Below are 115,343 nucleotides of genomic sequence, written 5' to 3' on the forward strand. Positions count from 1 at the left end.
TGGGGACGTTCGCGGCGCAGGACCGCACGCTCATCACGCTGGAAGACCTGCCGGCGCACGTCACGAACGCGATCATCGCGTCGGAGGACCAGGACTTCCGGTCCCACATCGGCATCAATTTTCCGGCAATCGGGCGCGCGGTGCTCAACAACCTCACCGGCGGTGCCCAGCAGGGTGCGTCGACGCTGACGCAGCAGTACGTCGAGAACTCCTACTTCGGCGTCGGCGAGACCACGTACGCGGACGAGTTCCGCGAGGCGATCCTCGCCCTCAAGGTGACGCAGGAGCAGACCAAGGACCAGGTGCTCGAGGGCTACGTCAACACCATCTACCTCGGGCGCGGGGCCTACGGCATGGAGGCGGCGTCGCAGGCGTACTTCGGTCACCCGGCCAGCGAGATGACCATCTCCGAGTCGGCCTTCATCGCGGGGATCATCCCCAACCCCACCTACTGGGACCCGCGGCAGGGCGAGGCCGCGGCGGCACAGGCCCAGCAGCGCTGGGGCCGCACCCTGGACTTCATGCTGGAGATGGGGTTCATCACCGCGGACGACCGGGCGGCCGCGGTGTACCCGGAGCTCGTGGAGTACACCCAGGGTTCGGGCAACTCCCAGACCGCCTACCTGCTCCAGGAGATCGCCAAGGAGCTCGCCAGCCCGGATGGGGCAGGCAGAGCCATCACGGAGGAGGAGCTCGCCATCGGGGGGTACTCCATCACTACCACCCTCGACCGCAGGTTGCAGGACGCCGCGGTCGAGACGATGGCGCTGCCGGACGACGCCGACCCGAACGCCCGCGCGTCGCTCACCTCGATCGACCCGGCTACGGGTGCGATCAGGGCGCTCTACGGCGGCCCGGACTACAGCGCGTACCCGACCAACGCGGCGACGCAGGACATCGCCCAGGCCGGCTCGACCTTCAAGCCGTTCACGCTGGTCGCGGCCCTGGAGGATGACATATCGCTGTACTCGCGGTACGACGGCACGTCGCCGCAGGAGATCGAGGGCTACAACGACCGGAACGAAGAGACGGGAGTGGACGAGCAGGCTGTCCTCACCAACTTCGGTGACGAGAGCTACCCGAACGTCACCCTGCTCGACGCCACCGCCAACTCCGTGAACACCGCTTACGTGCACCTCAACAACGAGGTAGGCCCGGAGAGCACGCACGACGTCGCCACCCGCGCGGGCATTCCCGCGACCAACGCTGCGGGGGATCAGATCGTCGGGGACAACCTGGCGAACGTGCTCGGCACCGCGAGCGTGCACAACATCGATCTGGCGCACGCCTACTCGACCTTCGCGGCACAGGGCATCCGCACCACCCCGCACCTCGTGACCGAGGTGCTGGACGGCGACGACCTGATCCGCGAGTGGAGCGAACCCGAACCCAACAATCAGGTGTTCACGCCTGATGTCATGGCCGCCGCCACCTACGCGCTGGAAGGGGTCGTCCAAGAAGGCTCCGGCGAGCCGGCATCGGCCCTGGTCGGTCCAGACGGCGAGCCGCGCCCCGTGGCCGGAAAGACCGGCACGTCGAACAGCAACCAGTCCGCGTGGTTCGCCGGGTACGTGCCGCAGCTCGCGACTGTCGTCGGGCTGTACCAGTACGACCGCGAGGCCAGTGCGTACCAGACGATCACCCCGTTCGGCGAGTGGGCGGACATGGGTCTGGAAGGACTTACCGGCGGTACGTGGCCGGTCACGGCCTGGACCGAGTACATGACGCTGGCAACCGAGGGCATGGAGGTCCAGGCGTTCCCGGAGTACGAGCCGCCGGCCCCGCCGACGCCGTCGCCCACGCCGACGCCGTCGACGAGCGCCTCGGAGGAGCCGGAGGAGGAGATGGTCACGGTGCCGACCGGCCTGGTCGGCCAGCAGTACGTGGCGGCGGCCTCGGCGCTCGCCGGGGTGGGGCTCGTCCCCGCGCAGATCGAGGTCGACAGCGACCAGCCCGCGGGCCAGGTCCTCTCCGTTGAGGGCGAGGGCACGCAGGTCCCGAGGAACTCGGACGTCCGGGTCGAGGTCTCGAACGGCTCCGAGGTGGTGGAAGAGATGACGACGGTGCCCTTTGGCCTGACCAACTCGGACCAGGCCAGTGCCGAGAGTGCGCTCGACGACGCCGGGCTGACACCGGTGATCCAGGAGGCGTCGTCGGACACCGTGCCCGAGGGGTCGGTGATCTCGGTCGATCCGGGCGAGGGTTCGGACGTGCCGGTGGGCAGCGACGTGACACTGGTCGTCTCGACCGGGCCGGAGGGCGGCGACCCGACCGGCGAACCGACCGAGGGCGGCATCTTCGGGTAGGCCTCGAAGGGCTTTGCGAAGGGCTTTACGCCGGGCCTGACCAGCGATGATCCATCGTTGGTCAGGCCCGGCGAGACCCGGGTGAAACCGGGTGTCGGACACGGGGCATCCACACAGAAACCTCGATTGTGCTACTTGCCGCGTTCATCGATCCTCTATCGTTTCGTCGGTTCAGTGCGCTCGCTGGACCGATTCGAGGAACGAGGAAGACGTGGCGAACCGGAGTCCTTCTCCAATCTGGCCGCAAACTCCCCGTCGACGGCGGGGCATCTGGAACTACCCGAGGCCGCACCGCACGGGGCTCCGCGCGTGGGTCCCGTCGTGGCGGGTTGTCGTCGGCACCATGCTGACCGGGCTGTCGCTCGTCGTGGGTGTGTTCGTGGCCGGCTGGATCGGCTGGGCGGTGCCCGCGGAGAACCCTGAGATCGGCTCGGAGACCACCACGGTCTACTACGAGAACGGTCAGGTGATGGGCCGGTTCGCCGCCGTCGACCGCACGATCCGGACGCTCGACGAGCTGCCCCCGTACGTGGGCCAGGCCGTGCTGGCGTCCGAGGACCAGAACTTCGAGAACCACATGGGTGTTGACCCCGTGGGCATGGTCCGTGCGTTGTTCAGCAACGTGACCGGTGGTACCCGGCAGGGCGCGTCCACGCTGACGCAGCAGTACGTGGAGAACACCTACTACCAGCCCGGGCAGTCGTCCTACGCGGACAAGTTCCGCGAGATCATCCTCGCTCTCAAGGTGGACCAGCAGAAGTCGAAGGACGAGATCCTCGAGGGCTACGTCAACAGCATCTACCTCGGCCGCGGCGCCTACGGGTTCGAAGCCGCGGCGAAGGCGTACTTCAACAAGCCGGCCGCCGAGCTGACCTTGTCCGAGACGGCGATGCTGGTCGGGATCATCCCGTCGCCGTCGTCCTGGGACCCGCGGTTCGGTGAGGAGTCGCGAGCCATCGCCGAGCGGCGGTGGGACCGGGTGCTGCGCAACATGGCCACCCAGGGTGTGATCAGCGAGGAGGAACGCGCCGCCGCAACCTTCCCCGAACCCATCGAGTACAAGCAGGTGTCTCGTGCTGGCCAGGTGGGCTACCTGCTCGAAGAGGTCCGCAAGGAGCTCGCGGCCAAGTCGGACATCACCGAGGAAGATCTCCTGAGCAACGGCTACGAGATCCAGACGACGATCAACCCAGCGTGGCAGAAGGCCGCGGTCGAGACGGCGAACACCATCCCGACCGAGGGTGCGGACGCCGCCTCGCCCAGGCTCGGTGTGTCCATCGTGTCCATCGATCCCACGAACGGTGCCATCCGTGCGCTGTACGGGGGCCGGGACTACGAAAAGGTTCAGTTCAACGCCGCCACCAACGGCAAGGCGCAGGGCGGCTCCACGTTCAAGCCCTTCACCCTGATCGGCGCGCTCGAGGAGGGGCACGAGCTCAACGAGTACTACCCGGGTACCAGCCCGATGCAGATCCCGGGCTGGACCAAGAATGCGGGGGGCGAAGAGGAGGAGCTCACCAACTTCGGTACCGAGCCAGGCGGCGAGTCGTTCGGCGACATCGACCTCATCGACGCCACGGCGAACTCCGTGAACACTGTCTACGCGCAGCTCAACCTTGAGATCGGGGCGAAGAAGTCGCAGGACGTCGCGATCCGGGCCGGGATCCCCGAAGACTCCACCAACGCCACCCTGTCCAACGTGCTCGGCACGTCTGACGTGCGCGCCGTCGACCTCGCGGGGGCGTACGCCACGTTCGCCGCACAGGGCACCCGCACGGTGCCGCACATGGTCGTGTCAGTGGAAGAGGGCGAGTTTCTCAGGTACGAGTTCGCCGACGAACCCCAGCGGAACGCGATCAACCCCGACGTGATGGCCAAGGCGACCTACGCGCTGCAGCAGGTGGTCAACGAGGGTTCGGGCGCGCCGGCGAAGGAGCTTGTCGACGCCGAGGGCAACCAGCGTCCCGTCGCCGGCAAGACGGGGTCGACGAACAAGAACGTGTCGGCGTGGTTCGCCGGCTACATCCCGCAGCTTGCCACGGTGGTGGGCCTCTACCAGACGGCCGAGGACGGCGTCGGGCAGGCGACGATCACGCCGTTCGGCGAGTGGGCGGACTACAGCCTGACCGGTGGTACGTGGCCGGTGACGGCATGGACCCACTACATGCAGGCCATCACCGAAGGCATGGAGGTCCAGCCGTTCCCGGACTACAGGCCGCCGCTCCCCTTGCCGTCGCCCACGCCAACCCCGTCGCCCACCCCGACGCCGTCCGACACCCCTGTCGAGATGGTGGTCGTCCCGGCCAACCTGGTGGGTCAGCCGTACCCGGTCGCTGCGACGGCGCTCGCCAACACGGGCCTCCGGGCTGAGCTTGTCGAGATCGAGAGTGACCAGGAGGCCGGTACCGTGCTCCGGGTGGACCGTGCGGGCCAGCAGGTGCCGCGCGGCGAGAGCATCCGGGTCGACGTCTCGACGGGACCGGCCGAGGAGACCACGTTTGTGCCGAACGGCCTGGTCGGGGGCAACGAGGGCAACGCCCGTGGCCAGATCCAGGGCGCCGGTCTCGAGCCGGTCTTCCAGTACCAGTCGTCCGACGACGTCGATGAGGGCACCGTCATGGAGGTCAGCCCGCGCGAGGGCACCGAGGTGCCCGCGGGCAGCCAGGTGCTGGTGATCGTCTCGTCCGGTCCGGACGACGTCGGGTTCCCGACGGACGAGCCCACCGGCGGCGGTGGGGGCGGCGGTGGCGGGGCCCCATAGCGTGTGGCCCCAAAGCGTGTGAGGGGGCTCTCGCCTGCTCGATTCCGCGGTATCGCAACTGGCGGGTAGGCTTGGCCCTTGCTGTGAACCCTCCTGTCACGGAACGACCGTGACCGCTGAGACCAGAGGAGGTGGGTATACACATGCGTCAGTACGAACTGATGGTGATCCTGGACCCGGAGGTCGAGGAGCGCACCGTTGCCCCGTCGCTCGACAAGTACCTGTCGGTCATCACGACCGAGGGTGGCACCGTCGACAAGGTGGACATCTGGGGGCGCCGCCGTCTTGCCTTCGAGATCACGAAGAAGTCCGAGGGCATCTACGCCGTGGTCGACTTCACCGCGACGTCGGCGACCGCCAAGGAGCTGGACCGTCAGCTCGGCCTCAACGAGGTCGTGCTCCGGACCAAGATCCTGCGCACCGGCGACAAGTGAGTCGTCGGAACTGAACCCTCTTGCGCCCGCGCGAGTGTCAGTGGTTCGTGGTTGCATTCACCGCGAACCCGGATACCGCGTACGGAACGTCGACTGAATCGAGGAATTGGCATGGCTGGTGAAACTGTCATCACAGTGATCGGGAACCTCACCGGGGACCCGGAGCTGCGCTTCACCCCTTCAGGTGCTGCGGTTGCCAACTTCACGGTGGCGTCGACCCCGCGCACCTTCGACCGCCAGAGCAACGAGTGGAAGGACGGGGAAACCCTGTTCATGCGCTGCTCGATCTGGCGTGAGGCCGCGGAGAGCGTCGCGGAATCGCTGACCAAGGGCACGCGCGTCATCGCGCAGGGTCGCCTGGTCCAGCGGTCCTACGAGACTCGTGAGGGCGAGAAGCGCACCGTCGTAGAGCTGCAGGTGGACGAGATTGGTCCGTCCCTGCGCTACGCCACGGCCAAGGTCACCCGGGCCCAGCGGTCCGGTGGTGGCGGCGGCTTCGGCGGCGGCGGTGGAGGCTTCAACGGCGGGGGCGGCGCCCAGCAGGGCGGCGGCTCCGGCGGAGGATTCAGCTCGTCCGGTGGCGGTCAGAGCAATGACGACCCGTGGGCCACGGCAGGCCCGGCGTCGTCCGGTGGTTCGTTCTCGGACGACCCGCCGTTCTAATCGCTACCCCCAGTTCACATTTTTTGCTCGCACGGCCCGCCAGGCCGGGTGGGCAGCACCTGACAAAGGAGCAACACCATGGCAAAGCCTGTGGTGCGTAAGCCCAAGAAGAAGATCAACCCGCTGAAGTCAGCGAAGATCCACAACATCGACTACAAGGACACGGCGCTGCTGCGCAAGTTCATCTCCGACCGCGGGAAGATCCGCGCCCGTCGCGTCACTGGCGTCTCCGTGCAGGAGCAGCGCCAGATCGCGAAGGCCGTGAAGAACGCCCGCGAGATGGCCCTGCTGCCGTACACGTCGACGGCTCGCTGAGGAAGGGATCGAGAACAATGGCAAAGCTGATCCTGACTCACGAGGTGACCGGCCTGGGTGAGCCCGGCGACGTGGTTGAGGTGAAGGACGGGTACGCCCGTAACTTCCTCATCCCGCGTTCGCTGGCGACGCCCTGGACCAAGGGTGCCGAGTCCGACATCAACGCGATCCGTAAGGCTCGCAAGAGCCGCGAGGTCGCCTCGCTGGACGACGCGAAGGCGCTTGCCGCCTCGCTGTCCGCGAAGCCCGTCGTCGTCGCGGCGAACGCCGGCCCTGGTGGCCGTCTGTTCGGTGCGGTGACCACGGCGGACATCGCCGGTGCGGTCTCCGCCGCCGGCGGCCCGTCCGTCGACAAGCGCAAGATCGAGATCGGGCAGTCCATCAAGACGCTCGGTGACTTCACCGTGTCGATCCGCCTGCACCCTGAGGTGTCGGCCAAGATCGGCGTGAAGGTCGTCGCCGACTGAGCTTCGGCTCGGTTGACCGTGAGTGGGCCGTGGTTCCCGATGGGGGCCGCGGCCCTCTCGCGTCTCCAGACCATCTCGCAGGGTGTTGCACCGATTGGATCCGAGTGCAACAATTGAGTTATGCCCACGACGAGACGACGAATCATGGTTACCGAGACGGGCGCTCTTGCGCACGCGATGGATGTCGGCCGTGCGACGTCAGGTCTGGATGGCGGCCCGTTGATCACGTCGATGGTGGTTGAGCATGCTCAGGAGATCGAGCGTTCGCGGCAGGAGCGACTGGCGGCGCTCGACGAGCTCTCGCAGTTCGCCGGCTACTACCCGGACGGATATCTCGACGAGGTCCGTGATGGATGGCCGGAGTGAGCCAGGCGATCGTCGTTGACGCCAATGTCGTCATCTCAGCCGTCGCACCGTCTAACGCCTCTCACCAGTCCTCGATCGCGTTGCTCGGCGAGCACGCTGATGAGATCAAGTATCTGCACAGGTTGACGCTGGCTGAGGTGTACGCAGGACCGGCTCGGCAAGCTGGGCTGGAAGAAGTGCTGCGACTGGAGAAGGTCCTTTGGCGCGCGGGTTTCGCAGAGGTCGGACCGGGAGATGGTCCGAGCGCTATCCAGATGGCTGCTGCACGGGCGTTCGGCCTGCGCATGCCTGACGCTGTTGTCCTGGCAACCGCTGATCGGCTGGGTCTGCCATTGGCGACGTTTGATGCGCAGCTAGCCGCGAAGGCGCGCCTTCGCGGCCTCGTCGTCTACGGGCACCGCTAGCAGGAGGGGCTCGGGTGACAGCGTCTGCGGACTACCGTCAGTGCTTACGGCTACCTCAGGAGGCCTGACTCGTCGGCGAGCAGCACGTCCAGGGTCAGTGCCGCAGTCCAGGAGAACTGGCGGGTCCCGCGGCCTGTTCCCGTGTCGGGATCCAAGTACTCGGGGAAGCCCTCCGCCGCTGCGAGCGCGAAGTGCTGCCGCAGGCGGGGGGCCAGATCGTCCCGGTCTAGCGCTCGGACGGCGCGAAGCAGCAGCCACGTCGTGTTGAACCAGGCGGGTCCCCGCCAATACAGGGCGGGGTCGAACGCTGGATCCTCGCGCGAGACGCTCGGCAGGAACGTTCCGCCCCCGAGGAACCCGGGGCCGGTGAGAGTTGCGAGCATCCGCTCTGACCGTTCGGTCGTCGCTCGTTTCGCCAGGAGCAACGGGACCAGGCCATTCACCGTCGCCCGGCGGACTTGCTCGCCAGTGGTGTCGTCCAGCGCCACGTACAGCCCGAGCGTTTCGTCCCAAAGGTGCCTGTCCATCGCGGCAATCACACGGGCGGCAGCCGCTTCGTGCGTATCGGTCCGGTGGCCGGACGGCGCGGCACACCCTGCGTCGGGCAGCGCCTGCGCCATGCGGGCCAGGGCCAGCTCCGAGACCGCTAGCAGCGTGCTGAACAGAGGGCAGACCATGGCGAAGCCGATCGGGACGTCGTCGGCGCAGCCAGCGTCGCGGTAGGCCTCGGCGAGGCGGTAGTAGCGCCGGTAGTCGCGGTTCCCGGGGCGCTCACCGGACCCGGCGTGCTGGAGGTCCGGCCGTAGGATGGAGGTGCGTGCCTCCGGTGGGACCCGTTCGAGTGCGACATCCCACAGGGGCGAGTTGTCGGTTCCGGTCTCCCACGGGTGCTTCGCTATCGGCAGTCCGACGTCGCCTGCGCGCCGGACGTGCAGGTACTCGTGCCAGCGAGCGAGCCGGGGGTATACGCGTGCGAGGAACCCCTCGTGCGCGGAGCCGGCCGGGTCGGCGCAGTGCACAAGCCAGGCCGCCCACGCGTGTACGGGAGGTTGGACCAGCCCGGACGTGGGGGCCTGCCAGAAGTCGGCCCCCGGCGCGTAGTCGTCGTCCCGCCCGATGTCGTAGACGATCTGCGGCACACGCCCGTCGGCCCACTGGGCGTCGAGCAGCGTGACCAGCTCGGCCCGGGCGCGCGCCGGTTCGTGGTGCCGGGTGCCGATCGCGACGAACGCCGAGTCCCAGCTCCACTGGTGCGGGTACAGCCCCGTGGCGGGCACGGTGTACCGGCCGGTCCAGTTGCTCTCCAGGACGCGGGCGGCGGCGCTGACATCTTCCTCCAAGTCCTTGTGCATCTTTCGACAGTAGGCTAGACATAAGTGCCAGATCTACTCACTCGATGACGAGGAGACGCCATGCTCCGGCACAACCGGGCGGCCGCGGCCCGCCTGACGATCGCGGCGGCGACGGCCGCGGCCACGATCCTCACCCTCACCGCCTGCGGTAGCGGCGGACCCGAGTCCGACGGCACGGTCACCGTCTGGACCGTCGAGACCCAGCCCGAGCGCCTCGCGATCCAGCAGGCCGCGATGGACGCCTGGGCCGAGGAAGCCGGTATCGAGACCGAGCTGGTTCCGGTCGAGGAGGACCAGGTCTCCCAGCTCTTGTCCGCCGCGGCCCTCTCCGGGGACGACATGCCGGACGTGGTCAACGCCATCAGCCCCGGGCTGGTCCGGTCCTTCGACCGGGACGGCTACCTCGACCGCGACGCGGCGGCAGCGGTGGTCGAGGCGCTCGGCGCGGACACGTTCACGCCGTCGGCCCTGGAGCTGAGCAGCGACGGCGACGAGCTGCTCGCCGTGCCGTCCGATGCGTGGCCGATGATGGTCTACTACCGCACCGACCTCTTCGAGGCGGCGGGCCTGGAGCCGCCCACCACGTACGACGACCTGCGCGCGGCCGCCGAGCAGTTGTCGACCGACGGCCGGTACGGGATCACGCTGGCCACGGACGCGGCCGACCCGTTCACGCAGCAGACCCTCGAGTTCCTGGCGCAGGGCAACGGCTGCGAGCTTGTGGACGACGCCGGCGAAGCGACCCTCGACAGCCCGGAGTGCACCGAGACGATCGAGCTCTACGCGGCCCTGGCCGCCGAGTTCTCGCCCGAGGGCACGCAGGGCGTCGAGTCCACGCGGTCCACCTATTTCGCCGGGCAGGCGGCGATGGTCGTCTGGTCGTCCTTCCTGCTGGACGAGATGGCCGGCCTGCGCGAGGAGTTCACGCCGTCGTGCGACGAGTGTGCTGACGACCCGGCCTGGCTCGCCGAGAACACCGCTGTGGTCCCGGTGGTGGAGGGCCCGTCCGCCGCCGGCGGCGACGCCGCCGGGTACGTCGAGTTCGTGTCCTGGGGCATCACCGACGGCGCGGACCCGGAGACCACGGACTTCGTGGAGTACATGATGTCGGACGCCTACGTGGACTGGCTGTCCATGGCCCCCGAGGGCAAGGTGCCCGTCCGCACCGGCACCGCGGACAACCCGACCGAGTATTCGGACGCTTGGTCCGAGCTGCAGATCGGCGTCGACACCAGGGCGACGTTCTCCGACGTCTGGCCCGCCGAGGTGACCAACACCCTGGCCGCTGCCCCCGAGTCGGCGGACCGCTGGGCGCTGCCGCAGGGCCAGGGCGCGATCCTCGGCCCGATCACGAGCGAGCTGCCGCTGGCGAAGGCGGCCGCCGACCTCGGTTCGGGCAGCACCGACGCCGCACAGGCACAGACCACCATGCAGGAGGCCGTGGCCGAGATCGCCGGACGAGACTGACCCCGGTATGGCGTCGAAGCTGCGGGGGCACGAGAACCGGGACGGGATCACCTTCGTCACGCCGGTGGTGCTCGTGGTGGCCGCGATCATCGTGGTCCCCATCGTGTGGACCGTCGTGCTCTCGTTCCAGGACGCGCGGTACGTGGATGTGGCTCGCAACGGCCTGTTCAACGAGCTCACGCTCGACAACTACGCCGACGTGGTCGCGGCGCCCGCCTTCTGGCAGGCGTTGCTGACCACCGTCGAGTACTCGGTGGCCACCACCGTCGGCTCCATCACGGTAGGCCTCGTGGCCGCGCTCGCGTTCCGGGACCGGTTCCGGTTCCGGGCGCCGCTGCGCGCGGTGATGCTGCTCCCGTACGTCGCGCCGGTGGTGGCCACCACGTTCGTGTGGCAGGTGGCGCTGAACCCGCAGTACGGAGTGGTGAACGCGTTCGGCACGCAGGTGCTCGGGTGGGAGCACCCGGTGAACTTCCTCAGCGCCGCACCCACGGCGCTGATCACCGTCATCGTCTACGACATCTGGCGGTACTTCCCGTTCGCGTTCATGTTCCTCGGGGCGGCCCTGACGGGCCTCAGCCGCGAGATCGAGGAGGCAGCGGTGGTCGACGGCGCCACGCCGCTGCAGAAGTTCTGGTTCGTGATCCTGCCGCAGCTCCTGCCCACGGTCGCGCTGCTGGTGCTGTTCCGCATGGTCATGGCCTTCAACGAGTTCGACGACGTCTACCTGCTCACCGGTGGCGCCGCCGGCACCCAGGTCGCCTCGGTGCGGGTGTTCGAGCAGCTCACCGGGTCGAGCGACATCGGCGGCGCGAGCGCGACCGCCGCGGTGATGGCCGTGTTCCTGGGTGTGGCGCTGGCGATCTACCTGCGCCTGACGGCCCGGCAGAGGGAGGAACGATGAGCACCGTGACCGTCCAGAGCGGCGTGCTGCGGGTGCTGCGCGTCGTCGTGATCGTGGCGCTCGTCGTCGCCACCGTGGTGCCGTTCCTGTACATGCTGTCCTTGAGCTTCGTACGGATCGACGACCTGCTGCGCGAGCCGTTGCGGGTGTTGCCGGCGCTGGACCGGATCACCACCGAGACGTATCGCGAGGTGCTGGCCTCGGAGGAGGACGGCGGGTACGGGTTCGCGCGGTTCATGCGCAACTCCGCGCTGGTCGCCGTGGGAGCCTCGGCGCTGACGGTCGCGCTGGTGGTCCCGGCGTCGTACGCGCTGACGCGCCTGCGGTTCGCGGGGCGCAGGCAGGTCTCGTGGCTGTTCCTGGCCGTGTACCTGTTCCCGACGATCATCATCGCGGTGCCGGTGTTCGTCGGGTTCCAGGTGCTGGGGCTCGGATCCTCGCTGGTGGGGCTCATGATCGCGTACATCGCGCTCACTGTGCCGGTCTCGGTGCACATGCTGCGCAACTACCTGATGGGCATCCCGGAGTCGATCGACGAGGCGGCTGTGATCGACGGCGCCTCGCGGCTGCAGATCCTGACCCGGATCACCGTGCCGCTCGCGATGCCGACCATCATGTCGACCGCGCTGTACTCGTTCATGATTGCGTGGAACGAGTTCCTGTTCGCGCTCCTGTTCCTCTCGGCCCAGCAGGATCTGTGGACGGTGTCGCTCGGGCTGACGCGCCTGGCGGACGGGCAGGAGGTGTCCAAGACGGTCCTCATGGCGGGCAGCGTGCTGCTCACGGTGCCGATCGTGATTCTGTACGGGGTGGCCGAGCGCGCTCTCACCGAGGGGCTGACCGCCGGCGCCGACAAGGGTTAGTCGAGCCAGACCAGAACTGAGGCACACAAGTGGCAGCAGGCGCGGGCGAGATCCTGCAGCTCATCCGGACCGGGCGGGCGACCACCCGTATCCAGGTGCTGGAGGTGACGGGGCTGTCGCGGGTCACCGTGGCACAGCGCATCGACGCGCTCGTCTCCGCGGGGATCATTCGCGCGGCGGGTGACGCGGGAGCCACCGGCGGACGGCGTTCGGAGCGGTTCGTGTTCGACCCGTCCGACTCGCTGGTGCTCGCCGCGGCCCTGGAGCTGGACGGGGGCGAGGTGGCGATCGTCGACCCGCACGGGGCCTTGCTGGCCCGCGCGCCCCTGGCCGTGGACCTCACGGCCGGGCCTGCCGCCGTCGTGCCGCATCTGCTGGACGCGTTCGACGCCCTCCTGGCCGACGCCGACCTCAAGCCGGGCGCAGTCGGCGGGGTGGCGCTGTCCGTGCCGGGACCCGTGGACCCACGCGACCACCGCCTGTCCGACCCGCCAGTCATGCCGGGTTGGGGCGCGTGGCCTGTGGTGGAGGCGGTGCGCGAGCGGTTCGACGTACCGGTCCACCTCGAGAACGACGCCGATGCGATGGCGTACGGCGAGTTCACCGAGCTCGACGCCGCGCCCGACCGGCCGCAGCCGTTCGTGCTGGTCAAGGTGTCCAGGTTCCTCGGAGCAGGGCTCGTCGTCGACGGCCGCACGTTCCGCGGGGCCGACGGCGGCGCGGGCGACATCGGGCACATCGACGTCGGCGGCGACGCCGTCTGCCGGTGCGGCCGGCGGGGCTGCCTCGCCGCCGAGGCAGGCGGCGCGGCGCTGCTGCGCCGCCTGCAGGAGGCGGGGTCCGACGTCGGCTCGCTCGCGGAGCTGCTGGCGCTCGCCGAGCGCGGGGACCCGCTCGTGACGGCGGAGCTGAACCGCGCCGCCGAGCTGATCGGACGGGTCCTGGCGGTGGTGGTCGGGGTGCTCAACCCGGCCGACCTCGTCGTGGCCGGGGAGCTGGCGGTGCCGACGATGATCGCCGGGATCCGCGCGGGCGTGTACGCGGGGGCGCAGCCGCGGGCGACGGCGCGGCTGCGGATCCGGTCGGCCGTGCTGGGGTCGGACGCCGTGCTCATCGGGCTCGCGCGGGTCGCCGTCGACGACCGGTTCTCGGCCGATGCGGTCGACGCGCGGCTGGGCTGACGGCGTCCCCACCCACCGGCGCTGCCCCACGTGGGACGGAGCGGGTGATCTTCTGCCGCTTTACTGAGTTGTGATCAATAGAAGGGTTCCGCACGCTCGTGCGCCCGGTACGTTCGGGCGCAGACGCCCGCCATGACGGGCATCCTGCTCGCCAACGGCGGCGAGCCCGGCGGTCAGCGGCGCCGGTCCAACAACTTCCGCGGGCGAGGAAGCCCCGGAGCGAGAGGCAGACCTATGACGCAGCTTCATGCATCCCGACCGCCACGATCAGGCCCAATACCCACGATCCTCACGGCAGTGGGTGTCGCCATGCTGCTCACCGGCGCCCTGCTGGCCACCACGTTCATGCTGGTGTTCCAGGGCAGCGTCGCCGCCGGTGCCGACCGGCTGGCCGACGGCGCGGGCCAGCTGAACGACGGCGTCCAGGCCGACCTGGTCTCCGGCGTCGGCGACCTCGGGGCTGGCGCCACCGAACTCAACAGCGGTGTGCAGGACGACGTGGTGCCGGGCGTCGAGGCGCTCGCGGACGGGGCAGGACAGCTCGACGAGGGAGCCGCGGAGCTGCGCGCGGGCGTGATCAAGCTGCACGACGGATCGAAGCTGATCGCGGACGGCACCGCGGAGACCGCGGTGGACGTCTCCGACCTGGCCGACGCGTCGCTGCTGCTCACTGATGGATCCAAGACGCTTCAGGCAGGTCTGGGCACGTTGAACGACAGGGCCCCGGTACTGGCCGACGGGGCAGGGCAGCTCGCGGACGGGTCTGCCCTGGTGCAGGCGGGCATCGGAACCGTCAGCGACGGTGTGACCCCGCTGGACGCGGGTGCGCGTCAGCTTGCGTCCGGGTCTGGTGAGTTGCGGGCCGGCGTCGCGAAGGTGAGGGACGGTGTGACCCCGCTGAACGCGGGTGCCCGCAGCCTGGCTTCGGGCTCGCAGGAAGTGGCAACAGGGTCCGCCCGGGTTGACGCCGCCGCCGCCCAGCTCGCCGACGGTTCGGCACAGGTCTACGTCGGCAGCCAGACCTTGAACAACGGTCTGTCGCAGCTCGCGGCGAACAACGGCACGATCCTGGGTGGCGTTTCTACGCTCCAGGCGGGCGCGGGCGCCCTCAAGTCTGGTGCTGCAGCGCTGGACGCCGGGGCCGACCAGGTCGCCGGTGGCCTTGGGCAGCTCAATGCCGGTGCCTCCGAGCTCGTAGCCGGGGCCGGGGCTGTCGCGACCGGGGCAGAGGGCGTGGCCGACGGTGCCGCATCAGTGGCCGGCGGCGTCTCCGCTGCGAAGAACGGTGCGGACGGTCTGGCCGGAAGCATCGGTGGCCTTGTCTCCGGGGCGCAGAATGTGCAGGGTGGCAACCAAGCCCTCAAGGCGCAGCTCACGAGCCTCGCCGACGCCACCGATGATCCGACGCTCAAGGCGCAGCTTCACATGCTTGCCGCAGACGCGGGCAATCTCGCCACCGGTGCTGGTCAGGTCAAGGCCGGTGCCGAGCAGGCGCAGGCTGGAGCCTCCGGTCTCGCCGCTTCATTGGGCACGCTGTCTACCGGTGCATCCAGGGTCTCGACTGGCGCGTCTGAGGTGGCCGGCGGTACGGCCGGGGTGTCTGCCGGTGTGCGACAGCTTGGCGGCGGGCTGGATCTCCTCTCTGACGGCGCGAACACACTGGCCGGGGGCGCGGAGCAGGTCAAGAACGGCAGTGCGAACCTGCAGGCTGGGCTCGACCAGCTAGCTCCGGGTGTGCAGCAGTACGTCGCTGGTGTGGGTTCGGCGTACGAGGGGAGCTCGACTCTCGTCGCGGGCTCGCAGCTTGTCGCCGGAGGCAATACCCAGCTGGCGCAGAGCACCCCGGCCTTGGCCGCGGGCGCCTCCCTGGTAGCGGGCGGTAACGCGACTCTGGCGGCCGGGACCGGTCAGCTGAAGGATGGTCTGCCTGCGCTGCTCTCCGGTGCGACGCGAGTGGCAGACGGCAACGCGACTCTGGCGGCCGGGACCGGCAAGCTCAAGGGCGGTCTGCCCGCGCTGCTCTCCGGCGCGACACGGGTAGCCGACGGTGGCGCCACATTGGCCGCCTCCACGCCGGCGCTCGTCTCGGGTGTGGGACAGCTCCACGCCGGGTCCGGGCGCCTCGTGAACGGCATCATCGAGGTCCGCGACCGTGTGGTCCCGAAGGTCGCCAAGTCGCAGCGCCTCGCCGACGGCTCGGTGAAGGTCCGCGACGGGCTCGAGGAGGCTCGCACGGGCGCCCGCACGCTGGTCCAGGGCACGGGTGCGCTCGACGAAGGCACCCAGACGCTGGCCGCGGGTGCAACGACCCTCGCCGACGGCACGCAGCAGCTCGCCGACGGTTCCGCCCAGCTGGTGGCGGGCACCACGGAGGTGGCGTCCGGGACGGAGCTGCTGTCCGACGGCACGGGCGAGCTCCGCACCCGTGTGGATGGCTCGCCCTTGGGCGCCATCGGCGTTGTTGTTGTCCTCGCCGCAGCGCTCGGTCTGCTGCTGGCGGTCGCGGGCCTGATCCTGCTGGGCCGGCGCCGCGCCTGACCGTACAGATCGCCGGGTCGGAGCGCAGCGCTCCGACCCGGCGATCTGTCGTTCAGCGCAAAGTCACAGCTCGGCGAGCATCTGGTCCAGGCGGTCGATCTCCGCCATCTGGTCGGCGGCGATGTTGTTCGCGAGCTCCAGGACCCGCTCCTCGCTGCCCGACGCAGCGACCTCCTCGCACATGGTGAGTGCGCCCTCATGGTGCTTGATCATGCCCTCCAGGAACAGCCGGTCGAACTGAGCCCCGGACGCGTCCTCGAGGTCCGCCAGCTCGGCGTCGGTCAGCATCCCGGGCATCTCCGCGGCGTCGTGCCCGTGCTCGGGAGCGCGCGGGCCGGAGCCGTCGCCGCTCTCGACGGTCACCGGCACGGGGTACTCGTTCTCCTCCAGCCAGCCCGACATCAGGTCGATCTCGCTGTCCTGCACCACGTCGATGCGGGTAGCGAAGGTCTTCAGCTGTTCGGACGCGGCCCGCTCCGGCGCGAGCTGCGCCACCTCGATCGCCTGGCTGTGGTGCCAGATCATGTCGGTCAGGAAGTCGGCGTCCGCCTCCGAGAAGGGCGCCTGGGCGGGTGCCCCCTCGTAGTCCTCGGGCGCGATCGTCTCGGCCGCCTCGCCTGGCTTCCCCGGCTGCAGGACGACGGAGCTGGGCGTCGAGACCGGGGTGGGCTCCTCGTCGGGCCCGCACGCGGACAGCACAAGAGCCGGCGCGAGCACGGCCAGTCCGAACGCGACCGCCCGCGGTGACCACGACCGCCGTCGGGCAGACGCGAGGTTACGGCGCACCGGGCGGGGCCTCCGGGACTTGGGGGAACGGACCTCGATCTCTGTCTCCACGCGGCGATCCTCCCAGGAAAGTTTCATGAATCACCCCAAATTACTGGTGCTGTGAGAACGCTGTGAGTGAAACTACGTCAACCCGACCTAGGAGGTGTGACGCCCTTGCGTCGTCCTACCCTTACCCGATCTCGTGCACGTGGCGCCGCTGCCGCCGCCCTCGTGGCGACGCTGGCGGCAGGAAGCCTTGCCGTCGCGGCACCGAGCCTGGCATCTCCCGGCGACGGCGCGGCTGAGCTGGGCACGGCCACCTCGTCGACGACGTCGTCGGCCGACCCGGACGTACCCCCGGGCGAGACCGAGTCGTCGAAGATCACCCACCTGAGCAACCAGCCCAAGAACGGCGCGCTGCTCAGCACAGGCTCGGACATCGCGTTCCAGGGCGACTACGCCTTCGCCGGGAACTACGACGGCTTCACGGTCTACGACCTGTCCGACCCGGAGAACCCCGAGCAGGTGGTGCAGGTGTACTGCCCGGGCGGCCAGAACGACATCTCCGTCTACAAGGACATCCTGGTGCTGTCGACGGACTCTTCGCGCAGCGACGACTCGTGTGCGTCGACCTCGCTCCCGGCCACCAACAAGGCGGCTTGGGAGGGCATCAAGGTCTGGGACATCTCCAACCCGCTCGCCCCTGAGTACGTGCAGTCCGTCGAGACCGAGTGCGGCTCGCACACGCACTCCCTGGTCCCGTCGAAGAACAAGCGGGACGTGTACGTGTACGTCTCCTCGTACGCCCCGGACGGGACGTACCCCGACTGCCAGCCGCCGCACGACACGATCTCGATCGTGAAGGTCCCGCTGCGGACGCCGACGGCGGCTCGCGTCGTCGCCACGCCGAACCTGTTCCCCGACGGCGGCTACGAGGGCGACGACCGTGGTTGGTACACGGAGACCACCGGCTGCCACGACATCACCACCTACGCCAAGTACGACCTGGCGGCCGGTGCGTGCATGGGCGACGGCCTGCTCATGGACATCTCGAACCGAGAGCGTCCCCGCGTGATCAGCAGGGTCCGGGACACGGAGAACTTCGCGTTCTGGCACTCCGCGACCTTCAACAACGATGCGACCAAGGTCGTGTTCACCGACGAGCTCGGTGGCGGCGGCCTGGCGACCTGCAACGACGAGTTCGGCCCGACGCTCGGCGCCAACGGCATCTACGACATCGAGCGGACGTGGTACGGCAAGCGGACGCTCGAGTTCGCCTCGTACTACAAGATCCCCCGCACCAACTCGGACGACGAGAACTGCGTGGCGCACAACGGGTCGCTCATCCCGGTCAAGGGCAAGGACCTGATGGTCCAGTCCTGGTACCAGGGCGGGGTCTCGGTGTTCGACTTCACCGACTCGGACCGCCCGCGCGAGGTGGCCTGGTTCGACCGCGGTGCGGGTGTGAGCGGCGGCGGTACCTGGTCCACGTACTACTACAACGGGTACGCGTACTCGAACGACCTCGGGATCGGGTTCGACACGTTCGACATCGACGACTCGATCGACCGCAAGGCTGAGCGGGTGCAGCTCACGTCGCTCAACCCGCAGATGCAGGAGTCGTTCGGCCGCTGACGCGCCCGATCGAGCAGGGTGCGCCGGCTCCGGCGCACCCTGCACTCTTGTGTCGCCCGGGGCAATTTGTCACCACTGTGTAAAAACCCGCCAAAAATCCTGGTACTGGGAGGTACCTGTGAGTGAGACTGCCTCAACCGACCTAGGAGGTGTGACGCCCGTGCGTCGTCCAACCTTTACCCGATCGCGTGCTCGGGGTGCCGCTGGTGTCGCCCTGACAGCGTTCTTTGCCGCTGCAGCGGTGGCCCTCGCAGGACCCGCAGCGGCTTCGGTCGCTGAGCCGGACGTTCCGCCGGGCGAGATCGCGTCCTCGAACATCACTCACCTGAGCAACCAGCCGAAGAACGGCGCGTTGCAGGGGACGGGCTCGGATATCGCGTTCCAGGGCAAGTATGCGTTCGCCGGGAACTACGACGGTTTCACCGTCTACGACCTGTCCGACCCGGAGAACCCGGAGCAGGTAGTGCAGGTGTACTGCCCCGGCTCGCAGAATGACGTCTCGGTCTACAAGAACATCCTGGTGCTGTCCACGGACTCGTCGCGCAGCGACGACTCGTGTGCGTCGACGTCGCTGCCGGCCACCGAGGAGTCCGCGTGGGAGGGCATCAAGGTCTGGGACATCTCCAACCCGCTCGCCCCCGAGTACGTCCAGTCCGTCGAGACCGACTGCGGCTCGCACACGCACTCGCTCGCCCCGTCCAAGAACGGCCGGGACCTCTACGCGTACGTCTCCTCGTACTCGCCGAACGCGACGTACCCGGACTGCCAGCCGCCGCACGACTTCATCTCGATCGTGAAGATCCCGCTGAAGAAGCCGACGGCGGCCACGCTGGTCGCCACGCCGAACCTGTTCCCGGACGGCGGCTACCCGGGTGAGCCCGGCGCCTCCGCCACGAGCGGCTGCCACGACATCACGACCTACGCCAAGTACGACCTGGCGGCCGGTGCGTGCATGGGTGACGGCATCCTGATGGACATCTCGAACCGGGAGCGTCCGCGTGTGATCAGCCAGGTGCGGGACACGGAGAACTTCGCGTTCTGGCACTCGGCCACGTTCAACGACGACGCCACCAAGGTGGTCTTCACCGACGAGCTCGGCGGCGGCGGTCTCGCGACCTGCACCGGCGAGTACGCGCCGGAGCTGGGCGCCAACGGCATCTACGACATCAAGCGCTCGTGGACCGGCAAGCGGACGCTCGAGTTCGCCTCCTACTACAAGATCCCCCGGATCAACACGGCGAACGAGAACTGCGTGGCGCACAACGGCTCGCTGATCCCGGTCAAGGGCAAAGACCTGATGGTCCAGTCCTGGTACCAGGGTGGCGTGTCGGTGTTCGACTTCACCGACTCGGACAACCCGCGTGAGGTCGCCTGGTTCGACCGCGGCGAGGGCCTGAGCGGCGGCGGCACCTGGTCCACGTACTACTACAACGGGTACGCGTACTCGAACGACCTGTCGGTCGGGTTCGACACGTTCGACATCGACGACTCGATCGATCGCAGGGCCGAACGGGTCAAGCAGCCCTCCCTGAACCCGCAGATGCAGACGGCGTACCGGTACTGATCCGGGCCGACGTCGCTACACCGCCTGGGGCATCCTCCACACGGAGGGTGCCCCAGGCGCCGTCGTGCCGGGCCATGGCCAGGAAAAGGGCTATTGCCACGACACATCAGTGTTTTCCGTGATGGCGCCCGAGGGTGTTTGTATGGCAGCCTCCCGGACATGACGCCCCAGGACTCGACGACCGAGGAGACCGCCCCGACGTCGGGCAAGACACCCGAGTCCGGGACCGTGCCGTCCGGGTACAACCTGGGGCGCCGGCTGCGAATCATGGGAGCGGTGCTCGCCGGCGGGATCGCCGTCGTGCTGGCGCTGCTGCTGTGGCTCGGTGTGCTGGTCCCGGCCAGGCAGGAGGCCGCGGGGTACACGGAGGCCGACTCCGGCTACGCCGCGGTGGCGATCGAGCACAACGCGCAGGCCGTGCAGCTCACGGCGCTCGCGCCGGGGCGGTCGACCGACGACGAGGTGCTCGCCCTCGCGGTCGAGGTGGGCGAGGCGTCGGCGGGCCGCGTCCGCGGGCTCGCCGCGTGGTTGGAGGCCCGCGACATCCCCGTCCCCGCCGCGGGCACGGAGGCGATAGCCCTGGCCGACGGCGGCCTTACCACCGAGGTGCCCGACGACGGCAGCGGGCCGCGTTCGGCCGCGTCCGCGCACTCGCACGAGGGCGGCAACCACGGCATGCTCACCGACGAGCAGGTGAACGGGATCGCCGCGCTTGACGGGTCGGAGTTCGACATCGCGCTGCTGGCCGCGCTCGTCGAGCACCACTACGGCGGGCTGCAGCCGGCCGACGAGGAGATCTCGGGCGGCACCGACCCGGAGGCGAAGGCGCTGGCGCAGTCCGAGGCCGACGCCATCCGGCTCGAGGTGGAGGACGTCCGCGACGCGCTGGCCGAGGCCGGCGGCCCGGGGTCCACGAACGACCAGACGAACTAGGCGCCGCGGCGCCCCCGTCAGGGCGCCGTCACGAAGATGTTGAACAGCTCCGGGTGGTGGCCGTGCACCAGGACGGCGAAGACGACGGCGTCGAACAGCAGGTGCACCGCCACCACATAGCTCAGCGACTTGAACTTGGCGAAGATCCAGCCCTGGACCAGCGCGAACGGCACGGTCAGGAGCGGCCCCCACTCGCGATAGCCGAGCTCCCACAGGAACGACACGAAGATCATCGACTGCAGGATGTTCGCCTGCCACATCGGGAAGTGCTTGCACAGCAGGGCGAACACGACGCAGATGAAGAACAGCTCGTCCCAGATGCCGACGGCGTTCACACCGATGAACAGCCGCCAGATGTCCTGCGTCCCGTCCAGGTCCGGCCAGTTCAGGTACGCGCCCGAGCCGAGGAAGTAGAACGGCAGCAGGAAGTACCCGATGATCACCACGAGGGCGAGGTAGATCCACTGACCGGGGCCCCAGCGCTTTCCGGTCGCGACGGGAAACTGGATGGTGTCCTGCTTCAGCAGGAACCGGGACAGCGCCCAGGGCACCAGCACGGACCCGCCGAGCGCGAGCGTGAACCGCAGCATCCCGGCGTTGGACAGGTCCGCCTGCAGCGAGATGGTCGAGATGATCCCCATGCCGACGCCGATCAGCGCCAGGTCCCGGCCCAGGGCGCGGTCGGCCCACACACCCAGCGCGATGCCCAGCACCAGCGGCACGTACGCGACCGGCCGGATGTGGATGGCGAAGAGCAGGATCGCCGACGCCGAGACGAGAAAGGCGGCGGTGAGCCGCGCCGGGCCGACCAGCGGGGCGGGCAGAGTGAGGGTCACGGGACGAGGCTCCCACACGAGCGGGGTGCTCCGGGCCTGGTACTTCGCGTTCCGGGGCAACTAGTGTTTGTGCGCAGTAAGGAAACACCCAGGATCGGTCCCTCTGTGAAGAGGGCCGCCACTCCGGCAAGGAGGCCGCTGTGCGCTCACCCGAGCAAGTTGAGCTGGTCCGGAACAACCCGGATCTCCCCCCGGTCGCGATCATCGACCGCAGACCCATGACCACGGCCAAGAAGCTGATCTTCGCCGCCATCGGACTCGTCGCGGCGATCGCGTGGGCCCTCGTCGCGTTCGTCCGCGGTGAGGCGGTCAACGGTGCGTACTTCGTGGTCGCCGCCGTCGGCACGTACGTCGTCGCGTACCGCTTCTACGCGCGGCTGATCGAGTACAAGGTTGTACGACCGCGCGACGACCGGGCGACACCCGCCGAGGAGCACGAGAACGGCCGGGACTTCGCGCCCACGGACCGGCGCGTGCTGTTCGGGCACCACTTCGCCGCCATCGCGGGTGCGGGCCCGCTGGTCGGCCCGGTCCTCGCCGCCCAGATGGGTTACCTGCCCGGCACCCTGTGGATCATCATCGGTGCGGTCCTGGCCGGCTGCGTACAGGACTACCTCGTCCTGTGGCTGTCCACCCGCCGTCGCGGCCGCTCGCTCGGTCAGATGATCCGCGACGAGATGGGCTCGATCGGCGGCGCCGCCGGCCTGATCGGCGTGTTCGTCATCATGATCATCATCCTGGCGGTCCTTGCCCTGGTGGTCGTCAACGCCCTGGCGGAGTCGCCGTGGGGCGTCTTCTCCGTGGGCATGACCATCCCGATCGCCCTGTTCATGGGCGTGTACCTGAGGTACATCCGGCCGGGCCGGGTGTCTGAGGTGTCCATCATCGGGGTTGTGCTGCTGGTCCTCGCGATCGTCGCGGGTGGCTGGGTGGCCGACACCACCTGGGGCGCCGAGATGTTCACGCTCGACAAGGTGACCGTCGCGTGGCTCATCGTGGGCTACGGGTTCCTCGCGTCAGTGCTGCCGGTGTGGCTGCTGCTCGCCCCGCGCGACTACCTGTCCACGTTCATGAAGGTGGGCACCATCATCCTGCTCGCCGTGGGTGTGATCGTGGCGCAGCCCGCCGTCCAGGCCCCCGCCGTCTCCAGCTTCGCGATCGAGGGCAACGGACCGGCGTTCGCCGGCTCGCTGTTCCCGTTCCTGTTCATCACCATCGCGTGCGGCGCGCTGTCCGGGTTCCACTCCCTGATCTCGTCCGGCACCAGCCCCAAGCTGGTCGAGAAGGAGAGCCAGCTGCGGCTCATCGGCTACGGCGGCATGCTCACCGAGTCGTTCGTGGCGATCATGGCGCTGGTCACGGCCATCTCGATCGACCAGCACCTGTACTTCACGATGAACGCCCCCGCGACGCTCACCGGCGGCGAGCCGGCCGCCGCGGCGGACTACGTGAACGGTCTCGGTCTGGCGGGCCCGCCCGCCACCGCGGCGGAGATCCAGGGCGCGGCCGACGCCGTCGGCGAGGAGTCGATCATCTCCCGCACAGGCGGGGCCCCGACGCTCGCGTTCGGGATGTCCCAGATCCTCGGCTCGTTCCTGGGCGGCGCGAGCCTCCAGGCGTTCTGGTACCACTTCGCGATCATGTTCGAGGCCCTGTTCATCCTCACCACGGTCAACGCCGGCACACGGGTCGCCCGCTTCATGCTGTCCGACACGCTCGGCAACCTCGGCGGCCCGATGCGCAAGTTCCGTGACCCCTCCTGGCGGGTGGGCGCGTGGATCTGCTCGCTCGTCGTATGTGGCCTGTGGGGCGCGATCCTCCTCATGGGGGTCACCGACCCGCTGGGCGGTATCAACACGCTGTTCCCGCTGTTCGGCATCGCGAACCAGCTGCTCGCCGCGATGGCGCTCGCCCTGATCACGGTGGTCGTGGTCAAGAAGGGCTACCTCAAGTGGGCGTGGATCCCCGCGGTACCGCTGGTGTGGGACCTCGCGGTCACCATGACGGCGTCGTACCAGAAGATCTTCTCGCCCGAGCCGACCCTCGGGTACTGGGCGCAGCACAACGCGTTCCGGGAGGCGCGGGACGCGGGCGAGCAGTCGTTCGGGAGCGCCGCCGACCCGGCAGCGATGGATGCGGTCATCCGGAACACGTTCCTGCAGGGCACCCTGTCGATCGTGTTCGCACTGCTCGTGCTGATCGTCGCCCTGGTGGCGCTGTGGGTGTGCGTCAAGGCGATCCGGGCGGGCGGCCTGCCGACCACGGAGGAGCCGGACTCGAAGTCGGCCACCTTCGCGCCGTCGGGCCTCATCCCCACCGACGCCGAACGGGAGGTGGCCGCTGAGTGGACCGCCTACTACCAGGAGCACCCGGAGAAGCTCCGGACGGGGACGCACGCGTGAGTGCGGTCCCGGCGCAGGGCCCGACGGCGGACGGCGGCGCGCTCGCGGCCGTCCGCCGGGGCTGGCGCGCCCTGGCCTGGTACGTCACCGGCGTGCTCGGCGAGAGCGACTACGAGCGATACGTGGCGCATCTGCGCCGCACCCACCCGGACACCGCGCTCCCGACCGTCCGGGAGTACTGGCGCGCCCGCTACGCGGAGCAGGACGCCAACCCGGGCGCGCGCTGCTGCTGAGCCGCAGGCGCGTGCGTGATCGGTAAGAGGTCAGGTGATCGGCAACTCGGGTTGCCGATCACCTGACCTCGCCTCCAACCGGATCAGGTGAGGTGGTCGTAGCCGCCGCTCGTCCAGGACGCGTGACGGTTTGCCGAGCGGAGCACTACCTCCCGGGCATCCGTCGGGATGACGCCCCGGAAGTTGTTGTAGAGCCGGTCGAAGTCGAACCGCGCCACGTGCTGCGCGACCCGCAGCACCACTGGACCCGACAGCGGGATCCGGTTCGGGTAGCTCCGCATGAACGACACGGACGTGCGGTCCGGGTTGGCGAAGATCGTGTCGCCGCTCAGCAGCACGCCCTTCCCCTCCGCCCCGGCAGCCCAGTGCGCCACCGCGGAGCCCGGAAAGTGCCCGCCCGGCTGGCTCAGGGTCACACCCGGCAGGATCTCGCGGTCGCTCGTCCAGTGCTCGACGGCGTCGTCGGACCGGGCGAGCCAGCTGGCGTCGGGCGCGCTGACCAGGATCGGGACCCCGCCCAGCAGGCGGCTCCACTCGACCTGCACCCCGTACATGTGCGGGTGGCTCGCCACGATGTACGCGAGCCCGCCGAGGTCCCGCACGGCGGCGACGGCGTCGTCGTCGACATACCCGGGGACGTCGAACAGGAGGTTCCCGTCCGGGGTCCGGACGAGCTTCGCGGTGGGGCCGATGCCGACGTCGGGCACAGTGGTGAGGCCGAACAGGTCCGGTTCCAGCTCCTCGACGTTGATGCTCTGGCCGTCGGCCGCGAGCTCCTCGAGGGTGGTCCAGTGCTGCCCGTCGGCGGGCACCCACTGGCGTTCGTCGGCGCAGACGGCGCACACGTCGGGCCGGGAATCGTGTTCCACGCCGCACGTGCGGCAGATCCAGAACGTCATTTCGACAGTTCCCTTCGTTGGGCTGGTCCACCGTCACCATGCGCCACTCGCCGAACTGTGTCCAGCAATTCTCGGACCACCAGACGGAACATAACCCCGTGCTCGTCCCGGACTCCGTCTTGAGGTGGAAGCGGACCGGGGGTTGGGTTCTTAGGGTGGGGGTATGGCCGACGGTCCTTCGCAGTCCGGTTACCCGCAGTCCGACGCCGCTGGCGCCCGGCGTCCCGCCGTCGTGCCCGGTACCGCCGGGCGCTCGGGCGGCCGGGCGCTCGACTGGTTCGGTGTCGACTCCGACTGGGAGCGGGTCCCCGCCGACCCCGCCCGTGCGTACCGCAACGACCTGTGGCTGGGCGCCGGGTTCGCGGTGCTCGCGGCGGTGTCCATCGAGCTGGGCCACAGCATGGGTCTCTTCGAGGACGGGGAGGAGCCGCTGTGGCTCGTCTTCCTGCTCGGGGTGGTCAGCACGCTCCCGCTGGCGTGGCGCCGCCGCTACCCGCTGGTGTCGCTCGTGCTCGTGTACGGGTCCTTCCTCGGGCTCGGCCTGACCATTCCGTCGATCACCGTGCTGATGCCGATGCAGATCATGTACTTCGTCGCACTGTTCACGGCGGTGGCGTGGGCACGCGACCGGCGGGCGATGCTCGTGGTGGTCAGCGTCTGCGTGCTGGTGATGTTCACGTGGCTCATCTGGATGTTCGCCATGCAGCAGGGCATCGAGACGATCCTCGAGGAGTACCCGACCCCCGCGGACTGGCCCGGCCTGATGGAGCCGTATCTCGCGAACTCGATCTATCAGATCATCATCAACATCGCGTTCTTCGGTGGTGCGGTGGTGGCCGGTCAGATGCGCTGGACCGCCGCCCGGCGACGGGAGCAGCTCGCCGAGCAGGCCGTCACCATCGATACGCAGGCGTCGGCCCTCACGGACCAGGCGATCGTCGCCGAGCGGGTGCGGATCGCACGTGAGCTGCACGACGTCGTCGCGCACCACGTGTCTGTCATCGGCATCCAGGCGGCCGCCGCCCGGCGGGTCCTGAGCCGCGACCCGGCCCTGGCCGCGGAGGCCCTCGCCACCATCGAGCGCGAGTCGCGCGAGGGCGTTGCGCAGATGCGCAACCTGGTGGGCACGCTCCGTTCGGTGCCCGACGGCGGTGCGTCCGCCGGGTCGGCCGCCGCCTCGCGCGCGCCGGAGCCGGGGCTGGCCGACCTGCCCGCCCTGACCGCCGCCGACCACGACGGCCTCGACACCGCGTTCCGCCGGGTCGAGGAGCCGCCCGGCGCCGCGGCCGACGTGCCCGACGCGATGGGCCTCAGCCTGTACCGGACCGCCCAGGAGGCGATGGCGAACGTGCGCAAGCACTCGACCGCCCGGTCCGCGACGGTGACGCTGCGGGTGGTGCGCGGCCCCGAGGTACTGGCGGGCCAGCAGTTCCTGCACGGCTTCGCGGAGGTCGAGGTGCTCGACGACGGGCGGCCCCGCCACGGGACGTCCGGCTCCGGACTGGGCCTGCTCGGGATCCGGGAACGCGTGGCGACGCACCATGGCGTGGTCGAGATCGGTCCGCGGGCGACCGGGGGCTACCGGGTCCGGGTGCGCCTGCCGCTGCCGGCGCTGGCCATGGAGGTCGCCCGGGCGGCTGGAGCGCGGCCGGCGGCTGGAGCCCGGCCGGAGGTCGCCCGATGACGCGCGTGCTGCTGGTGGACGACCAGGCGCTGGTGCGCTCCGGCTTCTCCCTCATCCTCTCGGTGGAGGACGACCTGGAGGTGGTCGGCGAGGCAGGCGACGGCGCGACGGCGATCGAGCTGACCCGCACGCTGCGTCCCGACATCGTGCTGATGGACGTGCAGATGCCCGTCATGGACGGCATCGAGGCGACCCGCCGGATCGTCGCCGAGGACCTCGCGAAAGTGCTGGTGCTGACCACGTTCGATCACGACGAGTACGTGTTCGACGGGCTGGCGGCCGGAGCGTCCGGGTTCCTGCTGAAGAACTCCGACGCGGAGCACCTGGTGGAGGCCGTGCGGACGGTGGCGGCCGGGCACGCGCTCCTCGCGCCGCAGATCACGCGCCGGGTGATCGAGCAGATGGTGGCGGGCGAGCGGCATCCGCTGGGCGGGTCCGTCGACACCGCGCAGACCGGTGCCCGGCCGGCCGACGCGCCGCCGGCCGGCCTCGCCCTCCTCACCCCGCGCGAGCGTGAGGTGCTGGAGCTGATCGGCACCGGGCTGTCGAACGCCGAGATCGCCAGAGCCCTGTTCCTCGGCGAGGCGACGGTCAAGACGCACGTCTCAAACGTGCTGTCCAAGCTGCACCTGCGCGACCGGGTTCAGGCGGTGGTCCTCGCCCACCGGGCGGGACTGGTCTGACCCGGTTATGTCACGTGACACGTCGACATCAAGTCGGCCTGTCACCGAGCGGTGACATTCTGAGCCAATGCTCGTCCCTTTTTCCGGTATTGCCGAGAATGCGGAGATGGGCGGGGGCAGGAAGGCCGCGCTGCATTTTTCGCGCCCCGCCCCAGGTTCTCGCCGGAGATGAATCGGACTATTCGGCTGATTATGCCGACGGCTCGGGGGACGGCTCGGGGGACGGCTCAGTGGAGGGGTCTGGCGACGGCTCAGGGGTGGGTTCCGGGGTCGGCTCAGGCGTGGGTTCCGGCGTCGGCTCGACCGTGGGCTCCGGGGTCGGTTCTGGAGTGGGCTCCGGTGTCGGCGTCGCCGTCGGTTCCGGGGTCGGCGTCGGTTCCGGTGTCGGAGTGGGCGAGGGGGTGGGTGTGGGGCTCGGTGTCGGCGTCGGGCTCGGCGTCGGAGTGGGGGTCGGCGTAGGAGTCGGCGTGGGGGGCGTCGGCCTCGGCGTCGGCTTCTGGGTCGGTCGCTCCGTCGGCTCCTGCGTGGGCGGGTAGGCCGGCTTGGTGGGCCGGATGGGGGCGGCCCCGTTCCCGGCGCCCGGCGGCGGCGTGAAGATGAAGTCGCTGGCCGAGGGGTAGTCCCGCGGCTGCTGCGAGGGCTGCTCCGGCTCGGGCGGCGGTGTGTAGGAGAACGGGTTCTCCTGCGTTCCCGGCCTCGTGCGCACGTCGACCGTCTCGCCCGGTGTGGACTCGCGCTTCATCAGCAGGGGTCCCAGACCCTGCAGGGTGTCGGGCATGGCGCCCTCTGCCGAGGTCAGCCGCCGGTCCAGCTCCTTGCCTGCCGGCTGGACTGCCACGGCTCCCACGATCCCCGCCGTCAGCACCAAGGCCGCGGCCGTTCCTGTGACGATCAGACGCTTGCGCACGCTTTGCTCCCCTGCGGATTCAGATACTGCGTAGGCCCATTTGCCGTGACGTTCCGGTGCACGTGGACCGGAGCGCGAATCATCCTTCGGATGGTTTAGCTCATTGATCCGGGGACGGGCTCTCAAACCATTCAGCGCCGCCCTAGTTCTTGGCAGCGTTCCGGACGGGACAATACGTGGCAGAACGCCAACGGCAACTGGGGCGTGTAATACCTGGTCAACCACAGTGCGTCGGTGCCCGCGCTATCGGTATCGGCGAAATGTCAGGAGATCTGGCATTCCGTCGTCGACCGACCCGTCGTCCGGCGGAGTGGGGTTCCGCCTCGCGACGGATCCCCCGGGCCGCCGTCGGCCCCTAGCGTGACTGCCATGAGCGATCTGGAGGTGCGGGACCTGACCCGCGTGTTCGCCTCGGGCGACACACCCCGGCGGGCGGTGGACGGCGTGAGCTTCACCGCGTCGTCGGGCCTGCTCACGGGGTTCGTCGGCGGCAACGGTGCGGGCAAGACCACGACCATGCGGATGATCATGGGAGTCCTGGCGATCACGAGCGGCGAGGTGCGGTTCGGGGGCGCGCCGGTCACCCGGCAGGACCGCCGCGAGTTCGGGTACATGCCCGAGGAGCGCGGCCTCTATCCGAAGCAGCCCGTGCTGGAGCAGCTGGTCTACCTGGCGCGGCTGCGGGGTATTGCCGCGCCGGTCGCCCGGCGCGAGGTGCTGGAGCATCTAGATCGGCTGGGGCTCGCCGACCGGGCGAAGGACCACGTGGAGAAGCTGTCGCTCGGCAACCAGCAGCGCGTGCAGATCGTCGCCGCGATCATGGGGCAGCCGAAGGCCCTCGTCCTGGACGAGCCGTTCAGCGGCCTGGACCCCGCGGCCGTCGACGCCATGGCGGACCTGCTGCGCGAGCACACGCGGCGTGGTGTGCCCGTGCTGTTCAGCTCGCACCAGCTCGACCTCGTGGAGCGGCTGTGCGAGCGCCTCGTCATTCTCGGCCGGGGCCGGGTCCTTGCCGACGGGACCCCCGACGAGCTGCGGGCTCAGGGCGTCACAAGGCACCGGTTGGTGCTGTCGGGCGACGCCGGTTTTGTGCGCGGTGTGCCGGGGGTGCTGGCCGTCGATGTGGACGGCCCGTCCGCGCTGGTCGAGGTGCACGACGACGCCGCGGCCTCCCGCCTCCTGTCCGCCGCCCTGGAGCGGGGCGCGGTCCAGGAGTTCTCCCCCGTCCGGCCGACATTGGCCCAGATCTACCGCGAGGTGACCGCGTGAACGGCATGACGAGTGCATGGATGCTGGTGGCGACCCGCGAGATCGTGGTGCGGGCGCTCAACAAGGGGTTCCTGATCGGGCTGCTGGTCAATATCGCGATGATCGGCGGGCTGATCGGCTTCACGGCCTTCATGGACGGCCGCACCCAGTCGTTCGACGTCGCGGTCGTCGCCGGGGACGAGTCCGCGGCGACGGCTCTGGAGTCCGCCGAAGGGACCGCGGCATCGGACGACCGGGACATCGAGCTGAACGTGCTGCGGGTGGACGATGCGGCTGCGGCCACGGCCGCCCTCGAGGACGAGTCCGCCGACGCGTGGCTCAGCTCCGGCGCCGTCGGCGCTGGCAGCGCCGACGACTGGACCCTGTCCGGGTGGCGCGAGCCCGACAGCGATCTCGCAGTGCTGGTCGAGACGACGGTGCGTGACCAGGTGATGGCCGGCCGGGCGGACGCCGCCGGAACCACGGTCGCCGAGCTCACGGCGGGCAGCGAGGTCGAGACCGAACGCCTCGACGGCAACCCGGTGGACCCGCAGATCGTGTTCATCGCCGGGTTCGTGCTCGCGTTCCTGTTCTTCATGGGGACCGTCGGGTCGGGCGCGATGATCGCGGGCAGCGTCATCGAGGAGAAGCAGTCCCGGCTGGTCGAGATCATCGCTACCGCGGTGCCCCTGCGGCAGCTGCTGGCGGGCAAGATCATCGGCAGCTCGGTGATCGCGCTGGCGCAGAACCTCTTGCTCGCCGGCGTGGGGCTCGTCGGTGCCTCGTTCACCGACCTGTCGGCGATCCTGCCCGCGATGTCGGCCACCATGCTCTGGTTCGTCGTCTTCTTCACCGTCGGGTTCGTCGCGGTGGCGGCCCTGTACGCGGTGGCGGGTTCGCTCGCCTCCCGCACCGAGGACCTCCAGTACACGACCAGCCCGCTCATGATGCTGCTCCTGGGCGTCTATGTGGTGACCTTCTCGGCGGACGGCGCGTTGGAACGCGTGCTGTCCTACATCCCGCCCGCGTCGATCGTGTCGATGCCGGTACGGGTGCTCAACGGAGACGCCCTCTGGTGGGAGCCGATCGTGTCGCTCCTCATCCTCATGGTGGCCACGCTCGGCGCGGTGCTCCTGAGCGAGCGCGCGTACCGGGGCGCGCTCATGCAGACCGGGGGCCGGGTCACGTGGAAGTCCGCCATGGCGGGCGATCGGGGCACTACCCTCGGGGCGTGACCGAACGCACCGAGCACGACGACGTGGCACCCGGGGGCGCAGAGCCCAAGAAGGTGCACACCTTCGACCTGATCGACGAGGTCCCCGGAGCCTCCGGCGAGACGGGCCCCGACGACGAGGACGGGCCGGGCACCGAGGCGGGCCCGGACGAGGAGCCCCAGCCCCGGGAGCCTGGCCGGGTCGCGGTGGCGCTGGCAAGCGCCCGCACCGCCGTCGGGCAGACTGCGCGCCGTGGCGGTGCGGCGGTGCGGCGCCGGCTGCCCACGACCCGCCGTGGCAAGGTGCTGCTCGCCGGCGGGACGGCTGCCGTGGTGGTGCTGGCGGTCACGGCCGGGGTGCTGGTGAACGCGCAGCTGCGCGAGCGCGCGCTCCTCGCCGCCCCTGGCGGCGTGCGGGCGCTGGAGGAGCAGCCCGCCGAGCAGTGGTCGATCGACCTCGACGACCCGATCTCGGCGAATCTCGTCGAGATGCCCGGGGTGCTCGCGATCGCCGGCGACGAGTCGGTCCGCGGTGTGGACCCGGTGTCGGGCGAGGTGCTCTGGACGGTCGATCTCGGCACGTTCCCGAACTGCGGCCCGGCGGCGTCCTCCGGCATCGGGGCTCCGGACCCCACGGCGCCGGCGGATCCGCTGGTCTGTGTCGCCGGCTCCGACGACGGGTCGTTGGCGGTCACGGTCATCGAGCCGGACGGCACCACCACGACGCGCGAGCTCGGCGCGGAAGGGCACGTCCTTCCGGCGGCCGACGGCGGTCTGTTCGTCTTCGAGCTCAAGGGCGGCGATCAGGAGCCGCGGCCCGTGGTGGCCGACGAGCTGGGCACTACCCATCTGCCGAAGGGCTTCGTCGGGCCGGATCTGGTCGTCCGCCTGGAGGACGCCCGGACCGGCACGGAGCGCTGGAGCGAGAACGTCGCGTTTGGTGCCCCGCGAGCCGAGAGCTGTGTCACCTACAACAGCGACGACGAGGACAGCGAGCCCGAACCGGCGCTCGACGTCGCCGGCGCGCTGGGCTGGGTGCTGAACGGGGACGTCCTGGAGGTGCAGGGCTGCGGTGTATCGGCGGCGTTCCTGAGCGACGGCACCCGGCTCGACGATCCGACGGATCCGACGGACCCCCCGGCGGACGGTGCGGACTCGGCGTCGTTCGCGTCGCTGCCCGGCGGCGGCTGGGTCGAGCCCGGCACCGAGGTGTCCGAGACCAGTGTGCCCAACGATGTGGTGCACCTGCCGGACGGCGGCACGGTCACCCTCGAGGGCCAGGTCCTTGTGCCCTGGGCCACCGACGGCCGTGACCCCGGGCTGCTGCTGGAGCGGGTCGGCATTCGCACGAACGCCCGGTCGACCTCAGGCGGTGACCTCGGGGCAGAGCTCTGGTCCGCGCGTATCGAGGTCGCGGCCCTGCTCGCCAGCGTGTCCGGCACTGCCGTCGTCGTGGACGAGCAGGGTGCGGTGCGCGCGATCGACCTGGGTACGGGTGCGGAGCGCTGGACCCTCGACCCCGAGGTGCTCTCGCTCGGTGACATGGCGTGGGCCGCGCCGTCGATGATCTTCGGCGCCTACACGGACGGCGACATCCTGCTGCTCCCGGTACCCGTCGATCCGACCGGGCAGGAGCCCGGCCTGCGGCTGCTGGCTGTCGATCTCCGCGACGGGTCGGTGCGCTGGGCGGTCGAGCAGGAGACGTCGTACACAGACCTGGTCAGCGTCGACGGCTACCTCGCACAGATCACGCAGCAGGGTGTGGTGGGTCTCGGCTGAGTCGCCGGTCCGACCCGAACGGGAGAGCGCCTGAGCTCGCAGGACACCCGAGTAGGATCCCGCCATGTCACGGCCCGACGAGCAGGAACCCGTTGTCTTCGACCTGGTCGAGGAGAGCGAGCCGGATACCGCGGGAGACGTCGGCGAGGCTGCCCCGACCGGCTCCCCGGACCCGCGTCGACCTCGGCTGCCCCGGCTGTCTCGCCGTACCTGGCTCGTCGCGGCCTCTGTGGTCGTCGTCCTTATCGCGACGACCGTCACGGTCGACCAGGTGCGGGACCACCGGCGTGCGGAGCTGATGCGCTCCTCGTCGGTGGGGGTGGTGTCGCTCGCGGACCCGCCCGCGGAGACCTGGACCGTGCCGTACGACTTCCCCGCCGAACCGAGCTGGGACTCGTTCGTGGACCAGCAGCGCGTGATCATGGACGGGCTGCTGGTGCTGCCGCCGGGTAGGGCGCAGCGCTACACCGTCGATTCCTCGAGCGGGGCGGCCGAGCTGGAGCCGGCCGGTTTCGAGGACGTCACGGCCGTCGACCCCGGCTCGGGCGAGGTGGTCTGGCGGGTCGCGGTGGGCGAGCGGCCGGTGTGCGGCCCTACCGGTTACGACGGTTCGGCGTCGGCCGACGTGCTGGTGTGCGTGCACGGACCGGGCGATGCGCGGGAGGTGCTGACCATCGCACCGGACGGCAGCACCGGGTCCCGGGGCGCGGAACTGGCCGATGGTGAGCAGATCTTCCCCGGACCCGACGGCCTGGTGGTGCGCGTGGAACGGATCGGGCCTGCCGCCGAGCCGGTCGAGTGCAACACGACGGGCACCTGCACGCCGGCGATGCTGGCCGACGGGCGCGATGCGCTGGTCACCGTCGAGGACGCGGCGACCGGCGCCGAACGCTGGACGAGCATCGTCGAGTTCACCCGGACGGAATCGGTGAACTGCCAGGAGTACGACCCTATGACGGGTCAACCTGCGGGCGTCGACACGGACCAGATCGTTGTGCAGACCGGGTTCGAGACGATCGACGTGGACGGCTGCGGCATCCGCGGGACGCTGTCGGTGCAGGGTGTGCGGCTCGATACCCTGGGCAGCGGCGAGAGCACGGAGTCGTGGGTGACCGAGCTCGGCGGGGGCGTCTTCGCCGTGCAGGGGAACGGGACGGACACCGTCGTCGTCGACGAGACAGGGGAGCCCCTGGGCACCCTGGACGGCTGGGTAAACGTCACTGCGCGGTCCCCGGATGCGCCCGACGGCCTCTGGATCGTCACCGACGAGAGCGGTTACGGGTTCGACGCTGTGCGCGAGGACGGGTCGGTGGCCTGGACGGAGCGATCCGGCAGCGCGCAGCTCGTAGCACGGGATGTGGTGGTCGTGGACCGCGGCGCCGAGGTGGTCGGCCTCGACCGCACGGACGGAGAGCAGCTCTGGGTGTGGAGCAGTGAGGACGCGGGCGGGTTGGTCCGCTACCGCACACTGACCGACGGCGAGACCGTTGCCCTGGTGCACCAGTCCCAGGAGGGCCTCGGTGACGGCCTGCTGGTCGCCCTCGACCTGGACACCGGCGAACAGCTCTGGGACGCGCCGCTCACCGGCTCACCCGTTGCCGTCTACGGTCACATCGTCGAGCTCACCCCGGGCGGCCTCACCGGCCTGGGCTGACACCCCCCGGCGACCAACTGGCGGTTTTCGCCCGGCGCTACGCTCGGCCGCATGGCGCGCGACCCGGACGAGGGTGATGCGTTCGTCTTCGACCTGGTCGACGACGACGCGGCCACCGCTGCTGCGGCGGCTGCAGGCGCTTCGCTCGAAGCGAGCGAGGCGGACGGTGCCGCGCTCCGGGAGTACGAGCTGTCGACGTCGGACAGCTTGGGGCGGAAGCGGCGCGCGGCCGCGCAGATCGCGGCGGTGCTGGCGATCGTGCTCGGCACCGGGATCGCGGTCGACGGTGTGCGGGACCACGCGCGGATCGAGCGGATGCGCGACGTCCGCGGGGGTGTGGTGGACGTGTCGACGCCGCTCGGGGAGACGTGGGCGTGGCGCGGCGCCGTCGGCCCCGGGGAGAGCGCGACCGGCGTCGCCGTGCTCGGCGACGTGCTGGCGTTCGAGTCCGACGGCAGGCTGGTCGCACTGGACCCGGTCACGGGCGAGGAAGCCTGGACGGTGCCTCTGCGGGAAGGCGCGGACTGCGGGCCGACGGTCCCGGCCACCTGGTCCGACCCGGCGACGGACTCGCTGGTGTGCCTCCAGGGGAGCGGTGCGGACCGCACCGTCGTCGCGGTGGGGCCGGACGGCACGGCCTCGACCCGGGTGCTCGGCACCGCGGACACGCGCCGGTACGGGGTGCCCCACACGGGACCCGACGGGACGGTGCTGCGCGCTTGGCGGGTGGGACCGACGTCAGCGATCGACCTCGGTGACGCCGAGTGCACCGGGGCGGGCGAGTGCACCGGGACCGTCGAGGCGGGCCGGGACCTCGTGCTCCGGGCCGAGGACGCGGCGACCGGTGAGGAACGGTGGACCGTGACGGTCCCGTTCCGCGCGACGGACGCCACGCAGTGCACCCGCACGTTCGGAGGATCGTGGGGCAGCTCGGAGAACCGCCTGGTCCTCAACGGACAGCTTGCCCCGGACACCTTCGGCGCCCGGGTCACTGCCGACCTCATCACGCTGAGCGGCTGCGGGATCCAGGCGGCCGTCACCCCTGGCGGGGTGTTGCTCGGCGCGCAGCTCGAACCGGGTACGGGCGGGGTGGCCGGCCTCGGTGCGGGCCGGTACGCGGTCATGAGCTTCGAAGGCGTTCCGCGCGCCTCCCTGCACGCGACCGACGGCGTCGTCGTCGGCGAGATCACCGGGTACCCGCTCGCCCCGCAGGCCACCGACGAGGCCAGACCGCGCACGCTGCTCGCGGTGGACGAGCCCAGCCGGCGGCTGCGCGCCTACGAGCCGGACGGCACCCCCCGCTGGGACATCACGCTGCAGTCGGGCGGCCAGGAGTTCCTGGCGCAGGTCGGCGACACGGCGGTGGTCACGACCGGTGCGGGGAGCGTGCGCGGGCTGGACCTCGGCACGGGCGAGGAGCGATGGACCTGGAACGGCGCGGACCCCACGTCCGACGACGACGTCGGGTACTTCGGGACCGCCACGGTGCGCCAGGCGTTCACCGACGGGCTGTCCCTGCTGCTGCTCACCGAGGGCGAGACCACGCGGAGCCGGGGCTTGGTGGCGCTCGACCTGGACTCCGGCGCGGTGCTCTGGAACCGGCCCGGCGGCGGCGCGATCACCACGTTCGACCCGACCGACGGCGACCTGGTCGAGCAGGGCGTCGTCGGCGGCCTGGTCGCGGTGGACGGTTACCTGCTGGAGGTCACGCCGCGCGGCGTCCGAGGACTTGGGTGAGTCGACCGGCAGTCCCGGTCTACCCTCGACCGCATGGCACGTGATCCGGACGACGGCGGTGTGTTCGTCTTCGACCTCGTCGACGACGAGACGGACGGCCCCGAGGCATCCCTCGCCCCGATCGAACCCGGTGCCGCGGAGGAGCCGGACGGCGACGAGCCCGCCCTGCGGGAGCTGACGGCCCCCCAGATGCTGAGCAGGAGGCTGCGCGTCGTCGCTCCCGTCGCGGCGGTCCTGGCGATCGTGCTCGGGACCGGCTTCGCCGTCGACGGCGTGCGCGACGCCGCCCGGATGGAGCGGATCCGCGCGGTGGACGGCGGAGTGCTGGACCTGTCCGCGCCGCTCGAAGAGGTGTGGGAGTGGGAGGGCCGCATGGACGTGGACCCGACCTTCGGCGTGTTCGAGGTGGCGGACCTCCAGGGCACGCTCGCGTTCCGGTCCGGCGACGAGGTGGTCGGGCTGGACCCCGCGTCGGGCGAGGAGGCCTGGACCGTGCCGCTGGGCACGGACGTGGAGTGCGGGCCGACGGGCGGCTCCCTGGGATGGGCACCGCCGCAGTCGACCCTGGTGTGCCTCCAGGGCGCCGCTGCGGAACGCGAGGTCGTCGTTGTGGGGGCGGACGGCGTTGTCACCGGTCCGCGGACGCTCCGTGCGGCTGACACCCGCGAGTACGGGACGCCGCGGCCCGGCCCGGCGGGCACGGTGCTGCGGGCCGAGCGGGTCGGTCCGCGGTCGGCGGTGGACCTTGGGGAATCCGAGTGCGGCCCGGAGGGCGAGTGCTCCGGTACGGTCGATGGTGGTCGCGACCTCGTGCTGCGCGCGGAGGACGCCGCAACGGGCGAGGAACGCTGGCGCGTGACGGTCCCGTTCCGGCCGACGGGCGCCGAGAACTGCGCCTCCTGGATGTATGGGATGCCGTGGGACGCGCCCGCCGGGTTGGGCTGGCCGGATGAGGCGCCCGGGCCGGACGAGTCGGCGATAGACCCCGAGGTCTTCGGCGCGGACATCGGGGCCGGGCTGATCGATCTGTGGGGCTGTGGTGTCCAGTCCTCCGTCACCCCTGACGGCTTGGTCCTCCGGACGGGAGGCGGTGCACCGGCGTTCGGCGGGGTGGTCGTTCTCCCGTCCGGCGGATACGCCGGGCAGGACGTGAGTTCCGACGGGCAGGGCAGCACCAGCACCACGCTGTTCGGACCCGGCGGCGACGTCATCGGGTCGATCGGCGGTTATGCGACCGGCCCGCAGGTCACGGACGAGCCAGGCGCGATGACTCTCCTGGGCGTTGACGGCTCCGGGGAGCGGCTGCTGTCCTATGCGGTGGATGGCACGCCCCGCTGGAACGTGGCCCAGGGTACTGACCCATCGCAGTTCCTCGCGCAGGTCGATGGGACGGCGGTGGCCATGAACTGGATGGCGGAGCTCCGAGGGCTGGATCTTGCCACGGGGGCCGAGCGGTGGACGTGGCAGCCGTCCGACGACCTGGACGACTGGAGCGAGGAGAGCGGCGGGTACGTGGCGCAAGCCTTCACCGATGGCCAGTTCCTGCTCCTGCAGCTGTACGGCGGGAACGGCGGCGCGGGGCTGGTGTCGCTCGACGTCGCGTCGGGCGAGCAGGCCTGGCACCGGACCGACGCCGACGGCGCGAGCGGATGGCCGGGAGCGGTGCTGGTCGCGGTGGACGGGCACCTGCTGGAGGTCACGCAGACCGGCGTCCACGGCCTGGGCTGATCTCCAGCCGCCGTCGTGTCGGTGGGTAGTCCTAGGGTGGGTCCCATGGTGAAGATCGGCGCGCACGTGGACCTGACCGACGCGATCGGTGCGGCGAAGACGCTCGGCGCGGACACGGTGCAGGTGTTCCTCAGCGACCCGCAGGCCTGGAAGGTCCCGGACCTTCCTTACGAGGGCGGTGCTGGGGTGCTCCGGGCCGACGCCGCCGCGGCCGGCGTGGACCTCTATGTGCACGCGCCCTACGTGATCAACGTGGCGTCGACCAACAACCGGATCCGAATCCCGAGCCGCAAGCTGCTGCAGCAGATCATGGACGGCGCGAGCGCCATCGGCGCCAAGGGTGTTGTGGTGCACGGCGGGCACGTCGCCGCGAACGACGAGCCGGCCAAGGGCTTCGACAACTGGCGCAAGGCGATCGACGCGCTGGAGACCGACGTTCCCGTGCTCATCGAGAACACCGCGGGCGGGGACCACTCCATGGCCCGCCGGCTGGAGCGGATCGAGGCGCTGTGGGCGGCGGTGACCTCCGCGAACGGTGGGGACAACGTCGGGTTCACTCTCGACACCTGCCACGCCTGGGCTGGCGGCATCGACCTGGCGACGGCGGCCGAGCAGATCCGCGCCATCACGGGCCGCATCGACCTGGTGCATGCCAACGACTCGCGCGACGACGCCGGGTCGGGTGCGGACCGGCACATCAACTTCGGCAGGGGCAACATCCCGGAGGACCTGCTGGTGGGTGTGATCGCCGCCGCGGGCGCCCCCGTCATCTGCGAGACCAAGGGCGACATGGCCCCGGACATCGCCTGGCTCCGGGAACGCCTGGGCTGACGGTCGGGCTGACGCCCGCCGTCGGACAGCCGCCGGACAACTGGCAGGATCGGACGTATGGCAACAGCGCAGCGGGTAGTGGTCACGGGTGCGAGCGGAAAGCTCGGCCAGTTCGTCGTGGAGCACCTGGTGGAATCCGGGTATCACGTGGTCTCGACCGACCGCGTGCCGCCGCCGCCCGGCAGCCCGGGCGACTTCACGATCGCGGACCTGACAGACCTCGGCCAGGTGATCGAGCTGTTGTCCGGCGTGGACGAGGGGCGGGCGGCCGACGCCGTCGTGCACCTGGCCGCTATCCCCGCACCCGGCCTGGCGACCAATGCCGCGACCTTCCGGAACAACGTGCCCAGCACGTACAACGTGCTGCGGGCCGCCCAGGTGGTGGGCATCCGGAACGTGGTGACCGCGTCGTCCGAGACGGTGCTCGGCCTGCCGTTCGATGTGCCGCCGCCGTACATCCCGGTGGACGAGGAGTACGACGTGCTGCCGCAGTCCACCTACTCGCTCGGCAAGTCGCTCGAGGAGGAGATGGCGAAGCACTTCACGCGCTGGGACCCGGAGCTGAAGGTCGCGGCCCTACGGTTCTCCAACGTGATGCGTCCGGAGGACTACGCGAACTTCCCAGGCTGGCAGGACGATGCCCAGGCCCGGCGCTGGAACCTGTGGGGCTACATCGACGGCCGAGACGGGGCACAGGCGGTGCGGCTCGCGCTGCAGGCCGGCTTCACGGGGTTCGAGGCGTTCATCATCGCGAACGACGACACGGTGATGGAAGGGGACTCGGCGGATCTCGCGGCCGAGGTGTTCCCCGACGTGCCGCTCAAGCGCCCGCTCCAGGGCCGGGAGACCCTGCTCAGCATCGAAAAGGCCCGCCGGGTGCTGGGCTACGCGCCGCAGCACCACTGGCAGGCTGAGCTCTGACCGACCCCGATGTCCACGGACCAGGCATCTGACTCGCCGTACCAAATAGGGCGAGTCAGTGGGCTGGTCGGACCAAGCATCTGATTCGCCGTAGCTGGTGCGGCGAGTCAGATGCTTGGTCCCGTGCGGGCCGCGCCGGCGATTACCGCCTGGCAGCTGCGGAGGAACGAGGCCGCGACCTTTGACGGGTCGCCGAGGTAGCCGGCGACCATCACCCCGTCGCGGAGCAGCATCAGGTCATCCGCCACTGCCGCCGGATCGGCTAGTCCCACTGGTGCAACGAGCCGCTCGAACGCGCTCGTCCACCAGTCGCGGTGCGTGTCGACCACCTTGCGGACAGGGCTGTCCCGGTCGGGGTACTCGGCGGCGGCATTGATGAAGGGACACCCGCGGAACCCGGGTTCACAAGCCGCCGCCCCGGTGTGGTCGGCCATCAGGCGTAACGAGACGTCGACGTCTCCGGCGCCGTAGGCGATGGCCGCATCGACACCGTTGCGTTCGAGCTCCGCGCGGGACTCGAGGTACGCGACGATCAGGTCGTCCTTGCTCTGAAAGTGCCGGTAGAACGTCACCTTCGTGGTGCTCGCGCGGTCGATGACCTTGTCGACGCTCACCGCACGCAGGCCCTGCGCGTAGAACAGCTCGTTCGCCGCCTCGATCAGGCGTTCTCGCATGGTCCCTTGCACGGTCGCGATCATACGTGGCTCCTCTCGGTACTCCCCTTGCGCTCGACGGGCGTCGCTGTGTACTGTCCCAACAGGTGGAGTTACTAGTCATTCTACCTAGAGATATCACCGATGGGAAGGGAACTCACATGTCCACCACCGCGGAATCATCCGCAGTAGGCACCGCCACCTCGCTCCGGAACCTGTACTTCGTGCGGTTCGGCTTCGCGATCGTCTGGGCCGCGTGCATGTTCGCCGTCGGGAGCAGCCTCGGCCCGGTCACGATCGGGCTCCTGGTGCTGTACCCGCTGTTCGACGTCGCCGCGGCGATCGTCGACTTCCGCTCCTCGAAGACCGCGCGGCCCGCCGTCGGCCTGTACTTCAACATGGCCCTGAGCCTGCTGACTGCCATCGCGCTGGGCGTGGCCGTGACCTCGGGTATCCCCGCTGTGCTGCGAATCTGGGGTTTCTGGGCCATCACCGCAGGCATCGTTCAGCTCATCGTCGCGATCCGCCGCTACAAGCTCGGTGGGCAGTGGGCAATGATCCTCAGCGGAGGCATCTCGACGTTCGCCGGGACGAGCTTCATCCTCATGGCCGGCGGACCGAACGCGATGCTCACCGCGGTCGCCGGGTACGCGGTCCTGGGCGGCATCTTCTTCCTCGTCTCCGCGCTGCGCCTGCACCGGGTAACAAGGCAGGCCAGCTGAGATGACCGACAACACGTTCGACGTAGTAGTCATCGGCGCCGGCCCGGTCGGCGAGAACGTCGCCGACGGGGCGGTCCAGGGCGGCCTCACCGTGGCGATCGTGGAGAGCGAGCTGGTGGGCGGGGAGTGCTCCTACTGGGCCTGCATGCCCACCAAGGCCCTCCTGCGCGACGCCGCCGCGCTGCGCGCCGTCCGGAGCCTGCCCGGGGCCAACGCCGCGGTGACCGGCACCCTGGACACGGCCGCCGTCCTGGCGCGCCGCGACGAGTTCGCCGCGCACTGGCACGACGACGGCCAGGTCGCCTGGCTGGACCAGGCCGGGATCTCCCTGTTCCGTGGCGTCGGCCGGATCAGCGCCCCCCGGACCGTCGAGGTACGGGGCGCCGACGGCGCAACGACAGTGCTCGATGCGCGGCACGCAGTGGTCATCGCGACCGGCAGCAGTGCCCGTCTCCCGGAGATTCCCGGGCTGGCCGACGCCGCACCGTGGACCAGCCGAGAGGCCGCGGCCGCCAAGGCCGTCCCCGGACGGCTGGCGATCGTCGGCGGTGGCGTGGTGGGCACCGAGATGGCCACCGCGTTCTCGGCCCTCGGGGCGCGCGTCACGCTCATCGCGCGCGACGGGCTGCTCCCCGCCATGGAGCCGTTCGCGAGCGATCAGGTGGCCGAGGGGCTGAAGGCAGAAGGCGTCGCGCTGCACCTGCGCACGCAGCCCGAGCGCATCCATCGCGACAAGGACGGGACCGTGCACATCGCCCTCGCGGACGGCACCACGGTCGACGCCGACGAGGTCCTGGTCGCGACCGGCCGCAAGCCGAACACCGGCGACGTCGGTCTCGAAAACGTCGGCCTCACCCCCGGCGACTGGTTGCACGTCGACGACTCCCTGCGCGTCAACCAGTTCCCGCAGGCCGTCCAAAGCGACGGAACACCGGCGGGCGACGGCTGGCTCTACGCAGCCGGCGACGTCAACCACCGCGCCCTCCTGACGCACCAGGGCAAGTACCAGGCCCGCGCCCTGGGCGCCACCATCGTCGCCCGCGCCAACGGCACCCCGGTCGATCTAGCGCCCTGGGGCAGGCACGCGGCGACAGCCGACGACCGCGCCGTGTCGCAGGTGATCTTCACCGACCCAGAGATCGCAAGCGTCGGCCACACCGCGGCCACCGCGGCGACGGCGGGGCTCCGTTTCCGCGCCGTCGAGTATGACCTCGGATCCGTCGCCGGCGCCGCCCTGCACGCGGACGGGTACGCCAGCCGGGCCGGCATGGTCGTCGACGAGGACCGGAAGGTGCTGGTCGGCTTCACGGCGGTCGGCCCCGACGTCGCGGAGCTGCTGCATGCCGCGACGATCGCCATCACCGCTGAGGTGCCGATCGGCCGGCTGTGGCACGCCGTCCCCGCCTACCCCACCATCAGCGAGATCTGGCTCCGGCTCCTGGAGACCTACGGCCGAGGGGACTAGTTCGGTGCAGGGGGCAGCGTGATCTGGTCGCGCGTCCGGATCTCCGACCAGGCCCGCGCCCGGGGGAGCCGGTGGATGGTGATGTCGGTCGGTCGGCTGCCCGACGGCGTTGTGGTCGCCACCGCGAACACGTCCGCCCCGGGCAGTGGGCCGAGATCCAGGCGGGTCAGCGCCGCGACGTCGGGCACCGGCACCTGGTAGGTCCGGAACGGGCCGAGCGGCGGGATGTCGTCCCGGGCCAGCGCCTGGGCGGTGATCTCCTGGAGGCGCGCGTCCTCGAGCTGCGGGGTCTGGTCCAGCACGAACGCGGTCGCCTGGAGCCCACCCGGCCCGACCCACGCGACCACCTTCCAGAAGAGGCGCGGGATGCGGACGCCGCGGTAGAGCGGGTCGTCGGCGGTGAAGACGGGGCCGGTGTGCACCACGAGCCGGTGGTCGTAGGCGGACGCGTACTTGAGCACGTGGTCCTCGAGCCCGTTCCACAGCTCCTTGGACTGGTTGAACCTGTTCACCTGCGGCGCGGCATTTGTATAGGTGAAGGTGTCCCGGTTGGCCTGGGCAGCCGTCTCGGCATCGCCCCAGACGGGATCGAGGCGACGTACGAGGTGGCCGCGGTCGAGCGGGTTGCCCGAGTACAGCTCGCTGCCGGACTGCTCGCCGGTCGGGACGCGGCGCTCCAGCCGCCACCGGCCGGAACGACGCAGCGCCAGGAGGGCGGCGCCGTCGACGATGCAGGCCGTGGCCGCGGCGAGGCGCCGGCCCGGGTCGAGCAGGACGGAGAAATGGGTGTAGTCGAGGACACGCGCCTCGACGGGCGAGACGGGGAGCGGAACGGTGAAACCGAGGAACTCTGCGTCGTAGCCGGTCACAGGCAGACAGCCAACCAGAGTTCGCCAGGTCATGGCCAGACCAACAATCGGACACGATGAACAGCGATTGGCAATCTGGTCCTAGGCTCTAGCCCGTGAGTGAATCAACTCAGACCGTTCGCGGCAACGCCCGGCACGAGGTACCTGACCCGCTGCGCGAGGACGTGCGCCTGCTCGGCGGACTTCTCGGCAGGATCCTCCGCGAGGACGGGGGGCAGGATCTGCTGGACGACGTCGAACGCCTCCGCGAGCTGACGATCCGTGCGTACGGCGACCCGTCCCCCCATGCGCTGGACGAGGCCGCCGACCTGGTGGCCTCCTTCACCGTGGAGCGTGCCGAGCAGGTCGCCCGTGCGTTCACCTGCTACTTCCACCTCGCGAACCTTGCCGAGGAGTACCACCGCGTCCGCGTGCTGCGCTCCCGGGAGGCCGAGACGAGGACCGGCCCGGCCGTCCTGGAGGACACCATCCCCGCGGCGTTCGCCCAGCTCACCGAGGAGGTCGGGCGGGACGAGGCGCTGCGCCGGCTCGGCGAGCTGGAGTTCCGGCCGGTGCTGACGGCCCACCCGACCGAGGCCCGGCGTCGGGCCATCAGCGGGACCATCCGCCGCATCTCGGACCTCCTGGCCGAGCGGGACACCCGCCGCCTCGGCGGCGTGACGCTGGCCGAGAACGAGCGGCGCATCCTCGCCGAGATCGACACGATGTGGCGCACGGCGCCCGTACGGACCAGCAAGCCGTCGGTGCTCGACGAGGTCAAGACGGTCATGGGGGTGTTCGACGCCGTCCTCGTGGACGTCTTCGGCGACGTGTACCGCCGGCTCGACGACTGGCTCCTGGCGGACGACGCCGGCCGCGTCGCCCCCGTCGCGAAGCCGTTCGTGAAGCTCGGGACCTGGATCGGCGGCGACCGCGACGGCAACCCGAACGTCACCGCCGAGATCACGCGGCAGGCCGCGGCGCTCGCGGCGGACCACGCCCTGGCGGCGCTGGAACGCCTGGCGGTCGAGACCGGGCGCAAGCTGACGCTCGACGCCGAGGGGACCACACCGTCTTCGGACCTCAACGCACTGTGGCAGCGGATCCGGCAAAGGTCCGAGGACGTGGCGCGGCGGGCTCAGGCGGCGTCGCCGAACGAGCCCCACCGGGCCGTCATGCTCGCGCTCGCGGAGCGGATCACCGCCACGCGATCACGCGACGCCGACCTGGCCTACGTGACCGCCGAGGAGTTCGAGGCGGACCTGATCGTGGTGCAGGACTCGCTGGTGGCGACCGGCGCGGCGCGTGCCGCGTACGGGGACCTGCAGCGTCTGGTCTGGCAGGTGCAGACCTTCGGTTTCCACCTGGCGGAGCTCGAGGTGCGGCAGCACTCGCAGGTGCACGCCGCGGCGCTCGCCGAGATCCGGGAGCTGGGGGTGGGCGGCGCGCTGAGCGAGAAGACACGCGAGGTGCTCGACACCTACCGGGCGCTCGGCGCCATCCAGCGCCGGTTCGGTGAGCGCGCCGCGCGTCGTTACGTCGTGTCGTTCACGCAGGCACCGGAGCACCTCGCCGCCGTCTACGAGCTGGCGTCGTACGCCTTCGCGGACGATCCCGAGGCCGGCCCCGTGATCGACGCCGTCCCGCTGTTCGAGACCTTCGCCGACCTGCAGAACTCGGTGCCGATCCTCGACGCGATGCTGGCGCTGCCGGTTGTGCAGCGGCGGCTGGGCGAGAACGGCCGGCGCGTCGAGGTGATGCTCGGCTACTCGGACTCGTCCAAGGACGTCGGCCCGGTCGCGGCGACACTCGCCCTGCACGACGCGCAGTCGCGCATCGCGGAGTGGGCGCGCAACAACGACCTGAAGCTGACCCTGTTCCACGGCCGCGGCGGCGCGCTCGGCCGTGGTGGCGGCCCCGCCAACCGCGCGGTGCTGGCCCAGCCGCCGCACTCGGTGGACGGCCGGTTCAAGCTGACCGAGCAGGGCGAGGTCATCCTCGCCCGGTACGGCGACCCCGTCATCGCGTCCCGGCACATCGAGCAGGTCGCCGCGGCGACGCTGCTGGCGTCCGCGCCTTCGGTCGAGGCCGTCAATCAGAGCGCCGCAGCGAAGTTCGCGCCGCTGGCCAAGGCCCTGGACGTGACGTCCCGCGAGCGGTTCCACGAGCTCGTGAAGGCCGACGGGTTCCCGCAGTGGTTCGCGCAGGTCACGCCCCTGGAGGAGGTCGGCCTGCTGCCCATCGGGTCGCGGCCCGCCAAGCGCGGCCTCTCCGTGAACTCGCTCGACGACCTGCGCGCGATCCCCTGGGTCTTCTCCTGGTCGCAGGCCCGCATCAACCTCGCCGGCTGGTACGGCTTGGGCACGGCGCTCGCCGGGGTCGGCGATGTCGAGCTGCTGCGGGCGGCACGCACCGAGTGGCCGCTGTTCGCGACCCTGCTCGACAACGTCGAGATGTCGCTCGCCAAGACCGACGAGCGGATCGCCGCGCAGTATCTCGCGCTGGGTTCGCGTGACGACCTCGCGGCGATGGTGCTCGACGAGCTGCGGCTGACCCGCGAGTGGGTGCTGAAGATCAGCGGCAACGCGTTCCCGCTGGAGAACAAGCGGGTGCTCGGCCGGGCCGTGCAGCTCCGGTCGCCTTACGTCGACGCGCTGTCGTTGCTGCAGGTCCGCGCGCTGCGCGGCTTGCGCACCGGGTCCGACGGTGGTTCCGCGGTGGACGGCGGCTACGCCGGCCGCCTGCAGCACCTGCTGCTGCTGACCGTCAACGGTGTCTCGGCCGGCCTGCAGAACACGGGGTGAGCTGATGACCGCGATCCTGATCGGGACGTCCCACGGGACCGACGATCCTGCGGGCCAGGCGGCCGTGCGCGCGCTGCTCGACGGCGTCCGCGCGGCCCGGCCGGAGCTCGACGTGCGCGAGGCCTTCGTGGACGTGCAGCAGCCGGAGGTCGGTGAGGTCCTGGCCGGTGCGATGCGTGATGCGGGCGATGCGGCGTCCGATGACGCGCCGGTTGCCGGCGCGCCCGACGGCGGGCCGGTCGCCGTCGTCGTGCCGCTGCTGCTGTCGACGGGGTACCACGTGCAGCACGACATCGCGCAGGCCGTGGCTGCCGTCAACGCGGCCGACGGAGGCGCGTCGGTCGCGGCCGAGCCGCTCGGCCCGCACCCCCTGCTCGTCGACATCCTGGTCGACCGTTACGCCGCCGCCGAGGCGGCGCACGGCCCCTTCCGGTCCGACGACGCAGTGGTGCTCGCCGCCGCCGGCTCCTCGGTGGCGGCCGCCGCGACCGCCGTCGAGGAGGTGACCAGCGCGCTGGCCCAGCGGCTGGGGCGGGCCGTGACCCCGTCGTACGGGGCGGGCGCCGAGCCGCGGGTTCCCGATGCCGTGGCCGCAGCCCGGGTCAGCGTGGGGGATGTCCCCGGCGCAGCTGGGCCGGCGGGCGCGCCGCGCGTGATCGTCGTGTCCTACCTGCTCGCGCCCGGGTACTTCCTGGACCGGGTGCTGGAGGCGGGCGCCGACATCGTGACCGACCCCGTCTGTGGCCCGGCCGGAGCCGACAAGGCTGACCCCCGGCTGGTGCAGGTAGTGCTGGACCGGTACGACGCGGCGGTCTAGCTCACGCCCAGCCGAACGCCGTCCGTACTCGCTCCACGCTTGACCGCAGTCCCCACCGGGCCGTCAGGGCGTCCAGCGCGTCCGGGTCGGCGGGTGCCTTCGGCACCGCCGGGTCGAACGTAGGCAGCGGCGCGTCCCGGGCCACCTGCACGACGACCGGCGCCACCCGCAGGTAGTCGTCGGCCTCCAGCAGCCGACGACGCTGCGTCGAGGTCAGCCCCTTGTCCCCGGTGTCCCGGGCCGCCAGGATCCCGGCCAGCGTGCCGTACTGGGCCAGCAGCTTGGCCGCAGTCTTCTCGCCGACGCCCGGCACGCCGGGCAGCCCGTCGCTGGGGTCGCCCCGCAGCGTCGCCATGTCGGCGTAGGCCTGACCCGATGTGACGCCGTACTTCTCCGCCAGCCGCCCCTGGTCCACCACGTCGGGGTCCCGGATACCGCGCGCCGGGTACAGCACGCGGACGCCGGCCGCGTCGTCGACGAGCTGGAACAGGTCGCGGTCACCGGTGACGATGTCCACCGGCCCTGCGCCCTGCTCGACGGCGTGGGTGGTCAGCGTCCCGATGACGTCGTCCGCCTCGTAGCCGGGCACCCCTACGCGCGCGATACCGAGCGCCGCGAGCAGCTCCACGATGACCGGGACCTGCGCGAGCAGCGCCTCAGGCACCTCCTCGATGCCGGTCGTGCCGGGCACCTCCTGCGCTACGCGGTGCGCCTTGTAGCTGGGGATGGCCTCGACGCGGAAGGCGGGACGCCAGTCGTCGTCCCAGCACGCGACCAGACGGTCGGGGCGGTGGGTAGTGGCAAGCCACGCGATCGTGTCGAGCAGGCCGCGGACGGCGTTCACCGGCACACCGCTCGGCGCGCGCAGCGAGTCGGGCAGGCCGAAGAACGCGCGGAAGTACAGGGAGGCGGAGTCGAGGAGCATGAGGCTCATGCGGGGAAGCCTGCCACGACCCACCCACACGCGTGCGTCCGGGGTGCTGAAGTCGCGGCACGCCGGGCGAAATTGTGGCCACATAGCGGTTTCGCGTTGGTGTGCCCGTACTGTCCGAACATGACAAGCAAAAAGCAAGAGGTGGTTGAGGTCATCGAGGGCCTCGGCCTGGGCCTGGCGGCGATCGGCGAGACGCGAGTCTCCTCGTCGAAGGTAGCGCTCGAGCGCGCGCTGAACCACGCGTGGTCGAGCTGGGGACACACGAGCGACTACCCGCAGATCGAGCGAGAGCGGAAGCCCGAGAGCGAGCTCTGGGCGGGGATCAACGGATCGAGCCAGCGGACGAACGCGGCGGTCGTCTGGCGCGAGGGCGGCGGCCAGTTCCTCGTCGACATCGCGCTGGTGAACCGCACTCCGGAGGAGGCCGCGCGCTTTGTGGGCGATCGACCGCTCAGCGAGTGGAAGGCGCTGGCCGCGCTCTTCCTCGTCGGGTTCGACGTCCGCCAGGCAACGCCCTGACGGACGGCGCCCTGAACGACAGCGCCCTGAACGACAGCGCCCTGGAGCACCGCACCCGGGGCGCCGTCAGGCCAGCAGACCGCCTAGCGCCAGGCCCAGCCCGGCCGCCGTGACGGTCACCATCAGCGTGCCCAGGGAGTTCGCCAGCGCCAGGCGCATCCGGCCGGACCGGGCCAGGCGCACCGACTCCATGGTGGTCGTGGAGAACGTCGTGAACCCGCCGCACAGGCCCGTCGTGAGGGCCAGCTGCAGCAGGTGGGCAGTGCTGCCCGGCACACCCAGGGGCACGAGCGCGAAGACCAGCGACGAGAACACCCCGATGAGGAACGAGCCCACCACGTTCACCACGAACGTCCCCCATGGGAACCCGCCGTTGTGGCGCGCTCGGATCTCGCCGTCGACCATGAACCGGGCGGCGGCGCCCACGCCGCCGCCGACGGCGACCACGAGCAGCTCGATCATCGTGGATCCTCGGGCCTTCGACGTCGCTGTTCTCGACGCCGGTCAGCGCGTGCCGCGATCCCGATGCCGCCCAGGCATGCCGCGGTTCCGCCCGCGAGGGTGAGCACCACGTAGAGCAGGGCGAGCCACGTCGCGCCGTCGGCGAGCATCAGCTGCGTCTCCAGGGCCAGGGCCGAGTAGGTGGTGAACCCGCCGAGCACGCCGGTGCCGATGCCGAGCCGGATCTTGCGGCGGCGTACGGTCTCGCGGCCGCGGCGGGCCAGCGTCTCCAGGAGGTACCCCAGGGCGAGCGCACCGATCACGTTCACCAGGAGCGTCCCGACGGGGAACCTGACCAGCGCCAGGTCGGCACCAGGGAGCGGGGGCCACACGATCGCCACCAGCGCCGTCGTCCAGATGCCCAGGAGGTACCGGGCCACCGAGCCGCAGGCGCCGCCGAGCGCGACAAGCCCCACGTACCGCCAGTCACGGTGCGGTGCTCGTGTCACGCGCAGTGCCCCCTCGCCGGCGCTCGACAGGTCTGGGAAGAACCTATCGCTCACGGGGCCGACATCGTCTCGGGGAGGACCACCACGGGGCGCGGCTGGTTGTGGATGAGCCGGCCCGCGACGGTCCCGCTCACGAGGTTCGTCGTCCAGCCGCGCAGGCCGGAGCGTCGCGACCCGACGACGATCATCGCCGCCCCCACCTCGTCGGCCACGCGCCCCAGCTCAGCGGCCGGGTCGCCCGCGCCGCGGCGGGCACTCCAGGGCAGGCCGACGTCGGCCATCGCCCTGTTCAGCCCGGCCAGGACGTCCGCCCCGTACGCGTCGGAGGACACGGCAATGTCCGGGTCCACCGAAACGGTGAACCCCCGTGAGTCAGAGACGGCTGCCTCGTCGACCCACACGCATACGAGCTCGATCAGGCTTCCACCCAGGGACTGGACGAGCGACGCTGCCCGCCGAGCCAGGTCCGGATTCTTGTGGTCAACGCCGACCACCACGGATCGCACAGTCACCCTCGTGAGGGTATGGCCAAATGCCTAGTCGAGGTGGTCCGCCAGGCCGAATCGGGAGAACCACTTCTCGGTGTCGAGGAAAGTGGTGATGCCGGTGATGTACTCGCCGTCGTCCTCCAGCACCACGATCCCCCACGGGAAGTGGCCGCCCTTCGGGTCCGGTCGGTACTGCGCGAACCCCGGCGAGCCGTTGACGTCGATCGGCACCAGGCGCGAACCTTCGCACTCGCCGCCAGGCCCGGTCATCCACGCCTGGATGTTCTCGATGCCCTCCAGCCACATGGCGTACGGCGGCATGTTCATGACCGCGTCCTCGCGGAGCAGGTTGGCCAGGGCCGCCATGTCGTACCGCTCGAACGCGGCGACGTACCGCTCCAGCAGCTCGGACTCGCTCGCCGTCGGCACCGCCGCCGACTCCGAGGTGCCGGAGCGGTCCGGGGCCTTGTCGGCGAGCGTGGCCCGCGCCCGCTGGAGGGCACTGTTCACCGACGCCACCGAGGTGTCGAGCAGCGTGGCGACCTCGGTCGCGGGCCAGCGCAGCACCTCGCGCAGGATGAGTACCGCGCGCTGCTTGGCCGGTAGGTGCTGCAGGGCCGCGACGAACGCGAGCCGCACCGACTCGCGCGCCACGGTCGTGTCGGCGGGGTCGCTCGCTCCGGGCAGCACGTGCTCGGTCGGGACCGGCTCCACCCAGGCATACTCGGGCAGCACCGCCGCGAGGCTCTCCTCGACAGGCTCCACCGAGGCGCCCAGACCCATGGGGCGCTCACGCTTGGCGCGGCTGGAACCCAGCTGGTCGAAGCACACGTTCGTGGCGATCCGGTACAGCCAGGTGCGCAGCGATGAGCGACCCTCGAACCGTTCGTACGACCGCCAGGCGCGCAGGAGGGTCTCCTGTACCGCGTCGTCGGCGTCGAAGGCGCCGCCCAGCAGTCGGTAGCAGTAGCCGGTCAGCTCACGGCGGTACACCTCGAGCTGCTCGGAGAGCTCGTCCGGTGCCAGGTCCGCACTGGCGCTCTGCGTGGGATGTGACGCTGTCTGTGCCATGCATCACACCGTACGCGGGACCACTGACACGCCGACCGGGATTCGTCCGTGCCCGAATCTCTCCGGCCCAAGTTCACCCGGCGCCCCGTTCCGGGGGCCTCAGCACAAATCAGCTCAGGTCCAGCTCGAACCAGACGGTCTTGCCGATCCGGCGCCGGCTCGCGCGCGGACTGCCGGGCCGCGGCGCCGTGGGGGTCTCGCCGTGCCGGTCCACACCCCAGCGGGACGCGAGCCGCTCCAGGAACTGGACGCCGCGCCCGCCGAAGTCGGTGACCGTCGGGTCGCGCAGCTCGGGCTGCTCGGTCGAGGAGTCCCGAACGCCCACGCGCAGCCGCTCCGTGTCGACCTCCACGGTGGTGGTGAACGGCGCCTGCCCGTGGTCGACGGCGTTGGTCAGCACCTCGGAGGTCAGCAGCATCACCGTGCGGCGCAGCGGCATCGGTACTCCGCAGCTCTCCAGCACGTCGTCGACCCAGATGCGGGCCGGGCCGACGTCGGACAGCGAAGGGGCCAGCTTGCGCTCCGCCGTGGCTGGACGACCCAGGGAGGGCGGGCCCGAAGGGGCCGCCGCCCGCACCCGCACCGCGAGGACGGCGACGTCGTCCCGCTGGTCGTCCGATGCGAGACGGCGCACGAGGGTGACGGGCAGCGCGGCGGTGGCCGTGTCGCCGAGCACACCGAGCGTCTTCTGCAGGCGGTTCAGCCACTGGTCGGGGGTGGTGCCGCGCTGCTCGGCGAGCCCGTCCGTGTAGAGCAGGAGGGTGTCACCGGGGTGCAGGGTGGTGACGTGATCCGTGCGTTTCGACGTCGGACGCACGCCCAGCATCATGTCCGGCTGCACCGCCAGGCGTTCCACCGTCCCGTCCTCCCGGAGCACGAGGGGCGGCGGGTGGCCGGCGGTGGACCAGGTGAGCTGATACGCGCCGGGGATCCGCTCCAGCCGCGCCACCACGGCAGTGCCGCTGGCGAGCAGGCCCAGGCCCGCGTTGGCCTTGTCGAGCAGCGACAGCAGGGCCGACGGCGACTCGTCGTGGCTCCACGCGAACGCGCGCAGCAGGGACCGCAGCTGTCCCATCTTTGCCGCGGCGCGCATGTCGTGGCCGGTCACGTCGCCGATCATGAACATGGTCGCGTCGTCGTCCACCGCCACGGCGTCGTACCAGTCGCCGCCGATCTGGTCGGAGCGGGTGGCCGGCGAGTACGTCGCCGCCATGTCCAGGTGCGGTACCTCGGGCAACCGGCTGAGCATCGCCCGCTGGAGCGTCTTCGCGGACTCGCGGCGCTCCTCCAGGAGCCGGGCGCGCTCCAGGGCGTGGCCCGTGTAGTGCGCGAGGCCGGTCTGGAGCGCGTACGAGTCCTTGTCCGGCCCGCGGTTGCTCTCCCACGCGAGCACGATGACGGCGACCACGACGCCGGCCGTCACGACCGGGAGGAACGCCCGGGCGCCGACCTCGGGGTCGCAGACGTCCTGGACCGCCGGGAACGCCGCGAACATCTCGTCGCCCGACCGGAAGAACAGGGGTCGGCCGGTACGGGCCGCCTCGGACACGGGGCGCGGGTCGTCCATCCTGGCGTGCCTCATACGCTGCGGGAACTGCGGCTCCGCATGGACCAGCGACCGGTAGGTGAGGCCCCGCCCGTCCGCGTCGGTCAGGGCGAACGAGCAGTACCGCGCGCCGATCCCGGCGGTGCCCACCTCGATGATGACCTCTTCCACCTGGTCCAGCGTGTTCGCGTTCGCGAACGCCTCGCTCAGGGAGAGCAGGAACCGGCTGCGGCGGTTCGCCCGGACCGCCGTCTGCTGGATCCTGCGTGCGCGCTCCCGCTCGGCCCGCAGGCGCAGCTCGGCAGTGCAGGCAGCGGCGAGATCAGAGAGGGAGGCCAGGTCGTCCTTCGACCACTCCCGCGGCACGTCCACCACCGCGCACAAGGCCCCGACGGCGCGTCCGCGCAGGTCGAAGACGGGATATCCGGCAAGGGCGACGAGGCCCATCTCGCGGACGAGATAGTTGTCGCGCAGGGCCGGGTCCAGGCGGGCGTCCGACGTCACTACCGGTTCACCGGCCGCGGTGATCAGGTTCGTGAGGGTGCCCGGATGCTGCAGCAGGCGGTTGGACTGCATGGGCTCCGGCATCCCGGACGCACCGGCAAGGACCTGGCCCTCGCGGACCGCGAAGTAGACGACCGCGGCCGGAACATCCAGGTGCCGACGAACCAGGCGGGCAAAACGGTCAAAGGCCTCGTCCGCTGTGGGGGAACCGAGACCGACGTGCTCGAGGTCCCGCAACGCCTGGAGGTCCGTCGGCATCTGCTCAGTATTGCGAGAGATGAGCGCGTGCGCGATAGATGTACCGGATGTGTCCCTTTTGCGCCGGGCAGGTAGCCTGCCGCACTTGGGCCGATATTCCGGGGTGTCACACCTCGAGCAGCCCGCGCTGGTGCGCGAGGCTCACCGCCTCCGCGCGCCCTGACGCACCGAGCTTGGCCAGCAGGTTGGACACGTGCACGCTCACCGTCTTGGTCGAGATGAAGAGGCGCTCGCCGATCTGCCGGTTCGAGAGCCCCTGCGCCACCAGGCCGAGCACCTCCTCCTCGCGATCGGTGAGGGTAGACGCTGTCGCGCGCCGTACGCCGGGCAGGTCGAGCCGGGCTCGCCGGGCCAGCGCGCGTACGGCGTCGGCCAGGGGCTTCGCGCCCATGTCCTCCGCCTCCGAGAGCGCCTCGGCCGCCTCGACCTCCGCTGCCTCCCGCTCGCCGGTGCCCAGCAGGGCCTCGGCCCAGCGGTAGCGCGAGCGGGCCACCTCGTAGCGGTACCCGAAGTCGAACGCGTTCACCGCGGCCTGCCAGGCCGCTGCGGCCTCCTGCCACAGCCCGCCCGACGTCGGCTCGCCACCCTCGGCGTCCGCCGCTGAAGGGGCGTACCCCACGACGGCGTGCAGGCGGGCGTTCTCCGCGGCCGCTCGCTGCAGCCAGGCCTGCCCCTCCGGGCCGAGCACACCGCCGCGAGGGCGGCCCCGCTGAGCGGTCTCGCGCGCGATGGCCAGCAGCGAGTCGCCGCGGTCGAGCCGTGCGGCGGCGCGAGCCTCGACCGCTACGGCGGCGGCTGATCCGGGGGCGCCGGCGCGGCCGCTGGACCGGTCCGCCTCGGCGGCGTCGGCCAGGGCGGCGATCGCGAGCGCGGACAGCCAGATCCGGCCGAGGAAGACCTCGGTCCACACCTCGCCCAGGTGGTCGGTGATCCGCACGGCCAGCGCCGTCGCGTCGTCGTACCGCCCGGCCCAGGTGAGGGCGTCGACCAGGCTGCCACCGCCGACCAGCGCGATCATGCCGTCGCTCTGCCAGTGGTCGAACAGGGCCTCGCCGCGGGCGATCGCGTCGTCGTCGCCGCGGGCGACTGCCGCATAGAGCCGGCTCGCGTCCATGACGTGCTTGGACGTGGCGGGGACGCCTTCGACGGGGCGCGGCGTCAGGTCGCCGCAGAAGTAGAGCATGACCTCCTGCAGGATCCGCAGGTTGACGGTGTAGGTGCTCCAGGCCAGGCCGAGCTCCTCGGCCCGGGAGAGCGCGTCCCCCACCCGCTGCTCGGCGGTGGCGAGGTCGCCCGCGTAGAAGCGGTTGGCCGCGGCGTTGTAGAGCGCGCGCATCTCGGTGAGCACGTCACCGGCGTCGGTGGCGGCCGTGCGCGCCTCGTCGAGGAGCGCCGCGGCCCGGTCGGGGTCGGCCACGTCGAGCACCGCGAGAGTGGACAGCGCGTCGGCGAGGGCGCCGGACTGACCGGTCTCCCGTGCCTCCTCGATCGCGCACGCGGCATGCACGCGGGCGTCGTCGTCCTGGTCGATGATCATCGAGACCCGGGCCAGCAGCGCGTTGGTCCAGATCCGCTCCGGGCTGCGCTCCGGCAGGATCTCGAGTGCCGTCCGCAGCTGCGCCACCGCGGTCTCGACCTCGCCGGGCTGCTCGTCCCACGTCGGCAGGTCGAGGCGGCGGTGCACGATCACGTGCTGCAGACCTGCCCGCCGCACGGGGTCGTCGATCCCGTCGGCTGCGCGCTGCGTCAGCTTGACCGCGCGCATCGGGTCGCCTGCTCGGGCCGCGGCCTCGCCCGCGGCGAGCGCGACGTCCACCCGGTCCCGCCCGATCCGGTCCTCGGCGTCCGGGACGGACTCCCACAGGGCCAGCACCTGCTCCAGGTGCTTCAGCTCTTCCTCGGGGGCCAGCAGCCGGCGAGCCCGCAGGGCGGCGTCGTGCGACGCGCTCAGGGCGGCGGGCAGGTCGTGCCCCTCGTAGGCGTGGTGGGCGCGCTCGGCCGCACTGCCGATCGCCATGCCGTCGGGCCCGTCCTGCTCGATCACGGCGAGGTACGCGCGGTGCACCGCCGACCGCTCCCCCGGCAGGAGGTCCGCGTACAGGGCCTCGGCCAGCAGCGCGTGCCGGAACTCCAGCTTGCCGTCCGAGACCACGAGGACCTGCTGGGTGACTGCCTCGCGCAGCGCGGCGTCCAGGTCCGGCGTGCCCCACTGGGCGGCGGCGGCCCGCAGCAGCTCCTCGCGCACGCGGCGTCCGGCGACCGACGCGATGCGCAGCACCTGCTGCACGTCGGGGTCCAGCCGTTCCAGCCGGGTGCGCAGCACCTCGGTGAGCGTCCAGGGCAGGCTGGCCGATTCCGGCCCGGCGTCGAGGAGCTCCTCCGCGAAGAAGGCGTTGCCCTCCGACCGGTCCAGGACCTCGGCGAAACCTGCCGCCGGCAGGGGCGCGCCGGCCAGGGCGGTCGTGAACTCGCGCAGCTCGTCCTCGTCGAACGGCTGCAGGTCTATCCGCTCCACGTGCTCCAGCCGGGACAGCTCGGCGAGCAGCGGGCGCAGCGGGTGGCGCCGGTCGACGTCGTCCGCTCGGTAGGTCAGCACGAGCAGGAGGTTCTCGGACCGGGCGCGGGCGGCGAGGAACCGCAGGACGTCGCGCGTCGAGGCGTCGGCCCAGTGTGCGTCCTCGACCACGAGGACGAGCGGTCGCTTTGGCTCGCCCGCGACCGCGAGGCTCCGGGCGATGCCCTCGAAGAGCTGGAGCCGCTCGTCATGGTCGGCGTCACCGCTCCCGCCGGGCTCAAGGAGCCGCCACAGCGCCGGCCGCTCGGCCACGAGCTCCGCCACCCGCGCTGCGGCCTCGGGCCCCGCGGCCCCGGCCTGGAGCTGGGTCAGGGCATCGGTGAACGGCAGGTAGGGAATGCCGACCTGACCCAGGTCGACACAGTGCACGACGACGGCGCTCGCCCCCGCCTGCCCGGCCGCCTGAGCGACGTGGCTGATCAGGCGGGTCTTGCCCACGCCGGCGTCGCCACCGACGAGCACAAGACCGGGGCGGCCTGCCGAGGCGCGCCCCACCGCCAGCAGGAGGGAGGCAACCTGCTCCTGCCGGGAGACCAGGGGGATCGTCGTGGACCGTCGCACCTGCACATCGTCCCACTGACCACTGACAATCCCCCCGGCCTCGTGCGCCTCGGCGCTCGCGCCCGTCACGCGAACAGGCCGTGACGCGCGGCGGGTGCGGGGCGCATACCCGCGATGCCCTCCTCGATCTGCTCGGCGCGCGTCAGGCGTACCTTGCGGTCCGCCTGACGCTTCGTCCGGTCCGCCCGGCGCTCCGTCCGCTCCTGGGCGCGACGCTCCGCGCGGTCGTAGCGGTCCGAACCGCTGGCCCGGCTGCTGCCCCAGGACTTCTTGAGCTCGGCCTGGCGGTACTCGATCTCCGCTTCTGCAGCGGGTCCCCACAGCGACATGATTCCTCCTGGTGCTCCGGCGGGCCGAGTGCCCGTCCGGCTGATGAGGAAGACACTCGTCCTGAGGTCCGGGCAGGTGGATCGGGCAGTCGGGCAGTCCTCGGGCGCGAGGTACCTCAGACGCGCGTCTGAGGTACCTAAGGCGGTGTCTGAGGTGGCCTGAGGTGCCTCTGCGGGCCGCCGACACGGGCGAGATTCGGGCGGTTCGCGGCCCCACTATTGCGATGTACGTCACACCAGACGCACACTGGGACCAGTATCGAACCCAATTCGGGGGTGGAATCGTGACCGGAACCGAAGCTGGAACGTACGACATCTTGCCCATGCTGGGTCGTGGTAAACACCGCAACCCCAAGAAGGGCGCGTGCTTCATGGAGCTCGCCTCCTTCCTCGCAGGCGAGAAGTGGAGTGATCACCCCGCCTGCACCCACCCGCTGATCGCGATGCTGGCCCGTGCGGTGAACGACCTCACGGCGGACCACGCCCGCCCGAAGCTGGCCCCGCTCATCCCGTCGGTCATCGGCCTGACCAGCACCGACCCGCGCTGGGACGTGCGCATCGCACTGCGCGCCGCCCAGACGGCGCTGCCGGTCTCACCAGCCGACCGGCAGCAGACGTTGGCCGTCGCGATCCTCGGTTCCGAGCGCATGCTCGACGTCCTCGAGGACCGCCCGGTAGGCACGCTGGCACCGGAGAGCAAGGACGCGCTCGCGGCCGTGCCCAAGACGGCGGCCTGGGCCGAGCGGTTCTGTGCGGGCACCAGCGTGCGGCCCAAGCGGTTCGTCCGCGACGCCGCGCCGAGCGTGGTCTCCACTGCGGTGCAGGGCATCTCTGAGGCGTTCGTGCCCGACGTCGACGCGCGCCTGCGCGCGCTGCTGGCCGCGACGATCGAGGATGCGCGCCGGTGGGCAGGGGAGGCGGAGGACGACGCCCGCGCGCTCGACCCGCTGGCGTGGGGACCGGTGGTCAAGGCGGCGCCGTCAGCCTGAGCACCGGGGCGAGCAGGGGGAGAACCGGGTCGGGGCGCGCCAGGGGGCGCCCCGGCCCGAGTCATGCCCGGATCGCGGCGACCGGGTGAAGTCTGTCGCCGCGGTCACAGATCGCGAACCTGTGCCTCCCTCCCAACGAAATGCGCTCCTGGCCCGTCTTGGTTGCTGAGGGCGCCCACTGGAGGGGCCAGGGAACGGGGAACGACCAATGACGGCCAGCACAGCAGTGATCATCGACGAGATCGCCGCCGGTACCGAGCGCGACCTGCGCCGCATGGAGCTGCTCAACCGACGTGAGAGCTGGATTCGCGCCACTGGCCGTCCGGCGCCGACCATCTCGTACCTCAAGCTCGCCACACGCCCTCGTGACCGATGGCGGAACCAGGACGTGTGACGTCGACGGGCGGGGCCGCAGACCCAGGGGGTTCGGCGGCCCCGCCCCCATGTCCACCCAGGCTTTGCCCCGTTCCACCCAGACCCGGCCCACTTCTCCCGGGACCCGCCCTATTTCACCCAGGTGGCAACACGTGACGAACATGACCTCACCCCTAGGCTCCAGACCATGAGCGGACACTCTTCACCCCAAATGCCTGTGGACGGTCATGCACCGGTACCGCCGCCGCCAGGTGGGTATGCCGCGCCCCCGCCCTCCGGCGGGTACACCGGGCCGCCGATCGGACCGCCGCCGGTCCCGCCGGCGCCACCGCGCAAGGGCCGACGCGCGCTGATCATCACCAGCGTCGTCGTACTGCTGCTCGCAGCGGGCGCCGGCGTCTGGTACCTGCTCCGCCCGCCGCCGATCCCCGATCCGGCGCCGGCCGCTGACGAGCTCGCCGCGGCACTTCAGGCCGGCACGCCCGCGGACTTCCCGCTCGTCCTGGACACCTCGGCGTCGCCGGACGAGCAGTATGCCGCGGTGTTCGAGCAGCTCGTGGCCGCCGTCGGCGAGGATGCAGGGACTGTCACGGTGCAGAGCGTCACCCCGGTACAGGAGGGCGACGGCGGCACCGCGACGGCGACGGCGACACTCGCCTGGACCTGGCCCGTCGCGACCGAGGAGGCCTGGGAGTACGAGACCGTCGCGCAGCTCACCTACCCCGGCCCGACGGACGGCGAGGCCGGAGCCTGGGAAGCCGCCTGGAGCCCGGGTCTGCTGGTGCCGGGCCTGGAGTCGGGCGAGCGGCTCGCCGTCGAGCGCACCGAACCGGTGCGCGGCGACATCGTCACGACGAGCGGCGAGACGCTGGTCGGCCTCACCCCCGTGCACCACGTGGGCATCGACAAGTCTCGTCCGGGCTGGGACACGGCCGCCGAGCAGCTCGGGAACGTGCTGGACTTCGACGCCGCGACGACCGCCGACATCGCAGCGCAGGTCGAGGCCGCCGGCTCGCAGGCGTTCGTCGAGGTCATCACGATCCGCGAGGGTTCCACGGAGTACGACTTCGACGCCGCCATGGCGATCCCCGGTGTCGTCGGGATCCCGGACGAGCTGCCGCTGGCGATTGAGCGGGGCTTCGCCCAGGCGGTGCTCGGTTCGGTCGGCGAGGCGACCGCGGAGATCGTCGAGGAGTCGGAGGGCACCATCAGGGCCGGCGACATGGTCGGTCTCTCCGGGCTGCAGCTCGCCCATGACGAGCAGCTGCGCGGCGTGCCCGGCGTGGCGGTGACCATCGAGCCGGCCGAGGAGGGCGGCGAGGCGCGCGAGGCGTTCACCATCGAGCAGCAGGACGGCGAGCCCCTGACGGTCTCGCTCGACCCGGCGATCCAGCAGCGCGCGGAGGCGGCGCTGGACGACTTCGGCGACCTGGCCAGCGCGATAGTGGCGATCCGACCGTCGACCGGACAGGTGCTCGCGGCGGCGTCCGGTCCGGGCTCCGAGGGATACAGCACGGCGACGCTGGGGCAGTACCCGCCGGGGTCGACGTTCAAGATCGCGACGTCCCTGGCGATGATCCGCGCCGGGACCACGCCGGACACCACGCTGCCCTGCACACCGTCGATCACCGTCGAGGGGCGCGAGTTCCAGAACGTTCCCGGCTTCCCGCAGTCCGGCCTCGGTGATGCGGTGCCGTTCCGGTCCGTGTTCGCGAACTCGTGCAACACGGCCTTCATCTCGCAGCACTCGGCGATCTCGCAGCAGGAGCTGCACGACGCCGCCGCGGCGCTCGGCCTGGGCGTCGAGCTCACGGTCTTCGGTGCCGCGGGCGCGATGGGCGACGTCCCGGTCGAGGCGACGGCCACGGAGCATGCGGCGACGATGATCGGGCAGGGTCAGGTGCTGGCCACGCCCCTGGCGATCGCGACCGTCGGGGCAAGCGTCTCGGCGGGCCACACCGTGTCCCCGTGGCTGGTGGAACCGTCGGGCGAGGAGGCGGAAGCGGCCCCGTCGGGTGACCTGACCGCGGACGAGGCGGCCATGCTGCGTGACCTCATGGGCGGTGTGGTGCAGCAGGGCTCTGCCTCAGTGCTGCAGGACGTGCCCGGGATCGTCGGCGCGAAGACCGGCACCGCCCAGTTCGGGGATGGGACCCGGGCGCACGTGTGGATGGTCGCGATCACCGACGACCTGGCGGCGGTCGTGTTCATCGAGGAGGGCGAGCTCGGCTCGACGACGGCCGGCCCGGTGATGCACGAGTTCCTCACGGGGAGCTGACCCCCTGAAGCCGCGAAGCGCCTGTCCGGCTCTCCCCGATGACACCAGGGAGAGCCGGACAGGCGCTCTACTTCGCGGCTTCAGGGGTCAGCCCTCGAAGCCTGCCTCTGTGCAGGCGGCCCGATAGGAGTCGACGGCGGCCGAGACAGCCCTCGGGCGAGCGATCGAACCCTGGAGGGCCTGGTCGAACGGGGCGCGCACCGCCTCGAGGTGGCCGATGCTGACCTCGTCGGACTCGCCGATGAGCAGCCCGATGCTCTTGCTGATGCTGCTTGCGGCGCCGGTCCCGTCCTCGGTGAGCGGGGCGCCGACGGCCGGCGCGGCTGCCGAGATGGTCGCCAGGAGCGGCCCCGTGAAGAACGCGTTGCACGCCTCGACGAGGTCGTACTCGCCGGTGCTGACGACGGGGGCCTCGGCCTCGGGTGATGGTGCCGACTGCTGAACCTCTTCGCCCGACGGGGCGAACTCGCTGGCCATGTCTTCGAGGGCCGCGCATCCGGACAGCAGAAGTGCACAGGAGACCAGTGCGGCGGCCGCCCAGTTCTTGCTGGTGCTCACGATCTACTTCCCTCACGTCAACGGGGTCAGAAGAGTGCAGTTCGGTCGCACTCGCCCGCGAGTCTAGCGCCACCGCCATCACGGACGACCAATCGCCCTTGGGGAGTTCTCCCCGGGGCTCCCGATACGTGTGAGGCGTCCAGGTCACCGAGGTGGCCTGGACGCCTGAGACAGCGCGGGATGGATCAGCGGTCGCCGTCGGCCGGCGGCTGGTCCTGCGGTGCGGCGGCCGCGGGCGGGGTGTCGGACGCCGTCGGGCCGGTGCTCGGGCCGGTGCTCGGAGCGGCGCTCGGGCCGGCCGCAGGGCCGGCGCTGGGGTAGGGGTCCGCCGAGCGGAGCACGGAGAGCCGGGAGCGGTACTCGGCCTCGTCGATCTCCCCGCGGGAAAAGCGGTTACCGAGGAGCGCCACCGGGTCGGCGTTCGCCGTCGTGTGCGCTGCCCAGGGTCCGCCCCATCCGCCACGTGCCCCACGCCGGGCGCGCCGCGCGATCAGGAAGATCACGGTGGCGAACAGCAGGAACCACAGCAGCGGGAAGATGAAGAAGAACGGGCCGGGTCCGCCCCAGCCGTAGTGGGGCCCGTTGGCGAGGACTTCTGTCGTCGCGGTGAGCATGTCGACCTCCAGCATTCGGTTCGGCCGGTCGTTCCGGCCACACCACCAGACTCCCGCTGCCCGACGCCGGGGTCGTCAGCCCCGCGTACCTGCCCACCTACCCCCGTGGTGCCGGGACCTGTTGCTCACTGCACCCAGCCCGGGCGCACCAACCCCGCCTCGTACGCGAGCACCACCAGCTGCGCGCGGTCGCGCGAACCGGTCTTCATGAGGACCCGGGAGACGTGCGTCTTCACCGTCGACTCCGACAGATACAGCTTTCCGGCGATCTCGTCGTTCGCGAGCCCGCCCGCCACCTCGACGAGCACCTCCCGCTCACGCGGCGTCAGCTCGGCGAGCGCGGGCACCGGGCGCACGTCCCGGGTCGCCTCGGCCACCTTGGCCAGCAGCCGCCGCGTCACCGTGGGGGACAGCAGCGCATTGCCCGACGCCGCGACCCGCACCGCGCGGACCAGCTCCGCCGGCTCGGTGTCCTTGACCAGGAACCCCGAGGCCCCCGCGCGGATCGCCTCCGTGACGTACTCGTCCAGCTCGAACGTCGTCACGACCACTACATGCACGTCCGCAGCCCGCGGCTCCGCGATGATCCGCCGCGTCGCCTCCAGCCCGTCCATGCCCGGCATCCGGATGTCCATGAGCACCACCTGGGGCAGGTGGTCGAGCGTGAGCTTTACCGCGTCGCCGCCGGTCGCGGCCTGGGCGACAACCTGCATGTCGTCCTCGGAGTCGATCAGGGCGCGGAACCCGCCGCGCACCAGGGCCTGGTCATCGGCGAGCAGGACGTCGATCATGCGGTTTCTCCGGTCTCCGGGGTATCTGACGGCGGTGGGCTCTCGATCCGGGCGACCGGGAGCGTGGCCCGCACCGCCCAGCCGCTCCCGTCCGGACGAGGACCCGCGGTGAGCCTGCCACCAGCACCCTCGACCCGCTCGCGCATGCCGAGCAGCCCGTAGCCGGGCTGCCCCGGCCGGCTCGTCCCGCCGGGTGGCACGCCGTCGTCGGCCACAACAACCTCGAGACCGTCACGCCAGGTCACCCGCAGGGTGACGTGGCGGGCGGATCGCGCGTGCCGGCGCACGTTGGTCAGCGACTCCTGGACTACCCGGTGCACAACGCCGGCTACGTGGTCGGGCAGCTCGCCCACGTCGGGAGCGAGGTCGACGGTCACGTCGAGACCGTCGGCTCGGGCCTGGTCGGCCAGGCGGTGCAGAGCCGTGAGGTCCCAGGTCGGGGTGAGCGGGGCGACGTCGTCCCACCCGGTCGGCGTTCCCGCCGCGCCGCCGGGGTCGACGGAGGCCGCGCGGGCGTCGTCGGGCAGGGAGCCCGGTGCGGACGGTGACGTGCCGTCGCGGACGATCCCGAGCACCACGCGGACCTCGGCGAGCGCTTCCTTGCTGGTGTCGCGGATGTTGGACAGGGCCTCGCGCGCCTGGCCGGGGTTCTTCTCCAGGAGGTGTAGGCCCACCCCGGCCTGAACGTTGATGGCCGACAACGAGTGGGCGAGCACATCGTGCAGCTCGCGTGCGATCCGTAGCCGCTCCGAGGCGACGGCGGTGCGCTCGCGCTCGGCCGCCGTCTCCCGGGCAGCGGTGCGGGCCGCCACCCGGCGCGAGATCCGGTCGCGCGCGCCGCTCGCGATCAGCAGCACGACGGCGAGCCATGCGGCGCTCGCGACCAGCGATCCCGTCGTCAGGAACCACGTGCTGTCCCCGCCGGCCATGCCGGGACCGCCGTAGGACCAGGGGCCCTTCGACCAGCCTTCGTCCGGGGTCGGGGGATCGTCGATCGGCGACTGCCGGATCCGTGAGATGAGCAGCGCGGCGACCGCCGCCACGCCGCCCGAGAGCAGCGCGGCGCCCGACCATGCGATCAGCCGGGCCCGGCGTGCCTCGCCGCTGAGCATGACGCTCGCGAGCACGGCGACCGGCCCGAGGAAGACCGGGCCCCACGGAAAGCCGAGCAGCAGGAAGGTGATGGTCGCTGCGACCGACACGACCGTCGCGAGCGCGGGGCGGCGGGGCAGGAGGAACAGCAGGGTCGCTGGCGCGACCAGGAGCAGGAGCGTCCCGACCAGGCCGGGTGCGGTGGCCCAGGACTGCGCGTGGGCAGCGCCGAGCGAGCCCACCGTGCCGATGACTGCCACGGCGACGGCGAGGAACGCGCGTGGTCGAGTGCGGTCGAACGGGCCGACGGAGGGGTCGGCGAAGGCGTCGCTTCGCGGACGGACGGTGCCCAGCATGCTCGCACGCTACGCCGGGCCGCCCCCCGCCGCGTCACCCCCGGGTGCCGCCGCGTGTCATACGGAGGTGCCGGGGGTGATCATCCGCCCTGTCAGGCGAAGCGGGACGCGCGCTCCACCACGCGGCCTGCGCCGCGGCCGGCGTCTGCCGTCGGGTCCCAGGTGTAGACCTCGGTGCCGGTGATGAAGACGCGCTCGGCGCGCGAGTCGGTGTCGAGCGGGTCGCCCGACCACAGCACGACGTCGCCGTCGAGCCCCTCCTTGATGGCGCCCACCCGGTCGCCCAGGCCGAGGAACGACGCCGGGTTGGACGTGATCGCGGCGAGCGCCGTCTCGCGAGGCAGCCCGTCGCGCGCCGCGAACGAGGCCTGGTGCACCAGGAAGTTGATCGGGATGACGGGGTGGTCGGTCGTGATCGCGACGCGCACGCCCGCGGCCGCCATCGCCGCGATGTTGCGGTTCGCGCGCTGCCGTACCTCGACCTTGGACCGCGAGACGAACATCGGGCCGTAGATGACGGGGATGTCCTTCTCGGCGAGGACATCGGCGATCAGGTGGCCCTCGGTGCCGTGGTTGATGACGAGGCGGTAGCCGAACTCCTCGGAGAGGCGGATCGCCGTGGCGATGTCGTCGGCGCGGTGCGTGTGCTGGTCCCAGGCGAGCTCGCCGGCCAGGACGCGAGCCAGCGTCTCCTTGCCGAGGTCACGCTCGAACGGCTTGCCCTCCTCGGCCGCGGCATCCCGCTTGGCGACGTAGTTCTGGGCGTCGACGAACGCCTGGCGGATCACGTTGGCGACACCCAGGCGGGTCGATGGGAGCTGCTTCTTGTCCCCGTAGACGCGCTTCGGGTTCTCGCCGAGCGCGCTCTTGACCGACACCGAGTCGCTGAGCACCTGCTCGTCGACCGTGCGGCCGCCCCAGGTCTTGATTGCGACGGTCTGGCCACCGATCGGGTTGCCCGAGCCCGGCTTGATGACCGCCGTCGTCACGCCGCCGGCGAGGGCGTCGCGGAAGCCCTCCTCGTCCACGTTGATGGCGTCGAGCGCGCGGAACGCGGACCCGTCGGGGTCGGTCATCTCGTTGGTGTCGTTGCCGGCCCACCCCTCGCCCTCCTCGTGCACGCCCAGGTGGCCGTGCCCCTCGACGAAGCCGGGCAGGAGCCACTTGCCCTGGGCGTTGATGGTCTCGGTCCCTTCAGGAACCGCGATGTTCTGCCCGACGGCGGTGATCACGCCGTCCTCGATCAGGACCGTCGCGTTCTCGATCGGGTCCCCGGCCACGGGGACCACGTAGGCGTTGGTGATGGCGATGCTGGAGCGGGTTGTCATGGGTACATCATTACCCGAGGTAATGAGATCTCCGGAACCCCCGCGGCTCAGCCGGACGACGCCGGGTTGGTCGCCTTGCCGTCCAGCCAGAGGGTGTCGGACTCGTCGCGATGCGTGCCAGAGGTGCCCACATGCTTGGTGCTTATCTGCGGCCCCTTGGTGATGACGTGGACCATGGCCATCCCGTGCCCCCGGCCCAGGCCGAAGTCCTCCTTGAGCCACTCGAGGATCGGGGCGGCTTTGGTGGACGCGTCGAAGCCGCGCTCCCCGGCGAGCTCGACGAGCTGTCGTGGCGTGTGCCCCGTCTTGTCCTCGACGGCGTCGAGGTAGGCCTGAAATGACATCGGTGGTCCCTTCACGATTTGGTGCCACGCCAGGTAGGCGCAGCGTTCTATCAGCACAGACGCCGTGGGTCGGCGGAACTCATCGTGGTTGACACGTACGTGACAAGTAGGCGCTCGCCGTCGGATACCGGCTCGCCGAGCTTCGCAAGCAGCGGCGTATGACGCAGCAGCAGGTTGCCGACCGGATGGGCGTCACCAAGTGCCGACGTCACAGGAACGTGCCGACCTCACCCAGACCGGCAAACTTCGCGCCCGTCCATAGACTCGAACCGTGGACTTCTACAACGCGTACGCCCACGGGTTCGCCCGGGTCGCGGCCTGCACCATCCCAGTCGCCGTCGCCGACCCCGCGGCCAACGCCGCGATGGTCCTGGACCAGGCGCGGCAGCTGCACGACGACGGCGTGGCCGTCGCGGTGTTCCCCGAGCTCTGCCTGAGCGGGTACGCGATCGACGACCTGCTCATGCAGGACACGCTGCTGGAGGCCGTCCTGGCGGCCCTCGCCGACATCAAGGCGGCGAGCGTGGAGATCACCACGGCGCTCGTCGTCGGGGCGCCGCTCCTGGTCGGCAGCCGCCTGCTGAACGCCGCCGTCGTGGTGCACTGCGGGCGGATCATCGGCGTCGCGCCCAAGTCCTACCTACCCAACTACCGCGAGTTCTACGAGAAGCGGCAGTTTGCCCCCGGCGACGACCACCGCGGCACCCTCACCCTGCTGGGCGAGGAGGTACCGCTCGGCCCCGACCTGATCTTCCGGGCCGACGACGTGCCCGGGCTCGCGTTCCACGTCGAGGTCTGCGAGGACATGTGGGTGCCAGTGCCGCCGAGCGCGCTGGCGGCGCTCGCGGGAGCGACGGTGCTGCTCAACCTGTCCGCGAGCCCGGTCACCGTGGCGCGCGCCGAGGACCGCCGGCTGATCGTGCGCAGCGGGAGCTACCGCTGCAACGCCGCCTACGTCTACACGGCCGCCGGCCAGGGCGAGTCGAGCACCGACCTGTCCTGGGACGGTCAGACCATGGTCTACGAGGCCGGCGACCTGCTCGGCGAGACCGAGCGGTTCCCCGACGGCGCACGCGCCACCGTGGTCGACGTCGACCTGGACCGCCTGCGCCAGGAGCGCCTGCGGCAGGGCACCTTTGACGACAACCGGCGCGGGCTGGGGATGACCGCGCCCGGCTCGAACGGTGAGGACGAGTTCCGGGAGGTCACGTTCAGCGTGCACCCCCCGCAGGGCGACATCGGCCTGCGCCGCAAGGTGGACCGGTTCCCGTTTGTGCCCGACGACGCCGAGCGCCTCGCCCAGGACTGCTACGAGGCCTACAACATCCAGGTCGCCGGGCTCGAACAGCGGCTACGCGCCATCGGGCAGCCGAAGGTGGTGATCGGGGTCAGCGGCGGCCTGGACTCGACGCACGCGCTGATCGTCGCGGCCAAGGCGATGGACCGGCTGGGCCGGCCGCGCACCGACGTCCACGCGTTCACGATGCCGGGCTTCGCCACGGGCAAGGAGACGAAGGACCGGGCGATCCGGCTCTCCGAGTCGCTGGGCGTGACGTTCCAGGAGCTCGACATCCGCCCCGCCGCCGAGCAGATGCTGCGCGACCTGGACCACCCGTACTCGGACGGCGCCAAGCAGTACGACGTCACGTTCGAGAACGTCCAGGCCGGGCTGCGCACGGACTACCTGTTCCGGCTCGCGAACCACCGCGGCGGCATAGTGCTCGGCACGGGCGACCTCTCGGAGCTGGCGCTCGGCTGGTGCACGTACGGCGTGGGCGATCAGATGTCGCACTACGCGGTCAACACGGGCGTGCCGAAGACGCTGATCCAGCACCTGATCCGGTGGACGATCGACAGCGGGCAGTTCGCGGCGGAGGCGGACAGCCCGGTGAACGCCGTGCTGACCGAGATCGTCGAGCAGGAGATCACACCCGAGCTGATTCCCACGGAGGAGGGCGAGACGCCGCAGTCCACGGAGGCGATGGTCGGCCCGTACGCCCTGCAGGACTTCACGCTGTTCCACGTGCTGCGCCGCGGCTACCGGCCGTCCAAGATCGCCTTCCTGGCCTGGCATGCCTGGCATGCGGTGGACGACGGCGAGTGGCCGCCCGGGTTCCCGCCGTCGGGCCGCAAGGAGTACGACCTGGCCACGATCCGGCGCTGGCTGGAGGTGTTCGTGCGGCGCTTCTTCGCCTCGCAGTTCAAGCGGTCGGCGCTGCCGAACGGCCCGAAGGTGTCAGCGGGCGGCACGATGTCGCCGCGCGGCGACTGGCGAATGCCCTCGGACGCGCAGGCGACAGCGTGGCTCACTGAGCTGGAAAACGTCCCCACCCCCTGACCCGTGTTGGTTGTGGGCGCGATCGTTGCGCCTAAAGAGGACATCCAGTCGCAACGATCCCGCCCACAACCAGGGCCGAGTAGGGTGCCGTCATGCCTGCCGCTTCCGTTGCCCTGGCTCGGTCCGGGAACCGTCGCCTCATCCGTGTGATCACCGTGTTCGCGGCGGTCCTGACCTTTGCGGCGCTGCTGCTGGTGGCCGGGCCCGCGAGCGCTCATGACCAGCTCCTGTCGTCCGACCCGAAGGACGGCGCGACGCTCGACGAGCAGCCGACGAGCATCACGCTCACGTTCAGTGCGGCCCCGCTCGACACGGGCATCGAGGTCGCCCTGGTCGGCCCGGACGGCACCACCGCGCAGGGCTACGGCATCCAGGTCGACGACGAGGTGGTGACCGCCCAGCTCGCCGAGGACCTGCCCGCCGGCAAGTACGACGTCGCGTGGCACGTGGTCTCGTCGGACGGCCATCCCATCGACGGCGAGCTCACCTACGTGGTGGAGGGTGAGCCCGAGCCGACGGCGGAGCCGAGCGAAGAGCCCGAGATGACCACGCAGGAGGCCAATCCCGTCGAGGAGGAGGCGACGCCGACCGCCGAGGCCACGGAGAGCGCGGCAGCGACCGAGCTCGCCGGCGACGGCAACGGCACGGGAGTCAGCGGGCTGGCCGTGACCGGCGGCATCCTCGCGGCGGTGCTGGTCGTGGTGGGTGTTGTGGTGATCATGCGCCGCAAGATCCTCGAGAACGACCGGTTGCGCCAGGCCAACGAGCCCGACGACCCGGACGCCGAGAAGCCCAATCAGAACCCGGACGGCAAGCCCCACGTCTGACCGCCTGACGGCGAACATGGCAGAACCTCAGGTCACCCTCGGGTGGCCTGAGGTTCTGCCACTTCAGGAGGGCATCACCACGGCGACGGGGCCGGCGGTGCCACGGCGGGCGGGGTGTCGTTGCAGCTGATGATGTTCGGCAGGTAGCGGCCTAGCCAGTTCGCGGGCCCGTCGCCCCAGGGCGTCATGGTCTGCCCGTCGTTGCCGCCCAGGTCGGTGAACGTGAACTCCGAGCCGTTCTCGAAGTCCCAGTTGAACGCCCCGCAGTTGTTGACCCCCGCCCAGCCGACGTTGCGCGCGTCGACGTTCTCGAACGACGCCGACCCTGCTGTCCGGGCGCTGACCACCGAGGTCCCCGCTCCGTCGACCCGGACGTCGCTGACCTGCAGCCCCTCGATCCGGTAGGCGTCCTTCACGCCGAACTCCGTGACGAGCATGATCGCGTTGTACGTGCTGTCGAGGTAGTGGTCGCCGGTGACGGTGATGTCCGCGTCGATGCTGCGGTCCAGCGCGTAGAACCAGATCGAGCCGAGGCCGATCCGCCAGTTCAGGTCGAGGCCGCCCGCGCGCACCGTCGTGTTGTCGCGGAACGTGAGCGTGCCCTCGAACGGCTCCGCGCCGAAGCGCGCGCCGGCATGCAGCCCCGAGCCCTCACGGACCGGGTCGGCGACGAGGTTGCCCTCGACGGTGACGTCACGGCCCCCGTAGATGGCTATGCCGTTCGCGAGCACCGGCGTCTGCACGGTGTTCTGAGCGAAGGTGTTGCCGCTGTTCTGGTCGACGTGCGCCCACATGGCCAGGGCGTCGTCGCCGGTGTTGCGGAAGAAGCTGTTCGTCACCGACGAGCCGGTCACGCCGCGGTGGAAGTTCACGCCGTCACCGATCTGGTCGGCCACGACGAGGTCCGAGACGTGCGTGTTCGACATCGGGCCGTCGAACCACAGGCCCACCTTGGTGCGGTGGATGTACAGGTCGGAGATGGTGGAGTCGCTCATCGCCCCGCCGACGCCGTTGACCTGGTCGGTGTCGATGCGCTCGCGGACGTCGCCGACGATCGCGAAACCGGACAGGTGCACGTCGGACGAGCCGCCGTCGTCGGCGTACCTTCCGTAGAAGCCGACGCCGGTGTGGACCGAGCCGTCGGGTGCCGGCTCGGCGAGCTCGACCTCGCGGCCGCGGACGATCGAGTGCCAGCTTCCCGCGCCCTTGATGGTGACGTCGTCGACCACCACGTGCCGATTGACCTGGAAGGTGCCCGCGGGGATCCACAGCGTGCGCTCGTGCGCGGAGGCCCAGTCGACGGCGCGCTGGAACGCGGCGCCGGAGTCGCGCCGGCCGGTGGGGTCGGCGCCGAACAACAGCACGCTCACGGCGCCGCGCGGCTTGGCTGCCGCCCGCCCGACGAGCTCGGTGTCGAGCAGGTCGATGGTCGTGAGGTCCGCCGTCGCGCCGCGGGGGACTGCCAGGCGCACGACGTCGCCGGCCTGGTACTTCTTGCCCAGCAGGAGGCGCTGCTCGTCGTAGAAGTGGCTGGGCCGGAACGGCTTGACGAGCCAGTCGGGTGTTGCGGTGCCTGGCACGCACCCGCACTCCGGGTACCACCAGTCGGGCTGCTGCAGGTCGGCCTGCGGGTCGTTGCTGAACGGGTACGCGTTGTACAGCCAGGCGTATTCCGAGGTCAGCGTCAAGGTGCGGGCCGGGCCGGCGGGCACGAGGCGGCTGCCGCGCTCGCGCAGCACCCGCACGTCGAGCGGTGACGTGATGCCGCCGCCCTCCGGGGCGTCGGGGATCGAGTAGCGCACCGTGATCGCGTCGGCGTCGGCGGGGAGCGTGAAATCGACGTACTCCCCCTCGGCGAGCTGCACGGCGGAGCGCCCCGAGGCCTCGGCCGCGAGCGTGTAGGCGTCGCGGCTCTCGGCGAGCACCGTGCCGGTCGTCGTAGCGTTCTCCGCCTCCTGCTCGAGGAACGGCACGTCCGCGCCGCGGCCGGTGACGAGCGCCGGGTCGAGCCCGGCGCGGGTGACGACCGGGTCGTCCGCCGCGTCGTCAGGACGCGCCGAGGCCGTAGCCGTTGTTGCGGTGGTGGTGATCAGGACGGCGGCCAGCACGCCGGCGGCGAGCCGCGCGTCGAGGGAGCGTCGGGATCTAGGCCGTCGGGATCTAGGGACTGCTGGGGTGGGACCAAGGCGTGTCATCGTCGACTCGGCTCTGTGGGCGGGCCGGCCAGGTGCCGGGCGACTGCGCTGCCGCATCCCGAGGGTAGGGCCCTGGACGGAGCGTGGGCAACCAGCCCATCGAGATTCTTCAGTCAGGCGTCGAGTTATTTCGTCGTCTACGCAAGCGGCTGCCCATCATGCGGATGGTCGCGGCGCCGGGCGGCCAGGACCGCCACCACCAGGGCGGGCACCAGCAGGGCTGCGCCTGCCGTGTTCACGGCCTCGAACCCGCCCCAGGCGAGCAGCGGGCCGGCGAGGGCCGCAGAACCCGCACCGAAGTAGTTCATCAGCGCGTCCGTCGCGCCCTGTAGCGGCAGCTTGACGTCCGGCTCCGCCACGGACGCCAGCACGGCCGACGACGCGATCACGCAGGCCGACCAGCCCAGCCCGAGCAGGACGAGCGCGACCGCCGTGAGCACCTCCGTGTCGAGGGCTGGACCGGCACTCCCGTGCCCGGCGTGCGCCCCGGTCTGCGCCCCGCCGTCGGGCACCAGTGCTGCCGCCGCGAAGCCCAGGGCGACCGCCGCGCCCTGCACCACAAGCCCGCCGGCGGCGACGCGTAGCGCGCCGAAGCGGTCGGCAAGCCACCCGAACACGGGGCTGAGCGCGAACATCCCCAGCACGTGCAGGCTGATCACGATGCCGACGAGCTGCAGCGACATCCCGCCGTGCTGCATGTGCACGGGGGTCATCACCATCACCATGATCATCACGCTGTGCGCCGCAGCGGTGGTCACCACGGCGAACCGTGCCCGCGGGTGTGCCCACGCCCACCGGAGCGCCGCGAGGGCTCCGGTGCGCTTCGGCGTGGCCCGCTTCGGCCCGGCGCGCTTCGCGCCGTCGGCCCGCCCGGTCTCCTGCCGGCCCACGGGGTCCCGGTAGAGAGCCGCCAGGAGCAGCCCGGCCAGCAGGTAGGCGATGACGGAGAAGAGATAGGGGCCGCCGAGGGCAGGCACGCCGAGCCCGCTGCCGACCACCGCGCCGGGCGCCGCGAGGTTGGGCCCCACCACCGAGCCGACGGTCGTGGACCACAGGACTATCGACATGGTCCGGGCCCGGGTGCCCGAACCGACGTTGTCGGCGGCCGCGTACCGGGACTGGAGGTTGGTCGCGTTCGCGACGCCGTAGAGCGTGAGCCCGACCAGCAGCACGACGAGCTGACCGAGCACCGCGGCGGTGACGATGAGCAGCGCGCCGGCCGTGGACAGGACGTAGCCGAGCGACAGCGCCCAGCGCCGTCCGCGAACCTGCGCGAGCGTCGCCAGCGGGATCGAGGCGACCGCCGCGGCGAGCACTCCCACGGCCTGGGCGAGGCCGGCCATGGACGTGCCGCCCAGGCTCTCGGCGAGCAGCGCGCCGACGGCGGCGCCGGACGCGACCCCGACACCGGCCAGCAGGTTGCTGAACACGAGCACAACCAGGTTGCGGCGCGTGTGCGGCGAGCTCTCCGGCGTCGGCGGGGCCGCTTCGGCGGGCACTTCGGCGGTGTTCACGGCACCCTCGACGGTGGCCGGGACCTCGGACGGCGGTTTCTCCACGATTTCCTCTCATTGGCGTAGCACTGCCGGAACGGTAGACCGCTATGGGTTGCGGAAGTCATCGGATAGTGCGCGGTGACACGGCGTTCGAGGGGCCTGCACCGTCGTCGTCCACAGGTTCGTACACAGGTTCGCGTGCGCCGTGAGCAGAAAGTTGCCCACGAATCGCCGTGGAAGTGCCTGTTCTCCGCGAATTCCTGCCGATCTGCTGGCAGTATGGGGCCTCGTCGTCGGGCGGGTACCGCCGCACGACGTGACCGATGAAGGGAACCGCATGTCGCTCAACAAGTCCGAGCTCGTCTCGGCCATCGCCAGCAAGGCTGAGATCAACAAGACCGAGGCCGAGGCCGCGCTCAACGCCTTCCAGGAGGTGCTGATCGAGTCGCTCGCCAAGGGTGAGGCCGTCAAGGTGACGGGCTTCCTCTCCGCCGAGCGCGTCGAGCGCGCCGCCCGCACGGGTCGTAACCCGCGCACTGGCGAGGAGATCTCGATCCCCGCGAACTTCGGTGTCAAGATCAGCGCCGGCTCGCTGCTGAAGAAGGCCGTCGCGAAGTGACGCTTCGCCGCTGAGTGTTTTACAGCGACGCGAAGGCCCGGTTCCTGAACAGGAACCGGGCCTTCGTACGGCTGGCCCCGCAGCCGGGGTTACAGGTCGCCCTTGCGTTCCAGGTAGCGCATCGCGATCCAGCCCATCGGGACCCGGCCCCAGTAGGTGCACAGGCGGTACAGGATGGTCGCGGAGAAGGCGATGGTGGCGGGCACCCCCGCGGCCGTCAGGCCGGCCGTCAGGGCACCCTCGACACCGCCGAGGCCACCCGGCGTCGGGATGAGCGCGCCGAGCGCGTTACCCACGAGGTTGACGAGGGCGATGTCGACCAGCGAGAGCGACTGCCCGAACGCCGTGAGGCAGCACCACAGGGCGACGATGTAACCGAGCGTCATGATGAGGTTTCCCGCCACACCGAGCGCCAGCCGGCCGGGGTGGCTCAGCATCTGGGCCAGCCGGGGCCACACCTGGCGCAGCCTCGGCGCGATGATCCCCATGCCCCACCGCCGCACCTTCGGCACCAGCAGCGTCGCGACGACGCCGAGCGCTACGCTCCCCAGCGCGATCAGGACCGCCGGCGACGGCAGCTCCACGAGCGCCCCGGACCCCGTGAAGATCGACAGGGCCACGAGCAGCAGCACCGTGACGACGAACTGCGACACCTGCACCAGCGCCACGGTGGCCACAGCCATGGACATCGTGACGCCGCGCTGGGTCAGCAGCCGCAGGTTGAGCGCGGCGGGCCCGATGCCCGCGGGGGCGGCGAGCGCGACGAACGAGCCCGCCGCGGCCGTGAGCGTGGCCCGCCCGAGCGGCACCCGCGTCGGGGAGAAGGCGACGAGCGTGAGGCCGGCGCCGAACCAGGTGAGCACGGCGAGCGCGAAGGCCACGGCCACCCACCACGGGTTGGCCTCCCGCACGGCCCGGGCGATCTCGTCGAAGTTGATGGTGGTGACGATGACGGCGACCGCGATGATCATCAGCGTCGTGGTCAGGACGGTGCGCGCGCTGAACCGGGAGATGCGCTGCGGCTGCACGCTGGCCTCGGGCAGACGCTCCACGAGCGCCCCGCGCAGCTCGCCCAGGAGGCCCTTCGCGCGCCGCACGTCCTCGCGGGTGGTCCGCGGCAGGGCGATCGACTGGATCAGGGGTCCGATGGCGGCGATGTCGGCGTCGGGCAGGGCACGGACCGCGGAGGCGACGGCGCGGCGGGGGCCGACCCGCAGCCCGATGAGCGTGAGCATCTGCACGAGGTCGAGCCGCCGGGACAGAGGCGACGACGCGATGTCGCCCTGCTCCCAGCCTGTGATCCACACGTGCGGGCTGCCGTCCGGGTCCCGGTGGGTGAGCAGCACGTCCTGGGTCAGCGCGCGGTGCGTCAGGCCGGCGTCGTGCGCCCGGCCGAGCTGCTTCCAGGCCTCGGCGAGGACGTCATCGTGCACCTGGTCGTCAGGCAGGTCGCGGAGCGAGACGGCGTGGGAGGCGTGCTCCAGGACCAGCGCTATCGAGTCGCCGAACTCGCCGATCCCCAGGAGCCGGGGCGTGCGGACGCCGGCGGCGGTTGCGGCATAGGACAGCAGCGCGGTGCGCTCGGCCACGGCCTTGAGCGAGATCGCGGCCCGGCCCTCGATCCCGCGCAGGCGCAGGGCCCGCCACAGCCGCGTGATCATGCCGACTACCTGCCGGTCGCCGTCGAGCACCACTACGTCGCGGCGGACGCCGTCGTCGCAGTACAGGGCGTACACGCGGTTGTCGCCGGCGCGGCTCAGGGCGCGCGCCACCGGGTCGTCCGGGACCAGGTCCGGGGAGCTGTCCGTGTGGCTGTCCGTGTGGCCGGCCGAGGTGTGCACCCGGGTGAGCGACATCGGCGCGAAGCCGGCACGCCGCACCGCCATCACCAGCTCGGGCCCGTAGGCCCGCTCGCTGCGGATGCCCGACACGTACTGCACTGCCGCGCCCGCGAGCCGGCCCAGCAGCAGCGCGACGAGCACACCCGGCAGCGACACCTGGCCCGTGATCAGCACGATCAGCAGGGCGGCGAACATCAGGTTCCACGAGATGCGCACCGTCCGACGCCGCGTGGCGGGCCCCGCGACGGTGAGCATCGCGGTCAGGGCAACGGCGTACTCGGGGATGGCCAGGACGTACCCGTTGCCGCGCTCCCACACCGACATGGTGCGCACGAGCTCGTCCGAGCCCAGGTTGCTGACCAGGATCGTGGTGAGGATGCCGATCAGCAGGCCGAGGGCGGCCGCCACGATGGACTCGACGATCTGCCGGCCGAGCCGGCGGACGCCCAGCTCGATCATCACGGCGACCGGGGCGAACATGCTGACCAGGCCCTGCAGTACCGCCACGGGGACGAACAGGATCGCGGCCAGCAGGTCGTTGAAGCTCCGGACGTCCTCCGTGACGCCCTCGGTGGTGCCGTGCGCCACGACCGACAGGACCAGGACGCCCGCGATGCCGACGGCGCACGCGATCATCCAGACCAGCGCGCGCGGGTGCCGGACACGGTCCTCGGGGGTGTCGACGACCCGGACGAGGGTTGGCGCGGCGGACTCGGTAGGAGGTACGTCGGAGACTTCGGCACCGGCGTCTGCCCGGTCGGTGCGCGAGTTGGACATACTCGCGATTCTAGGGCCGTTGGGGCTTACTTGACCGGAGGAGGGGGAATAATGCCTGGTATGTCCGGGGCGGGTCGGGGACGTCCCAGGTTTGGACCCGCGGGTTCTCAGCGGATACCGAGGGCCTCGCGCCACTCGGCGGGCACGAGGGCGTAACCCACGAAGGCCACCACGTCGAGCAGGGTGTGCGCGACGACGAGGGGCACGATGCGCCGTCGGCCCGCGGTCTGGAACCTGGGCGAGGTGTAGAACCACGAGAAGACGACGCCCATCACCACGTTGCCGAGGAACGGCCCGATGCCCTGGTACAGGTGGTACGACCCGCGCAGGAGCGAGCTGGCGACGATGAACTTCACGCGGTTCCAGCCGAGGTCCCGCGTGCGCTCGTACAGGTAGCCGACGGCGATGACCTCCTCCAGCAGGCCGTTCTGGAACGCGCTGAGCAGCAGCACCGGGATGGTCCACCAGTACGTGTCCAGGGCGCTCGCCTGGACCTCGACGGTGATGCCGAGCGCGCGGCCGAGCACGTAGAACGCGAGGCCCGGGATCCCGATGGCGGCGGCCAGCGCGAACCCCCAGCCGATGTCCCGGCCCGGACGGCTCCGGTCCAGGCCGAGACTGCGGACGGCGCTGCGGCCGGGCCCGCTGAGCAGGTACAGGGCCAGGGCCACCGGGACCAGTGCGAACCCGATGCTCAGCAGCTGGTAGACAAGATCGAGGTACGGGCGTTCGGACTGGCTCGCGTTGAGCGTGGCGGTCTGCTCGGCGAGTGGCGTGTCCGCGGTGAGGCGGGCGACGATGTTGACGAGTGCGTACACCGCTGACTGGCCCAGGCTGAGCCCGAGCACTATCCAGATCTCGGCGGCGACGCGACGCTTGGTAGGCACGGCCCCGTTATAGCAGCCCCTGCTGGGCGGGGCTCAGCCGCGGCGGGAGGCCCGCAGGACGAACGCCGTCAGGTCCGCGGACTGGGCCAGCCGCGACTCCCGGTGGATGTACATCATGTGGCCCGCCGGGTAGACGCGGGTCTCGATCCGCTCCCGGTACGACGCCGGCACCTGCATCTGGTCCAGGCTGTACTCGGTCGCCTCGACCGGGCATCCGCCGTCGTAGCGGCCCAGTGCGACGTAGACCTCCAGGTGCTCGTTGGTGATCATCGCCTCGGACAGCCGGTCGGCGACGTCGATGGCCTTGCCCTCGAACTCCTTGTACGACCACGGGTGCACGGCCGCCGACAGCGTCTCGTAGACGGCGTCGTGCCCGTACCCCAGCTCGCCGCGCACATAGTGCTGCAGCGCCGCCGAGTACGGGCCCGTGGTCGCGTTCATGAACGGGTCGTACGGCATCTGCTCCCGGATGTAGTTGTCGGCCGGCCCGGTGAACCGGGTGTCCAGCCGGCCGGTCACGAGGCGCCTGCTACGCAGCAGCTCGGCGTACACCCGGGTGTGCTCCAGCCGCAGGTTGGCGCGGTCGACGTAGTCCTCGTCCAGGCCGGACAGGCGGGCGACCGTCGCGACCACCTCGGCCCGTTCCTCGCCGGTGAGGCGGTTGCCGCGGGCCAGCGCGGCCCGGTACGTGTCGGTGTACGCGCGGGCCTCGCCGACGACGTCGTCCAGCGACCGCTCGCCGTGCAGCCCGTGGTAGTGCGCGGTGGCGGCGTAGACCGGCAGGAACAACGGGTCCGGCAGCGTGGAGAGCTCGGACTCGTAGAGCGTCTCCATGTTGAGCGCCGGGGCGACGAGCATCACGCCGTTGAGGAACATGCCGAACCGGGCCTGCAGATACTGGGCCAGGGCCGCGCCGCGCGTGCCCCCGTAGGACTCGCCGATGAGGAACTTGGGGCTCATCCACCGGTCGTTGCGGCTCGTCCACAGGCGGATGACCTCGCCGACGGACTCGATGTCGCCCGTGAACCCGTGGAACGGCGTGGCCTGCTCGCCCTCCGCTGCGCGCGAGAAACCGGTGGAGACCGGATCGATGAACACGAGGTCGGACACCCGCAGGAGGGTCTCGGGGTTGTCGACCAGCCCGTACGGCGGCGGGGTCAGGTTCCCGACGTCTCCGGTGTCGACGAGCCGCGGGCCCAGCAGGCCGAGGTGCAGGAACACGCTGGCGGCACCCGGGCCCCCGTTGAACGAGAACGTCACCGGGCGCTGCGTCACGTCCGCCTCGTCCAGCGTGTAGTACGTGATCGAGACCTCGGCCTTGACCTTGCGACCGTCGTACTTCTCGTCCTTGACGACCTCCTGGCGCAGCACGATCCGGCCGGTCGTAGCGGTGTACGCCAGGTCGCCGTCCGGGGTGTGCAGCGTGTGGTGGGTGGTGACGAGGTCGTCGACGGGCTCGGGCTTCTTCGCGGGGGTCCGGGCGCCGGGCGCCGGAGCTGTGGCCTCGGGCTGGTCGGTGCTGGTGTTCTTCTCGTCGGTCACGTCCGGAACCTATCGCGACCGGTGCCTGGAGCCCCAGATAAAAGGGGTTGCGCCGGGACCTTCAGTACCGGCAAACTAGTTTGTATTGCAAACCAGTTTGAGAGGCGAGGCACCCACCATGGCGAGCGACCCGACGTCGGACAGACCTGTGGAACCGAGCGAGCCCGCAGGGCTCAGCCCTGCTGAGACGCTGCGCCTGATCCGGGAGCAGCAGGAGGCGACCCGGGACGCCGTCGAACCTGACGGCCGCCTGCTGTTCGGCGTCTGGGGGATCGCCTGGCTCATCGGGTACCTGGCGATGTGGGTCAGCGCCCGCGACGCCGGCATCGCCGAGGGCTGGTCCGGCTGGGTGTTCGCCGGGTGCCTCGTCGGAGCCATGACGTTCACGATCGTGCACAGCATCACGCGGACCTCCGGCACCCGCGGCAAGAGCGCTCGGATCGGCGCCGTCTACGGGTGGACCTGGTTCCTCGCGTTCATGGCCTTCGGCGTCATGCTGGGCGCCATGGCCGACGCCGGTGCGTCGCCTCAGGTGATGGCGGTCGCCGCCAACGGGTTCGCCAGCCTGATCGTCGGCCTGATGTACATCGCCGGCGGCCTGCTGTTCGACGCCTACCAGATGTCCGCCGTCGGCGGCTGGATGCTGATCACCGCCGTGCTCGCCGCGTTCGCGGGCATGCCGAACACCTACCTCGTGATGGCCGCGGCGGGCGGCGGCGGATTCCTCGTCATGGCCGCGGTGGAGCAGGTGCTTCGCTCCCGACGACGATCGTCCGGTCCAGCCGCGCGGGCGCACGGTGGTGGGCCGGATGCCTGAGGAGCTCGACCCCGTCATCCATGCGCCCGCGCGCCTGCGCGTCGTCGCCTCGCTCGCCGCGATGGGCCGCGGCGACGAGGTGGCGTTCCCCAAGCTGCGCAAGCTGCTCGACATGACCGCCGGAAACCTCTCGACGCACGTACGCAAGCTCGAGGACGCCGGGTACGTGCGCGTCACCAAGACGCACGAGGGCCGCATGCCGGCCACGTACCTGGCCCTCACCGATACCGGCCGCACCGCGTTCGCGGACTACCAGGCGGCACTGATGGAACTGTTGAACGGAGCCCAGACATGAGTGCGGTGGAGGTCAGCGGGGTGACCAGACGCTTCGGCGACGTGGTGGCCCTCGACAACGTCTCGCTGGAGGTGGGGCACGGCGAGCTCGTGGGTCTGCTCGGCCCCAACGGGGCCGGCAAGTCCACGCTGCTGTCGCTGGTCAGCGGCCAGCGTCGGCCCGACGCCGGGGTGGTGCGGCTGAACGGGGGCGACCCGCGGGACGCCCGGACGCGCACCGTGCTCGGCCTGACCCCGCAGGAGACGGGGCTGCCCGCGACGCTGCGGGTGCGTGAGGTGGTCGACTTCGTGGGCGGCCACTACCCCGACGCGGTGCCGACCGACGAGCTGCTGGAGCAGTTCGGCCTCGCCGAGCTGGGCAAGCGCCAGACCGGCTCCCTGTCCGGCGGGCAGAAGCGGCGGTTGGCCGTCGCGATGTCGCTCGTGGGCCGGCCGCGGGTGGTGCTGCTCGACGAGCCCACCACGGGCCTCGACGTGTCCGGCCGCGCCGCGCTGTGGGACGCCATCCGCGCGTACCACGCCGACGGCGGCACGGTGCTGCTCACCTCGCACTACCTGGAGGAGGTCCAGGCGCTGGCCGAGCGGGTGGTCGTGATCGACCACGGGCTCGTGCTCGCCGACGCCTCGCTCGACACCATCCTCAGCCGCGTCGGCGTGCGCCGTGTGCAGCTGACTGACGCCGAGGGTGTCCGGCAGGAGCACCTCGTCCCCGACTCGGACGCCTTTGTGCGCGACCTCGTCGCGTCCGGCGTCGAGTTCCGCGACCTGGAGATCCGGGGCGCGTCCCTCGAAGAGGCGTTCGGACAGCTCGTCAACCGCGAGACCTCGGAAGGAGCCGTGCGATGAGCGCGACGACCCAGACCAAGCCGCAGACCCAGCCGCAGGCCCGGACCCAGCCGTTCCTGACGCTGTCCTGGCTGCACCTCAAGTACCAGTTCCTGGAGACCGTCCGGATCCCCATCGCGGTCATCGGGAACGTGCTCTTCCCGGCGCTGTCCATGTTCTTCTTCGTCGTGCCGCAGCGGGCGGTCGCGGGCAACCCCGAGTTCGCCACCACCGCCGTCGCCGCCCTCGGGCTGTTCGCCGTGTGCTCGGCCAGCCTGTTCACCTACGGCCTGGGCGTGGCCGAGGACCGGCAGCTGCCGTTCTACCCGTTCCTGCGCTCGATGCCCACCGGACCCGGGCCGCAGATGGTGGGGCGGGTGCTGAACGGCGGGATCTTCTCGCTGTTCGGCGTGCTGCCGCTGATCCTCATCGGCTGGCTGTTCACGGCGGCCACCGTGACCCCAGGCCAGCTCCTCGCAGGGATCGGGACGATCCTCGCGGTGTCGGTGCCGTTCGTGCTGCTCGGCATGGCCATCGGGTACGCGCTGTCGGCCAAGGCCGCGCTGCCCGTGGTGCAGATCATCCTGTTCCCGCTGGCGTTCGCGGGCGGGCTGTTCCTGCCGCCCCAGATGTTCCCGGGCTGGCTGGACGCGATCTCGCAGGCCACCCCCACTCGCGCCGGCCGTGACCTGCTGGTCCAGGCCACCACGGGCGTGGAGGCCTACGCCCTGGCGATCCCGGTCCTGGCCGCCTGGACAATCCTGTTCGCGGTCCTGTCGGTGCTCTCCTACCGCAACGACGAGGGCCGCCGCTTCCGCTGACCGTGGCCTGTCAAACATTCGACCCCTGCACACTGCACGACAGCCTCGGCGTGTCGTGTGCAGTGTGCAGGGGTCGAATGTTTTTGACCGTCCAGTCAGGACTGGACTATCGGGAGCATGCGGTTCGCCTGGCGGGCCGGGGCCTGGGCAGCAGACTCGGCTGCGACGGCGTTCTCGAGCACCTCGATGTCGGTCACGTCGTAGCCGGCCTCGTCCACGGCGTCGCGCAGGGGTGCCTCGGCGAGCGGCAGCTTGGAGATCACACGCACCAGCGAGGTCTCACCGGCGTGCAGCTCGATGCTCACGTCCTGGACGTCGGGCACGCTCCGTAGCTCGTTGGTCACGGCGGACACGCAGTGCCCGCAGGTCATACCGGTCACGGCGAGCTTCGTCACGGTGGTCATGTCATCTCCTCGGTTCACGGGTTTGGCCTTCAAACGATCACATCCGGACGAGGCGTGCGATCGCCTCGGACGCTTCCTTCACCTTGGCGGCGCCCTCGTCGTCCGACGCCTTTGCGGCGTCGACCACGCAGTGCCCCAGGTGATCCTCGACGAGCGCCAGGCTCACGGCCTGCAGTGCCTTGGTCACGGCGCTGACCTGGGTGAGCACGTCGATGCAGTACTCGTCCTCGTCGATCATCCGGGCAATACCGCGTACCTGCCCCTCGATGCGGCGCATCCGTTTCAGATAGCCCGGTTTGTCGGACGCGTAGCCGTGGGCTCCGTCGTGCGCGTGGTGGTCATGCTGCCCGTCAGCGACCTGGGCCGCCTCGGTGGTCTCAGTCGCCTTGGTCATGCGTCCCATCAGATACCCCTCGGGGGTAGTGAGTCAAGTGTCGAGGCCACCGGCCCGCCTGCCCGGCCCGTCAGCGCGTCAGGTTCCCGATGACGATCGAGACCACGGCCAGCGCCGCGAACAGCAGGAAGCCGTAGCGCCACCACAGGTTCAGCGTCAGCCGGTTGGGGGCGTCGAGGTGCATGGCCTCGTCGTCCGACAGCGGCCGCGTCGCCCAGCCGGCCTCCGTGGCGGTCGCCAGGCTGTACTTCAGGCCCCACGACAGCCGCAGGAACCAGAACAGGTGGAAGTACGAGTACTGCAGCACCAGGGCCCGCCCCGCGTCGAGCGGCGCCGTCTTGCTCTTGCTACCCCAGCCGAAAAAGACCATGTTCTTGTTCTTTCCCTCGTCTCTGACCACGCACACCGTGCGCGCGGCGACCAGAGTGTGACAGATGCACGGCCCGCCGTGGCTGGGTAGAACTCCCCGTGGTCAGGCGTGCGCTACGGCCTTGCCGCGGCGGCCGAGCGCGCCGCGTCCGGGAGCGCGTCGAGGATCCGGGACACCGCGGCGTCGTCGTGCGCGGCGGAGACGAACCAGGCCTCGAAGACCGACGGCGGCAGGTTGACCCCAGCCTCCAGCATCGTGTGGAACAGGGCGGTGTACCGGAAGGTCTCCTGCGCCTTGGCCTGCGCGTAGTCGTGCACGCCGGTCACGGCAGCCAGCGGGCCGAAGAACACCGAGAACAGCGACCCCGCGTGCTGCACGCGGTGCTCCACGCCCGCCGCGGTCAGGGCCTCCCCGACGGCGCTGGAGAGCACCCGCGAGACCTCGTTCACCCGGGAGTACACGGCGTCGTCGGCCAGCTGCAGCGTGGTCAGGCCCGAGGCGACCGCCACGGGGTTACCGGAAAGCGTGCCCGCCTGGTACACGGGCCCCAGCGGCGCCAGGTAGTCCATGATCGACGCCGCGCCGCCGAGCGCCGCCACCGGCATTCCGCCGCCGATGACCTTGCCGAACGTGAACAGGTCGGGCGTGTAGCCCTCGCCGCCGGCGGCCCGGATGGCGTCGTTCTCCAGCCCCCACCAGCCGGCCGGGCCCACGCGGAAACCTGTGAGCACCTCGTCCAGGACAAACAGCGCGCCGTGCGCCGCCGTGATCCGCCGCAGGCCCTCGTTGAAGCCCTCGGCTGGCGGCACCACGCCCATGTTCGCGGGCGCCGCCTCGGTGATGACCGCGGCGATCTCGGAGCCACGCTGCGCGAACGCCGTCTCGACGGCCGCGAGGTCGTTGTAGGGCAGCACCAGGGTCTCGGCCGCGGCGGCCTCGGTGACGCCCGCCGAACCCGGCAGCGCGAGCGTGGCCACACCCGAACCGGCCTCGGCCAGCAGCGCGTCCACGTGCCCGTGGTAGCAGCCGGCGAACTTGATGATCAGCGGCCGGCCGGTGAACCCGCGCGCCAGGCGGATCGCCGTCATCGTCGCCTCGGTGCCGGTGGACACCAGGCGGACACGCTCGGCGGCCGGCACCCGGCGTCGGATCTCCTCCGCGAGGTCGACCTCGCCGAGGGTCGGCGCGCCGAACGACAGGCCACGGCCGGCGGCCTCCTGCACGGCTGCGACGACGTCGGGGTGCGCATGGCCCAGCAGCGCCGGACCCCACGAGCAGACCAGGTCCACGTACTCGCGCCCCGCCACGTCGGTGACGTACGGGCCGCGCGCCGAGGCGAGGAACCGCGGGTCGCCGCCCACGCTCCCGTACGCGCGGACCGGCGAGTTCACCCCGCCCGGGATCGCGCGCTGCGCGCGCAGGAACGCCGCGTGGTTCGCTTCCGGAGCACGGCGCAGGGCCTGGGCCTCGACGGGTACCGGTTCGGTCACTTGATCCACTCCGCAATCTCCAGGGCCCAGTACGTCAGGATCACGTCCGCGCCCGCCCGCTTGATGCTCGTCACCGACTCCAGGACGGCCCGGTCCCGGTCGATCCAGCCGTTCGCGCCGGCCGCCTCGATCATCGCGTACTCGCCCGAGACCTGGTACGCGGCCACCGGCACGTCGCTCCGGTCGGCGACGGCGCGCAGCACGTCCAGGTAGGAACCTGCGGGCTTCACCATCACCATGTCGGCGCCCTCGGCGAGGTCCAGGTCGGCCTCGCGGAGTCCTTCCCGGCCGTTGGCGAAGTCCATCTGGTAGGTCTTGCGGTCGCCCTTGAGCTCCGAGTCGACGGCCTCCCGGAACGGGCCGAAGTACGCGCTCGCATACTTCGCGCTGTAGGCCAGGATGCTCGTGTCGATGAGGTCGGCGTCGTCCAGGGCGTCGCGGATCATCGCTACCTGGCCATCCATCATGCCCGACGGCGAGATCACGTCCGCGCCCGCTCTCGCCTGCGCCACCGCCATGGAGGCGTATCGGGCGAGGGTCGCGTCGTTGTCCACAGCCCCTGTGGACGTCAGCACGCCGCAGTGCCCGTGATCGGTGAACTCGTCCAGGCACGTGTCGGCCATCAGCACCGGAGTCGGGGCGCCCGGCGCGAGCCCCTCGTCGAGCACGGCGCGGGAGGCTCGCAGCGCCCGCTGCAGGATCCCGTCCGTGGCGTCGGCCTGCGAACCTGATCCGTCCTTGACCGTCGGGATGCCGAACAGCATGACGCCGCCCAGCCCCGCGTCCTTCGCGGCCCGTACCGCCTCGACCAGCGACTCCTCGGTGTGCTGCACCTGCCCGGGCATGCTCGTCAGCGGCGCGGGCTCGGCCAGCCCTTCCTTGACGAAGAGCGGCTGCACCAGGTCGGCCGGGTGCAGCCGGGTCTCGGCGACCAGGCGGCGCATGCCAGGTGTGGCGCGCAGCCGACGCGGTCGGTAGACGATCCCGCTGGAGCTCACTGTGATACCTCTCGATCTAGTTGGTCGTGCACAACCAAGGCAGTGGTGACGGCGTCGGCCAGGGCCGCGTCCGTCGGATTCTCGGCGATTGCCAGCACGGTGTGCCCGACGGCTCGTGCTGTGCCGGCCGACGGCTCCCCGATGGCCACAACGCGCTGCGGGCCCAGCTGGGCCGCGACCTGGCGGGCGGCCGAGCCGGAGGCGACCACCACGACGTCGTACAACCGCCGGAGCTCCGGGGGCAGCTCGCGGGCGACCGTCCGGTAGGCCGTGACGACGTCGACGACCCACCCCTTGGCTTCGAGGCCGGCGCGCAGCGTGCCGGAAGCGAGGTTCCCGAGCGGGAGCAGTACCCGGGGCGCGGTGTCGCGGTCGGCGCCCGTCGTGGGGACGCCTGGCGCGGCGGGGAACGCCTCGGCGAGCCCGGCGCCGGTCGCGACGGCAGCGACCAGGTCCACGGCGACACCGCGCTCGGTCAGTGCGCGCTGCGTCGCCGGTCCGACGGCGGCCCACCGGGCCGAGGCGACGGGGGCGTCCTGACCGGCCCCGAGCAGGGCGTCAACGGCGTTCACGCTGGTGAGCGCCACCCAGGCGTACGCGCCGACGGCGAGGCGGTCGCGGGCGGCGTCGAGCTCCGCCGGGTCCTCGACGGGCGCCCGCTCGATGACCGGTGCGGCGACCGGGTCGAGGCCGCGCTCGCGGAGCAGCGCGAGGAGTCCGGCGGCCCGCTCCGGGTCGCGGGCGACGAGTATGTCGGGTCGCCCGGCGGTTCCGGGAGCTTCGTTCGTTCCGGAGGTCCCGGCCGCAGGGGGGACCTGCTCGGTCACGCCTTCTCCGGGACCGTCGCGCTCAGCGGGGCGAGCCGCTCTGCGCCGTCGGCCAGCAGGTGCTCGGCGACCGAGGCGCCCAGCGCGCGGGCGGCGGCGTCGAGCACCTCGGGGGCGACGTCCGGGGAGAGCAGCGCCTCCGCGCTGCGCGACATCTGTTCCGAACCGTCCACGGCGGCCACCACGGCGCGCAGCGAGAGGACGGCGCCGGCCCCTTTGACAGCTCCAGGGCGCAACGTGGCAAACGCACCGACCGGGGCGGCGCAGCCGGCCTCCAGCCGGGCCAGCACGGAGCGCTCGGCGAGGACCGCGAGGCGGGTCGGCCGGTGGTCCAGCAGATGGATCGCCTCGGCCAGCTCGGGCACGCGAGCGGCGCTGCCGCCGTCGGACACGATGTCGGCCGTGCGCACCTCCACGGCGAGCGCGCCCTGCCCGGGTGCCGGGGAAACAACGTCGACGGCGAGCGTCTCGCTGATCACCTCGGTGCGGCCCAGGCGCGCGAGGCCCGCGTAGGCGAGCACAACGGCGTCGAGGTCGGCGTCGGGGCCGAGTGCCCGGTTGAGCCGGGTGCCGACGTTGCCTCGGATGTCGACGACGTCCAGGTCCGGCCGGGCGGCGCGGATCTGGGCTGCCCGTCGGGGCGACCCGGTGCCGACCTGTCCGCCGTGCGGGAGCGTCGCCAGGGTGAGCCCGTCGCGGGCGCACAGGGCGTCGCGCGGGTCCTCACGCTCGGGCGTCACGAAGGTGAGGCCGGGCGCGGGGGCGGTCGGTAGGTCTTTCAGGGAGTGGACGGCGACGTCGCAGCGGCCGTCGAGCAGCGCCTCGCGCAAAGCCGTCACGAAGACACCCGTGCCGCCGAGGGTCGCGAGGCTTCCCGTCCTCACGTCGCCCTCGGTCTTGATGTGCACCAGCTCGACCGGCCGACCGGTCAGCTCCTCCAGGCGCCTGGCCACCAGACCGCTCTGGGTGGTGGCGAGGGCGCTCGCACGCGTGCCGAGCCGGATCGGCACGGTGGCGCCCGGGTTTCCGGGGGTGCTGACGGACAGGGGGGTCGGGGTCACCAACCCAGTCTCCACCCGAACCCCCGCCGGGAGGAAACCATAAAGCGCCGGTGGACGGATCTCACAGGGTTGCTGGCGGGCTGTCAGAACGTTGCCGCAGTACCGGGCTCCCCGAGCCGTGCCGCCGTGCGCCGGGCGTGGCCGACGATCGCAGCGAGGCCCGTGCCCGCGATCCAGCCGCCCGTGACGTCGAGGCCCGGTTCGGCCAGGACGGCCGCCTCGAACTGCTGGATCGCGGCCCGGTAGGCCGGCGTCGGCGGAGGCAGGGCCCCGTCCCAGCGCTGGTGCAGGCTGTCCCGCACGCGGCCGGTCAGGTCGATGCCCAGCAGCGCCGACGCGTCGCGGGCGGCCTCCTCGGCGGTGGGCTCCGGCGTCGGCTCGCCGACGCGGCCGTAACTCAGTCGCACCACGTGCCATCCCGGCCCGACGGCGGCGCGCACCCGCCGGGCTAGCCACGGCCACTTGGCGGTCGCGTGGGTCAGTGCCTTGGCGCGTACGCCGTCCGGCACCGTGCGTACATGTCCAGACGTCGCGCGTACGTTGCCCGACGTCGTGCGCACATCGCCCCGCGCCGCGCCCGGGGCCACGAGCATCCCCGAGCCGCGCGGCGCCGCGTCCAGCTCGGGCGCCTCCAGGAGCAGCGTGACCAGGCGGATGTCCGCGCCGCGCTCGGGAGCAGGCGGCGGCGCCAGGCCCGGGGACGGCGCGGGCGCGAGTTCGGTCTCTTGCGCGCCCACTACGTCGAGATCGGTCGGTTGCACCGAGATCGGTCGGTTGATGGACCGATCTCGGTGCAACCGACCGATCTGGGCATCAGCGCCCAGCAAAGGACCGAACTCGGTGCGGGTGGCGAGCACCAGCCGCGGCGCGCGCAGGACGCGGCCGTCGTCGATGCGCACCAGCCAGCCGGCATCACCAACCTCGCGCTCGACGCCGACTACCCGCGTCCCCAGCCGGACGTCTAGCCGTTCCACCAGTGCGTCCACCAGCGCGTGGACCCCGCCGTCGATCCCGCGCACCGCCGAACCAGCGGGCGCCGCCGCCCGGAGCGACGCCACGGCCCGCGACAGCGAGCCGGTCCGCGTGTACGCGTCGAGCAGCCCGGGCGCGACGGCGGCGACGTCGAGCCGGTCGAGCGGCGCCGAGTGCACCCCGGCCGCGACCGGCGTGACCAGCCGGTCCGCCACCCGGGACCCGAGCCGCGACCGGGCGAACGTCCCGAGGTTGGCCGTGTCGACGAACCGCGCCGGCAGCAGCCGGTCCAGCGAGCCGCGCAGCACACCCGGCCAGCCGATCGCGCGCCGCACGTCCGCCGCCCACGGCCGCGAGGGGATGCCCAGCACCCCGGCGGCGGGCAGCGGGAACCCGCGCCCTGCCGCCCAGCCCCAGGCGGTCAGCCCGGCGGGCGCCTCGACGGTCAGCCCGAGCTCCTCGGCCAGCTGTTCGACGACGCCGCCGCGCACCGCGAACGACTCCGCGCCCAGGTCCACGGGAACGTCCGGCAGCGATCCGAACGCACCGCCCTGGATCGGCCCGCCGGCCCGGTCGGCCGCCTCCAGCACGACGACGCGCAACCCGCGCGCCGCGAGCGTGTGCGCCGCGACGAGCCCGCCGATCCCGGCCCCGACCACAACGGCGTCGGTCGCCTCGGCGTCCTCGCTCACGGGCACGGGAGGCCGCCGTCGGCTGCAGACGTCACAACGAGTGCACCAGCTCGACCACGCGCGTGAGCACCGTCGGGTCGGTCTCCGGCGGCACACCGTGGCCGAGGTTCACCACGTGACCCGGCGCCGCCAGCCCGCGGGAGACCACGTCCCGCACGTGCGCCTCCAGCACGTCCCACGGCGCGGCCAGCAGCGCGGGGTCGATGTTCCCCTGCAGGGGGACGCCGGGCAGCAGCTCCGCGGCCTCGTCGAGCGGCGTCCGGTAGTCGATGCCCACCGCGTGGTCCACCAGGCCCGCGGAGACCAGGACCGAGCGCATGGCGGGCAGCAGGTGCCCGGTGCCGGTACCGAAGTGGATGGCGGGCACGCCGGCGTCCGCGACGTGGGCCAGGGCCCGGGTCGACGACGGCGCTACCCGCGACGTGTAGTCCGCGAGCGAGAGCGACCCGGCCCAGGAGTCGAACAGCTGCACCGCGCTCGCTCCCGCCTCGACCTGCGCCCGGAGGAACGCCCCGGTGAGGTCCGCGGTCCACGTCACGAGCGCGTCCCACGTCGCGGGGTCGGCGTGCATCAGGGTGCGTGCGGCCAGGTGGTCGCGCGACGGCCGGCCCTCCACGAGGTACGCGGCGAGCGTGAACGGCGCCCCGCCGAACCCGACGAGCGGCGTGGACCCCAGCTCCGCGACCGTCAGGGCAACGGCCTCCCGGATCGGGTCGAGAGCAGCGGAGTCCAGGGTGCGGGACGTGAGCCGGGCGACGTCGTCGGCGGTGCGGTACGGCTGGTCCATCACGGGACCCACGCCGGCCGCGATGTCGACGCCGACCCCGGCCAGCTTGAGCGGCACCACGATGTCGGAGAAGAAGACGGCGGCGTCGACCCCGTGCCGCCGGACGGGCTGGAGGGTGATCTCGGCCGCAAGATCGGGCCGCAGGCAGGCCTCCAGCATCCCGGTGCCCTTGCGTACCTCGCGGTACTCGGGCAGGGAGCGGCCGGCCTGGCGCATGAACCAGACAGGCGTGCGGGCAGGACGTTCACCCCTCAGGGCCTGCACCAGGGGTGCGGCAGAGGTCCGCCCGTCGGCGAGCGGATGAGCAGGGGTGATCGTGGTGGACTTCACGCTTACCGATTCTGCCCTGCCGGGCCGGGGTGCATAAAGTTGGGGCACTGTGGTTCTCCTCTCCCTCACCGCCAGCCACCGCGAGCTCGACCTCGACGCGCTGGAACGCCTGTCCACGGGTTCGTCGTCAGTGGGTCGCGTTGTCGTTCGCACGTGCGGCCCCGTCGCGGGCGCCGTGGTGATCTCGACGTGCAACCGCTTCGAGCTCTACCTGGACGTGGATGCGCCGCTGAGCGGCGACAGCGTGCGGCACGCGACGCGGCACGTGGCCGAGCTGGTCGCAGATGCTTCAGGGGTGACCGGCGACGTCGCCGCCCGCAGCTTCACCGTCCGCACCGGACCGGAGGTCACCGAGCACCTGTTCGCCGTGGCGTCGGGCCTGGACGCGATGGTGGTGGGCGAACGCGAGATCGCCGGCCAGGTGAAGCGCTCGCTGGCGGAGGCCCGCGAGCAGGAGACGACGTCCAAGACCCTTGAGCTGCTGTTCCAGACGGCGTCGCGCACGTCCAAGCGCGTCGGCACCGACACGGAGCTGGGCTCGGCGGGCCGGTCGGTCGTCGCGCTCGCGCTGGACCTCGCCGAGCGCGAGCTGCCGCCGTGGGACGGCACGCGTGCCGTGCTGATCGGCACCGGCTCGTACGCCGGCGCGTCCGTCGCGGCGCTGCGGGCGCGCGGCTGCGACGACATCCGCGTCTACTCGCAGTCCGGGCGTGCCGAGATCTTCGCCGAGTCGCACGGTGTGCAGCCGGCGGCCTCCCTCGTCGAAGCGCTCGCCGACGCCGACCTGGTGGTCAGCTGCAGCGGCGCCCGGGGCCGTCTGCCCGCCGCGCGGGACGAGCCGGAGGCGGAGCCCGAGCGGCTCGCCGACGTCGTGGCCGGGAACTTCGGCGGCCCGACGACGCTGCCGCGCGGCCTGATGGGCGAGGACGCCCCCGAGGCGAGCCTCGGCCACGTGCTCGATGCCGCCGCGCTGGTCCGGGCGCGGGAGCGCGCCGCCGACCGGGCAGGCGACGAGCCGGAGCCCCGTCCGCTCGTGATCCTCGACCTCGCCCTGCACCGCGACGTCGACCCGCGGGTGGCCGACGTCGAGGGTGTGCTGCTCTTCGACCTCGCGACGCTGAAGGCGCGTGCGCCCGCGGTGGCGCACGACGTCGTCGCGCAGGCGCAGGGGATCGTGGACGCCGCCGCCCGGCGGTTCGAGGAGACCCGCCTCGGTCGTGAGGCCGACGCCGCGGTGGTCGCCCTGCTGGACGAGGCCGAGGTCCGGGCAGTGGCCGAGATCGCCGCCGACGTCGCCCGGCTGACCGACGAGCTGGCCGCACGCGACCAGCCCGCTCCCGACGAGTCCGACGTCGAAGCGATCGCCCGCGACGTACGCCGGCGCGTGCACGCCGAGCTGCACGACAAGATCGTCGCGATCCGGGCCAGGGCGACCGCTGAGGCCCGCGCTGCGGAGGCCGCGCTGGTGCAGGGTGCCGAGGCTCTGACGGCCGAAGCGTCCGCCCAGCGAGACGCCGGTCCGTCGCAACGCCGATAAGACTTCTGGCGACAACCGACGGAACAAGCCGGGCGGACCGGCTTTATGGTGCCAATCGGGCGATCGTTATGCAATCGTAATATGGGTGATTTTATTCACCCGGTAAGTGGGGGCTAAGTTCGGTGGCTCAAGGACCGATACGCGCATTTTGCGCAACGAGATGCTGGAGCCACTTTGAAGCACGCAGCACGCAAGAAGAAGACCGCATCGGCGGGTGCGCGGACCATCGCGACCGTCGCGATCGCAACCGCCGCCAGCGCCATGGCCGCCCCGGCCATGGCCGCAGAGGCCTCGCCGCTGGACTCCCTCGCTGACCTTGGCACCACCGCCGAGGGCCTCACGCAGGGCCTGCCCGCCCTCTCGTCGACGTCGATCGACCTGAGCGAGCTCACCAACGCGGTACCCGTGGTCAACACGGTGACCGACAAGGTGACCAAGGAGCTCCCCGCCTCCATCGCCCCCGTCACGGCCCTCGCGCCGAACTACAAGCCGGCGCAGTTCGTGTCCGGTGCCGTCCAGGGCGTCGCGCCCCAGGTTGTCTCCGACGTGGTCAGCGGCGTGACCGGCGGTTCCGTCGTGTCCGGCGTGACCGGCACTGCGCACTCCGCGCTGCAGAACGTGCTCGGCGGCAACGTCGTGGGCACGGTCACCGGTGTTGTCGGCAACGTGACCGGTGTTGCCGGTGGCGTTGTCGGCGGCGTGCTCCAGGAGGACGCCCTGGGCAACGTCCTGGGTGTCGCCAACGGTGTTGTCGGCACCGCTACCGGTGTCACCGGTGGTGTGCTGAACACGGCAACCGGCGTTGCCGGCGGCGTTGTGAACACCGCAACCGGTGTTGTCGGTGGCGTGACCTCCGGCGACGTCGTGTCCGGTGTCACGGGCTCCGTGAGCGGCACCGTCGAGAGCGTCCCGGCCACGGTGGCCGACGTGATCCGCAACGTGCCGAACATCCTGGCCGGCGTGACCGCCCCCGTCGCCGGCCTCACGGCCAACCTGCCGGGTGTGCTCGGTGGCGTCGGCGGTCTCGTCGACGGCGTCGTCTCGTCCGTCCCCGGCGTGGTCGCGGGCGTTCCGGGCATCGTCGCCACGGTCACCACCCCGGTCGCCGGTGCGGTCGAGACCGTCGTGGGCGACGTCGTCATCGACGGCGTCGTCAGCCCGGTCACCTCGGACATCGTCCCCGGCACCGTCAGCTCCGTGACGGGCTCCGTCGTCCCCGGTGTGGTCTCGACCGTGGGCAACGTGACGGGCTCCGTCGTCCCGGGTGTCGTCGGCACCGTGACCGGTGACGTCGTGCCGGGCGTCGTGAACGGCGTTGCCAAGCCGATCGTCGAGGACGTCGTGGTGGACGGCGTCGTCGGCGGTGTCGTCAAGGACAACGTGGTCGACAACGTGGTGAAGCCGGTCGTGCAGGACACCGTCGTGGACGGCGTCGTGAAGCCGGTCGTGCAGGACGTCGTCGTGGACGGCGTGGTCAAGCCGGTCGTGCAGGACACCGTCGTGGACGGCGTCGTCAAGCCGGTCGTGCAGACCGTGGGCAGCACCGTCAACGGCGTCACCGGCGGCGTCCTCGGTGGCGTCACGGGTGCCGTGGACGGCCTGACCGGTGGTGCCGTGAGCGGCCTCACCGGTGGTCTGCTGGGTGGTCTTTCCTGACCTGATTTCCGGGAGGACCCCAGCCTCTTCGGTCTTGACGTAGCAGGGTGGAGCGCCATTGGCGCTCCACCCTGTTTACGTTTTCCGGCGCTTTTCAAAGGTTCCATTCTTGTGTCCGTTGTTATCGAATCGTTACCATACGAGCAGGTTTTTCCGATCTACCCCTTTTTCTGCCTATTCTGATCCGGTAACGTCGTCGCGTCCCGAGTGACGGACCGTTGTAGCCGACCAGCTGGAGCAGCCCCCATGAAGCACGCCGCCATCAAGCCTTCGTCCGCCGCCAAGACCACGGCCGCCCGTGTCGTGGCGACGATCGCGCTCGCGACCGCTGCGACGGCTGTCGCCAGCCCGGCGATGGCCAACGACAACGGGGGCCGCGGCGGGTGCGACGACAGCTCTGCCGACTACGACGGCGGGCGCGACGGCAGGTACGGCTCCGCTCAGGCCCCGCAGTCGTACGAGCCCACCAGCTACTCCGAGCCGAACTACGACGTGCCGCGCTACGAGTCCCAGCAGTCGGACGACGGCGACCAGGCCGCCTCCGACTGGGACGAGCAGGACAGCGAGCAGGTGCGCGAGGCCCTCCAGGAGTACGTGGACGAGGCGAACGAGTCCGCTCCCGCTCCCGCGCCGCAGCCCGAGGTTGTCGAGGCCGTGACGCCGAAGGCTCCCGCACCCGCGGAGAAGCCGGCCCCGCCCCGGAGACGAACGCTCCGGTCGAGCAGGCCGCGCCCGAGGAGACCGCCGCGTCGGAGCCGCCGCTGGCCGTGCAGGCACCGGGCCAGCAGTGGGAGGGCACGCCGACGGCGGCCGACACCGCCGGGGCAGAGTTCACCGCCTACGTCCCGTCGGAGGCCATCAGCCAGGAGGCCTCCGCGCTCACCGAGGCCACGCTGGACGCCCCGGTCAAGCTCGCCACGACGGGGGCCGAGGCGGCCGCCCTCACCGCCGGGGCCGGTGCCCTGGTGATCGGTGGCGCGGGATCGCTGCTGGCCGCTCGGCGCGGCCGCGCCCGCGCCTACGTCACACCCCACACGTACCGACCCTGACGCCGCGGCGAGGATCCGACTAGGGGCTGCCCGGAAACATCACGGGCCCGACAGATCTGTGTCCATGTGCGCGGATACACTCGCCGCATGGCCAAGAATCCCTCCTCCGACTTCGTGCTCCGGCCCTTCGAAGGTCTCCCCGGGGAGACCGACTGGGTGGCGATGCGCGAGATCGTCCCGTCGGCTACCGCGACGGCTCGTACCACCGCCGAGTACGGCTCCCGCGACGTGACCGTGGTGACGCTCCTGCCGGGCGCCTGGACCGCTCTCCACCGCGCTGACGGCACGGTCCTGCTGGCCGTGCAGGGCATCGTCGGGTCGGGTGACGTGAGCCGCGACCTCGCCGCCGCGCTCCTGGAGGCGCTGGAGCTCGAGCCGGGCACGGCCGTCGAGTCCGGTGAGCTGCCGGGTGAGGGCCCGCGCCTGCAGGACGTGCTCGACCCGAGCGTCCCGTTCGAGGTCACTGTGCACGACTCGTTCGACTACTGGCTCGACCCGAGCGCCGAGGTCACGCCCGAGCTCAAGGAGAACCTGGAGGATGCGGCCGACGGCGCCATCCCCACGGTCAAGGTGTCGTCCGTCGATTCGGCCTACTGGTGCAGCATGACGCGCGAGTTCATGCGCTGGGCGCGTCCCGAGCCGGAGGACGACGTCATCGACGCGATCTCCCGGCTGCACGCAAAGCGCGAGTCAGGGCTCGCAGGTGGAAAGTTCGTGGGAGCGTTTCGTGCGTCCGGCCTGGTCGTCCCGGTCTGGGAGCTGCCGAAGGGTACCGAGGCAGCTGATCTGGAGGGCCCCGCGAAGGAGCTCGGCGAGAAGCTCGCGAAAGCACTTTCCACCAGGGAGCCGCTTGATGCGAACGAGCGACGCGCAAGAGCAGGTATCGTCTCCCGGCAGGTCACCCTGCGCTAGTCCGGAGCACCCCGGCCGGCCTTCGCGAGCGGCCCGGAACGCGTCGGCAGTCACCGCGGATCGCCACGAGCGACCCAGGTTTCGGCAACTAGCGAACCAAGGGAGTAGGATTCCAGGGGTAAACCTTTGCACTCACCAAGCAATGGGCTATCCGGACACCCACCAAGGCAAATCGACGCTTCAGGCAGGACAGGTGTGAACGCTCTTCCGGTCGCGAAGACCACGCGTCCCGGCAATGCTCAGGCAGGCAGGAACGTCCAGAGGGTGGCGGCGATCATCCCCGCCAAGGACGAGGCCGAACGCATTGCCGCGACCGTGCGCTCTGCGCGCGCGATCCCTCACGTCGACCTCGTGCTCGTGGTCGACGACGGCTCCGAGGACGACACGCAGCACGTTGCGCGTGCCGCGGGAGCCGTCGTCGTGCGCCACTCCCACAATCGCGGCAAGGCCGCCGCGATGGAGACCGGTGCGGCGGTGGTGGCCATGCGGGACGCCGACGGACGCCCGCCGCGCCTGCTCATGTTCATCGACGGCGACCTCGGCGACACCGCCGTCAACACCGCACCGCTGGTGCGCCCCGTCCGCGAGGGGGTGGCTGATCTCGCGATCGCGCTGCTGCCCAAGCAGGCCGGCGCCGGCGGGCGCGGGATCGTGGTGGGCGCGTCCCGCCGGGCGATCGAGGCGATGACGGGCTGGAGCCCGTCGCAGCCGCTGTCCGGCATGCGCTGCCTCACCCGTGAGGCGTTCGAGGCGGCCACGCCGCTGGCGCGCGGCTGGGGTGTGGAGACCGGCATGACCATCGACCTGCTCCGCAAGGGGTACGTCGCCGTCGAGGTGCCCTGCGACCTCAAGCACCGGGCCTCCACGAACGACCTCAAGGGCCAGATCCACCGTGCTGCCCAGTACCGCGACGTCATGCTGGCCGTGAACGCGCGCAAGATGCGCGGTGCGGTGGACGCGGTGCGGCACGCGGGCTCGAACGTCCGCAGCTGATGAGTCGGTCGCTGCGGGCGCGCGCCGTACGCTGACGTGGTGGAGTGGCAGGTCTGGTTGGGGATAGGCGCGATCGTCGTCGCGCTGCTGGCTCTGTTCGTCGCCTTGGGCGCCTGGTCGCAGCAGGCATGGATGCGACGCCGCGATCATCGGCATGCGACCCCGCAGAGCGTGCAGGCGGCCCCGCAGGTCGCGGTGATCGTCAACCCGTCGAAGCACAGTGCCACCGGGCTGCGGGACCGGGTGCACGCGCACTTCGCCGCCGCGGCCCTCCCTGAGCCCCTCTGGTACGAGACCACCGTCGAGGACCCGGGCAAGGGCCAGGCCCAGCAGGCCCTCGCGGACGGCGCCGACATAGTGATCGCGGCGGGCGGCGACGGGACGGTACGGGCGGTCGCGGAGACCATGGTGGGCACGGGCAAGCCGATGGGGGTGCTGCCGGTCGGTACGGGCAACCTGTTGGCCCGCAACCTCGAGCTGCCGCTGACCAGCACGGACGAGGCCCTGGACGTGATCGTGCACGGCCGGACACGCGCGATCGACGTCGGCTGGTTGCGGGTGGTGGAGTTCGCGGACACGCCCCGCAACGGTGACCACCCCAACCAGCCGGACCATGAGCCGGACACCGAGCGCGAGCACATCTTCCTCGTCATCGCCGGCCTCGGGTTCGACGCAGCGATGGTCGCCACCGCCGACTCCGGCCTGAAGAAGAAGGTGGGCTGGGTCGCGTACTTCGTGGCGGGCCTGTCGCACCTGCAGGCCCGGCGCATGCGCGCCACCCTGCAGCTCGACGACCAGCCTCCGGTGGACGCCCGCGCCCGCTCGATCATGGTCGGCAACGTAGGAATGCTCCCGGGTGGTGTCACCCTCCTGCCCGACGCCGTGCTCGACGACGGCGTGCTCGACGTGGCCGCCGTCGACGTGCGCGGCGGGGTGCTCGGCTGGGCCCAGCTCACCTTCGAGATCGCCCTGCAGGGGGTGGGCGTGCGGAACGACCTGCCGGAGAAGCTCGGCCGCATCGACCACACCAAGGCGCGCCGGGCGCGCATCCGGGTGGCGGCGGGCGAGGAGGCCCAGGTGGACGGCGATCCCCTCGGCAGCGCGGTAGAGGTCGACGTCCGGGTCCAGCCAGGGGCGCTGCAGGTCCGCGCACCGTGACCGCGCGGAGCGGTTCGGCGCGGGCGGTGCGAGGTCAGGAGCTGGAAATCCTGCGGAGCTGACCCAGGGCGACGAGCGGCACCGCGGTGAACAGCATCTGCGTGGCTATCCGGATGCCGTAGTCGTTGACGATGCCGCCCGCTACCGCGGCGAGGACCAGGCTCACGAGAGCCGGGCGCAGGAGCGGCCACTCCTTGGTGAGGCCTTCCAGCCAGCCCGCACGCACGCGCGAACCCTGGTACAGCGCCAGAGCGATCCACACGACGATGACGAGCGTGAGCCAGGCAGCCGGCCCGGCCAGGAGCGATCCGAAGGCGTAGCCCGCCTTGCGCAGCAGGATCTCGGCAGCCGTCCCGTCGACCACCTGCTGGACGAACGTCCCGAGGTGGGTGCGATGTTCTGCTGGACGCAGCCAGTCGACGATCCCTACCGCACCCACCAGCACGATCCCACCGACAGCCGTCATGAGCAGGCGGCGCCACGTGACGCGCGCTCCGAGGGCGGCGAGAGCGAGAACGGCGAAGACCGGGAGCAGAACGAGGGCGCCGCCCACGTCGGCGCCGAGCGTGGGCCACAGGTCCACGAACGTGGCCACACCGCCGACGAGCACCACGGCGATCGCTCCCGCGACCTTGCCCCACCTGCGGGTGACGAGCGTCGCTAGGCCCGCAGCGGCCAGCACGGCCGCCACGACGTACACGGAGTAGGTCGGATTGCCGAAGCCGTAGTAGCGACCGCCCAGCGTCGGCGCCGCGCCCAGGGGGCTCGCCCGGTGCAGCGGTGTGCCCAGCAGGGCATCGATGGTCAGCAGCGCGAACGTGAAAGCGGCGAGGAGCGCCGGACCCGCCCACAGCGGACGGCGCGGTACGAGCGCCCCGATGCCGGCGATCACAGTGGTCAGGACCGCCCACGTGACCCACAGCCCGACCGTCGGGTTGCCCCACTGCCACCACGGGACGGCGCCGACCAGGAATATCGCGGGGGAGGCGGCCGCGCACCAGAGCAGCAGCACTTCGAGCGCCCGTTCCCACGGGACCGGCGAGCGGTTGCGCCCGGCCGACTGCCACTTGGGCAGGAAGAGCACGATGATGCAGAGCGCCGCGAGGGCCAGCACGGTGGGAACGCCCGTCATGACCCCGCTGGAACCGCGCAGGGTGTCGTCGCGGATGCTCAGTGCGGCGAGCTGCTCGGTCGTCTCCTCGGATCCGTCAGGTCGTGCGTCGCCGATGGCGATGGACGCACCGGTGAAGTCCGCGGGGATCGGCGCGCCGGCCGTGCGCACCAGGGTCGTCGGTACGTCGAGGAGGCGGAAGACGCCGAGCCAGCGGGTTGCGCCGGAGGTCAGGTAGCCGGGCGTGCCCTCCGCGGCGTCGGGCTGGACCACGACGCCGACGCCGAGGCTGCGTCGTCCGGGGGCGGGGTTTCCGACGTCCGCGAGGACCACGAAGGCTTCGCTGGGCGCGGCCTCGACGAGGGCACCGACTCGTTCGTCAAGGCGTTGCAGCTCGGTGTCCCGGAGCGGGCCGTCGGCAGTGGCGTCCGCCGGGATCGGAACTCGCTCCGCGTCCGCCGTGGGGTCCCGGTGGTACGGCACGGCACCGGCGTCCACCACCGTGAGGGGGCACGCGAAGGCATCTTCGGGATCAGCCTGAACGACCTCGGGCGCCCGGTAGCGCTCGACCGTGCCGTCCGAGCTGGCGAGGGCGAGTGCTGCTCCCGGCCCGATCGCCGTCGTGCACTCCCCTGTGGAGGCCAACGCGGCCCCGAGGGTGCCCGGATGGGGACGGAACTCCGAGTCGGCCTGAAGGCCGACGAGCCCGGCCCAGCCGTCCAGGCGGGCGCCGGTCCCCTCGGCGACCAGATCCCATTCGGCGCACTGCCAGACGTCGTCGACGTAGGCGCCGGTGATGGCCGTACGGCCGGCGGAGAGGCTGAGCCATCCGGCGGCGGAACAGGACGCAGATGCCGAGGTCACGGCCGGCGTGATGCCACCCGCAGGCGCGCCGTCGTCGAGAAGGCGCCACAGGTGCGGTGTGGTGTCCGGGCGGACGTCCTGCCAGCGGAGGCCCTGAGTGCCGATGACGACGACCGGTGCGTGAGGGGTCAGGACGGGGGTGCCGCCGTCGGACACGTCGCCTGCGCGTGCCCCCGGCAGGACGACGGCGGCGAAGGTCCCTACCAGCGCCAGCACAGACACGATGAGCGCGGTGAGAGTGCGGGCAGGGAATATCACCCCGTTAGCCTAATCCGGGGCAGGCGGTATGCCTGGCGGGACCGGATTTGAGCACGGACCTGTACGACTCGGCCATGGCACCCCTACTCGGCCTCCACCGCCGTGGTCTCGCGCTCCGGACGAAATCAGGGGGACGGCCCCGATAGGCTCGCCCCGTGATCGATCTCCGACTTCTGCGCGACAACCCAGACGTCGTCCGCGCGAGCCAGGTGGCCCGCGGCGACGACCCCGACCTCGTGGACGTGGCACTCGATGCCGACGCGCGCCGCCGCTCCTCCCTCACGGAGTTCGAGAACCTGCGCGCGGAGCAGAAGTCCCTGGGCAAGCAGGTGGCGCAGGCACAGGGCGACGAGAAGCAGACCCTGCTGGCGCGCACCAAGCAGCTCGCGCAGGACGTCAAGAGCCTCCAGGCCACGGCGGCCGAGGCCGAGCAGGAGCTCGACCGGGTGCTGTGGTCGATCGCCAACGTCATCGAGGGCGCTCCCGCCGGCGGCGAGGAGGACTACGTCGAGCTCAAGCAGGTCGGCACCCGTCGCGACTTTGCCGCCGAGGGCTTCGAGCCCAAGGACCACCTGGAGCTGGGCGAGGGCCTGCGCGCCATCGACACAAAGCGCGGGGCCAAGGTCTCCGGGGCGCGGTTCTACTTCCTCACCGGTATCGGCGCGCGCCTGGAGCTGGCGCTGCTCAACATGGCGATGGACCAGGCCGGGCAGGAGGGCTTCACGCCCATGATCACGCCCACGCTCGTCAAGCCCGAGACCATGCAGGGCACGGGCTTCCTCGGCGCCCACGCCGACGAGATCTACCGCCTGGAGAAGGACGACCTGTATCTGGTCGGCACCTCCGAGGTGGCTCTCGCCGGCTACCACAGCGACGAGATCGTGGACCTCTCGGACGGGCCGATGCGCTACGCCGGCTGGAGCGCCTGCTACCGCCGCGAGGCGGGCTCGGCGGGCCGGGACACCCGCGGCATCATCCGCGTGCACCAGTTCCACAAGGTCGAGATGTTCAGCTACTGCGCACCCGAGGACGCGGCGGCCGAGCACCAGCGCCTGCTGGGCTGGGAAGAGGCCATGATGGCCAAGGTCGAGCTGCCCTACCGGGTCATCGACACGGCGGCGGGCGACCTCGGCTCGTCGGCGGCCCGCAAGTTCGACTGCGAGGCGTGGCTGCCCACCCAGGACCGCTGGCTGGAGCTCACCTCGACGTCGAACTGCACCACGTTCCAGGCCCGCCGGCTCGGTGTCCGCGAGCGGACCGAGGACGGATCCACCCGGAACGTCGCCACCCTGAACGGCACGCTCGGCACCACCCGCTGGATCGTCGCCATCCTGGAGAACCACCAGCAGGCCGACGGCTCGGTGTACGTCCCCGAGGCCCTGCGTCCCTACCTGGGCGGCCTGGAAGTCCTGGAGCCGGTCAAGTAAACCCGCCCACAACGAAGGCGATTATCTGATCTTGTGTGGCTCGTCGGCTCGTGTTCACCCTGGGGTCGGTAGGCTGCGATCGTGGCCAGCGACATCGATCGAAAGCTCATCGCCCTCGACATCGACGGCACGCTCGTCACCTACGACGAGGTGCTCTCCGACGACGCCAGGGCCGCCGTGGCCGCGGTCCGGGCCGCCGGGCATCACGTGGTGCTGGCCTCGGGGCGGTCGCTCATCGCCATGACGCCGATCGCGGCTGAGCTCAAGGTCGAGGAGTCCTGGATCGTCGCGTCGAACGGCGCGGTCACGGCGCGCCTCGATGCGACGGCCGACATGGGTTACATCCTGGAGCGCGTCGAGACGTTCGACCCGGAGCCCGTGCTGCGCATGCTCAAGGAGGAGCTCCCGCACGCGCGGTACGCGGTCGAGGACGTCGGCGTCGGCTTCCGGATGACCGAGCTCTTCCCGGAGGGGGAGCTGAACGGGGAGCACCGGGTGGTCGACTTCGAGGACCTCTGGGCCGGTGACGTCACCCGTGTGGTGGTACGCAGCCCCGGGGAGACCAGCGCGGAGTTCCACGAGATCGCCGCCCGCCTCGGTTTTGACGACGTCACCTACGCCGTCGGCTGGTCCGCGTGGATGGATATCGCGCCGCAGGGCGTGACCAAGGCGTCCGCGCTCGAGCGCGTGCGGCAGGAGCTCGGGGTGGCGCCCGAGAACACCGTCGCGATCGGCGACGGAAGCAACGACATCGACATGCTGCGGTGGGCGGGGCGGGGTGTGGCCATGGGACACGCGGCCGCCGCCGTGCGCGCCGCAGCCGACGAAGTGACCGGAAGTATCGAGGACGACGGCGTGGTGGACGTGCTCCGTTCACTGCTCTGAAGCATGAACTAACCGGCGGGTGAGCCCGCGGGTGAAAGCTATCCGTGCAAAGGTATGGATCACGTGCCGAATGCCTGTACATTTGGGCGCGATCCGTCGAACGCGTGACGGCGCTCACGGCGCCATGGGGGTGCGTGATGATCCTGGACGACCAACCGGTGTCCATGCGGGTGCGCAACGATGCGCCCCACCTGGTCGCTCTCGACATCGACGGGACCCTGTTGGTCACCGGGCAGCGTGTGCCCGAGCCGACGGTTCTGGCCGTGCAGCTTGTGCGCAGCCGGAAGCACCACGTGGTCCTGGCGTCGGGTCGGTCGTTGACAGGGATCCTCCCGGTTGCCCGGGAGCTCGGCATCACCGACGGCTGGGTGGTCGCCTCCAACGGCGCGGTGACGGCGCGGTTGTGCCCCAGCTGCACCAACGGCTACACCCTTGAGGGTGTCCTGACGTTCGACGTCGGCCCTGTGGCCCAGATGGCCCTCAGCCGGTTCCCGGACGTGCAGATCGGCGTCGAGGAGATCGGCATCGGCTACCGCGTGAACCGGCCGTTCGAGCCCCACGAGGTCAACGGCGCACAGCGCGTGGTCGGCGTCGAGGGACTGGGCGAGCTGCCCGCGTCGCGGGCGATCCTCCGCGGGCCGGACGTGCTGGACCTGCTCGATCCGCTCCGCCGGCACGGCGTCACCGCCACGCAGGCCGGGCCGGACTGGATCGACGTGACGCCGCGACACCTGAGCAAGGCGACGTCGCTGGAGAACGTCCGGGCGGCGCTCGGCGTCCCGCGGAACAACACGCTTGCCGTCGGCGACGGCCTGAACGACATCGAGATGCTCGGCTGGGCCGCACGCGCCGTCGCGATGGGGCATGCCCCCGACGAGGTGAAGGCGGTCGCCAACGAGACGGTCGGCGACATCAGCCAGCACGGCGTGATCCAGGCCCTGAAGACCCTGCTCTGACCCTTGGTTGTTGGAGGGTGCTGGCCTCGTTCGGCCAGCACCCTCCAACACCCGCGTCGTCAGCGCGCCGTCAGGATCAGCGGGCCGTTCTCCGTGATGGCGATCGTGTGCTCCGAGTGGGCGCCGCGGGATCCGTCCACGGAACGCAGCGTCCAGCCGTCGGGGTCGGTGAAGATCTTGTCCGTGGTCTCCAGGAACCAGGGCTCGACGGCGATCACGAGGCCCGGCTTGAGCGGGAACCCCCGGCCGGCGCGCCCGTTGTTCGGCACGTGCGGGTCGCCGTGCATGGTGCGGCCCACACCGTGCCCGCCGAAGTCGGTGTTGATCAGGTACCCGGCGGCCTGCGCCACCTCGGCGATGGCCGCGGAGATGTCGCCGATCTTCTTGCCCGGCTGCGCGGCGTTGATGCCCGCCTCCAGGGCGACCTCGGTGGTGCGGATCAGCTTCGCGTCCGGCTCGGCGCGCCCGGGCGCGGGGTCGCCCACGACGAGCGACAGCGCGGAGTCGGAGACCCAGCCGTTCACGGAGGCGGCGAAGTCGATCGACAGGAGATCGCCGGACTGGAGCGCGTAGTCGTACGGCAGGCCGTGCAGCACGGCGTCGTTTACCGAGGTGCAGATGACCTTGCCGAACGGCATGGCGCCGAACGAGGGGTGGTAGTCGATGTAGCACGACTCGGCGCCCTGGTCCCGGATCATCTTGTGCGCGACCTCGTCGAGCTCGAGCAGGTTCACCCCCACGCCGGCCTTCTCCCGGACGGCGAGCAGCACGTCCGCGACGAAGCGTCCCGCCGGGCGCATCTCCTCGATCTCGCGCGGCGTCCTCAGCTCGATCATGTCCGTCCTTCCGTAGGGGCACCAGTGATCTGGCGGCACAAGCCTACGTCCCGCTGCAGACACCGGAGGCTGCGCGTGCTATGGGTACACCTCCGGGATTCGCCCGGTATCCGCAACGAGCCCGATTGCAACGGTTTCGTAATGCAAGGCGTGCTGTATGGGCTTGCATTGCACCGTGAACCACGGTTGCGTGGAGGAAGGGCAACCTGGCAGTCTGCCGGGCCATACCCGCATGTCAGAGGGTTCTGAGCCCACGAAGCAGTGGAGGAGCACGAGATGACTATCCGGATGGCTTCCCGACGCCGAGCACTCGCCCTGGCGGCGACCGGCGCGAGCCTGGCACTGGTCCTGTCGGCCTGTGCCGATACCGACGACGGCGGGACGGACGACGGCGCCGCCGCCGGTCCCGACGCGATCGACTGCGCCCCCTACGAGGAGTTCGGCGACCTGGACGGCACGACCGTCACGCTCTACACCACGATCGTCGCCCCCGAGCAGGAGACCCAGGAGGCGTCGTACCAGCCCTTCGAGGACTGCACGGGCGTCACCGTCGAGTACGAGGGCTCGCGCGAGATGGAGGCCCAGCTTCCCGTGCGCGTCCAGGCAGGCAACCCGCCGGACATCGCGATCCTGCCGCAGCCGGGTCTGCTCCAGACGCTGGTGCGGGACTACGACGCCGTGGTCCCGGCGCCGGCGCAGACCGAGGCGAACGTGGACGAGTTCTGGTCCGAGGAGTGGAAGACCTACGGCACGGTCGACGACACCTTCTACGCCGCCCCGCTGGGCTCCAACGTGAAGTCGTTCGTCTGGTACTCACCGTCGGTGTTCTCTGAGGCCGGGTACGAGGTTCCGGAGACCTGGGACGACATGATGGCCCTCACGGAGACCATCGCCGAGACCAACGAGGGCGCGTCCCGCCCGTGGTGCGCGGGCGTCGAGTCCGGTGACGCCACCGGCTGGGCGGGTACCGACTGGATCGAGGACGCCGTGCTTCGCTCGGCGGGCACGGACGTCTACGACCAGTGGTACACCCACGAGATCCCGTTCAACGACCCGCAGATCCTTGAGGCGTGGGACGCCGTTGGCGCCATCCTCAAGAACCCGGACTACGTGAACGGTGGCCTGGGCGGCGTCGACTCGATCGCCACGGCCCCCTGGACCGACGCCGGGTACGGGATCATCGCTGATGAACCCACCTGCTGGATGCACCGCGCCGCGAACTTCTACTCGACGCAGTGGCCGGAGGGTACGGAAGTGGGGCCGGACGGCGACGTCTACGCGTTCTACCTGCCGCAGATGGAGGGTGAAGAGCGGCCGACCCTGGTGGCCGGTGAGTTCATCGCTGCGTTCGACGAACGGCCCGAGGTGCAGGCCTTCCAGACCTACCTGTCGAGCGACGAGTGGGCCAACGTCAAGGCGTCGACCACCCCGGCCGGTGGCTGGGTGAGCGCCAACAGCGGCCTCGACCCGGAGGCGCTGGCGACGGACTTCGACACGCTGTCCGCCGAGATCCTGGCCGACCCGGAGACGGTGGCCCGCTTCGACGCGTCCGACCTCATGCCGTCCGCCGTCGGCACCGACACGTTCTGGAGCGGCATCGTCGAGTGGTTCGCCAGCGACGAGAGCACAGAGCAGGTCACCACCACCATCGAGAACTCCTGGCCGTCGAACTGACGGCCGGCCCTCGATCATGACGGCGGAGGCGTGGGACCCTGGGTCCCGCGCCTCCGCCGTCCTAGGCTGAGGGCCGGACCAGTCAAAGACGACCGGACCAGAACAGCGACAGGAGATAGCCATGGACTGGCTGCTGCACGCCGGGGACGACCCGGGGCACAAACTACTGCTGATGCTCATCGCGATCGTGCTGTTCGTCGTACTGATGGGCATCATCCTCTTTGTGGTCGACCGACCACGTAACCCACCCCGCTGGTTCGTCGGCTTCGGGTTTGTCGGCGCGGTGCTGGTGCTCCTCACGCTGGGCCTGCTCTACCCGGCGGTGCGCACCGTCGTGAACTCGTTCATGGACCGCACCAGCGCCGAGTTCGTCGGTCTGGAGAACTACGCACGGGCCTTCACCGAGTCGCAGTTCCTCATCGTGCTCGGTAACACCGCGCTCTGGGTCCTCGTCGCACCGGCCGTGGCCACGTTCTTCGGCCTCGTCTACGCCTACCTGGTCGACAAGACCCGGTTCGAGAACGTCGCCAAGGGCCTGGTGTTCCTCCCGATGGCCATCTCGATGGTGGGTGCGTCGCTCATCTGGAAGTTCGTCTACGAGTTCAAGCCCACGGGCGTGGAGCAGACGGGCCTGCTCAACCAGTTCATCGTCTGGCTCGGCGGTGAACCGCAGCAGTTCCTGCTCAGCAGGCCGTTGAACACCTTCCTGATCATGGCGGTATTCATCTGGATCCAGGCGGGCTTCGCGATGACGCTGCTGTCGGCGTCGATCAAGGCGATCCCCGACGACATCACCGAGGCGGCGCGGCTCGACGGCGTCTCCGGACTCGGCATGTTCTGGCGCATCACCATCCCGAGCATCCGTCCGGCGCTTGTCGTGGTGCTCACCACCATCGCGATGACCACGCTCAAAACCTTCGACATAGTGCGAACGATGACGGCTGGGGACTTCAACACCTCGATCGTGGCCCTTGAGTTCTACAACCAGCAGTTCCGGCAGGGAGAGTCGGGCCTGAGCGCCGCCCTAGCCGTGCTGCTGTTCGTCATCGTCATCCCGGTGATCATCTACAACGTGCGCCAGATGCGCCTTTCGGAGGAGGTCCGATGAGCACCGTCGAGGACGCTACGACCACTCCCAAGGCAGCCAAGCCGCCGTCGGGCCTCGGTGATCGAGCGCGCAAGGCGCGCAAGGCGCTCTCCAGCCCGTGGGCGAGCACGCTCGCTGTGGTCATCGCCATCCTGTGGACCATCCCGACCGTAGGTCTGTTGGTCACCTCGTTCCGGCCGGAGGCGGATGTCCGGCTGAGCGGCTGGTGGACGGTCTTCGGCGACGCCCTCGCCGGCGAGGGCGTGTTCTCGCTGCGCAACTACGACATCGCGCTGTTCGACGGGTCTACCAACCTGGCGACCTACTTCGTCAACTCGTTCGTAGTGACCCTGCCTGCGGTGTTCATCCCGGTCACGTTCGCGGCGCTGGCCGCGTACGGGTTCGCGTGGGTCGAGTTCAAGGGCCGCGACATCCTGTTCGTAGCGATCTTCGCCCTCCAGATCGTGCCGATCCAGATCACGCTGGTGCCGCTGCTGTCGGCCTACGTCGATCTGGGCATCAACGGCACGTTCTGGGCTATCTGGTTGTCGCACTCGATCTTCGCGCTGCCGCTCGCGACGTTCCTGCTGCACAACTTCATGAAGGACATCCCGAGGTCCCTGATCGAGGCCGCGCGGATGGACGGCGCCGGACACGTGCAGGTCTTCTTCCGGGTGGTGCTGCCACTGCTTACGCCGGCCATCGCGGCGTTCGGCATCTTCCAGTTCCTGTGGGTCTGGAACGACCTGCTGGTCGCGTTGATCATGGGTAGCCCGGACACCTACCCGCTGACCGCTCGCGTGGCCGAGCTCGCGGGTTCGCGAGGCGGCGACTGGCACGTGCTCTCGGCCGGCGCGTTCATCTCGATGATCGTGCCGCTGATCGTCTTCCTGTCCCTGCAGCGCTACTTCGTGCGCGGCCTGCTGGCGGGAGCGGTCAAGGGCTGACCTCCCAGTTCCGCGACGTAGAGCGCCTGTCCGCCCGATACCCGGATATCCCGGCATCGGGCGGGCAGGCGCTCTACTGCGCGGAACTGGCCTCTCGGGTCAGGAGGCTCTCCTTGATGGGCAGGCCGTAGCGGAACCCGCCCAGGCTGCCGTCCGTACGCAGGATGCGGTGGCACGGCACGAACAGCGCCGCCGCGTTCATGGCACAGGCGCCTGCGGCCGCGCGCACCGCGGCGGGCCGGCCAGCCCGCACCGCGTACTGGCTGTAGGTCAGGCGTTCGCCGGCCTTCACCTCGCGCAGCACGTCCCAGGCGTGCGTCCGGAACGGGCCGCTCGCCTGGTGCACAGGCACTCGGCCGGGCGCCCCGTGGTCGCCGGCGTAGTACGCGCGGACGGCGTCGGCCGCCGCGGCGAGCACACCGTCCGACGGCGACGGCTGCGCCAGCAGCTCGGCCCCGGTGTCCGGGCGGAGCGTGGGGTGCACGAGGGCCAGCAGCGCGTCGAGGTCGTCGGTCCAGCCGGCGGCGAGCACGGCCTCCCGGGCGGGGCTTGCCGGGCTCGCGCCATCGGCGGGCACGGTGGCGACGAGGATGCTGAAGGGCCCGTCGGGGGTGGTGAGGGTCGTGGCGGTCATGGTCTTTCTCCAATGAGAGTCGGGCTGTCAGACACACAGGTCTGACACGTCAGGCGGAGCGCCAGAGGTGCATGGCGGCGTACGAGCGCCAGGGCGCCCACGCCGCGCCACGTCGGGCGAGCTCCTTGAACTGGTGGGGCCGGGACTCCTCCGCAGAGACCAGCCCGAGGTTGCGCGCACCGGCGAGCAGGGCGACGTCGCCGTCCATCAGGACGTCCGGGTCGCCCAGCACCCGCAGCGTCACGTCAGCCGGCGGTCCACGGACCGATCCCGGCTCGCGCCACCAGCCGCCGGCGCAGGTCGTCGGGGTCGTCGCCGACGCTCAGGGCGAGGGTCCCGTCCGCGAGGTCCCGGGCCGCGCCGACGACCGTCGCCAGGGTGCGGGCCGGGAGCCGGAGGTGCGTCGGGGCGCCGTCGGCCACCTGCTGGGGTGTGGGGAACAGGCGGGTGAGGCCCTCGAACGCCGAGACGTGCGGCGTACCGGCGCCGGCCGCCAGGCGGGACAGGTGCGTGCGCGCGGCGGCGACGCTGATCTGCTGGCCGACGATCGCCCGGACCAGCAGCTCGGCCGGGTCCAGCGTGCCAGGCACCCGGATTCCCGGGGTCTCGGCGACCGACGGCGCGAGCACCGGATCGCCGGCCAGCGCGGAGTCGACGGCGACCGGGTCCGCGTCGAGATCCAGCAGCCGTCGCACGCGCGCGACGGCGACCGGCGCATCCGCCAGGTCGGCGAGCTCGAGGTCCAGGTCGACCCGGCCGCTGCCGGGGTGCGGAACACGCACCTCGAACGCGCCGGGACCGTGCGGCAGGGCGACGGTCCGGGCGTACCGGAGGCGGCTCAGGTCCGCCGACTCCACACCCTCGATCGCGCGGACGGCCAGGAACTCGAGGACCCCGTGGGCGTCGAACGGCTCCCGGACCGGGAGGGCCAGGGAGATCCGGACGGGCTGGTCGACATCCCCCTGAGCGGGGTTCGCAGAGTCGGCAGTGCTCGCGCTCCCCGGGACAGCTCGCCGGGACCGTCCCCGGGCGCGCAGGTCCGACGGCGTGGCGCCGAAGACCTCGGACACGGTGTCGTTGAACTGGCGGATCGAGCCGAACCCGGCGGCGAACGCGACGTCGGCCAGCCGCAGCGACGTGCCGACCAGGAGTGCGCGCGCGGTCTGCGCGCGCTGAGCACGGGCCAGCGCCAGCGGCCCGGCGCCGAGCTCGCCGACCAGCAGCCGGTGCAGCTGCCGGTCGGAGTAGCCCAGCCGGGCCGCGAGGCCGGACACTCCCTCCCGGTCCACCACGCCGTCGGCGACGAGGCGCATCGCCCGGCCCGTGAGGTCGCGGCGCAGGTCCCACGCCGGGGTGCCGGGGGCGGCCTCCGGCAGGCAGCGCTTGCACGCGCGGAACCCGGCCTCGTGCGCGGCCGCGGACGTCAGGTAGAACGCGACGTTCTCGGCCTTCGGCGTGCGCGCCGGACACGAGGGCCGGCAGTAGATCCCGGTGGTGCGCACGGCCGTGTAGAACTGCCCGTCGAAGCGGGAGTCGCGCGCGGCTATGGCGCGGTAGCGCTCGGTGAACGCGGGATCGCGGAGCTCTACGTCGGTCATGAGCACCATCCTGCGCTCGTGCCGGACGTGGTGGCTAGCGGGAATCGGACACGGCGGTGGACCATGGCGCACCTCCCGGCGAGCATCGTATGAACTCTGTCTGACGGGTCTTGTGCGGTGACCGGCCCGGTGCGCACCATGTCCACCATGAAGACGCGAACCCTGCTCACGTTCTGCGCCGCCGTCGCCCTCGCCATCTCCATGACCGCGGCCCCCGCCGCGACCGCGGCTCCCGCAGCACCGGAGGTGACCGCGCCGAAGATCGCCTCCTACAACGTGTTCATGCTGTCGAGGAACCTGTACCCGAACTGGGGTCAGGTCGCCCGTGCAGACCTCATCGACCAGCAGGACGTTCTCGCCGGCCAGGATGTCGTCGTGCTCCAGGAGGCCTTCGACAACGCCGCCAGCGACCGCCTGCTGCGCAACCTGGTCGACACCTACCCGCACCAGACGCCGGTCGTCGGGCGATCGACCGCCGGGTGGGACCGCACCACCGGCGAGTACAGCGACGCCACGCCGGAGGACGGCGGTGTCGCGATCGTGAGCCGGTGGCCGATCACCAAGAAGTCGCAGCACGTCTACACCGACGCGTGCGGCGTGGAGGTGCTCTCCAACAAGGGGTTCGCCTACGTGCGGCTGGCGTCGCCGACCGGCCCCGTGCACGTGATCGGCACGCACATGCAGGCCGAGGACGGTAGCTGCACGGTCACGCCGGGCTCGGTGCGCGCCACGCAGCGGGCTGAGATCGCCGCGTTCGTCCGCGCCGAGGGCATCCCGGCGAGCGAGCCGCTGTACATCGCCGGCGACCTCAATGTGATCCGGTCCAGCGCCGAGTATCCGGCGATGCTCAGCGAGCTGAACACCGCCGCGCCGACCTTCACCGGCCACCCGTACTCGTGGGACTGCCAGGACAACAGCGTCTGCCTCGGTCAGTACGGCTCGGAGTACGCCTCCGAGCATCTCGACTACGTCCTCGCGGTCAACGGCCACCCGGCGCCCGCCGCGCTCGTGAACGAGACGCGGCGCGTGAAGAGTCCGGTGTGGACCGTGACGTCGTGGTTCACGACGTACTCCTACACCGACTACTCGGACCACTACCCGGTTTTCGCCGGCTAGGGCGCCTTCGGCGGGGCGCAAGATCCGTACCGGCTCGCCCATGGAGATACGTCGCTTACCGCCCGCACCTCCGCCACTATGTGCGCATGTCTCCGACCTGGGCCGACGACGTCATCGCCCGCCTCACCGACACCACAAGGTGCCCTGCCTGCGGGGAGCACCTCGCCTCTGTGGTGTGCGCCGCGTGCGGGCTCGACATCTCGGTCCGCGAAGCGCGCGAGGTGTGGCGCCTCTCGGTGGACACGGCGGATCTTCTGCGCGAGCGGGAGACGCTGCTCGACGGCATGCGGCGGACGCAACCCGGGGCGCACCTGGCCGGGCGGGACGACGCCCCGCGGGTAGCTGCCGCTCAGTCGCCCGCGCCGGCCGTATCCGCGCCGTCCGCACCGCGCGTCTCGGCGTCGGTCCCGGATGCGTTCGCCCCGCCGGCATCAGCACCGGCCTCGCAGGCTCCGCACCAGGCAGCGACGGTACTGCCGCCCGTGGACCAGCCCACCCGACCGGACCAGCCCACGCGACCGGACCAGAACGCCGGACCGAGCCAGCCTGCCCAACCAGGCGGCCCGTCCGTCCCGACAGGCCCGGTCGTCGCCACGCCGGCGAAACCGGCCGGCCCAGGCATCTCCCTGCAGCCGATCCTCGCGGGTGCGGGTGCCGCGCTGCTCGCGGTGTCGGCAGTGGTGTTCGTGTTCTTCACGTTCGGCGACAACTTGCTGCTGCGCGCGGTCGTGACGGGGATCGTCACCGCCGCGGCGGTGACGGTCGGGGCCATGCTGCGCCGGGCCGGGTTGCGTACCACCAGCGAGGCGGTGGCTGCGCTGGCGGTGGTGCTGGCGTGGGTGGACGTCGAGCTGGGTCTGCAGGCGGGCCTGCTCGGCGCGCTTGATCCGGCGCTGGCGCGGGCAGTGGTGCTCGCAGTGCTGGCCCCCGGGTTCGTGGCGCTCGGGTCGTGGCTGCGGGTGCGGTCCTGGGTGTCGGCGGGGCTGGTCACGGCGCCCCTGGTGCCGGTGCTGGCGGCGTTCGGTCTGCCCGGGTCGGCTTGGTCGACGTGGTGGTGGGCGATCGGGGTGGGGCTGATGTCGATTGCGGCGTGGGCGGCGCTGCGGACGGCGCCGGTCGTCGGCGCGCGGTCCGGTACGCGGCTCGTCGCCGAGACGTGGGTGCTGCGGGTCGTGCGTGCTGTCGGGTTCCCGCTCGCGCTGGCCGTCTCGTTCGTGGCAGAGCCGGTTCCGCCGTTGAGCGCGGTGGGCGCTACGGCCTTCCTGTGGGCCAGCGTGGTGGTGGTCGCGGCGCTGCTGGGGTACTGGCTGCGGGTCCGGTCGTGGTTCTCTGCCGCCCTGCTCGCCGCCCCGGTGATCCCGGTGCTGGTGGCGGCTGCGCTGCCCGGCTCCGTGTGGTCGGTCTGGTGGTGGGTGCTCGCGCTGCTGGTGGTAGCCCTCGTGGCCTGGGCGGTGCTACGCGTGCTCCCGACGCTCGCCGATCGGCTCGGCGGCCCGGCGACGTTCGAGCTCGAGTCGGGCTTGCTGCGGGTGGTGCGGGCCGCCGGACCGCCGCTGGCCCTCGCCGTCTCGCTCGGGGCGCAGGCCATGCCGCCGCTGACCAGGCTGGGCGCTACGGCGCTCCTGTGGTCCGGCGTTGTGGTGGTCGTGGCGCTGCTGGGGTACTGGCTGCGGGTCCGGTCGTGGACCTCCGCCGCTCTGCTCGCCGCCCCGGTGATCCCGGTGCTTGTGGTCGCGGCGCAGCCCGCCTCGATGTGGGCGGGGTGGTGGGTCCTCGCGTTCGCGCTGGTCGCGCTCGTCGCCTGGGCCGCCGAGCGGGCGCTGGTCGCGTTCACCGATCGGTTCGCCACACAGTTCACCGTCGAGACGCGGGTGCTGCACGTTGTGCGTGCTGCCGGCTTCCCGCTGGCGCTGGCTACCTCGTTCGTCGCGGGGGCGGCGCCCCCGCTGAGCGCCCTGGGTACGACGGCGCTCCTGTGGTCGGCGGTAGTGGTTACCTCGGCCGCACTCGGGGCCCGGCTGCGGGTGCGCTCCTGGGTGTCGGCGGGGTTGCTGTCGGCCCCGGCGATCCCGGTGCTGGTGGCGGTCGCGCTGCCCGGGTCGGCGTGGTCGATGTGGTGGTGGGTGCTCGCGCTGGTGCTGGTCGCCCTGGTGGCGTGGGCGGCGCTGCGGATGCTCCCGGCCGTCACGCGCCGCCTTGCACCGGGCGCCCGTGAGATCGCCCCCGAGGGCGCCCCGGCCTTCGGCGTCGAACAGGGCTTGCTCCGGGTGGTGCGTGCGGCCGGGCTGCCGGCCGCGCTTGCGGCGTCGGCTCTGGCCTCGCTCGCAACGCCGATCGAGCCGCTGACCCGGCTGGGCACCACCACCGTCCTGTGGTCCGCGGTAGCTGTCGCCGGGCTGCTGCTCGGTCATGCGCTGCGCGTCCGGGCGTGGACGTCGGCCGGAGTCCTCGCGGTACCGGGAGTTCCGTTGCTGCTGCTGGGCGCCGTCGCGCTGCCCGACGGTTCGTGGCTGCCCGCGCTGGGGGTCCTCACCGCAGCGCTCATGACGCTGCTCGCGCGCGCCGCGGCCATCGTCTCCGGCCCTCGGATCGGGTCCCGGCTGCAGGCCGAGAGCCGGGTGCTCGACGTCGTGGCCGCGGTGGCGGTGCCGATCGCCGTGCTCCTGGCGTTCGACGCGCGGCAGCCGACCTGGCTGCCCGGGCTGGGCGGCACGGCGGCACTGGTCGCCCTGGCGGCCGTGACCGTAGCGGTGCTGCGGCGGGTCACACACCACCGGCCCTGGACGGTCGTCGGCGGGGTGCTCGCGGTCGCCGCGGGTGGCCTGCTCGGTGTCGAGGCGAGCGTGTCCGTCGCGGGCTGGGTCCCGTTCGGCGCGGCGTGCGCGTGGACGGTGCTCGCGCTCGCGACCGCTCCGCGCCTGCTCAGGCGGGCCGGCCTCGGCTCCGTCCGCGGGGCGCTCGCCCCGGCCACGCGGGACGACCTGCTGCTGAGCGGCTGGATCGTCGCGGCCGTCGCCGCGCTGCCCGCCCTGTTGCTGGTCCTGCGGCGGGTGCCGGACGCGTGGTTCGCCGCCTTGTCGGCGCCCCACCTCGGCTGGACCGTGCCCTCCGGGGCCCTTGTCGCTCCGGGATCGACAGGTCTTATGGTCGGGGCGACCGAGACCCTGGGGAGCCTGCCCTGGGCGCACCTGGGCACCGTCGCGCTCGCGGTAGTCACGCTGCTTGCGGCCAGGCTCGCCCCGCGAGGGCGGGCCGGAGGAGCCGCCCGCCCCGGCCGGCGTACAGAGGCCGTCGCGGCCCCTTGGCTGGTGCTGCTCGCCGCACTCGGGATCGCGCTCGACCCGCGCCTGACCACCGTGGTCTCGCTCGCTGCCCTGGTGGTGCTCGCGTGCACGCTCGTCGCGGCGACGGCGGTCCGGTCGACCGCATGGCGGGGGCTACGGCCGGGCGTCGGGGCCGTGCAGGGCGCGACACGCGCACTGGTCCGCGCCTCGGGGCGCCTGCGTGTGCTCGGCGGCACCCGGATCGCCGGTGCGGACCTGCGCCTCGCCCGGGTAGTGGCGCTGACCGGGGCGGTCGGGGCGACCGGCCTGCTGCTCGTGCTGTCCTGGGTCTCGCGTCCGACGACGGCGGCCGGCGCGCTCGTCGTCTGCGCGCTGCTGCTGTCGTTCCGCGGTGTGCTGCGGCCCGCGACGCACCCCTGGCTGGTCGGCGCGGGGTACGTGTACCCGCTGGTCGTCCTGGGTGTTGTGCTCGGCTGGCTCGACCTGCCGACCGTCGCCGTGATCTGCACGGTCTCGGCGGTCGCCTCGCTCGTGACCATCGTGGTCACCCTCGGTGGACGCACCTCGCGGAACGAGTGGTACGTGGTGCTCGGCGTGACCGCCGGGCCGTTCGCGGCCGGCGTCGTGACCGTGGTGTTCGAGCGCACCTGGTGGTCGGCGGGCGCCGCCGCGGCCATGCTGGCCCTCGAGCTGGTGCTGCTGCTCACGGCCCGCACCGGCCTGGCGGGCGCGGTCCGGTCCGGGGCCGCGTTCCTGCTGCTGCCGACGGCGTCCGTCATGGTCACCAGTGCGGGCGCGATGATCCTGGATGTCTCCGGGTCCCCGTACGTCCTGCCGACCACCGCGCTGTTCGTTTCGGCGGTCGCAGGCGGCGCGGCCCGGATCGCGGAACGGATAACCACCCGGGTGCCGGACGCCGGTCCCGGCCTCGCCGCCGGCGTGCGCCGTGGCCTGGAGCGGTCCGCGCTGCTCACGGGCGCCATCACCATCTTCCTCGCCTACGCGCGACCCGCCGCGGGGCCGGACATCGCGGTCGCGGTGCTGCTGCTGCTCGCAGCCGGCGCCGTGCTTGTCGCCCGGGAGCCGGGCCGCCGGCGCGTCTGGCAGCTTGCCGCCGCACTGGCGCTCGCGGCGCTGTGGACCGCACTGGCCGGTGGCGAGGTGCGGCTGGTCGAGGCGTACACGCTCCCGCCCGCGCTCGGCGCGGTGGTCGTCGGTGCGTTCCTGGCCTGGCGCATCAGCCGCAGGCCCGAGACGACACGGCCCGGCCAGAGTCCGGCCGGGCCGGCGACGCATGCCTGGCGGCTCGCCGCCGTCGGTGCGGGGCTTGCCGTGGTGCCGAGCCTCATCGTCCTGGTGACCCGCACCGAGCCGGCCGACTGGCGCGCGTTCGCGCTGGTGGGCGGCGCTGCGATCGCTCTGGGTGCCGCGTACGCCCTGGGGTGGCCGGGCCTGCGGGAGCGGTTTGCCTTCCTGCGGGACGAGTGGACTCGGCCGGTCCGGCGCGGGCTGGTCGCGGTTGCGGCGCTGGCCGCCCTGGGCGGAGCCGTCGAGTCGCTCCATGTCGCCCGCGAACCGATGCTCTGGCTCGGGTCCAGCGGCGCGACGTCGAGCGACCGCGCTCCCCTGCCCCGCTTGGCGTGGTTGGACGGCGCTCCCCTCGGGGAACCGATCGGCGCCGGCTGGGTGTTCGCCGTCGGCCTCAGCTGGGCCCTCCTGGCCGGTGCGCTCCTGATCGCGGCCGCGATCATGGCCCGCCGCCAGGCGAGCGCACGATCGGCGCTGCTGCTCGACCGCTGGGGCCTGGCGCCCGGCCTGGTGCTCGCGACGCTCGGCGTCGTGGCCAACACCCGGCCCGTGTGGGGCTCGATCGTGGCGCTGCTGGTCCTGGAGCTGGTGCTGCTCGGGGTGCTCGTGCTGGTCACGAGGCGGGTGGGGCGGTCGGTGGTCAGCGCACCGCCGTGGCTGGTCTGGTTGTGCGCCGCCGCCGTCGGGATCGCCGCGTGGTCGCCGCGCGAGCTGCGTGTCGAGGCGTTCTCGGTGCTGCTCGGCGTCGGCCTGATCTGGTCGGGCGCGACCGCGCTGCGCCGCTGGGTGGCGGCAGGCGAGCCCAAGGACGCGGCCGGCACGCTCATGACCTGGCCCGTCGGCTACGGCGGGTCCTGGCGCACCATCGGCTGGGGTCTTGCGGCTCTGGTCGGACCCTCGGTGCTGTCCACGGCGACCGACCCGCTGACGATCCGCGCCTCCTGGGTGGTGCTGGCCGCGCTGGCGGCGGTCCTCGTCGGATCCCGGCTGCGCCTGTCGGCACC

The 115,343-nt window shown here is 71.3% G+C and carries 95 protein-coding genes and 1 pseudogene (2 of these 96 cut by a window edge); 57 read left to right on the forward strand and 39 right to left on the reverse strand.

The window, feature by feature from the left end; translation table 11 throughout:
* The 8 genes from AB1046_RS17045 to AB1046_RS17080 all read left to right on the forward strand — a co-directional run.
* Positions 1-2,306, forward strand: the 3' portion of a protein-coding gene (locus AB1046_RS17045) for a transglycosylase domain-containing protein (protein ID WP_369370485.1). 259 nt of this gene lie to the left of the window's left edge; only the last 2,306 of its 2,565 coding nucleotides appear in the window; its start codon lies off the left edge, out of view; the stop codon is at positions 2,304-2,306.
* Positions 2,307-2,649: 343 nt separating this feature from the next.
* The gene (locus AB1046_RS17050; RefSeq protein ID WP_369370486.1) at positions 2,650-5,067 is read left to right on the forward strand and encodes a transglycosylase domain-containing protein; all 2,418 of its coding nucleotides are present in this window, start codon (positions 2,650-2,652) and stop codon (positions 5,065-5,067) included.
* Positions 5,068-5,210: 143 nt separating this feature from the next.
* On the forward strand, positions 5,211-5,501 hold the full coding sequence (gene rpsF, locus AB1046_RS17055; RefSeq protein ID WP_369370487.1) for a 30S ribosomal protein S6: 291 nt from the start codon (positions 5,211-5,213) through the stop codon (positions 5,499-5,501).
* Between the two features lie 111 nt (positions 5,502-5,612).
* Entirely contained in the window at positions 5,613-6,164 is a 552-nt protein-coding gene (locus tag AB1046_RS17060; protein WP_369370488.1) for a single-stranded DNA-binding protein, read from the forward strand.
* 78 nt (positions 6,165-6,242) lie between these two features.
* On the forward strand, positions 6,243-6,479 hold the full coding sequence (gene rpsR / locus AB1046_RS17065; RefSeq protein ID WP_116673133.1) for a 30S ribosomal protein S18: 237 nt from the start codon (positions 6,243-6,245) through the stop codon (positions 6,477-6,479).
* Between the two features lie 17 nt (positions 6,480-6,496).
* Positions 6,497-6,946, forward strand: coding sequence for a 50S ribosomal protein L9 (gene rplI, locus AB1046_RS17070; protein ID WP_369370489.1), 450 nt, complete (start codon positions 6,497-6,499; stop codon positions 6,944-6,946).
* A gap of 144 nt (positions 6,947-7,090) precedes the next feature.
* Entirely contained in the window at positions 7,091-7,312 is a 222-nt protein-coding gene (locus tag AB1046_RS17075; RefSeq protein ID WP_369370490.1) for a hypothetical protein, read from the forward strand.
* Positions 7,309-7,716 (forward strand): type II toxin-antitoxin system VapC family toxin, encoded by a 408-nt coding sequence (locus tag AB1046_RS17080; protein ID WP_369370491.1) that lies wholly within the window; start codon positions 7,309-7,311, stop codon positions 7,714-7,716. The genes AB1046_RS17075 and AB1046_RS17080 overlap by 4 nt, the downstream gene beginning before the upstream one ends.
* A 50-nt stretch (positions 7,717-7,766) precedes the next feature.
* Here the strand turns inward: AB1046_RS17080 and AB1046_RS17085 are convergent, their stop codons facing one another.
* Entirely contained in the window at positions 7,767-9,068 is a 1,302-nt protein-coding gene (locus tag AB1046_RS17085; RefSeq protein ID WP_369370492.1) for a trehalase family glycosidase, read from the reverse strand.
* A 60-nt stretch (positions 9,069-9,128) separates the two neighbouring features.
* Between AB1046_RS17085 and AB1046_RS17090 the strand changes: the two genes are divergently transcribed.
* From AB1046_RS17090 to AB1046_RS17110, 5 genes are all read left to right on the forward strand, one after another.
* Positions 9,129-10,535 carry an ABC transporter substrate-binding protein gene (locus AB1046_RS17090; RefSeq protein ID WP_369370493.1) on the forward strand — a complete coding sequence of 469 codons (1,407 nt, stop codon included), beginning with the start codon at positions 9,129-9,131 and terminating at the stop codon, positions 10,533-10,535.
* Positions 10,536-10,542: 7 nt separating this feature from the next.
* A complete protein-coding gene (locus tag AB1046_RS17095) occupies positions 10,543-11,439 on the forward strand; it encodes a carbohydrate ABC transporter permease (RefSeq protein ID WP_369370494.1) in 897 nt (298 codons plus the stop codon).
* Positions 11,436-12,302: a carbohydrate ABC transporter permease gene (locus tag AB1046_RS17100; RefSeq protein ID WP_369370495.1), complete on the forward strand. Its 867-nt coding sequence runs from the start codon at positions 11,436-11,438 to the stop codon at positions 12,300-12,302. The genes AB1046_RS17095 and AB1046_RS17100 overlap by 4 nt, the downstream gene beginning before the upstream one ends.
* 29 nt (positions 12,303-12,331) lie before the next feature.
* A complete protein-coding gene (locus AB1046_RS17105) occupies positions 12,332-13,483 on the forward strand; it encodes an ROK family transcriptional regulator (RefSeq protein ID WP_369370496.1) in 1,152 nt (383 codons plus the stop codon).
* Between the two features lie 297 nt (positions 13,484-13,780).
* Positions 13,781-16,021 (forward strand): beta strand repeat-containing protein, encoded by a 2,241-nt coding sequence (locus AB1046_RS17110; RefSeq protein ID WP_369370497.1) that lies wholly within the window; start codon positions 13,781-13,783, stop codon positions 16,019-16,021.
* Between the two features lie 63 nt (positions 16,022-16,084).
* Here the strand turns inward: AB1046_RS17110 and AB1046_RS17115 are convergent, their stop codons facing one another.
* Entirely contained in the window at positions 16,085-16,858 is a 774-nt protein-coding gene (locus tag AB1046_RS17115) for a DUF305 domain-containing protein (protein WP_369370498.1), read from the reverse strand.
* Between the two features lie 105 nt (positions 16,859-16,963).
* Between AB1046_RS17115 and AB1046_RS17120 the strand changes: the two genes are divergently transcribed.
* From AB1046_RS17120 to AB1046_RS17130, 3 genes are all read left to right on the forward strand, one after another.
* On the forward strand, positions 16,964-18,424 hold the full coding sequence (locus AB1046_RS17120) for an LVIVD repeat-containing protein (protein ID WP_369370499.1): 1,461 nt from the start codon (positions 16,964-16,966) through the stop codon (positions 18,422-18,424).
* A 241-nt stretch (positions 18,425-18,665) separates the two neighbouring features.
* Positions 18,666-19,988, forward strand: a complete 1,323-nt coding sequence (locus tag AB1046_RS17125) for an LVIVD repeat-containing protein (RefSeq protein ID WP_369370500.1) — start codon at positions 18,666-18,668, stop codon at positions 19,986-19,988.
* A gap of 159 nt (positions 19,989-20,147) precedes the next feature.
* Positions 20,148-20,921 (forward strand): DUF305 domain-containing protein, encoded by a 774-nt coding sequence (locus tag AB1046_RS17130; RefSeq protein ID WP_369370501.1) that lies wholly within the window; start codon positions 20,148-20,150, stop codon positions 20,919-20,921.
* Between the two features lie 17 nt (positions 20,922-20,938).
* Here the strand turns inward: AB1046_RS17130 and AB1046_RS17135 are convergent, their stop codons facing one another.
* Positions 20,939-21,757: a CPBP family glutamic-type intramembrane protease gene (locus AB1046_RS17135; RefSeq protein ID WP_369370502.1), complete on the reverse strand. Its 819-nt coding sequence runs from the start codon at positions 21,755-21,757 to the stop codon at positions 20,939-20,941.
* A 140-nt stretch (positions 21,758-21,897) separates the two neighbouring features.
* Between AB1046_RS17135 and AB1046_RS17140 the strand changes: the two genes are divergently transcribed.
* Positions 21,898-24,159: a carbon starvation CstA family protein gene (locus AB1046_RS17140; RefSeq protein WP_369370503.1), complete on the forward strand. Its 2,262-nt coding sequence runs from the start codon at positions 21,898-21,900 to the stop codon at positions 24,157-24,159.
* On the forward strand, positions 24,156-24,392 hold the full coding sequence (locus AB1046_RS17145) for a YbdD/YjiX family protein (protein ID WP_369370504.1): 237 nt from the start codon (positions 24,156-24,158) through the stop codon (positions 24,390-24,392). Before AB1046_RS17140 ends, AB1046_RS17145 begins: the two co-directional genes overlap by 4 nt.
* Before the next feature lie 83 nt (positions 24,393-24,475).
* Here the strand turns inward: AB1046_RS17145 and AB1046_RS17150 are convergent, their stop codons facing one another.
* A complete protein-coding gene (locus tag AB1046_RS17150) occupies positions 24,476-25,291 on the reverse strand; it encodes a hydrolase (protein ID WP_369370505.1) in 816 nt (271 codons plus the stop codon).
* Positions 25,292-25,454: 163 nt separating this feature from the next.
* On the opposite strand from AB1046_RS17150, the gene AB1046_RS17155 reads away from it, so the two are divergent.
* Positions 25,455-26,975, forward strand: coding sequence for a sensor histidine kinase (locus AB1046_RS17155; protein ID WP_369370506.1), 1,521 nt, complete (start codon positions 25,455-25,457; stop codon positions 26,973-26,975).
* Positions 26,972-27,658, forward strand: coding sequence for a response regulator (locus tag AB1046_RS17160; RefSeq protein ID WP_369370507.1), 687 nt, complete (start codon positions 26,972-26,974; stop codon positions 27,656-27,658). Before AB1046_RS17155 ends, AB1046_RS17160 begins: the two co-directional genes overlap by 4 nt.
* 190 nt (positions 27,659-27,848) lie before the next feature.
* On the opposite strand, the gene AB1046_RS17165 is transcribed toward AB1046_RS17160, so the two are convergent.
* Complete coding sequence (locus AB1046_RS17165; protein ID WP_369370508.1) at positions 27,849-28,565, reverse strand: hypothetical protein; 717 nt, start codon at positions 28,563-28,565, stop codon at positions 27,849-27,851.
* A 369-nt stretch (positions 28,566-28,934) separates the two neighbouring features.
* On the opposite strand from AB1046_RS17165, the gene AB1046_RS17170 reads away from it, so the two are divergent.
* The 8 genes from AB1046_RS17170 to AB1046_RS17205 all read left to right on the forward strand — a co-directional run bounded on the left by AB1046_RS17170 (position 28,935) and on the right by AB1046_RS17205 (position 39,676).
* Positions 28,935-29,834: an ABC transporter ATP-binding protein gene (locus tag AB1046_RS17170; RefSeq protein ID WP_369370509.1), complete on the forward strand. Its 900-nt coding sequence runs from the start codon at positions 28,935-28,937 to the stop codon at positions 29,832-29,834.
* Between the two features lie 5 nt (positions 29,835-29,839).
* Complete coding sequence (locus tag AB1046_RS17175) at positions 29,840-31,048, forward strand: ABC transporter permease (RefSeq protein ID WP_369370510.1); 1,209 nt, start codon at positions 29,840-29,842, stop codon at positions 31,046-31,048.
* The gene (locus AB1046_RS17180; RefSeq protein ID WP_369370511.1) at positions 31,045-32,805 is read left to right on the forward strand and encodes a PQQ-binding-like beta-propeller repeat protein; all 1,761 of its coding nucleotides are present in this window, start codon (positions 31,045-31,047) and stop codon (positions 32,803-32,805) included. The genes AB1046_RS17175 and AB1046_RS17180 overlap by 4 nt, the downstream gene beginning before the upstream one ends.
* A 64-nt stretch (positions 32,806-32,869) precedes the next feature.
* Positions 32,870-34,459: a PQQ-binding-like beta-propeller repeat protein gene (locus AB1046_RS17185; protein ID WP_369370512.1), complete on the forward strand. Its 1,590-nt coding sequence runs from the start codon at positions 32,870-32,872 to the stop codon at positions 34,457-34,459.
* 51 nt (positions 34,460-34,510) lie between these two features.
* The gene (locus tag AB1046_RS17190; RefSeq protein WP_369370513.1) at positions 34,511-36,196 is read left to right on the forward strand and encodes a PQQ-binding-like beta-propeller repeat protein; all 1,686 of its coding nucleotides are present in this window, start codon (positions 34,511-34,513) and stop codon (positions 36,194-36,196) included.
* 33 nt (positions 36,197-36,229) lie between these two features.
* Positions 36,230-37,924 carry a hypothetical protein gene (locus AB1046_RS17195; protein ID WP_369370514.1) on the forward strand — a complete coding sequence of 565 codons (1,695 nt, stop codon included), beginning with the start codon at positions 36,230-36,232 and terminating at the stop codon, positions 37,922-37,924.
* Between the two features lie 45 nt (positions 37,925-37,969).
* Positions 37,970-38,755, forward strand: coding sequence for a deoxyribonuclease IV (locus AB1046_RS17200; RefSeq protein WP_369370515.1), 786 nt, complete (start codon positions 37,970-37,972; stop codon positions 38,753-38,755).
* Positions 38,756-38,812: 57 nt separating this feature from the next.
* Positions 38,813-39,676, forward strand: a complete 864-nt coding sequence (locus AB1046_RS17205; protein WP_369370516.1) for an NAD-dependent epimerase/dehydratase family protein — start codon at positions 38,813-38,815, stop codon at positions 39,674-39,676.
* A gap of 107 nt (positions 39,677-39,783) precedes the next feature.
* Here AB1046_RS17205 and AB1046_RS17210 read toward each other — a convergent pair whose 3' ends face one another.
* The gene (locus AB1046_RS17210) at positions 39,784-40,374 is read right to left on the reverse strand and encodes a TetR/AcrR family transcriptional regulator (RefSeq protein WP_369370517.1); all 591 of its coding nucleotides are present in this window, start codon (positions 40,372-40,374) and stop codon (positions 39,784-39,786) included.
* 116 nt (positions 40,375-40,490) lie between these two features.
* Between AB1046_RS17210 and AB1046_RS17215 the strand changes: the two genes are divergently transcribed.
* Complete coding sequence (locus AB1046_RS17215) at positions 40,491-41,051, forward strand: hypothetical protein (protein ID WP_369370518.1); 561 nt, start codon at positions 40,491-40,493, stop codon at positions 41,049-41,051.
* Between the two features lies 1 nt (position 41,052).
* Complete coding sequence (locus tag AB1046_RS17220; RefSeq protein WP_369370519.1) at positions 41,053-42,516, forward strand: NAD(P)/FAD-dependent oxidoreductase; 1,464 nt, start codon at positions 41,053-41,055, stop codon at positions 42,514-42,516.
* Here AB1046_RS17220 and AB1046_RS17225 read toward each other — a convergent pair.
* On the reverse strand, positions 42,513-43,385 hold the full coding sequence (locus AB1046_RS17225) for a DNA/RNA non-specific endonuclease (RefSeq protein WP_369370520.1): 873 nt from the start codon (positions 43,383-43,385) through the stop codon (positions 42,513-42,515). The genes AB1046_RS17220 and AB1046_RS17225 overlap by 4 nt on opposite strands.
* Before the next feature lie 95 nt (positions 43,386-43,480).
* Here AB1046_RS17225 and AB1046_RS17230 point away from each other — a divergent pair, with 95 nt between their 5' ends.
* On the forward strand, positions 43,481-46,168 hold the full coding sequence (locus AB1046_RS17230; protein ID WP_369370521.1) for a phosphoenolpyruvate carboxylase: 2,688 nt from the start codon (positions 43,481-43,483) through the stop codon (positions 46,166-46,168).
* Between the two features lie 4 nt (positions 46,169-46,172).
* Positions 46,173-46,985 (forward strand): sirohydrochlorin chelatase, encoded by an 813-nt coding sequence (locus AB1046_RS17235; RefSeq protein ID WP_369370522.1) that lies wholly within the window; start codon positions 46,173-46,175, stop codon positions 46,983-46,985.
* A 1-nt stretch (position 46,986) separates the two neighbouring features.
* On the opposite strand, the gene AB1046_RS17240 is transcribed toward AB1046_RS17235, so the two are convergent.
* Positions 46,987-47,919, reverse strand: coding sequence for a 5'-3' exonuclease H3TH domain-containing protein (locus AB1046_RS17240; RefSeq protein ID WP_369370523.1), 933 nt, complete (start codon positions 47,917-47,919; stop codon positions 46,987-46,989).
* Between the two features lie 120 nt (positions 47,920-48,039).
* Between AB1046_RS17240 and AB1046_RS17245 the strand changes: the two genes are divergently transcribed.
* Entirely contained in the window at positions 48,040-48,438 is a 399-nt protein-coding gene (locus tag AB1046_RS17245; protein ID WP_369370524.1) for a hypothetical protein, read from the forward strand.
* A 66-nt stretch (positions 48,439-48,504) separates the two neighbouring features.
* On the opposite strand, the gene AB1046_RS17250 is transcribed toward AB1046_RS17245, so the two are convergent.
* The 7 genes from AB1046_RS17250 to AB1046_RS17280 all read right to left on the reverse strand — a co-directional run bounded on the left by AB1046_RS17250 (position 48,505) and on the right by AB1046_RS17280 (position 56,720).
* Positions 48,505-48,900, reverse strand: coding sequence for a CrcB family protein (locus AB1046_RS17250; RefSeq protein ID WP_369370525.1), 396 nt, complete (start codon positions 48,898-48,900; stop codon positions 48,505-48,507).
* Complete coding sequence (locus AB1046_RS17255) at positions 48,897-49,442, reverse strand: CrcB family protein (RefSeq protein ID WP_369370526.1); 546 nt, start codon at positions 49,440-49,442, stop codon at positions 48,897-48,899. Before AB1046_RS17255 ends, AB1046_RS17250 begins: the two co-directional genes overlap by 4 nt.
* Positions 49,439-49,900: a universal stress protein gene (locus AB1046_RS17260; protein WP_369370527.1), complete on the reverse strand. Its 462-nt coding sequence runs from the start codon at positions 49,898-49,900 to the stop codon at positions 49,439-49,441. The genes AB1046_RS17255 and AB1046_RS17260 overlap by 4 nt, the downstream gene beginning before the upstream one ends.
* A 24-nt stretch (positions 49,901-49,924) precedes the next feature.
* Positions 49,925-50,947, reverse strand: a complete 1,023-nt coding sequence (locus tag AB1046_RS17265) for a sigma-70 family RNA polymerase sigma factor (RefSeq protein WP_369370528.1) — start codon at positions 50,945-50,947, stop codon at positions 49,925-49,927.
* A gap of 109 nt (positions 50,948-51,056) precedes the next feature.
* A complete protein-coding gene (locus AB1046_RS17270; protein ID WP_369370529.1) occupies positions 51,057-53,255 on the reverse strand; it encodes a SpoIIE family protein phosphatase in 2,199 nt (732 codons plus the stop codon).
* Positions 53,256-53,361: 106 nt separating this feature from the next.
* Entirely contained in the window at positions 53,362-56,391 is a 3,030-nt protein-coding gene (locus AB1046_RS17275; protein ID WP_369370530.1) for an AAA family ATPase, read from the reverse strand.
* A 65-nt stretch (positions 56,392-56,456) separates the two neighbouring features.
* Positions 56,457-56,720 carry a hypothetical protein gene (locus tag AB1046_RS17280; RefSeq protein WP_369370531.1) on the reverse strand — a complete coding sequence of 88 codons (264 nt, stop codon included), beginning with the start codon at positions 56,718-56,720 and terminating at the stop codon, positions 56,457-56,459.
* A 284-nt stretch (positions 56,721-57,004) separates the two neighbouring features.
* Here AB1046_RS17280 and AB1046_RS17285 point away from each other — a divergent pair, with 284 nt between their 5' ends.
* The 3 genes from AB1046_RS17285 (at position 57,005) to AB1046_RS17295 (ending at position 60,362) form a co-directional block, all read left to right on the forward strand.
* Positions 57,005-57,709, forward strand: coding sequence for a hypothetical protein (locus AB1046_RS17285; RefSeq protein WP_369370532.1), 705 nt, complete (start codon positions 57,005-57,007; stop codon positions 57,707-57,709).
* Positions 57,710-57,917: 208 nt separating this feature from the next.
* Positions 57,918-58,103 (forward strand): hypothetical protein, encoded by a 186-nt coding sequence (locus AB1046_RS17290; RefSeq protein WP_369370533.1) that lies wholly within the window; start codon positions 57,918-57,920, stop codon positions 58,101-58,103.
* Positions 58,104-58,295: 192 nt separating this feature from the next.
* Positions 58,296-60,362: a penicillin-binding transpeptidase domain-containing protein gene (locus AB1046_RS17295; protein WP_369370534.1), complete on the forward strand. Its 2,067-nt coding sequence runs from the start codon at positions 58,296-58,298 to the stop codon at positions 60,360-60,362.
* A gap of 87 nt (positions 60,363-60,449) precedes the next feature.
* On the opposite strand, the gene AB1046_RS17300 is transcribed toward AB1046_RS17295, so the two are convergent.
* From AB1046_RS17300 to AB1046_RS17325, 6 genes are all read right to left on the reverse strand, one after another.
* On the reverse strand, positions 60,450-60,920 hold the full coding sequence (locus AB1046_RS17300) for a hypothetical protein (protein WP_369370535.1): 471 nt from the start codon (positions 60,918-60,920) through the stop codon (positions 60,450-60,452).
* Between the two features lie 185 nt (positions 60,921-61,105).
* Entirely contained in the window at positions 61,106-61,534 is a 429-nt protein-coding gene (locus tag AB1046_RS17305) for an SHOCT domain-containing protein (RefSeq protein WP_369370536.1), read from the reverse strand.
* A gap of 125 nt (positions 61,535-61,659) precedes the next feature.
* Positions 61,660-62,325 carry a response regulator gene (locus tag AB1046_RS17310; RefSeq protein ID WP_369370537.1) on the reverse strand — a complete coding sequence of 222 codons (666 nt, stop codon included), beginning with the start codon at positions 62,323-62,325 and terminating at the stop codon, positions 61,660-61,662.
* Positions 62,322-63,773, reverse strand: coding sequence for a sensor histidine kinase (locus AB1046_RS17315; RefSeq protein WP_369370538.1), 1,452 nt, complete (start codon positions 63,771-63,773; stop codon positions 62,322-62,324). The genes AB1046_RS17310 and AB1046_RS17315 overlap by 4 nt, the downstream gene beginning before the upstream one ends.
* Positions 63,774-63,865: 92 nt before the next feature.
* Complete coding sequence (locus tag AB1046_RS17320; protein WP_369370539.1) at positions 63,866-65,101, reverse strand: amidohydrolase; 1,236 nt, start codon at positions 65,099-65,101, stop codon at positions 63,866-63,868.
* A gap of 47 nt (positions 65,102-65,148) precedes the next feature.
* On the reverse strand, positions 65,149-65,445 hold the full coding sequence (locus tag AB1046_RS17325) for a DUF4287 domain-containing protein (protein WP_369370540.1): 297 nt from the start codon (positions 65,443-65,445) through the stop codon (positions 65,149-65,151).
* A gap of 271 nt (positions 65,446-65,716) precedes the next feature.
* Here AB1046_RS17325 and AB1046_RS17330 point away from each other — a divergent pair, with 271 nt between their 5' ends.
* Together AB1046_RS17330 and AB1046_RS17335 are read left to right on the forward strand one after the other, a co-directional pair.
* Positions 65,717-67,783 (forward strand): NAD(+) synthase, encoded by a 2,067-nt coding sequence (locus AB1046_RS17330; RefSeq protein WP_369370541.1) that lies wholly within the window; start codon positions 65,717-65,719, stop codon positions 67,781-67,783.
* 92 nt (positions 67,784-67,875) lie between these two features.
* A complete protein-coding gene (locus tag AB1046_RS17335) occupies positions 67,876-68,610 on the forward strand; it encodes a copper resistance protein CopC (protein ID WP_369370542.1) in 735 nt (244 codons plus the stop codon).
* Between the two features lie 74 nt (positions 68,611-68,684).
* Here the strand turns inward: AB1046_RS17335 and AB1046_RS17340 are convergent, their stop codons facing one another.
* Both AB1046_RS17340 and AB1046_RS17345 read right to left on the reverse strand, forming a co-directional pair.
* A complete protein-coding gene (locus tag AB1046_RS17340) occupies positions 68,685-70,805 on the reverse strand; it encodes a glycosyl hydrolase family 28-related protein (protein ID WP_369370543.1) in 2,121 nt (706 codons plus the stop codon).
* Between the two features lie 137 nt (positions 70,806-70,942).
* Entirely contained in the window at positions 70,943-72,364 is a 1,422-nt protein-coding gene (locus AB1046_RS17345) for an MFS transporter (protein ID WP_369370544.1), read from the reverse strand.
* Positions 72,365-72,638: 274 nt separating this feature from the next.
* Between AB1046_RS17345 and AB1046_RS17350 the strand changes: the two genes are divergently transcribed.
* On the forward strand, positions 72,639-72,920 hold the full coding sequence (locus AB1046_RS17350) for an HU family DNA-binding protein (RefSeq protein ID WP_020015632.1): 282 nt from the start codon (positions 72,639-72,641) through the stop codon (positions 72,918-72,920).
* Positions 72,921-73,009: 89 nt separating this feature from the next.
* Here AB1046_RS17350 and AB1046_RS17355 read toward each other — a convergent pair whose 3' ends face one another.
* The 3 genes from AB1046_RS17355 to AB1046_RS17365 form a co-directional block, all read right to left on the reverse strand.
* Positions 73,010-75,538 carry a flippase-like domain-containing protein gene (locus AB1046_RS17355; protein ID WP_369370545.1) on the reverse strand — a complete coding sequence of 843 codons (2,529 nt, stop codon included), beginning with the start codon at positions 75,536-75,538 and terminating at the stop codon, positions 73,010-73,012.
* A 107-nt stretch (positions 75,539-75,645) separates the two neighbouring features.
* Positions 75,646-76,425, reverse strand: coding sequence for a CPBP family intramembrane glutamic endopeptidase (locus AB1046_RS17360; protein ID WP_369370546.1), 780 nt, complete (start codon positions 76,423-76,425; stop codon positions 75,646-75,648).
* A gap of 33 nt (positions 76,426-76,458) precedes the next feature.
* Positions 76,459-77,967: a S10 family peptidase gene (locus tag AB1046_RS17365; protein WP_369370547.1), complete on the reverse strand. Its 1,509-nt coding sequence runs from the start codon at positions 77,965-77,967 to the stop codon at positions 76,459-76,461.
* A gap of 118 nt (positions 77,968-78,085) precedes the next feature.
* On the opposite strand from AB1046_RS17365, the gene AB1046_RS17370 reads away from it, so the two are divergent.
* The 4 genes from AB1046_RS17370 to AB1046_RS17385 are packed head-to-tail and all read left to right on the forward strand — an operon-like array spanning position 78,086 to position 80,724.
* Positions 78,086-78,784 carry a hypothetical protein gene (locus AB1046_RS17370; protein ID WP_369370548.1) on the forward strand — a complete coding sequence of 233 codons (699 nt, stop codon included), beginning with the start codon at positions 78,086-78,088 and terminating at the stop codon, positions 78,782-78,784.
* Positions 78,777-79,079: a transcriptional regulator gene (locus tag AB1046_RS17375; RefSeq protein ID WP_369370549.1), complete on the forward strand. Its 303-nt coding sequence runs from the start codon at positions 78,777-78,779 to the stop codon at positions 79,077-79,079. Before AB1046_RS17370 ends, AB1046_RS17375 begins: the two co-directional genes overlap by 8 nt.
* Positions 79,076-79,924 (forward strand): ABC transporter ATP-binding protein, encoded by an 849-nt coding sequence (locus tag AB1046_RS17380; RefSeq protein WP_369370550.1) that lies wholly within the window; start codon positions 79,076-79,078, stop codon positions 79,922-79,924. The genes AB1046_RS17375 and AB1046_RS17380 overlap by 4 nt, the downstream gene beginning before the upstream one ends.
* Positions 79,921-80,724: an ABC transporter permease gene (locus tag AB1046_RS17385; protein ID WP_369370551.1), complete on the forward strand. Its 804-nt coding sequence runs from the start codon at positions 79,921-79,923 to the stop codon at positions 80,722-80,724. The genes AB1046_RS17380 and AB1046_RS17385 overlap by 4 nt, the downstream gene beginning before the upstream one ends.
* A gap of 95 nt (positions 80,725-80,819) precedes the next feature.
* Here the strand turns inward: AB1046_RS17385 and AB1046_RS17390 are convergent, their stop codons facing one another.
* The 9 genes from AB1046_RS17390 to hemE all read right to left on the reverse strand — a co-directional run bounded on the left by AB1046_RS17390 (position 80,820) and on the right by hemE (position 89,049).
* On the reverse strand, positions 80,820-81,128 hold the full coding sequence (locus tag AB1046_RS17390) for a heavy-metal-associated domain-containing protein (protein ID WP_369370552.1): 309 nt from the start codon (positions 81,126-81,128) through the stop codon (positions 80,820-80,822).
* A 37-nt stretch (positions 81,129-81,165) separates the two neighbouring features.
* Positions 81,166-81,522: a metal-sensitive transcriptional regulator gene (locus AB1046_RS17395; RefSeq protein WP_369370553.1), complete on the reverse strand. Its 357-nt coding sequence runs from the start codon at positions 81,520-81,522 to the stop codon at positions 81,166-81,168.
* A 70-nt stretch (positions 81,523-81,592) separates the two neighbouring features.
* The gene (locus AB1046_RS17400) at positions 81,593-81,892 is read right to left on the reverse strand and encodes a hypothetical protein (protein WP_369370554.1); all 300 of its coding nucleotides are present in this window, start codon (positions 81,890-81,892) and stop codon (positions 81,593-81,595) included.
* 113 nt (positions 81,893-82,005) lie between these two features.
* Positions 82,006-83,382 carry a glutamate-1-semialdehyde 2,1-aminomutase gene (hemL, locus tag AB1046_RS17405; protein WP_369370555.1) on the reverse strand — a complete coding sequence of 459 codons (1,377 nt, stop codon included), beginning with the start codon at positions 83,380-83,382 and terminating at the stop codon, positions 82,006-82,008.
* Positions 83,379-84,386 carry a porphobilinogen synthase gene (hemB, locus tag AB1046_RS17410; RefSeq protein ID WP_369375748.1) on the reverse strand — a complete coding sequence of 336 codons (1,008 nt, stop codon included), beginning with the start codon at positions 84,384-84,386 and terminating at the stop codon, positions 83,379-83,381. The genes hemL and hemB overlap by 4 nt, the downstream gene beginning before the upstream one ends.
* Entirely contained in the window at positions 84,377-85,207 is an 831-nt protein-coding gene (locus AB1046_RS17415; RefSeq protein ID WP_369370556.1) for a uroporphyrinogen-III synthase, read from the reverse strand. The genes hemB and AB1046_RS17415 overlap by 10 nt, the downstream gene beginning before the upstream one ends.
* Positions 85,204-86,217, reverse strand: a complete 1,014-nt coding sequence (gene hemC, locus AB1046_RS17420; protein WP_369375750.1) for a hydroxymethylbilane synthase — start codon at positions 86,215-86,217, stop codon at positions 85,204-85,206. The genes AB1046_RS17415 and hemC overlap by 4 nt, the downstream gene beginning before the upstream one ends.
* Before the next feature lie 134 nt (positions 86,218-86,351).
* Entirely contained in the window at positions 86,352-87,938 is a 1,587-nt protein-coding gene (locus AB1046_RS17425; RefSeq protein WP_369370557.1) for an NAD(P)/FAD-dependent oxidoreductase, read from the reverse strand.
* A gap of 25 nt (positions 87,939-87,963) precedes the next feature.
* The gene (hemE, locus tag AB1046_RS17430) at positions 87,964-89,049 is read right to left on the reverse strand and encodes a uroporphyrinogen decarboxylase (protein ID WP_369370558.1); all 1,086 of its coding nucleotides are present in this window, start codon (positions 89,047-89,049) and stop codon (positions 87,964-87,966) included.
* A 49-nt stretch (positions 89,050-89,098) separates the two neighbouring features.
* Between hemE and AB1046_RS17435 the strand changes: the two genes are divergently transcribed.
* The 6 genes from AB1046_RS17435 to AB1046_RS17460 all read left to right on the forward strand — a co-directional run bounded on the left by AB1046_RS17435 (position 89,099) and on the right by AB1046_RS17460 (position 96,354).
* Positions 89,099-90,586 carry a glutamyl-tRNA reductase gene (locus AB1046_RS17435; RefSeq protein WP_369370559.1) on the forward strand — a complete coding sequence of 496 codons (1,488 nt, stop codon included), beginning with the start codon at positions 89,099-89,101 and terminating at the stop codon, positions 90,584-90,586.
* A gap of 174 nt (positions 90,587-90,760) precedes the next feature.
* Positions 90,761-92,242, forward strand: a complete 1,482-nt coding sequence (locus AB1046_RS17440) for a hypothetical protein (RefSeq protein WP_369370560.1) — start codon at positions 90,761-90,763, stop codon at positions 92,240-92,242.
* 767 nt (positions 92,243-93,009) lie between these two features.
* Positions 93,010-93,291: a hypothetical protein gene (locus AB1046_RS17445; protein ID WP_369370561.1), complete on the forward strand. Its 282-nt coding sequence runs from the start codon at positions 93,010-93,012 to the stop codon at positions 93,289-93,291.
* 87 nt (positions 93,292-93,378) lie between these two features.
* Positions 93,379-94,203 carry a DUF5926 family protein gene (locus AB1046_RS17450; protein WP_369370562.1) on the forward strand — a complete coding sequence of 275 codons (825 nt, stop codon included), beginning with the start codon at positions 93,379-93,381 and terminating at the stop codon, positions 94,201-94,203.
* A gap of 264 nt (positions 94,204-94,467) precedes the next feature.
* Positions 94,468-95,196 carry a glycosyltransferase family 2 protein gene (locus AB1046_RS17455; protein WP_369375752.1) on the forward strand — a complete coding sequence of 243 codons (729 nt, stop codon included), beginning with the start codon at positions 94,468-94,470 and terminating at the stop codon, positions 95,194-95,196.
* A gap of 39 nt (positions 95,197-95,235) precedes the next feature.
* The gene (locus tag AB1046_RS17460; RefSeq protein ID WP_369370563.1) at positions 95,236-96,354 is read left to right on the forward strand and encodes a diacylglycerol kinase family protein; all 1,119 of its coding nucleotides are present in this window, start codon (positions 95,236-95,238) and stop codon (positions 96,352-96,354) included.
* A gap of 34 nt (positions 96,355-96,388) precedes the next feature.
* Here AB1046_RS17460 and AB1046_RS17465 read toward each other — a convergent pair whose 3' ends face one another.
* Entirely contained in the window at positions 96,389-98,587 is a 2,199-nt protein-coding gene (locus tag AB1046_RS17465) for a hypothetical protein (protein WP_369370564.1), read from the reverse strand.
* A 155-nt stretch (positions 98,588-98,742) separates the two neighbouring features.
* Between AB1046_RS17465 and serS the strand changes: the two genes are divergently transcribed.
* The 3 genes from serS (at position 98,743) to AB1046_RS17480 (ending at position 101,855) form a co-directional block, all read left to right on the forward strand.
* Positions 98,743-100,014, forward strand: a complete 1,272-nt coding sequence (gene serS, locus AB1046_RS17470) for a serine--tRNA ligase (RefSeq protein WP_369370565.1) — start codon at positions 98,743-98,745, stop codon at positions 100,012-100,014.
* Positions 100,015-100,092: 78 nt separating this feature from the next.
* Positions 100,093-100,899 carry an HAD family hydrolase gene (locus tag AB1046_RS17475; RefSeq protein WP_369375754.1) on the forward strand — a complete coding sequence of 269 codons (807 nt, stop codon included), beginning with the start codon at positions 100,093-100,095 and terminating at the stop codon, positions 100,897-100,899.
* Positions 100,900-101,036: 137 nt separating this feature from the next.
* Positions 101,037-101,855: an HAD family hydrolase gene (locus AB1046_RS17480; protein WP_369370566.1), complete on the forward strand. Its 819-nt coding sequence runs from the start codon at positions 101,037-101,039 to the stop codon at positions 101,853-101,855.
* Between the two features lie 59 nt (positions 101,856-101,914).
* Here the strand turns inward: AB1046_RS17480 and map are convergent, their stop codons facing one another.
* The gene (gene map, locus AB1046_RS17485; protein WP_369370567.1) at positions 101,915-102,691 is read right to left on the reverse strand and encodes a type I methionyl aminopeptidase; all 777 of its coding nucleotides are present in this window, start codon (positions 102,689-102,691) and stop codon (positions 101,915-101,917) included.
* A 276-nt stretch (positions 102,692-102,967) separates the two neighbouring features.
* Here map and AB1046_RS17490 point away from each other — a divergent pair, with 276 nt between their 5' ends.
* The 3 genes from AB1046_RS17490 (at position 102,968) to AB1046_RS17500 (ending at position 106,399) form a co-directional block, all read left to right on the forward strand.
* Complete coding sequence (locus AB1046_RS17490; RefSeq protein WP_369370568.1) at positions 102,968-104,365, forward strand: ABC transporter substrate-binding protein; 1,398 nt, start codon at positions 102,968-102,970, stop codon at positions 104,363-104,365.
* A gap of 121 nt (positions 104,366-104,486) precedes the next feature.
* Positions 104,487-105,473: a carbohydrate ABC transporter permease gene (locus AB1046_RS17495; RefSeq protein ID WP_369370569.1), complete on the forward strand. Its 987-nt coding sequence runs from the start codon at positions 104,487-104,489 to the stop codon at positions 105,471-105,473.
* Positions 105,470-106,399 (forward strand): carbohydrate ABC transporter permease, encoded by a 930-nt coding sequence (locus tag AB1046_RS17500; protein ID WP_369370570.1) that lies wholly within the window; start codon positions 105,470-105,472, stop codon positions 106,397-106,399. The genes AB1046_RS17495 and AB1046_RS17500 overlap by 4 nt, the downstream gene beginning before the upstream one ends.
* Before the next feature lie 73 nt (positions 106,400-106,472).
* On the opposite strand, the gene AB1046_RS17505 is transcribed toward AB1046_RS17500, so the two are convergent.
* Both AB1046_RS17505 and AB1046_RS17510 read right to left on the reverse strand, forming a co-directional pair.
* Positions 106,473-107,033, reverse strand: a complete 561-nt coding sequence (locus AB1046_RS17505; protein ID WP_369370571.1) for a methylated-DNA--[protein]-cysteine S-methyltransferase — start codon at positions 107,031-107,033, stop codon at positions 106,473-106,475.
* A gap of 49 nt (positions 107,034-107,082) precedes the next feature.
* Positions 107,083-108,631: pseudogene (locus AB1046_RS17510) on the reverse strand (AlkA N-terminal domain-containing protein).
* A gap of 147 nt (positions 108,632-108,778) precedes the next feature.
* On the opposite strand from AB1046_RS17510, the gene sph reads away from it, so the two are divergent.
* Together sph and AB1046_RS17520 are read left to right on the forward strand one after the other, a co-directional pair.
* On the forward strand, positions 108,779-109,747 hold the full coding sequence (gene sph, locus AB1046_RS17515) for a sphingomyelin phosphodiesterase (RefSeq protein WP_369370572.1): 969 nt from the start codon (positions 108,779-108,781) through the stop codon (positions 109,745-109,747).
* 86 nt (positions 109,748-109,833) lie between these two features.
* Positions 109,834-115,343 carry the 5' portion of an SCO7613 C-terminal domain-containing membrane protein gene (locus AB1046_RS17520; protein WP_369370573.1) on the forward strand. The gene runs 196 nt beyond the window's last position, so only the first 5,510 of its 5,706 coding nucleotides appear in the window; its start codon is at positions 109,834-109,836; the stop codon falls past the right edge of the window.

This window comes from Promicromonospora sp. Populi (assembly GCF_041081105.1).
Classification (GTDB): Bacteria; Actinomycetota; Actinomycetes; order Actinomycetales; family Cellulomonadaceae; genus Promicromonospora.

What these genes read in the sequence shown, in the direction of transcription:
- rpsR (WP_116673133.1), top strand. Translation starts at nt 6,243, where the DNA reads ATGGCAAAGCCTGTGGTGCGTAAGCCCAAGAAGAAGATCAACCCGCTG.
- AB1046_RS17450 (WP_369370562.1), top strand. Translation starts at nt 93,379, where the DNA reads ATGGCCAAGAATCCCTCCTCCGACTTCGTGCTCCGGCCCTTCGAAGGT.
- AB1046_RS17250 (WP_369370525.1), bottom strand. Translation starts at nt 48,900, where the DNA reads ATGATCGAGCTGCTCGTGGTCGCCGTCGGCGGCGGCGTGGGCGCCGCC.
- AB1046_RS17150 (WP_369370505.1), bottom strand. Translation starts at nt 25,291, where the DNA reads ATGACGTTCTGGATCTGCCGCACGTGCGGCGTGGAACACGATTCCCGG.
- AB1046_RS17355 (WP_369370545.1), bottom strand. Translation starts at nt 75,538, where the DNA reads ATGTCCAACTCGCGCACCGACCGGGCAGACGCCGGTGCCGAAGTCTCC.
- AB1046_RS17395 (WP_369370553.1), bottom strand. Translation starts at nt 81,522, where the DNA reads ATGACCAAGGCGACTGAGACCACCGAGGCGGCCCAGGTCGCTGACGGG.
- AB1046_RS17155 (WP_369370506.1), top strand. Translation starts at nt 25,455, where the DNA reads ATGGCCGACGGTCCTTCGCAGTCCGGTTACCCGCAGTCCGACGCCGCT.
- AB1046_RS17490 (WP_369370568.1), top strand. Translation starts at nt 102,968, where the DNA reads ATGACTATCCGGATGGCTTCCCGACGCCGAGCACTCGCCCTGGCGGCG.
- rplI (WP_369370489.1), top strand. Translation starts at nt 6,497, where the DNA reads ATGGCAAAGCTGATCCTGACTCACGAGGTGACCGGCCTGGGTGAGCCC.
- AB1046_RS17305 (WP_369370536.1), bottom strand. Translation starts at nt 61,534, where the DNA reads ATGCTCACCGCGACGACAGAAGTCCTCGCCAACGGGCCCCACTACGGC.
- rpsF (WP_369370487.1), top strand. Translation starts at nt 5,211, where the DNA reads ATGCGTCAGTACGAACTGATGGTGATCCTGGACCCGGAGGTCGAGGAG.
- AB1046_RS17270 (WP_369370529.1), bottom strand. Translation starts at nt 53,255, where the DNA reads ATGCCGACGGACCTCCAGGCGTTGCGGGACCTCGAGCACGTCGGTCTC.
- AB1046_RS17240 (WP_369370523.1), bottom strand. Translation starts at nt 47,919, where the DNA reads ATGAGCCTCATGCTCCTCGACTCCGCCTCCCTGTACTTCCGCGCGTTC.
- AB1046_RS17500 (WP_369370570.1), top strand. Translation starts at nt 105,470, where the DNA reads ATGAGCACCGTCGAGGACGCTACGACCACTCCCAAGGCAGCCAAGCCG.
- AB1046_RS17215 (WP_369370518.1), top strand. Translation starts at nt 40,491, where the DNA reads ATGTCCACCACCGCGGAATCATCCGCAGTAGGCACCGCCACCTCGCTC.
- AB1046_RS17265 (WP_369370528.1), bottom strand. Translation starts at nt 50,947, where the DNA reads ATGGCACAGACAGCGTCACATCCCACGCAGAGCGCCAGTGCGGACCTG.
- AB1046_RS17195 (WP_369370514.1), top strand. Translation starts at nt 36,230, where the DNA reads ATGGCACGTGATCCGGACGACGGCGGTGTGTTCGTCTTCGACCTCGTC.
- AB1046_RS17190 (WP_369370513.1), top strand. Translation starts at nt 34,511, where the DNA reads ATGGCGCGCGACCCGGACGAGGGTGATGCGTTCGTCTTCGACCTGGTC.
- AB1046_RS17310 (WP_369370537.1), bottom strand. Translation starts at nt 62,325, where the DNA reads ATGATCGACGTCCTGCTCGCCGATGACCAGGCCCTGGTGCGCGGCGGG.
- AB1046_RS17075 (WP_369370490.1), top strand. Translation starts at nt 7,091, where the DNA reads ATGGTTACCGAGACGGGCGCTCTTGCGCACGCGATGGATGTCGGCCGT.
- AB1046_RS17050 (WP_369370486.1), top strand. Translation starts at nt 2,650, where the DNA reads ATGCTGACCGGGCTGTCGCTCGTCGTGGGTGTGTTCGTGGCCGGCTGG.
- AB1046_RS17095 (WP_369370494.1), top strand. Translation starts at nt 10,543, where the DNA reads ATGGCGTCGAAGCTGCGGGGGCACGAGAACCGGGACGGGATCACCTTC.
- AB1046_RS17375 (WP_369370549.1), top strand. Translation starts at nt 78,777, where the DNA reads ATGCCTGAGGAGCTCGACCCCGTCATCCATGCGCCCGCGCGCCTGCGC.
- AB1046_RS17400 (WP_369370554.1), bottom strand. Translation starts at nt 81,892, where the DNA reads ATGGTCTTTTTCGGCTGGGGTAGCAAGAGCAAGACGGCGCCGCTCGAC.
- AB1046_RS17505 (WP_369370571.1), bottom strand. Translation starts at nt 107,033, where the DNA reads ATGACCGCCACGACCCTCACCACCCCCGACGGGCCCTTCAGCATCCTC.
- AB1046_RS17280 (WP_369370531.1), bottom strand. Translation starts at nt 56,720, where the DNA reads ATGTCGCTGTGGGGACCCGCTGCAGAAGCGGAGATCGAGTACCGCCAG.
- AB1046_RS17335 (WP_369370542.1), top strand. Translation starts at nt 67,876, where the DNA reads ATGCCTGCCGCTTCCGTTGCCCTGGCTCGGTCCGGGAACCGTCGCCTC.
- AB1046_RS17185 (WP_369370512.1), top strand. Translation starts at nt 32,870, where the DNA reads ATGTCACGGCCCGACGAGCAGGAACCCGTTGTCTTCGACCTGGTCGAG.
- AB1046_RS17100 (WP_369370495.1), top strand. Translation starts at nt 11,436, where the DNA reads ATGAGCACCGTGACCGTCCAGAGCGGCGTGCTGCGGGTGCTGCGCGTC.
- sph (WP_369370572.1), top strand. Translation starts at nt 108,779, where the DNA reads ATGAAGACGCGAACCCTGCTCACGTTCTGCGCCGCCGTCGCCCTCGCC.
- AB1046_RS17200 (WP_369370515.1), top strand. Translation starts at nt 37,970, where the DNA reads ATGGTGAAGATCGGCGCGCACGTGGACCTGACCGACGCGATCGGTGCG.
- AB1046_RS17060 (WP_369370488.1), top strand. Translation starts at nt 5,613, where the DNA reads ATGGCTGGTGAAACTGTCATCACAGTGATCGGGAACCTCACCGGGGAC.
- AB1046_RS17245 (WP_369370524.1), top strand. Translation starts at nt 48,040, where the DNA reads ATGACAAGCAAAAAGCAAGAGGTGGTTGAGGTCATCGAGGGCCTCGGC.
- AB1046_RS17220 (WP_369370519.1), top strand. Translation starts at nt 41,053, where the DNA reads ATGACCGACAACACGTTCGACGTAGTAGTCATCGGCGCCGGCCCGGTC.
- AB1046_RS17340 (WP_369370543.1), bottom strand. Translation starts at nt 70,805, where the DNA reads ATGACACGCCTTGGTCCCACCCCAGCAGTCCCTAGATCCCGACGGCCT.
- AB1046_RS17390 (WP_369370552.1), bottom strand. Translation starts at nt 81,128, where the DNA reads ATGACCACCGTGACGAAGCTCGCCGTGACCGGTATGACCTGCGGGCAC.
- AB1046_RS17205 (WP_369370516.1), top strand. Translation starts at nt 38,813, where the DNA reads ATGGCAACAGCGCAGCGGGTAGTGGTCACGGGTGCGAGCGGAAAGCTC.
- AB1046_RS17130 (WP_369370501.1), top strand. Translation starts at nt 20,148, where the DNA reads ATGACGCCCCAGGACTCGACGACCGAGGAGACCGCCCCGACGTCGGGC.
- AB1046_RS17480 (WP_369370566.1), top strand. Translation starts at nt 101,037, where the DNA reads ATGATCCTGGACGACCAACCGGTGTCCATGCGGGTGCGCAACGATGCG.
- AB1046_RS17370 (WP_369370548.1), top strand. Translation starts at nt 78,086, where the DNA reads ATGGCGAGCGACCCGACGTCGGACAGACCTGTGGAACCGAGCGAGCCC.
- AB1046_RS17160 (WP_369370507.1), top strand. Translation starts at nt 26,972, where the DNA reads ATGACGCGCGTGCTGCTGGTGGACGACCAGGCGCTGGTGCGCTCCGGC.
- AB1046_RS17385 (WP_369370551.1), top strand. Translation starts at nt 79,921, where the DNA reads ATGAGCGCGACGACCCAGACCAAGCCGCAGACCCAGCCGCAGGCCCGG.
- AB1046_RS17175 (WP_369370510.1), top strand. Translation starts at nt 29,840, where the DNA reads ATGACGAGTGCATGGATGCTGGTGGCGACCCGCGAGATCGTGGTGCGG.
- AB1046_RS17235 (WP_369370522.1), top strand. Translation starts at nt 46,173, where the DNA reads ATGACCGCGATCCTGATCGGGACGTCCCACGGGACCGACGATCCTGCG.
- map (WP_369370567.1), bottom strand. Translation starts at nt 102,691, where the DNA reads ATGATCGAGCTGAGGACGCCGCGCGAGATCGAGGAGATGCGCCCGGCG.
- AB1046_RS17295 (WP_369370534.1), top strand. Translation starts at nt 58,296, where the DNA reads ATGCCTGTGGACGGTCATGCACCGGTACCGCCGCCGCCAGGTGGGTAT.
- AB1046_RS17320 (WP_369370539.1), bottom strand. Translation starts at nt 65,101, where the DNA reads ATGACAACCCGCTCCAGCATCGCCATCACCAACGCCTACGTGGTCCCC.
- AB1046_RS17090 (WP_369370493.1), top strand. Translation starts at nt 9,129, where the DNA reads ATGCTCCGGCACAACCGGGCGGCCGCGGCCCGCCTGACGATCGCGGCG.
- AB1046_RS17290 (WP_369370533.1), top strand. Translation starts at nt 57,918, where the DNA reads ATGACGGCCAGCACAGCAGTGATCATCGACGAGATCGCCGCCGGTACC.
- AB1046_RS17085 (WP_369370492.1), bottom strand. Translation starts at nt 9,068, where the DNA reads ATGCACAAGGACTTGGAGGAAGATGTCAGCGCCGCCGCCCGCGTCCTG.
- AB1046_RS17495 (WP_369370569.1), top strand. Translation starts at nt 104,487, where the DNA reads ATGGACTGGCTGCTGCACGCCGGGGACGACCCGGGGCACAAACTACTG.
- AB1046_RS17350 (WP_020015632.1), top strand. Translation starts at nt 72,639, where the DNA reads ATGTCGCTCAACAAGTCCGAGCTCGTCTCGGCCATCGCCAGCAAGGCT.
- AB1046_RS17170 (WP_369370509.1), top strand. Translation starts at nt 28,935, where the DNA reads ATGAGCGATCTGGAGGTGCGGGACCTGACCCGCGTGTTCGCCTCGGGC.
- AB1046_RS17325 (WP_369370540.1), bottom strand. Translation starts at nt 65,445, where the DNA reads ATGTCATTTCAGGCCTACCTCGACGCCGTCGAGGACAAGACGGGGCAC.
- AB1046_RS17315 (WP_369370538.1), bottom strand. Translation starts at nt 63,773, where the DNA reads ATGCTGGGCACCGTCCGTCCGCGAAGCGACGCCTTCGCCGACCCCTCC.
- AB1046_RS17210 (WP_369370517.1), bottom strand. Translation starts at nt 40,374, where the DNA reads ATGATCGCGACCGTGCAAGGGACCATGCGAGAACGCCTGATCGAGGCG.
- AB1046_RS17380 (WP_369370550.1), top strand. Translation starts at nt 79,076, where the DNA reads ATGAGTGCGGTGGAGGTCAGCGGGGTGACCAGACGCTTCGGCGACGTG.